A 107,626-nucleotide genomic window follows, 5' to 3' on the forward strand; every position below is an offset into this window, starting at 1 on the left:
GTGCTTTAAGATCTTTTTTCCAAGATAAAAAAGAAGAAAATATTATTTCTTTTTGTACAACACATGGTTTTGATAAGGATACAAAAATCTTAAAAAAAGAAACTATAAAATCAACTTTTACCCTTATTCAAGAAAGATATATTAAAAGTTCTATAGAAAATATTAATGATTTTATCATTCAAGAATTACCCCATGATGCTATCATACATTTTTTAGACAGTGATGATTATTTTTTAAACAATTGCATAGAACTTTGTATTAAGCCTATGTTGGAAAAGGATTTAGATATTTGTACGCATAATATTTGTAGGTATATCCAAAATGAAGGTAAAATTGTCAACAATCATTATTTTGAAATACCTAATAGTATGTGTAAAAATTACTATGATTGTGCTTTGGATGCTATTATAGATTGTAATAAATATTCTTTTGTATTTGCTTGGCAAGGAATATTTAAGGCTCGTGTTTTAAATCTTTACAAACTTCGTTTTACTCATGGTATATATAATGAAGATAATGATTTTGGTATAATACTTTTTGCTTTGGCTAAGAAAATTTTGTTTTTACATGAAGTATTGATGGTTTATAGAGTAAGAGAAGATTCTTCAAGTTCTAAAAATATAAATAATAATCATGCTTTGCCTAAGTACTTAGAAAATATACGCTATTATTTTGATAATGATGATTTATTAAAAAAATATTATCATTGTTATTGTGTGGTAAAATCAGGTGTGGTTATTAACCGGTTTTATAATGATTATTTGAAAAATAAAAAATGCCAATACGATTCTTTTTTTGTAAATTCCCTTGCTTGGCACTGTAATATATTAAAAATTGATTTAAAAAAAGATCCATTAAATATAATAAAACTAATAAAAAGCACTAGTATAAACAAAATATCTTTGTTAAAGCATTGTATTAAATATTTAATGAGACATCCTAAAAAAATTAAAAATATAAAAAATCTGTTTTATTTATAAATTTCTTCATTAAAGCTTGCAAAGCGTCTGTGGAAGAAAAAATATTCCCAAGGTCTTTTTTTGATCATTTCCTCGCAAGTTTGTGCTTGATAAAGCGTGAGTTCTTCTAAGCTTGAATTCCTTGAGTCTTTGGCTTGAAAAAATTGGATGCAAAAGGAATGTTCTTGGCTTTTATAAGCATAAACGGGTATGATTAAAGCATCGCTTTTTTGCGCTATAAAGCTTGCTCCCATTTGGTAGTTTACTTCTTTGTCGAAAAATTTTACTTTTATACTTTCATTATCTGTGCAGTCTTGATCAGTTAGCATTCCTAAAGCACGCCCTTGTTTTAAAGCTTTTAGCATTTGTTTTAAACCGCCTTTTTTATCAATGAGTTCTATGTCAAATTGGGTGCGATTTTTGCTTAAAATTTCATACATCACTTCGCTTTTTAGTTTTTTTCCTACTATAGAAATAGCTCCGTATTTGGCTGCATAGGCAAGGCTTAAAATTTCCCAGTTTCCATAATGCGCTGTGGCAAAGATAATGGGACGTTTTGTTGCTAAAGCATCTTTGAGAAAATTTTCATTGATAAAACATATTTTGCGAAGAATTTTTTCTTTTGTGGTGTTTTGGTTTTGTAAGCAATCTATGCTAAATTGAGCAAAATTCTCATAAATTTTTAAGGCAGTTTTATTGCGTTGTTTTTTAGTGTATTTTGGAAAGCAAATTTTTAAATTTACATCGATGATTTTGCGGTGTTTTTTATTAAGATAAAAGGTAATTCTTGCAGTGATTAAAGCCAAAAAATGTAAAATAAAATTAGGCATATAAACAACAAAAAAGTTTAAAATATAATAAAGACTAAGGTACAATCTATCTTTATTTTTCACTGAGTAAACCCTTAGCAAGTTTAAAAATGTCCTCTTCTTCTATAAGAGTGATGCAAAAATCGCTTTTGTCAATATGCTTAGCATCTAGGATTTTTTTACCTGCATCAATGGTTTTATTTATATTGGTTTTAAAGGCATTTCTATGGCTAGGGGTTGATCCAAAAATCGTAATGGAAGCTTTATTTAAAGCAAAAGCTAAATGTGTTGGTCCACTGTCATTTCCTATGATTAAATCCATCATTTTAGTAAAGGCTATGAGTTCTTCAAGATTGAATTTTGGGCTTATTTGTATGTTGTTTTGGCATATAGCACTAAGGCTTAAAACCTCTTTGGCAAATTCATGTTCTTTTGCATTGCCCCAAGCAAGCCAAATTTTTGCCTTTGGGAATTCATTGATTAAAAGTTTGCAGAGTATAGCAAGTTTTGTTTTGGGATAGATTTTGTTTTCTACGCTTGAACCTACGTGTATGAGTATGTTTTTTTCATTAGCATTCAGATTGAGTTTTTGGTATAAGGCTTCTTTTGTATCTTTATCTACGTTAAAAATATCTTGTTTAAAGTTTAAATCCTTAGCACTAAAGTCTGTATTAAGCATAAAAGAAGCAAGGGCTAGATATCTTACAAAAACATTTTCATTATAATCAATGCTGAGTTTTTGATTGTAAAAATTATGTGCAAAGCTTTCTTTTAAACTTGTTTTATCAAAGCCAAAATTATTTTTACTTAAAATTCTACTTACTATGGCAGATTTTATGAGTCCTTGCAGATCCATAACTGCATCATAATTATTTTTTCTAGCTTGTAAAAGAATTTGAAAGCTTTTAAACATTTTCTTTTCTTTTAAAGGCAAGGCATAGAGCTTGTCAATTAAAGGATGGTTTTTTAGTATGCCTTCGAATTTAATATCTACAAACCAATGAATCTCTATATCTTTTTTGAAATTTTTGATAAATTGTAAAACCACGGCACTTTGTATAATATCGCCAAGTGCTGATAAGCGAACGATTGCTATTTTCATTAAAACCTGTATTTTAAAATTTTTGCTATGATTTTAGCAAAATTATTTAAAAAAAGGTTAAAAAATGATAAAAAATGAAAGTTATATTTGTATTTTTGATTGTGAAAGTATACCCGATACGGATTTAATCCGCAAAACTTTAGGTTTTAATGGAGGGGATTTAGAAGTGAGTTTGCAGGCTTTGCAATGGCAAAAAGAACAAAGTGGGAGTGAGTTTTTGCCCTTGCCTTACCACAAAATCATTAGTATTTGTGCAGTTTTAAGCGATGGTTTTGGAAGATTTATTAAAGTAAATAAAATTGATGGCAATAGTGAAAAAGAAATGATTGCTAATTTTTTTAATTTTATTGAGACTTATGAGCCAAAATTAGTCAGTTTTAATGGTAAAAATTTTGATATGCCTGTGCTTGTTTTAAGGGCTTTAAAATATAATATTAAAGCTGCAGCCTATCTTGATACGCAAAGTGATAAATGGAATAATTATAAAACAAGATTTTCAGAACTTAAGCATTGTGATTTGTTTGAGTCTTTAGGAGCTAATGGTCGTGGGATGAAGCTTGATACTTTGTGTTCTATGGTGGGTTTGCCAGGAAAATATGAGGTGCAAGGCGATGCTGTCATGGAGCTTTTTTATCAAAATGAGCTTGAAAAAATTCATGAGTATTGTGAAAGCGATGTTTTAAACACCTACATGCTTTTTTTAAAATATGAGCTGATTAAAGTTAATATCAATGAAGAAGATTATAAGCGTTTTCTTGTTTGTATGTGTGATTATTTGCGTTTGAAAAAAACAGATAGGGCTTATGTAGAAATTTTTATTAAAGCTTGTGAGAATGAAATATCAAAATTATAATCTTGAGCATTTAAAAAAATATATTAAAATTTCTTTTTAGGATAAAATTTAAAAATGAAGGATTGTGGATGAAAATTCTTATTAGTGGTGGTGCGGGCTATATTGGATCTCATACTTTAAGGCAATTTTTAAAAACCAATCATGAAATTTGTGTGTTAGATAATCTTTCTAAGGGATCTAAGATTGCCATTGAAGATTTAAAAAAAATAAGGGATTTTCGATTTTTTGAGCAAGATTTGAGTGATTTTAAAGCTATAAGAACTCTTTTTGAGAAAGAAAAATTTGATACTGTAGTGCATTTTGCTGCTAGTATTGAGGTTTTTGAAAGTATGCAAAACCCTTTAAAATATTATATGAATAATACAGTAAATACCACTAATTTAATCCAAACTTGCTTGCAAACAGGTGTAAATAAATTCATATTTTCATCAACAGCAGCTACTTATGGTGAGCCACAAAGTCCAGTTGTGAGTGAAACAAGTCCTTTAATGCCTATTAATCCTTATGGGCGTAGTAAATTAATGAGTGAAGATATTTTGCGTGATGCGAGCATGGCACATCCTGAATTTAAGCATTGTATTTTAAGATATTTTAATGTTGCGGGTGCTTGTATGGATTATAAACTTGGGCAACGCTATTTAAAAGCAACTTTATTGATAAAGGTTGCAGCTGAGTGTGCTGCACAAAAACGCGATAAACTTTTTGTTTTTGGAGATGATTATGATACAAAAGATGGCACTTGTATAAGGGATTTTATCCATGTAGATGATATTTCAAGTGCGCATTTAGCAGCTTTAGAATATTTAAATCATCATCAAAGTGATGTTTTTAATGTGGGTTATGGACATGGTTTTAGCGTTAAAGAAGTGATTGAGGCGATGAAAAAAGTTAGTGGAGTGGATTTTAAAGTCGAGTTTGCCTCACGACGTGCAGGGGATCCTAGCGTACTCATTGCTGATGCAAGCAAGATTAGAAAGCTTACTTCTTGGGAGCCAAAATACGATGATTTAGAGCTTATTTGTAAATCTGCTTTTGATTGGGAAAAACAGTGTTAAAAAAGCTTTTTTTTATTTTAAGCAAGGAAGATAAAAAATTTTTATTTTTTTTGCTTGTTTTTTCAGTATTGATTTCTTTTATAGAAACTTTTGCGATTTCTTTAGTGATGCCTTTTATTGCTTTAGCAAGCGATTTTTCTTATTTTAATACAAATAAATATTTAATTTTTATCAAAAAATACCTTAATATCCCTGTTTTTGAAATTGTGGTTTATTTTGGATTAGCGCTTATAGTTTTTTATCTTTTACGATCTTTATTAAATGCATATTATTTTCATCTTTTAGCAAGGTTTTCTAAGGGGCGTTACCATGCTATTGCTTATAAGGTTTTTTCTAAATTTTTAAATATCAATTATGAAAAATTCAGCGAAAAAAATCAATCTGAAATTGTGAAGTCTATAACAGGAGAAGTATATAATTTAAGCACAATGATTGCATCTTTTTTGCTTTTAATGAGTGAAATTTTTGTGGTATTTTTACTTTATTCTTTAATGCTTTTAATCAATTATAAAATCACTTTGTTATTGAGTATTTTTATGATATTAAATGCTTTTGTTTTGGTTAAAATTTTAAGCCCTATTATTAAAAAAGCAGGTACAAAACGCGAAGAATCTATGAAAAACTTCTTTGAAATTTTAAATACTAATTTAAATAATTTTAAATTTATTAAACTTAAAACCAAAGAAGAAGGGGTTTTAAATCTTTTTAAAGCACAGAGTGAGGCTTTTTCTAAGGCAAATATTATTCATGAAAGTATAGCTGCTATTCCTAGAATTTATCTTGAAGGGATGGGTTTTTGTATACTTGTTTTTATAGTAGTTTTTTTGGTTTTGAAAAATGAGAGTGATATTTCAGGAATTTTATCCATAATTTCTATTTTTGTTTTAGCGCTTTATCGTTTAATGCCTAGTGCTAATCGTATTATTACAAGCTATCATGATTTGCTTTATTATCATTCTTCTTTGGATATTATTTATCAAAATTTAAAGCAAGAAGAAGAGAATTTAGGCCAAGAAAAGATAGATTTTAAAAAAGAATTAAAAATTTGCAATCTAAGTTTTGCTTACAAAGGGAAAAAGTATTTGTTTGAAAATCTGAATTTGCATATTAAAAAAGGTGAAAAAATCGCTTTTATAGGTGAAAGTGGCTGTGGGAAAAGTACTTTAGTAGATCTTATTATAGGACTTTTAAAACCAAAAGGGGGACAAATCATGATTGATGATAAAAAATTAAGCAAGGACAATGTTAAAAATTATCGTCAAAAAATAGGTTATATCCCGCAAAATATTTATCTTTTTAACGATACTATTGCTAAAAACATTACTTTTGGTGATGAAGTTGATGAAGAAAAACTTTATAGGGTTATTAAGCAAGCTAATTTAGAACATTTTATTAAGAATTTAGAGCAAGGTGTGCATACAAAAGTCGGTGATGGAGGGAGTAATTTAAGCGGGGGACAAAAACAACGCATCGCTATAGCAAGGGCTTTATATTTAGAGCCTGAAATTTTAGTACTTGATGAAGCTACTTCAGCACTAGATATGCAAAGTGAAGCAAAGATTATGGATGAAATATATAAGCTTTCAAAAGATAAAACCATGATAGTAATCGCACATCGTCTTTCAACCATAACACAATGTGATAAAGTTTATCGTTTAAATCAGGGTAAGCTTGAAAAGGAAAGATAATGAAAATAAGTTTTATCATAGCGACTTTAAATTCAGGTGGAGCCGAGCGTGTTTTAGTGACTTTAGCAAATGCGCTTTGTAAAGAACATCAAATTCATATTATTAAATTCCATGCGCAAGATTCTTTTTATAAGCTTGATGATAAAGTCAAGCTTACAACTTTAAAGCAATTTAGATTTGATACACTTTATCATAAAATTGTAAGCCGTTTTAAAAAAATATTTGCTTTAAGAAGGGCTTTAAAAGAGAGTAAAGCTGATGTTTTTATCTCTTTTTTAGATACTACAAATATTGCTTGCATTGTGGCAAGCTTAGGGCTTAAAACACCTATAATTATTAGCGAACATAGTAATAAAGCGTATTTAAAACCTAAAATTTGGCGTTTTTTAAGACGCATTAGCTATCCTTTTTGCGATGCTTTAAGTGTGCTTGGAAATGATGATAAAAAATATTATGAACAATTTGTTAAAAGAGTAGAGCTTTTACTTAATCCTTGTCATTTTAGCGATGAGCTTGCTTTACATTCTACTTTTACAAAAGAAAATTTAGTATTATTTATAGGACGTTTAGATCAGAATAAAAACCCTGTAATGTTTTTAAAAGCTATAGCAAAATTAGATAAAAATTTGCAAGAAAATTATCAATTTGTTATAGCAGGGGATGGATATTTAAGACAAGAGCTTGAGTATAAAGCAAAGTCTTTAGGAATAAAGGTTGAGTTTTTAGGTCATGTTGAAAATATAAGATCACTTTATGAAAGGGCAAAGGTGCTTTGTCTTTGTTCTTTTATGGAGGGTTTGCCCACAGTTTTGATAGAAAGTTTGTATTTTGAAGTTTGTAGGATTTCAAGTTCTTATTACAATGGAGCTAGGGACTTGATTGAAGATAATTATGATGGGCTTTTAGTAGCTTGTGATGATGAGCTAGCTTTGGCAAAGAAAATAGAGCAAGTTTTAAAGGATGAAAAATTCAGAAAAGAGCTTGTATTAAATGCTAAAAAACGGTGCAAAGACTTTGAAATTTCACGTATTAAAAACCAATGGCTTAAACTCATATTAGAGGTTAAAAATGCCTAAACTTTCACTCATTGTACCTACTTATAATCGTTCGGCTTTATTGAAAAAAGCACTTGAAAGTATACAAAATCAAGATTTTAAAGATTTAGAAATTATTGTTAGTGATGATAATTCTGATGATGATACTAAAAGTGTGGTAGAGGATTTGCAAAAAGATGATAAGCGTATTAAGTATTTTTTAAATCAAAATTATAAACAAGGTCCTAATGGTAATAAAAACAATGGTTTAGATAAAGCCAGAGGCGAATTTATAGCTTTTTTAGACGATGATGATGAAATTTTGCCTAATGCTTTGAGTGTTTTAATGCAAAAAGCTGCCCAAGGTTATTCTCATGTTTTTGGAAATTGTTTAATAGAAAAAGAAGGTGTTTTAAGCACTGAGTTTAGTGGGAAAGGTTTAGAAAAAGACACTAAAATTTCTAAAAAAGATTTTTTAATGCAAAAATTTAGAGGAGAATTTTTTTCTGTATTTAAGAAATCTTTGCTAGAAAATAAGCGTTTTAATGAAGAATTTTATGGAAATGAGGCTACACTTTGGGTGCATTTGTATCAAGAAAAAAGCTTTTATATCCACAAAGCCTTTAGGATTTATCGTATTTTTAGAAAAGATAGTGTGACTTTAGGATCGAGTAAAAATGCTTATAGGGTGTATTTGGGGTATTTAGAGCTTGCTAAAATTTTAGAAAATGAACTTCAAATTAGCAAGGATAAAGATTATAAAAAAGTTTGTGCAAGCCATTATAAAATGGCGGCTTATTATGCTAAGCTTGCTAAAAATTACAAAGCGCTTTATTTGTGTTTGTTTAAAAGCTTGAGTATGAAGATAAATACTCCTGCTTTAATATTACTCATTTTAAGTATAATTCCAAGTAGGTGGATTGAAAAATTATCAAAAATTCGGGTGGCTTTATGCAAAAATTAGCAATTTTTATTTATTCTTTAGGAAGTGGTGGTGCTGAAAGGGTTGTAGCGACTTTATTGCCTATTTTGAGTTTGAAATTTGAAGTGCATTTAATCTTAATGAATGATAAAATTTCTTATGAAATCCCTGAGTGTAAAATTCATTTTTTAGAACATTCAAGAACAAATGAAAATTCTATTTTAAAATTTTTAAAACTACCTCTTTTGGCCTTAAAATATAAAAAACTTTGTCAAGAAATTCATGTTAATACGGAATTTGTTTTTTTAAATCGACCCAATTATATAGCTTTACTAGCAAGAATTTTTGGAAATAAAACCCGCCTTGTGATCAATGAGTGCACTACCCCAAGTGTGATGTATGCTAAAAATAATTTTAATGCTTTAGCAAATAAATTTTTAATTTCTTTGCTTTATCCTAAAGCAGATCTGATTTTACCTAATTCTAAAGGCAATTTAGAAGACTTGGTTCAAAATTTCAACATAGCTTCTCAAAAATGTGAAATTTTATATAATGCCATTGATTTTAAAAACATAGAGCAAAAATGCCTTGAAGAGCTTGCTTTAAAAGATAAATTTATTTTAAGTGTGGGCAGGCTTGATAAGGGTAAAAATCATGCTTTATTAATCCGTGCTTATGCTAGATTAAAAACTGATTTAAAGCTTGTGATTTTAGGAGAAGGGGAATTAAAAGATGAGCTTTTGGGTTTGATTGAAGATTTGAATTTAAAAAATAAGGTTTTGCTTTTAGGTTTTGATAACAACCCTTATAAATACATGGCCAAATGTGAATTTTTTGCTTTTGCTTCTGTATTTGAGGGTTTTTCTAATGTTTTGATTGAAAGTCTTGCTTGTGGATGTGCTGTGGTTTGTACTGATCATAAAAGTGGTGCAAGAGAGCTTTTTGGTGATGATGAATTTGGTCTTTTAGTTGAGGTAAATAATGAAAATTCTATGTTTAATGGTTTGAAAACCATGCTTGAAGATGAGAAATTAAGAAAAGCTTATAAAAATAAAGCTAAAAGTAGGGCTGTGGCTTTTGATAAGGTAAAAATCGCACGTGATGTTTTAAAATATTTACTAGGATAAAATATGTTAAGGAAGGAATATTTAAAAAACCCCTATGTAGTTTTAAGCATAATGCTTGTATTAGCTTATGTTTTTAGTGTACTTTGTAGGTTTTATTGGGTTTGGTGGGCAAGTGAGTTTAATGAGTATTTTTTCAATAATCAACTAATGATAGTTTCTAATGACGGATATGCTTTTGCTGAGGGTGCAAGAGATATGATAGCAGGTTTTCATCAGGCTAATGATTTAAGTTATTATGGATCTTCTTTATCTACACTTACTTATTGGTTTTATAAAATCATGCCTTTTTCTTTTGAAAGTATTATTTTATATATGAGTACTTTTTTATCTTCTTTGGTGGTTATTCCTATTATTTTAATAGCTAATGAGTATAAACGTCCTTTAATGGGTTTTATAGCTGCTCTTTTAGCAAGCATAGCAAACAGTTATTATAATCGTACTATGAGTGGTTATTATGATACAGATATGCTTGTGATTGTTTTGCCTATGTGTATTTTATTTTTTATGATAAGGATGATTTTAAAGAAAGATTTTTTTTCTTTAATTAGTCTGCCTTTGTTTGTAGGGATTTATCTTTGGTGGTATCCTTCAAGTTATACTTTAAATGTTGCATTAATCGGTCTTTTTTTTATTTATACTCTTGTTTTTCATAGAAGTGAAAAGATTTTTTATTTAGCAGTGATTTTATGTTCTTTGACGCTTTCAAATATAGCATGGTTTTATGAAAGTGCTATTATAGTAATACTTTTTGCCTTGTTTGCTTTAGAGCAAAAACGTTTAACCTTTTTAACTATAGGAATTTTAGGATTTTTAACCTTAATATTTTTGATTATAAGTGGAGGTATAGATCCTATACTTTATCAGCTTAAATTTTATATTTTTAGAAGCGATGAGAGTGTGAGTTTGACTCAAGGATTTATGTATTTTAATGTCAATCAAACTATACAAGAAGTTGAAAATGTAGATTTAAGTGAATTTATGAGAAGGATTAGTGGGAGTGAGATTGTCTTTTTAGCTTCTTTTATTGCTTTTATTACTTTTATGAGAAAGCATAAAAGTATAATGATAGCTTTGCCTATGCTTGCACTTGGTTTTTTAGCTTTAAAAGGGGGGCTTAGATTTACAATATATGCTGTACCTATAATGGCTTTAGGATTTGGTTTTTTATTAAGTGAAATAAGGGTAATGATATTAAAAAAATATAGTCATTTCATCTCAAATCTTTGTATTGTTTTTATAAGTATTTTGGCTTTAACTCCTGCATTGTTTCATATTTATAATTATAAAGCACCGACTGTTTTTTCTCAAAAAGAAGTTTCTTTATTAAACCAATTAAAAAGTATAGCTAAAGGCGAGGATTATGTGGTAACTTGGTGGGATTATGGTTATCCTGTGCGTTATTATAGTGATGTTAAAACCTTAGTGGATGGAGGAAAGCATTTAGGAAAGGATAATTTTTTCCCTTCTTTTGCTTTAAGCAAAAATGAACAGGCTGCGGCTAATATGGCAAGACTTAGTGTAGAATATACAGAAAAAAGTTTTTATGCTTTGCATAAGGATGTTTTAAAAACAGATATTTTACAAGCTATGATGAAAGATTATAATCAAAGCAATGTGGATTTGTTTTTAGCTTCTTTATCTAAAGCTGATTTTAAGATCGACATCCCAAAGACGCGCGATATTTATTTTTATATGCCTGCTAGAATGTCTTTGATTTTTTCTACGGTGGCAAGTTTTTCTTTTATCAATTTAAACACAGGGATTTTAGACAAGCCATTTACTTTTAGTACAGCTTATACTACAGATATCAAAAATGGCGAGATTTATCTTAGTAATGGGGTGATTTTAAGTGATGATTTTAGAAGTTTTAGAGTAAATGATAATGTGATTTCAGTTAATAGTATTGTAGAGGTTAATTCTATCAAACAAGGAGAATATAAAATCACTCCTATTGATGATAAGGCACAATTTTATATTTTTTATCTTAAAGATAGCCCTATTGATTATGTGCAATTTATTTTAATGGATAAGACTATGTTTAATAGTGCTTATGTGCAGATGTTTTTTTTGGGAAATTATGATAAAAATTTGTTTGATTTAATCATTGATTCTAGAGATGCTAAGGTTTTTAAACTTAAAATTTAAAAGGTAAAAATGAAAATAGGTTTTTTATCCCATGCAGGATCAAGTATTTATCACTTTAGGATGCCTATTATTAAGGCTTTAAAGGCTAGGGGAGATGAAGTTTTTATTATAGTACCACAAGATCAATACACTCAAAAACTTCAAGAATTAGATTGTAATTTGATTGTTTATGAACTTCATAGGTCAAGTTTAAATCCTTTTGTGATTTTTAAAAATTTTTTCCACCTTGCAAAAATTTTGAAAAAATTAAATTTAGATCTTATTCAAAGTGCTGCACACAAAAGCAATACTTTTGGAATTTTTGCAGCAACTTGGGCTAAGATTCCTTATCGTTTTGCTCTTATAGAGGGCTTGGGATCTTTTTATATAGAACAAGGTTTAAAAGCTAATTTAGTGCGTTTTATGATCAATACTCTTTATAAAATCAGTTTTAAACTAGTTTATAAATTTATTTTTGTTAATGAAAGCAATGCGCAATTTATGCGAAATTTGGGACTTAAAGAGGATAAAATTTGCATTATAAAATCAGTTGGAGTTAATTTAACAAAATTCTTTCCTATCCATATGGATTTAGAAAAAAAAGAGCTTTTTTGGAAGCGATTTAATATAGATAAAAAGCCTATTGTATTAATGATTGCTAGAGCTTTGTGGCATAAAGGTGTGAAGGAATTTTATGAGAGTGCTAAGATTTTGCAAGCAAAAGCCAATTTTGTATTAATAGGGGGAAGGGATGAGAATCTTTCTTGTGCGAGTTTGGAATTTTTAACTTCATCTAATGTGTATTATTTAGGTGCTAAAGAAAATATAGTAGAATTTTTGCAAAATAGCGATATTTTTGTTTTACCAAGCTATAAAGAGGGTTTTCCTGTAAGTGTTTTAGAGGCAAAAGCTTGTGCAAAAGCTATTATAGTGAGTGATTGTGAGGGTTGTGTTGAGGCTATTTCTCATGCTTATGATGGGCTTTGGGCAAAGACTAAAGATACTCAAGATTTAACTGATAAAATCCTATTTTTATTAGAAGATGAAAGATTAAGATTGAATTTAGGTCAAAATGCTGCTAAAGATGCTTTAAAATATGATGAGAATCTCATTGCACAACGCTATTTAAAACTTTATGATGAAAGAGTGAAAAATGTATGAGAATGTTTTAAAAAGAATATTTGATTTTACTTTAGCTTTTTTGCTTTTAGTACTTTTTTCTCCTGTGATTTTGCTTATTGCTTTGGTTTTAAAAATAAGTCAAGGGACTGTGGTTTTTACCCAAGAACGTCCTGGATTAAATGAGAAAATTTTTAAGATTTATAAATTTAAAACTATGAGTGATGAAAAAGATGAGAAGGGAGTATTATTAAGTGATGAATTGCGTTTAAAGACTTTTGGAAAGATTCTTAGAACTTTGAGTTTGGATGAGCTTTTACAACTTTTTAATATTTTAAAAGGGGATATGAGTTTTGTAGGACCTAGGCCTCTTTTAGTAGAGTATTTAATGCTTTATGATGAAGAACAAAAACTACGCCATAAGGTACGTCCTGGTATAACAGGCTGGGCACAAATAAATGGTAGAAATGCCATTTCTTGGAGTGAAAAATTTAAATTGGACGTGTATTATATAAGGCATATTTCTTTTTATTTTGATTTAAAGATTATGTTTTTAACTGTGTTAAAGGTATTAAAACGCACTGGGGTGAGTAAAGAAGGACATGCTACAACAGAGAAATTTAATGGAAAGAACTGAAAAAATTTATATTTATGGAGCAAGCGGCCATGGGCTTGTTTGTGAAGATGTGGCTAGGAGTATGGGCTATAAAGAATGTATTTTTTTAGATGATTTTAAAGGAGTAGGCTTTGATCCTAGTTTGCCTAAGTATGATTGTTTTGTCGCTATAGGGGATAATAAAATAAGAAAAAAAATCTATGAAAAGCTTTTAAAAAATGGTTTTAAAATTGTCAATCTTATTGATAAAAGCGCTTTGGTAAGTCCTAGTGCGATTATAAAAGAGAATGCAGGGATTTTAATCATGCCTTATGCAGTAGTTAATGCTAAAGCTAAAATAGAAAAAGGCGTTATTTTAAATACTTCAAGTGTGATTGAACACGAATGTGTAGTTGGAGAATTTAGCCATGTAAGTGTAGGGGCTAAATGTGCAGGGAATGTTAAGATAGGTAAGAATTGTTTTTTAGGGATTAATTCTTGTGTTTTGCCTAATTTAACCTTGGCTGATAATAGTATTTTAGGTGGTGGGGCAACTTTAATTAGAAGTGAAAAAGAACAAGGTGTTTTTATAGGAGTTCCTGCGAAAAGAAAAAAATAAAATGCTATTTTATAAAAAGATTTTTATTTGTTTCTTTGTAAATTTTTAGGTAAAATATATAAAATTTGTTTTATGTAAAGGACAAATGATGAGATTTTTTCTTTCCTCCCCCCATATGAGCGGCAATGAATTAAAATATATAGAAGAAGTTTTTAAGAGCAATTATATAGCACCTTTGGGCGAATTTGTTGATCATTTTGAAAAAAGTATTAAAGAATACACCAAGAGTAAAAATGCTTTGGCTTTAAATTCAGCCACAGCTGCTTTGCATTTGGCTTTAAGAGTAGCAGGGGTAGGGCAAGATGATATAGTTTTGGCCTCATCTTTTACTTTTATTGCTTCAGTAGCACCTATTTATTATCTTAAAGCAAAGCCTATTTTTATTGATTGTGATGAGACTTATAATATAGATGTAGCTTTATTAAAGCTTGCTATTAATGAGTGTGAGAAAAAACCTAAGGCTTTGATTTTAACCCATCTTTATGGTAATGCAGCTAAGATGGATGAAATTATTTGTGTTTGTAAAGAAAATGGGATTGTTTTAATCGAAGATGCTGCAGAAGCTTTGGGAAGTTTTTATCATGATAAAGCTTTGGGGACTTTTGGGGAATTTGGAGTTTATTCTTTTAATGGCAATAAAATCCTTACTACTTCAGGTGGAGGTATGCTTGTAGGAAAAGATCAGGAAAAAATCGAAAAAGCAAGGTTTTATAGTACTCAAGCTAGGGAAAATTGCTTGCATTATGAGCATTTAGATTATGGTTATAATTACCGTCTTAGTAACGTCTTAGGAGCTATTGGTGTAGCACAAATGGAGGTTTTAGAACAAAGAGTGCTTCAAAAAAGAAAAATTTATGAATGGTATAAGGAATTTTTAGGCGAATATTTTAGTTTTTTAGAAGAATTAAAGGACTCAAGGAGTAATCGTTGGTTAAGCACTGCTTTGCTTGATTTTGATAAGACTCAATTGAATGCTTTTAAAAAGGATATAAAAATCACTCAAAAAAATATCAATTTACATCCTAAAATTTCAAAACTTATAAAGGATTTAAAAGATAAGCAAATTGAAACGCGTCCGCTTTGGAAGGCTATGCATACTCAAGAGGTTTTTAAAGGCCAAAAAGCTTATGTAAATGGCAATAGCGAATTGTTTTTTCAAAAAGGAATTTGTCTACCTAGTGCTACGACAATGAATAAAGATGATGTTTATGAAGTTTCAAAGCTGATTTTAAAGAGTATAAAGGCTTAATATGATTTTTCATAAGAGCAAAAGATTGGCGTTTTTTTTAATTTCAGATGTACTCTTAATCATACTTAGCATATATTTGACTTTTTCTTTAAGATTTAGTGGAGATATTCCTAGTATTTTTTATCATGGTATGGTTGCTTGTGGGATTATTCTCTTGATTTTAAAACTTGTTTTTTTATTTGTTTTTAGAATTTATAAGGTGGCTTGGAGATTTTTTTCTCTTAATGAGGCAAGAAAGATTTTTATCGCTTTAATTTTGGCAGAAATTGGTTTTTTAGTGATTTTTTATTTTTTTAGTGATTTTTTTAATCCTTTTCCGCGAAGTGTTATTGTGATAGATTTTGTGCTTTCTTATATGTTTATAGGTACTTTAAGAATTAGCAAAAGAATGCTTGTGGATTTTAAAGCTTCAAATATAAAAGAAGAAATGCCTTGTATTGTTGTAGGGGCAACCTCTAAGGCCTTGCATTTGTTAAAAGGTGCAAGAGAGGGTTCTTTAGGTCTTTTTCCTGTGGGTGTTGTAGATGCGAGAAAAGAACTTATAGGAACTTATTGTGATAAATTTGTTGTAGAAAAAAAAGAAAAAATAAAATTTTATGTTCAAAAAGGGGTTAAAACAGCTATTATTGCTTTAAAGCTTGAACAAGAAGAATTAAAAGAACTTTTCGAAGAATTGATAAATTATGGCATTTGTGATGTAAAAATTTTTTCTTTTACAAGAAATGAGGCAAGGGATATTAGCATAGAAGATTTGCTTGCTAGAAAACCTAAGGACTTAGATGATAGTGCTGTGGCTGCATTTTTAAAAGATAAAGTAGTTTTAGTTACGGGTGCTGGTGGGACTATAGGAAGTGAGCTTTGCAAGCAGTGTCTTAAATTCGGTGCAAAACATCTTATCATGCTTGATCATAGCGAGTATAATCTTTATAAGATTAATGATAATTTAAATTTATATAAAGAAAAAATCACTCCTGTTTTGCTAAGTATTTTAGATAAACAAAGTTTAGATAAAACTTTACAAAATTATAAGCCTGATTTGATTTTGCATGCTGCAGCTTATAAACATGTGCCTCTTTGTGAGCAAAACCCTCATTCAGCTATAATGAATAATATTTTAGGGACTAAGATTTTATGTGATAGTGCTAAGAAGAATAAAGTGGCTAAATTTGTAATGATAAGTACAGATAAAGCTGTGCGTCCTACAAATATCATGGGTTGTACTAAAAGGGTTTGTGAGCTTTATACTTTAAATATGAGTGATAAAAATTTTGAAGTTGCTTGTGTGCGTTTTGGAAATGTTTTAGGATCAAGTGGGAGTGTTATACCTAAATTTAAAGCACAAATTGCAAATAATGAAGCTTTGAGTTTAACACATCCTAATATAGTGCGTTATTTCATGCTTGTAGATGAAGCAGTGCAACTTGTATTGCAAGCTGGAGCTATTGCAAAAGGTGGAGAGCTTTTTGTTTTAGATATGGGCCAGCCTGTAAAAATCATGGATTTGGCAAAAAAAATGCTTTTACTTTCTAATCGTAACGATTTAGAGATTAAAATTACAGGCTTAAGAAAAGGAGAGAAGCTTTATGAAGAACTTTTGATTGATGAAAATGATGCTAAAACCCAATATGAAAGCATTTTTGTCACAAAAACTGATAAAGTCGATTTAACCTGGCTTAATGAGGAAATTGAAAATTTACAAAAGAGCGAAGATGTTTCAAATGCTTTATTAAAAATCGTTCCTGAATTTAAACACAATAAAGAAGGTGTATAAGATGTATATTAAAGACATACAAAGATTTGAAGACAATCGTTACCGTATTAGAGCTTATATGAGTTATATTTTAACAAGAAATTTACCTAATAAACTTCCAAATATCCATTTAGAGAGTGTTAAAACAGCTTTAGATAAAATCGCACATGAGGCTGAGGTTTTTGATGCTTTATATGTTTTAGATACTTCAGGCATACAAATAGAGAATATGATTTCTTTAAATAGAGCTTATGAGATAGGCAGAGGAGAAGATAGGAGCTTAAAGTCTTATTTTTATAGGGCGGTCAAATTAAGACGTTGTGTTTTAAGCGATCCTTATCCTTCTGTTTTAAATAATGAACTTTGTGTTACTGCATCAATGCCCATTTATGATGATAAAAATAATTTGCTTTTTGTCGTATGTATTGACATAAAACTTGAAGATATATTAAAAATTATCCAAGCAGGAAAATTTGAATTTATTTTTACTCAATTTAGTCGTTTTGTTTATTTTTGTTTTGCTTTGGTTTTATTTATTATTACTTGTTTTTTGTTTAAAAAAGGTTTTTTCAGTCTTTTTGATAATCAAGCTATAGGTATAGAGCATATGTTTGAAAGTACTATCGCTATAACTTTGGCTTTAGCGATTTTTGATCTAGCAAAAACTTTAATCGAACAAGAGGTTTTAGGAAGGACGAAAGAAGAAGGTGGCGGAATTCAAAAGACCATGGTAAGATTTTTAGGTTCTATTATTGTAGCTTTGGCTATTGAAGCTTTGATGCTTGTGTTTAAGCTTGCTATTGGGGATTTGTCTCAGATGATTTATGCGATTTATCTTATTAGCGGGGTGAGTTTACTTTTGTTAGGTTTTAGTGTTTATTTATTTACAATTAAATATAAAAATAATAGTATTTGAGTAAAAATTTAACTAAAAGATGATATAATTTTATTCTTGAAAATTTTTTTGGCTTGATTAATAAGACCAAAAAGGGTAAAATATAAAAGTATAAAAACTTTGAAAGGAAGAAATTGTGAAATTGTTAGTTGTTGATGACAGTTCTACTATGAGAAGGATTATTAAAAATACCCTAACAAGACTTGGACACGATGATGTTTTAGAAGCTGAGCATGGAGTTGAAGCTTGGGATTTATTAACTAAAAACGAAGATGTCAAAGTTTTAATCACAGATTGGAATATGCCAGAAATGAATGGTTTAGAGCTTGTTAAAAAAGTAAGAGCAGAAACAAAATATGAAGATATGCCTATAATTATGGTTACAACTGAAGGCGGAAAAGCTGAAGTTATCACCGCTTTAAAAGCTGGGGTGAATAATTATATTGTAAAGCCTTTTACTCCTCAAGTTTTAAAAGAAAAACTTGAAGATGTTTTAGGAACTGGCAGCGGAGAAGGTGCGGCCGAATAAGATTATTTTTGAAATTTTAAATGCAAAAAAAATATTATGAATTGTTTTTCATTGTAGAAAAGCAGTATAAAGATTTATTTCTTGAATTTATTTTTGATTTGGGCATAGAAGCTATAGAAGAGAAAGATAAGGGTGTTTATATAAGATCCCATGAGGCTTTAGATGAGATGGCTTGGGCACTTGAAACCTTTGCCCAAAAATTAGCACTTACTCTTAATTTAAATCAGAAAATTATTTCTGATTTAATCCTTACAGAAAAAGAAAATAAAGACTGGATAGAAGAATATAAAAAAGGCATAAAGCCTATTTTGATTGATAATATTTATATCCACACGACTTGGCAAAAAGAAAAAAAAGAATGCATTAATGTAAAAATCAATCCAGCTTTAGCTTTTGGTTCTGGTCATCATGAAAGCACGCATTCTTGTGTAAAATTTTTACACAAATATGCTAAAGCAAAGTCAAGAGTTTTAGATCTTGGCTGTGGTAGTGGAATTTTAGGTATAATTATGGCAAAATTTGGTTGTGAAGTCGAAATTTGCGATACTGATGAGTTAGCAATTGAGAGTTCTTTATATAATGCAAAATTAAATAATGTAAAATTTCAAAATGCTTGGTGCGGATCTGTGGATAAGGCACAAGGTTTATATGATTTAATAGTTGCAAATATTATTGCTGATGTGATTTTAATTTTAGAAAAAGATATTAAAAATCATTTAGAAGATAATGCTATACTTATTTTATCAGGAATTTTAGATAAATATAAAATGAGAATTAGAGAAAAATTTCAAGATTTAGAACTTGTTGATGAATTACAAATCAATGAGTGGTATAGTTTTGTATATAAAAATAATAAAAAGGATAAATAATGAATAATAACACCCAAAATAACAAGGGTAATCCGCAAGGTAATAATTTTTTTAATAAAAATCCTATTGTTATTTTTGCAATTTTTGCAATTGTGATGATAGTGATTTTTAAAGGATTTTTTGATGGAAATGGTTCTTTTGGTGGAGCATTAACTGGGAATGAAGTGAGTAAAAATGTTCCTTATTCTGAATTAAAAAAGCTTATTGAAAGTGGACAAATTAATCAAGTAAGCATAGGTCAAACTACGATTAAAGCAATTTCAACTTCGCATAATACTATTTATGTAGCAAAAAAGGTTAATGATCCTGAGCTTGTGACTTTATTAGACAGTAAAAATATCGGTTATGGAGCGTATTCTGAGACAAATTGGTTTACAGATATACTTTTCTCATGGGTTTTACCGGTGTTTATTTTCTTTGGTATTTGGATGTTTTTAGCAAGCCGTATGCAAAAAAATATGGGCAGTTCTATACTTGGTATAGGAAGTTCTAAAAAGTTAGTAAATTCTGAAAAACCAAAAGTCAAATTTAGCGATGTGGCTGGTGTAGAAGAAGCTAAAGAAGAAGTTAAAGAAATAGTAGATTTTTTAAGATACCCTGAAAGATACATTAAACTTGGAGCAAAAATTCCAAAAGGACTTTTGCTTGTTGGACCTCCAGGTACAGGCAAAACTTTGCTTGCTAAGGCTGTTGCTGGTGAAGCTGATGTACCCTTTTTTAGCGTTTCAGGATCTTCTTTTATCGAAATGTTTGTAGGTGTGGGTGCATCTCGTGTTAGGGATTTGTTTGAGAATGCAAAAAAAGAAGCCCCTGCCATTATTTTCATCGATGAAATTGATGCCATAGGTAAAAGTCGTGCTGCTAGTGGAATGATGGGTGGAAATGATGAGAGAGAACAGACTTTAAATCAACTTTTAGCTGAAATGGATGGCTTTGGAACTGAGAGTTCTCCTGTGATTGTTTTAGCAGCTACAAATCGTCCTGAAGTTTTAGATGCAGCTCTTTTAAGACCGGGCAGATTTGATCGTCAAGTTTTAGTAGATAAACCTGATTTTAAAGGCAGATGCGATATTTTAAAAGTGCATATGAAAGATGTTAAAATCTCACCAAAGGTGAAAGTAGAGGATATAGCGCGTTTAACTGCAGGACTTGCAGGAGCTGATCTTGCAAATATTATTAATGAAGCAGCACTTTTAGCAGGAAGAGATTCTAAAAAATATGTAGAACAAAAAGATTTAGTAGAGGCTGTAGAAAGAGCTATTGCTGGGCTTGAGAAAAAATCACGTCGTATTAATGAAAAAGAAAAGAAAATTGTTACTTATCATGAGTGTGGGCATGCTTTAATCGCTGAAACGACTAAGGGTGCTAAGCGTGTTAGCAAGGTTTCTGTTATTCCTCGTGGTCTTGCAGCATTAGGCTACACATTAAATACCCCTGAAGAAAATAAATTTTTGATGCAAAAGCATGAGCTTATTGCCGAAGTGGATGTGCTTTTAAGTGGACGTGCGGCTGAGGAGGTGTTTATAGGAGAGATTTCAACCGGTGCTAGCAATGATTTAGAAAGAGCAACAGATATCATAAAGGCTATGATTTCTATATATGGCATGAGTGAAATTGCAGGACTTATGGTGCTTGAAAAGCAAAGAAATACTTTTTTAAACGGTGGTCAAACTATAAAAGACTATTCTGAAAAAATGTCTCAATCTTTAGATGATTATGTTAAACAAACTTTAGATGAACGTTACAAGGATGTTAAAAATACCTTAAGTACTTATAAAGGTGCGATTGAAGCTATGGTAGCAGTGCTTTATGAGCAAGAAACTATTGAAGGAGCTAAGGTACGAGAGATTATTAAAGACTTTGAAACTCAAAATAATCTTCCAACACGTTTGCAGCAAATTGATGAAATTGAAGTCAAAGTAGAAGAATGAAAGAATATATTGCAAAAGATGGATATTTAAGCTTAATTCTTTTAAGTTTGCTTTTTATCCTTGTGTGGATTGTCCATTCTTTTTCAATTTTATTGTTATTATTAATTTTATTTTGCCTTTTTCTTTTTAGATCTCCTAAAAGAGATTTTGTCGCAAATGATGAAAAGGCTATTTTCTCACCTATAGATGGCAAAGTAAGTAGGATAGATAACATGCATTATAAAGATTTGGGTGAGTGTGTAGAGATTAATATCAAAAATGCTTTTTACAATGCTGGGAATTTTAATGCACCTTTTATCATGCATATTGCAGATATTCGTTTAAAGCATGGGCTTTTTTTGTGTAGTGAGTTAAAATCTGCAAGAATAATGAATGAAAGGGCTTTTATCTTAGCAAAGACTCAAAAAGATCAAACAATAGCTTTGCGTATTTATGCAGGTTCTTTTGATAGAAAATTGAAATTAGATAATATTTCATATGATTTAAAAGCAGGCGATAGAATGGGATTTTTAATTAATGGTTCTATTAGCTTGCTTTTGCCTAAAGACACTAGGATTCATGTAGGTTTAAACGATGAGATTAAAGCAGGGACATTACTAGGCTATTTTGCATAAGAGAAAATGATGAATAACAGACCTCAATTAATTTATATTTTACCCAATCTTTTCACCGCTGCTTCAGCATTTTTAGGTGTTATTTCTATTATAGCTTCTATACAGCAAAACTATTGTATGGCTTTGGTTTATATTATTTTTTCTTTAATTTGTGATGGGCTTGATGGGCGTGTAGCTAGACTGACTAATTCTACTTCTAAATTTGGTGTAGAATTTGATTCTTTAGCTGATTTAGTGGCTTTTGGGGTAGCGCCTGCAGTTCTTTTTTATATGTGTATAGGTTCAAGTTTTGGTAAATTAGGATCTTTGATTACGGCTTTTTTTGTTGTTTTTGGAGCCATTCGTTTAGCAAGATTTAATGTGACTACAGGTACTTATGAGCCTTCTGTATTTATAGGACTTCCTATACCTACAGCAGCTGTGGTAAGTGCTATATGGACTTATGCTTTTTTTAATTATGATTTTTTGAAATCTTATGGAATAGTTTTTTTGATTTTACAAGCCATTTTAGGACTTTTAATGGTGAGTAATATACGTTATCCAAGTTTTAAGAAAGTTGATTTTAACCGATCAAGCGTTTTAAAAGTTTTGATTATATTAATCATTATCTTTTCATTTTTATATCTTTATCCGCTTGAAAGTTTAGTGATTTTAGCAAGTTTATATGTGCTTTATGGTATTGTGCGTGTTTTATATACCATTATTGTTTCTAGATTAAAGGTGAAAAATTAAGAATAAAATTTCTCAAGAATCTCGCATTCTTCTTTCTTAAACCCTGCTTTCATTCTTGCTTGAATATTGATTTTTTTTCCTGCAAGGGAAAATTGTTTAAAGAGAGTGCAAAGTTGTATGAAATCGTATTTGTTTTTATTGGCAAAGTTCCACCAGATATCACCTTTTTTGACATGTTTGATTTCATCATTAAGGATGATGTTAAAATATTCTATTAAAAGGTTTTTAATAGGATGATTAGAACTTTGAAATTTTTTAACCACATAAGGATTTGCATCAAGTCCTTTTGCTTCTAAACCTCTATGAACAATACCCATTCTAAAATTTAAAGAATCTTTAGTGGCTTCTAGGGCAGCTTCTAAATTATCATGTGCTGGGAAATCGCCATATTTATAGCCTAGTTCTTCAAGTGCCAAATTTAAAAGTTTAAAATGTTTGATTTCTTCATCAGCTACTTCAAGCCAATCTTGATAAAATTGCAAGGGTAGATTTTTAAAACGATAGCTTGCATCTAAAGCTAAATTAATCGCGCTAAATTCTATATGGGCTATAGAATGTATTATTTTTGCAAGTGCATGGGTTGAATTAGCAAGTTTGGGTCTTCTTATGCGTGTAGGATGTTCTAGGGTGATGTTTTGGGCTATATTTTTTTTGAAAATGCTTATGTGATTGTGATTAAAAATCAATTTTTGACATTTAAAATCTTCATAAAAATTTTGAAAATGATGAAATTTTCTTGTTTGATTATTTTCATATAGTAAGATTTCAAGCTCGCTAAAAAATTCCTTTTGCATATAAAACTCTCTTAAAAATTGTAAAATAATAATTTAAAGTTGAATTTTAGATTATATAATATAAAAATTACTTTATATAAAGGGCTAAAGATGAAAGAATTAAGCGAAGAAGAAAAAAATGTGATTTTAAATAAAGGCACCGAAACTCCTTTTAGTGGAAAATATAATAATTTTTATGAAAAAGGCGTGTATCATTGTAAACAATGTGGAGCAAAACTTTATAAATCTGAAGATAAATTTAAATCAGGTTGTGGATGGCCTAGTTTTGATGATGAAATTCAAGGGGCGATTAAAAGAGTAGCTGATAAAGATGGTATTAGAACAGAAATTGTATGTGCAAATTGTAATGGGCATTTAGGACATGTTTTTGTAGGAGAAGGTTTTTCTGCTAAAAATACAAGACATTGTGTCAATTCTATTTCTTTGGAATTTGTAAAAAGTGAGAATTAGATTATGTTCTTAGATTCTGAGTTTCATTTAATGTTTTTTGCTGGGATTACTTTGCTTGCTGTATTAAATCCTTTTGGAAATTTAACTCAATTTTTAGCAATGAGTGATGGTTTGTCTTTAATGATTAGAAAAAAACTTTTTAGAACCATACTTTATACAGCTTTTGTGATAGTTTTGGTATTTTTGTTTTCAGGATCTTTGTTTATGAATTATATTTTTAGGGTTTCTTTAGATGATTTAAGGATTTCTGGAGGTTTAGTGCTTGTTATCATGGCTATTAAAAATTTACTTTTTTCGACGAAAATGACTGCAAGCAATTGCAATACTTGTGTTAATTTAGATGAGAAAGAACTTTTAAGACAAAGTGTAATTCCTATGGCTTTTCCTATGCTTGTAGGACCTGGAACTTTGGCTAGTGTTATAGTTATAGCAGAAGATAAGGGTATGGATATCGCATTTGGAGGTATTATGATAGCCTTTATTTTTATGTTTATTCTTTTTCACTTTGCAGCTGCAATAGAAAAAATAGTTGGAAAATTGATTTTGCATGTTTTTTCTCGTATCGCACAAGTTTTTATTGTAGCTATGGGAATTAAAATGATCATTGCAGGTTTAAAAGATATATTTCATTTATAAATCAGCTTTTAAATATAAGTACTGCAAAGATTTCATTTTGATTTAGTTTTTAAACAATTAAATTTTTAAAATTTTCAAATCCACTGTCTTTATGGCATTTTTCTTTTAAAATATTTAAAAAGTCTTTTCTAGGAATGTTTTTAGCACCCATAAATTCTAAGTGTTTATTGTAAATTTGACAATCTATTATAAAATCATAAGGTTCTAGCAATTTACAAAGCTTAATCATGGCGATTTTAGAGGTATTTTTTTTAAGACTTACCATGCTTTCACCAAAAAATACTTTGCCTAAAATCAAACCATAAATTCCTCCTATAAGTTCATCATCTTCGTAAAGTTCTAAACTATGAGCATAGCCTTGATGAAAAAGTTCATGATAAACTTCAATAAATTCTTCATCTATCCAGCTTTGAGCACGTTGATCTTTGCAAAGTTGGATTAATTGTAAAAAATTAGTATCTAAGCGTGTTTCATAAAAAGAGATAAATTTTTTTATATTTTTTTGTATGTGGATTTCATTAGGTTTTAAAATGCATCTAGGATCAGGACACCACCAAGTTACAGGTTTGCTTGTCCATGGAAACAGACCGAAAGTATAAGCTTTTAGGATAAAATCACTCTTTAAATTAGAACTTAAAAATACAGGAGAATTTTTAGGTGCATGAAGCAATTTAGAGTATAAATTCAATTCCATCTTTTCCAAGTTTTATTTTAACAATACCGCCTTTTTTTAGCTTTCCAAACAGTATTTCATCGCTTATTTTTTCACCAATTTCTTGAGCAATAATGCGTTTTAAGAGTCTGACGCCAAATTCTTTATTATAGGCTTTTTTAGCCAAATATATTTTTGCTTTTTCATCAGCAATTAAAGTGATATTTTTTAAATTTTTTGAAATTTCATTCAGTTCTTTTTCGATAATTTTTGATAGAATTTTATCATTAAGATTGTTAAAGTGTAAAATTTTATCAATTCTATTTATAAATTCAGGTGCGAAAAAGTCTTTAATGGCACGATTGCTTTTTTCGTTATTTTTGCTTAAAAATCCTAATTCATTGCTTTCTTTAAGACCTAAATTAGATGTCATTATAATGATTGAGTTTTTAAAATCTACTTTAAGGCCTGCATTATCAGTAAGTTCAGCATTGTCAAAAATCTGTAAAAAAGTATTAGTTAAATCAGGATGTGCTTTTTCTATTTCATCAAAAAGAACAAGACTGAAAGGATTTTTGCGTATAGCATTGCTTAAAAGTCCTCCATCTTCATAGCCTACATATCCAGCAGGAGAACCAATCAGTTTGCTTAAGGCGTGTTTTTCGGCATACTCACTCATGTCAAAGCGTTCTAAGCTTAAGTTTAAATAATCAGCTAAGGCTTTACAAAGTTCTGTTTTGCCTACCCCGCTAGATCCAGTAAATAAAAACACTCCTCGCGGTGTATTAGAATTCTTAAATCCTGCAAAGCTTTGTTTTAGGGTTAAAACAAGACTGTCTATAACTTCATCTTGTCCAAAAATTCTAGTTTTTAAATGTTTGCTTAAGTTTAATAAGGCTTTATTTTGATCTAATTCAAAAATTCTATGATGATGTGTCATTTTTACTAAAACATTTTCTAAATCTTTTAAGTTTGCGTTTTTTTTAGTTTTTGTTTTTAAGGCAAAAGAAGCTCCAAGTTCATCAATCAAATCTATAGCACAATCGGGTAAAAATTTATCATTAAAAAATTTTTTACCCCAAACAACAGCATATTCAAGAATTTCATCACTTAATTTAATATGATGAAAATTTTCATATTTGCTTTTTAATCCTTTAAGGATTTGTAAACTTTCTTCTTTGCTCGGTTCATCGACATTAATTTTAGCAAAACGACGGCTTAAAGGTTTATTTTTATCAAAAGTATTTTTGTATTCTATGAAGGTTGTTGCTCCTATACATTTTAAAGTCCCATTGCTTAAAGCCGGTTTTAAAAGATTAGAAAAATCAGTGTGCGATTCTCCTGTACTTCCTGCTCCAACTATAGTGTGAATTTCATCGATAAATAAAATAGCATTGGGTATGTTTTCAAGTTCATTTAAAATTTCTTTAATTCTTTTTTCAAAATCTCCACGGTATTTTGTACCTGAAAGCATGCTAGCCATATCAAGACTAAAAATTTTTGCATTTTGTAAATTTTTGGGTACTTGTTTTTTTACAATAGCAAGTGCTAGTCCTTCGACTATGGCAGTTTTTCCAACCCCTGCTTCTCCAACTAAAATAGGATTATTTTTTTTACGACGAGAAAGGATTTGCATCATTCTTTCAAGTTCGAATTTTCTTCCTATTAAAGGATCGATTTTACCATTTTGGGCTAAAAGTGTTAAATCGTTTGTATAAGCACTTAAATTTTGAATTTCTTTACTGTTTTTAAGCTCTTGAATTTTTTCCAGATTGATATTATGTTTTTTTAAAAGATAACTAGAATAAGTTCTTTGATCTTGTATTAGTTTTTCTAAAAAGTCTATGATTTTTATTTCATTATTTTTGTTTTTGCATGAAAGCAGAATTTCATCTAAAACAACAGATATTGCAGGTTCTATTTCGTGTTTGATGATTTGATTGTTTTGAGAAATGTAGTTTTTTAATTGAGTTTCTAGAAGTTCTAAATCTCCATCTGAAAATTCTTCAAAAATGTCTTTAAAATCGATACTAAGTTTTAATAAAGCAAATAAGACATGCTCACAAGTGATAAATTCATGATGATTGATTAGACTTAGATTTTTAGCATTGTCAAGGTATTTTTGTAAATTTTCTTGATATTTCATTCTTCTTCTACCTTTGTTTGTAAAGGAAAATTAGCCATTTTGGCTGTATCTATAACTTTTTTTTGTTTTGAAAGTGCTATTTCTTGAGTGTAAATGCCACAAACCCCAGAACCATTGTGGTGAATTTCTAGCATAGTTTTGCTAGCTTGTTCTAAATTTTGATGAAAAATATTCATCAAAATTTCTATAACAAAATCCATAGTGGTTATATCATCATTAAGAAGTATGACTTTATACATTTTTGGTTCTTTGAGTTTGCTTTGATCAAGAGTTTGAATTTTGGGCATTATTTTCCTTTGTAAATTTTATTTAAATCTTCTTGCATGAGTTGTGTTGGAATTTTACCAAGATAAAAATCTGTTGGTGTATAATTATTCCAATAATCACTGACTTTTTGGTATTGTCCGTTTTTTAATACAACTTTAAAAGGAAGTTGCTCCATATTTTTATAATCTATGTCTTTTAAAATTTGGGCAATAATGCGATCGTTTGATTTGGAATTACTTAAAAAATAATAAGCCCCATAATCGTTAGCGAATTTTTTAACTGTTTCATCACTGACATCTTCAAAATGGATCAATCCTATAATGATAAAGTTATTAGAATTATTTTTCCAAAGTTTGCTAAGATCTAAGGCTTCTTCTTTGCAAGGCGTGCAAAAAGTTCCAAAAAAATCAAACATCAAAACTTTATCTTCTTCTGTTTCTACTACAAAACCTTTTTCTGTTCTTATTAAGGTTTTGCTTCCTCCATTGACACTGTTTAGGACTATTTTATCACCTTTATGGTATTCTTCAAACATAAAATCATTTTGAATCTCTTCTTTAGAACAAGCATTAAGGAAAAATACCAAAGTGATTAAAAATAGATTTAATTTTTTTTTCATTATTATCCTTTATTTATAATTTTTCATTGCGGCTCTAGCTTCTAAATCGGCTTGCTTTTTCTTTAAGGTTTCGCGTTTGTCATGTAAATTTTTTCCTTTAGCTAAGGCAAGTGTGGCTTTGACTTTATTTTTTGTGTTAAAATAAAGATCTAAAGCTACAATAGTATAGCCTTCAACACTTACTTTGCCTAGTAATTTATCAATTTGTTTTTTATGCATGAGAAGTTTTCTAGGGCCTTTTTCTTCGTGCTTATAAAAAGAATGGGTTGTGTTTAGTAAAGAAATATGAGCATTAAGCAAGAAAATTTCACCTTTTATAATACGCACAAAAGAGTCTTTAAGGTTTACTCTTCCTGATCTTAAAGCTACTACTTCGCTTCCTTTTAAAACAAGTCCGGCTTCAAAACGTTCAATAATGCTATAATCAAATAAAGCTTTTTTGTTTCTTGCAATGATTTTCATGAGCAAACCTTAAAAACACTACTTCCACTCCCGCTTAAAAAAAATCCTTCTTGAAAATAAGGCTTCATTTTAGGATATAAAGTTGCACAAGGAGTAAATAAATCGTTTAATTCTTTGTTTTTAAAATTTTGCAATAGTTCTTTTGTGCTGAGTTTTTTATAAATTTCAGCTTGATTTTTGTTTTTTTCAAGATTAAATGTTTGTTTGTCAAATTCATCATATACGGCCTTGGTTTGGCAAGCTATTTGAGGAAAAATCCATTTTAAATCAGGTATATCATCTTCAAATTCACTTATAAGTTCCCCACAGCCACTCACATTAGCAGAGTCAAAGCCACTTAGAAAAAAAGCAATATCGCTTCCTAATTGCATGCTTAAGTTTATAAGTGTTTGTGTGCTTAGCTTTAAATTAAGGGTTTCATTTATAAGCTTTAAAAAGCTTGCACAATCACTGCTTCCACCACCAAGTCCAGCACATACAGGGATATTTTTAGTGAGTTTTAAGCTTTTTGTGCTAAATAATTCTTTTAATTCTTTATGATGCGTTTTGCAAAGCAACAAATAGGCTTTTTCAAGGATATTGTTTTGGCATTGAAAATCACTAATAATTTCAAATCCTTGTTTGGAATGGGGCTGCTTATCTACAAGTTCAAGTTCATCAAAAAGATCTTTTAAGAGTATGAAACGTGATTGTAAAAGGTGGTATTTCCTTAAATCCCATCCGGTAAGTTTTAAAAAAATATTTGCCTTAGCGTAAGCTTTCATTTGATGAGTTTTTTGCTTAGATCGTCTAATTTTACGTCATTTTGGATTACAGAATGTAAATTCCCATCTTTTACTTGTTGTATTAGTTCTTTTCTCACTATCATAAGCGATTTAGGTGCTTCTATGCCTATTTTAGCATAACCTTTTCCTGTTTGAACCAATTTTATTTCTATGTCTTGACCAATAATTATACTTTCGTTTTCTTTTCTTGATAATATTAACATTTTTCAACCTTATTTAGAAGATATTTTACTGTATTTTCTTTAATATTAATTATACTAAAGTATTTTTTTGTTTCAATATAATAACTTCCTTCATCACAATATGTTAAATCTTCAAGAGATAAAAGAAGACCATTTTGGAGTTTGTTTGGATTTTTAATAAAATTAGGCTTTAAATCAAGATATTTTAAGATATCTAAGCTTTCTTCATTATTATAAACAAATTCTCCTTCTTTAACGCGTTCTAAAGAGCTTAAGCTTGCATAAATACCTAATTTTCTAGCAAAAAGCTCGCAATAAGATCGTATATAAGATCCTTCACTAACACTTATTTGTATATTTAAAAAAGGATGATTATAGCTTAAAATTTTGCAATTAAAAATTTCCATTTCAGAAGGTTTTAAATTTACTTCTAAACCTCTTCTGGCCAATTCATAAGCACGAATTCCATTAACTTTTTTAGCACTAAATGTAGGTGGAGTATAAGAGATTTTTCCTTGCATTTTTTTTATGGTTTGTTCTAAAATTGTGAGTTTAAATGCTTTTAAAGTTTTGATTTCTTGTATGTTTTGATCATCAAGGCTTAAAGAATGCATTCCAAGCCACAATGTGGCTTTATAGGTTTTTGGGGTTTTTTTTAAGAAGCGAAAAAGTTTTGTATATTGTCCAAATGCAACGATTAAAACTCCTTTGGCAAAAGGATCTAATGTACCAGAATAGCCTGCTTTTTTATTTTTGTATTTTTTCTTGAGTTGATGTAAAAAAGCATTAGAACTTAAACCTCTAGGTTTAAAGGCTGCAAAGATTTTATTCATATTATTTTTTCTACAAAACTTGCCATAATAGTACGCATTATACCGCCAAAATTGATGGTGAGTTTTTCTTCTTTAGTATTTTTATTTACTTCAACAACCCTGCCAATGCCAAAAATTTTATGTTTGATGAGATCACCTTTGCTAAAACCGTTTGTATTGTGAGGTTTTGTTTTTTTATTGCTAAGTTCGCTTTCTTCTAAAAAACGACTAGGGCTTATATTTGCCCTTAAACCGTTATGAAAACGAGAGTGAGCCACACTAATACTAAGGGATTTTTTAGCGCGTGTAAATGCAACATAAGCAAGACGGCGTTCTTCTTCAAGATTTGTTTCGTGGTTTAAAGGAAAAAAACCTTCATCAAAGCCTATAATAAAAACATGATCAAATTCTAAACCTTTGCTAGCATGGATACTCATAAGGCAAATGCATTCTTCATCTAAGCCATCTTGATCGCTGAGTAAAGAAATTTCGCTTAATAAATCTTCTAATGTAGAATCAGGGTTTTCTTTGAGTTTGTCTTTTAAATTTGCATAGAATTCATCAAGATTGCGAACTCTTTCTTCACCTTCATCTTGTTTTGAAAAATAATCTTTGATTTTAAAGAGTTTTTCTATATTATCAAGCACTTCTTTTAAATTATCATAGCTTTTTAAAGTATGGATATTTTGTATGAAAGCATTTGCTTCACTTTGAGCTTTTTTATTTGCTAAAATTCCTATACCACCATTGCTTTCACACAGTGCATCAAAGAGTGAAATTTGATATTTTTGTGCGTATTGTTCTAATTTTTTTAAAGCTTGGGTGCCTATAGATCTTTTAGGACGATTGATAATTCTTTTAAAAGATAAATCATCATGAGGATTTAAAATGAGTCTAAGGTATGAAATGAGATCTTTTATTTCTAATCTTTCATAAAAGCGCATGCCACTAAGCAATTTATAAGAAATTTTCTCTTTCATGAGTGCTTCTTCTATGGCTCTTGATAATGCATTGACGCGAAATAAAATAGCAATTTCTTTGGCTTCAACTCCACAATCTAATAATTTTTTTATTTTTTGTGCGATACGCAAGCTTTCATCTTTTTCGCTTTCATTATTGAAAATTACTATACTTTCTCCTGGATCTTTGGTGCAAATTAGGGTTTTTCCAAGGCGTTGTTTATTATATGCTATGAGGTTATTGGCTGCTTTTAAGATCGTGCCTACAGAGCGGTAATTGTGTTGAAGTTTTATAAGCTTGACATTTTTAAATTCATTTTTAAAATTTAAAATATTTTCGATTTTTGCCCCACGCCAACTATAAATGCTTTGATCATCATCTCCTACAACGGTAATGTTTTCATGTGCATAACATAGATTTTTTAGGATTTTATATTGCAAGGTATTAGTGTCTTGATACTCATCAACGGTGATGTAATTATAAAGCAAGCTTTGTTCTTTGGCGAAATTTTTATCAGCTTCTAAAATAATATTGCTTAATAATAAAAGATCATCAAAATCTACAAAATTTTGTTTTAATAAATATTCTTCATAAGCACGATAGTAAGTAGCAAATTTATACATATTTTGGTACTTTTCATTATTATGATCTTTTAATGAGTCTAAATCTTTAAAGATGTCTTGAGATCTTTTACTTTCGTTTTTAAAATAAGATATGTATTTGATGATGTCATAAACGTTATCTTTGGTTTTATCAAGAATTAAATCTTTAATGATTTTTTTCGTATCATCTGTATCGATCACAACAAAGTTATTTTTGCGTTGTAATCTTTCAAAATGAAGTTTTAAGAATAAAAGTCCAAATTTATGAAAAGTACAAAGTAGAGGGTTTTCATTGCCTCGTAAAAAACTCAGTGCTTTATGACGCATGATGCTTGCGGCTTTATTGGTAAAAGTAAGGGTGAGAGTATGATGAGATGGGATGCCTACTTCACCGACTAAATAAGCAAGACGAGTGGTGATGGTTTTAGTTTTTCCACTACCTGCGCCTGCTAAGATAAGCATAGCTCCATCAATATGGCTTGCAGCTTCTTTTTGATTTTCGTTTAAACCTTCAAATAGAGTCATTTTTTAAAGATATCTTGATTTTTTGGATTGTTTAAAAATATATTTTTTGATTTTTGAGAGTTATGGTTTTCTTTGGGTTTATATAGACTAAAATTGACAAATAAAACACTATTTTGTACTTGAATTTGTGTAATAGATCTTAAATCAACTTTAACAAAACTATCAAAATCATCATTGCCAAAGCCAGCATGAAATTGAATGTAATCTTTTGTCAATTGGATGGATTTAAAAGTATATCCTCCAAGAGCAAAAAGAGCATAGGGATTTTGTCTTAGATCTAATTCTGAGGGAAGTTCAGGATTAAAATCTATAAATTTTGTGTTTGCAACTATGGAAAATTCTATATTTTTTTGTGTTAAAATTGTAATTATCTCATAGCAATGTTTTTGCATACTGTTGATAAAAGTTTCATCTTCTAATATCTTTTTTAGCATATTTTTAACTCCATAAATTCATCAACAAGTTTTTGAATTTCTTTTATGCCTATTTCCCAAAAATTTTCATCTTCTATATCAAAACCAAACATTTGCACAAGTTCTTTAGGGCTGATGCTGCCACCTAAAGAAAGCATTTTGATATAAAGTTCTTTGAAATTTTCGCATTTTCCACTTTTATAAAGCCCATAAAGAGCTAAAACTAAAAGTTGTGCATAAGCATAAGCATAACAATAAAAAGGAGAGTGGATAAAATGAGGGATATAACTCCACCAAAAAGCATAATTTTTTGTAAGTTTTATACTGTCTTGAAACATTTTTTGAGATTCTTCCATCCAGATTTTGTTTAATTCTTCAGTGCTAAGTTCATTTTCTTGAGCGTGTAAGCGTCTTTCAAAGCAGGTAAAATTGATTTGTCTATAAAAGGTTGCAAAAATATCTTCAATTTTATTTGCATATAATGCTAAGAGTTCTTCTTTTTTGAGTTTGTCTTTAATAAAATCAAAAATCAGCATTTCAGCAAAAACAGAAGCTGTTTCTGCTGTAGTTAAAGGTGTGTTTTGATTTAAATAGCTTACATTATAAGAAAGTTGCTGATGGATGGTATGTCCTAATTCATGCGCGAGTGTGAAAAGATCGCGTCTTTTGTTGGTATAATTTAGCAAAACAAAAGGGTGGGCATCTGGGGTAGCAGAGTGAGAAAAGGCACCGCCTTGTTTGTTTTCTTGTGGATATACATCAATCCAGCCTTTATCAAAAGCATTCTTAGCTATGTCATAAAATTGAGGAGAAAATGCTTTAAAAGCCTTTAAAACTATATCTTTACTTGTTTGAAAGTCAAAATTCGGTTCTTTTCCAATGGGTGCATACCTATCGTAATCTTTTAACTCATCATAACCTAGAATTTGTTTTTTTCTTTTATAAAATTTTGATACCAAATCAAAATGTTTTTGTGCGCTAAGTATTAAAGAATCTACGCTTTTTTGCGAAATTTGATTGCTAATATGTCTTGAAATTTCAGCATTTTCATATCCTCTTAATAAACCTATATTTTTTCTTTCGGTTTTAATCATATTAATGATAAAGCTTAACAATTTGATATTTTTTTGCAAAACTTTGGTGAATTTTTTAGCAGCTTTTTTACGTACTGATCTGTCTTGATCATACATTTTGCTTAAAATTTCTTCTTCGCTAAGCTTTTTACCTTCAAAAGGAATTTTTAAAGCACTCATAATTTCATCAAAAAGTCTACTAAAAGCTTGTGCACCAGTGTTTGAAAGATAAAGCATGATACGTTCTTCATTTTTACTAAGATTATAGCGTTTATTTTCAATTAAATTAGAAAGATAAAAACTATAATTTTTGCAAAAATTTAAAAATTCTTGACTTTTTTGAGGGTCTAATTCGCAAAATTCAAGTTCAAAGAAAAGTAGATTTTCTTCTATTTTTTTGCATTCTTCTTCATATTTGGCATAAAAAGATCCATCTTGAGTGTTTTTTGCAAAAAGCAAATAAGCATAAGTTATGATTTTTCCAAGAGCTTGATTTAAATTTTCATAATTTATTAAAGCTTGCGAAAAATCTTTAGCATTTAAAGTATGAAGTTTGTTTTCGTATTTTTTTTTGAAATTTAAACTAGCTTGGATTTGATTTTGAGTAAAATTTTGTAATTCTTCTTTATTTTTAAATAAGGCACTTAAATCCCATTCTAACATATTTTATCCTTTATTTTCTAGTATAAGTTTTTTAAGAACAGCCATTCTAATGGCAATTCCGTTTTTAACTTGTTTTAAAACCAAAGTTCTTTCATCTTTCATGATCTCATCACTTATGTCTATATTACGGTTGACAGGGCCAGGGTGTAATAAGATAAGCTTTTTATTTTCAATAAGATTTTTTTGAATGCAAAAATCATTAGCATAATCTTGAAGTGAAGCATAAACGGTTTTATTATGTCTTTCAGTCTGTGTTCTAAGACTCATTATTATATCTGAATTTTCTATGATATTTTTATTAAATTGATAAAATTTTTTAAGAGAAGTATGAGGCATGAAATGTGGCGGTGCAACTAAGACAATATCAAGATTAAATCTTGTTAAAAGTTCTATATTAGATGCAGCAACGCGTGAATTTTTAATGTCTCCTACTATACAAATTTTTTTACCTTCAACCTTGCCATTAAAATGGTTATAAATAGTAAATAAATCCAATAAAGCCTGAGTAGGGTGAGAGTGCTTTCCATCTCCTGCATTTATAATAGGACAATGCGTGTGTTTTGCAAGTATTAAAGGAACGCCTGAATGCGCATGTCTTATAATAATAGCATTAGGACTCATGGCATCTAAATTAGCAACTGTATCATATAAGGTTTCACCTTTGCTTGAACTTGATCTTGAAACATCAAGCCTTAAGACTCTAGCACCTAGTCTTCTTGTAGCACTTTCAAATGAGGAAAGCGTGCGTGTGGAATTTTCAAAGAAAATCGTTGTAATGCTTTTGCCTTCAAGGAAGGTTCTAGGTTTTTCATCTAAAAAATCTTTTGCTTCTTCAAAAAGCTTAATGATTTCACTTTTACTAAAGTCTTTTGTAGTGATAAAATGACGCATATTTTACCTTAATTTATTTTTAGCAAATTGCTATAAAAATGTTTTACAGAGTTATTTCAAGTACTCTTGATACTATTATTAATTATAAAACCTAAAATGGCAATGTTTTTATTGCTATATCATAATAAAAATTTCTAGCTTTGATTTTATCTAACCTAAGCTTAATTTTTGGAAATTTATAGGCTTTTTAGTATGGGCTTTGATTTGATATTTTTAGATTATAAAAATAAAGCAAAGATTAAAAATATTTTGCTTAGATGCTTGATGATAAAAAATTATTTGTTTTTACAATCTAATGTATTTTTAATTTAAAGAAATCATTAGACTTTGTTAATAATTAAGCTTGAGCAAGTTTAATTAAGTTACAATATCATTTTATTTTAAACGAAAGGACTTTTATGTATCTATTCACTTCAGAAGTCGTAAGTGCAGGTCATCCAGACAAATGCGCTGATATAATCGCTGATACAATAGTGGATATACTCTTGAAAAATGACAAAAATTCAAGAGTGGCGAGTGAGGTTTTTGTCGCAGGAAATAAGGTTGTGATAGGAGGCGAAGTTAAATCAAATCACAAGCTTAGCAAAGCTGATTACGATAATTTAGTTAAAGATGTTTTGAAAAATATCGGATATGATGGGGCAGGGCATTTTAGTAAAGAAGAATGTTTGCATCCTGATGAGGTTGATGTAATGGTGTTTTTAAATGAGCAAAGCCCAGATATCAATCAGGGTGTAGATCAAGAAGGCGGAGAAACAGGAGCAGGTGATCAAGGCATTATGTTTGGTTTTGCAAGTTGCGAAGCACAAGAGTATATGCCAGCAGCTATTAGTTATGCTAGAATGCTTTGTGATAAGGTGTATGCTTATGCAAAAGCCAATCCACATGAGCTTGGTGTAGATATTAAAACTCAAGTGACTATTGATTATGGCACGAAAGCAAATTTTGAAAATTGTAAGCCACAAAGTATTCATACCATAGTCGTTTCAGCACCTTGCGTTGCAAGTATGAAAATACAAGATTTAAGATCTTTAATAATGAAATTAATCTTAGACACTAATTTACCTCAAGGACTTTTCAATCCTGAAAAAACTAAAATTTTAATCAACCCAACAGGTAAATATGTCAATCACTCTTCCTTGCATGATAGTGGTTTAACAGGAAGAAAGCTTATAGTTGATAGTTTTGGTGGTTATTCTCCAATAGGTGGTGGTGCACAATCTAGCAAGGATTATACTAAAGTAGATAGAAGCGGACTTTACGCAGCTAGATGGCTTGCGAAAAATATAGTTGCAGCAGGGCTTGCTAAAAAATGCATAGTGCAACTTAGCTATGCTATAGGTGTTGCAAAACCAACTTCAGTTAGTGTTGATTGTATGGGGACAAATACTAGCGTTAATGATGATATTTTAAGTGAATTTGTAATGCAAAATTTTGCTTTAACACCAAATTGGATCCGAGATAAATTTCATTTAGATAAACCAAGTAAAGAAACTTTTCTTTATGCAGATGTAGCAGCACGCGGACAAGTAGGGCAAAAAGACTATCCTTGGGAGAAACTTGATGCTTTAGAACAATTTAAAACTTTGATTTAGATTGTTAAACACACAAGCTTAACATTGAGAAGCTTGTGTGTTTTTAAGATATTAAAAAGTGTTAATTTTGACTTAGAGGGATATTTAAAAATATCCCCCATAAATATAAAAGTTAGGAAGGAGGCTAAATAAATTTTTATTTAGCTTGGGGTTTAAAAACCCCTCTAAGTCAAAAAGTTTTATAATTATAAAACAAAATAACTTAAATTACTTTAAAACCACAATAATTATTATTTTTTTGTAATTTTTAAATTCAATGCTTAATTTAACAGATTTTTCCACTCTTGGATGAGTCTTTTTTTAGGTAATATTAGTGCATTTTCTTTGCCATTTGTTGCATGATAAACACTAACACCATATTTACTTGAGTAAAATTTCATCAAGAGTTGTTGGAGTTTGTACTCGCTGCTGTGATTAAACCAGGCATTATTACTTAAGGCTATGATGATTTGTGAATTTTTGTAATTTTGCTCTTTAGTAGCTTCATAACAAATAGCATTGGTGATGATTTGATTATCTAGTTTGTATTTACTTTGTATAGGTCCTTGAGAAAATTCTTGCATATTTTGTAAAAAATGTTTTTTTACAAAATCAGTAAAAAATGGGATTTTTTCACCAAAAGGGACTAAAAAATGTTTGTTTAAAATATAAACATTGCCTTTTTTGAAAATATAGGTGCTATTATAGATAAGTTCTTTTTCTATATTTAATGCTCCTGTAATAATGGTGATTTGATGAGATAGATTTTTAAGTATGAGTTTATACTTAGTGTTTTGCAAATTAAAAGCAAAAGCAGTTTCAGGCAAGATTACTAGATCTTTTTTTTCTTTTATAGCTTGAAGAATTTCTTGGATTAAAAAATCAGAACTAGGTATGAGATTTTCTTTTAAGAATTTTTTATCTTGAGAAATATTAGTATTAATGAGTTTGTAATTTAAATTAAGAGTATGTGCTGTTTTTTCATCGTATTGAAAACCAATAGAGAATAAAAGAACAATAATAGCCATTTTATAATATCTTGAAATATATCCTTCGTGAAGAAAATAAGCTATTAAAAACAAGCAAATAATACCACGATAGCTTGGATCAAAAAAACCATACACTGTAAAAATTCCCCAATTAAGCCAGTCAAAACCTAAAGGATGGATAAAACTTAAGCAAAAAATTCCACATAGCCTTAAAAAATCGAATTTTAATATATAGCATAGTCTAAAAAGTATGCCATAAACAAGTCCAACTATAATTGGAATTATAATTATGAGATAAGTTAAATCGAAGTAAATTGAAGATAAACCTAGCCACCAAAACCAAAGAATTCCTACAAAAAATCCTATCCAAAAATAATGTTTAGCATTTTGACTTTTTAAAAGTAAAACCAAGCCCCATATTGCTAAAAAAGGACTGATACTTTGAGTAAAAATATTTTCAAAAAATGATAAGTAAATAGAATTTGAAAGTAAAATTGCAATAAAAAAGACTTTTATTATTTTAAAAATGATAGAATTAGTATTTACTTTTTTTGGAATAAAGGAAAAATATGACAGAAAATTCAATTTTAACTTCATTGTTACCTCTTGTAGTGTTATTTGCGATTTTTTATTTCTTGGTTATTAGGCCTCAGCAAAAGCAAGCAAAAGCACATAAGCAGATGCTTGAGTCCTTGCAAAAAGGAGATAAAATCATCACCAATGGTGGACTCATTTGTGAAGTAATAAAACCAGAGGAAGATTTTATCAAAGTTAAGCTTAATGAAGATAATGTTACAGCAAAAATTTCACGAGATTTTATAGCAAAGAAAATTAATGCGTAATTCTAAAATCAGCTACCGTTTGATTGTTTTTATAATGGTATTTATTTTTGGAGTGGTGTTTTCTTTGCCTTCTTTTTTGCAGTCTGAACGTGGAGCTAAGATCAATTTAGGACTTGATTTGCAAGGTGGGCTTTACATGCTTTTGGGTGTGGATAATAAAGAAGCTGTGAAGTCAAAAATTAAATCGATTGCATCTTCATTAAATTATTCTTTTAATAAAGAAAATATTTTAAATGATGGCTTGAGTACTCATGATGATATTTTAGAGTTTACTTTACTAGATAATGCTGATCTTGTAAAAGTTGAAAATTTGCTTAAAGAAATCAAAGGAATTGATGTGCAAAGTGAAAATATGCATTACCGAATTTCTTTCACCCCTGAAGAAGTAAAAAGTATAGAGAATTTTGCACTTTTACAAGCAGTTGAAACTATAAGAAATCGTTTAGATCAGTTTGGCTTAGCAGAGCCAACAGTGGCTAAGCAAGGTGAAGATAAAATTTTAGTAGAGCTTGCAGGCATTAAAACTAAAGAAGAGGAATTAAGGGCTAAAGAGCGTATTACCAAAGCAGCACATTTGCAATTAATGGAAGTGGATGATTCTAAAATGAGTCAAGCTTCTACTATGAGTGATGCTGAAGCAGCAAGCTATGGTATTATTTTAGTTCCTGATTCTCGCAATCCTAATTTAAAATATCCTTTAAAAAGCGTGCCTATTCTTGATGGTTCTATGCTTACTGATGCTAGAGTAGGATTTAGCGATAAGAGTAATTATCCTGTTATTAATTTCACTTTAAATGCAGAAGGTTCTAGAAAATTTGCTGATTATACTGGAGCTAATGTAGGAAAACGTCTTGCAATTGTGCTTGATAATAAGGTATATTCTGCACCTTCTATTAACGAACGTATAGGTGGAGGAAGTGGACAAATTAGTGGGGCATTTACTCAAGAAGAAGCACATGATGTGGCAGTGGCTTTAAGAAGCGGGGCTTTACTTGCTCCTGTAAAGCTTCTTGAACAAAGAAGCATAGGACCGTCTTTGGGTGCAGATAGTATTAAAATGAGCATGATAGCTTTAATCGGTGCTTCGCTTTTTATTATTGTGTTTATGATAATGTATTATGGTATAGCCGGAATTTTTGCTAATATTGCTATGCTTGTGAATGTTTTAGTGGTTGTGGCTGTTATGGCGATGTTTGGAGCTACTTTAACTTTACCAGGAATGGCCGGTTTGGTTTTAACTGTAGGTATGGCTGTGGATGCAAATGTTATTATAAATGAACGTATTCGAGAACTTTTACGTGAAGGAATGAGTATAAGAGCTAGTATAGAACAAGGTTATAAAAATGCTATGAGTGCTATTGTAGATTCAAACATCACTTCTCTTGTAACTTCTGTGGTTCTTTATGCCTATGGAACAGGCACGGTTAAAGGTTTTGCTGTGACTTTAGGAATTGGTATTGTTGTTTCTATGATTACAGCCATTTGGGGAACCCATGGAATGTTTGATTATTTTATGACTCGTATAGAAAAAAGCAATAATACAAGATTTTGGTTTGGTTATAGGAGATAATAATGCAGTTTTTTAAAGAAAAGAAGATTTATGATTTTATGAGAATACGTTTTATTGCTATTTCTTTTTCTTTTATCTTGTTTTTTGGTTCTATTTATTTGTTTTGGGAAAGAGGATTGCAATATGGTATTGATTTTAGTGGAGGAACCTTAGTTCAATTAAAATACGAAAGCGTGGCACCTTTAGATCAAATTCGTGAAATTTTAGAAAAGCAAGGCAATTTTCAAAATTTGTCTGTAACAGAATTTGGAAGCAGTGAAGAAGTCACAATACGTTTTTTAGAAAGCAATGATAATGTAAGCAATGATATAGGTGAGTATATTGTAACCCTTTTGAAAGATACAGGAAAATTTGAAGTACGTCGTGCGGATATAGTAGGTCCAAAGGTAGGTGATGAACTTAGAAATAAAGGTCTTATGGCCATAGCTGTATCTTTAGTAGCGATTTTAATTTATATAGCTATACGTTTTGAATGGCGTTTTGCGCTTGCAGCTATTATTAGCGAAATTCATGATGTTGTGATTACTTTAGGGGCTATTTCTTTATTTAAAATTGATGTGAATTTGGATACTTTAGCAGCTGTTTTAACTGTGCTTGGGTATTCTTTAAATGATACGATTATTATTTTTGATAGGATTAGAGAAAACATTAAAACAAGCAAAAAAAATGAGCTTTCATCTATAATTAATGAAAGCGTTTCAGTGACTTTATCAAGAACGGTTTTAACTTCAGGGCTTACTTTAGTCACAGTTGTGATGCTTTATTTTTTTGGTGGAGAGATGATACAAGGTTTTTCTTTAGCTTTAATCGTAGGTATAATAATAGGCACTTTAAGTTCTATTTTTGTAGCAAGTCCGACTTTATTATGGTTTCAATTTAGTGTACTTGATTTTAGAAATAAAGAATTAGAAAAAATAAAAAGACAACAAGAAAAAGAGCGTCATCGTACTATGTATGAAAAAGGGATAATTTAAGGAGAAATTATGGCTTATAAAGCAAGTTTAATAGAGGCAAAATGGCAAAAAATTTGGGATGAAGAAGAATATTTTGAGCCAAAAGATGATTTCACCTTAGCTAAAAAATATATTTTATCGATGTTTCCTTATCCTAGCGGTCGTATCCATATGGGTCATGTAAGAAATTATACTATAGGGGATGCTTTAGCAAGATATTATCGCAAAATAGGATTTAATGTCTTACATCCTATAGGTTTTGATAGTTTTGGCATGCCTGCAGAAAATGCTGCAATCAAACATAAAATTCATCCAAAAACATGGACTTATGAAAATATAGCCTATATGAAAAAAGAACTTTTTTCTTTGGGTTTTTCTTTTTCGAAAAGAAAAATACTTGCAACTTCAGATCCTTTTTATACGAAATTTGAACAAGAATTATTCATTAAAATGTTTGAAAAAGGTTTGATTTATACTAAAGAAGCAAAGGTAAATTGGTGTGAACAAGATCAAACTGTTTTGGCTAATGAGCAAGTAGAGGATGGTAAATGTTGGCGTTGTGGTCATGAAGTGGTTCAAAAAAAGATGCCAGGATATTATGTTAAAATTACTGCTTATACTGAAGAACTTTTAAAAGATTTAGATAAGTTAAAAGATAAATGGCCTAATCAAGTTTTAACTATGCAAGAAAATTGGATAGGTAAGAGTGAGGGCTTGGAATTTTGTTTAAATTTAGATGAGGAAAGTAAGCAAAAAGCCTGTGCTGATTCTTTAGAAGTTTTTACTACTAGGGCAGATACTATTTATGGTATATCTTATATAGCTTTAGCTCCAGAGCATCCTATAATTCAAAATTTACTTATCAAAGCGTACTTAAATGAAGATGTATCGGATAGAATTAAAGCAATGCAAAATCAAAGTCCAAGAGAAAGGCAAAGCGCTTTAAAAGAAGGATATTTTTTAGGAATTTATGCCATACATCCTTTAAGCAAAGAAAAAATTCCTTTATGGGTGGCAAATTTTGTTTTGGCTGATTATGGTAGTGGTGCAGTAATGGCAGTTCCAGCTCATGATGAAAGAGATTTTGACTTTGCACAAAAATATAATTTGGCTATAAAACAAGTCATTCAAACTCAAAAACCCTTGCCTTACACTCAAAAATCAGGCAAACTTATTAATAGTGAAGAATTTAATGAACTTGATTGTAATGAAGCAAGGCTAAAGATTATTTCTAAACTAGAAGCGCAAAATATAGGAAAAAAAGTTGTAAATTTTAAGATTCGCGATTGGGGGGTTTCACGTCAAAGGTATTGGGGTGCACCTATTCCTATGGTTAAATGTCAAAATTGTGGTATAGTGCCTCAAAAATTAGAAAATCTTCCTATAGTTTTACCTCAAGATGTACAAATCACAGGAGAAGGAAATCCTCTTGATAAGCATCCTACTTGGAAAATCTGTATTTGTCCAAAATGTGGTCAACAAGCACAAAAAGAAAGCGATACTTTAGATACCTTTTTTGAAAGTTCATGGTATTTTGCACGTTTTGCAAGCGATGAAAAGACTTGGGAAGAAAAGGTTTTGGATAAAAAAAGCGTGAGTTATTGGATGAATGTGGATCAATATGTAGGGGGTATTGAACACGCGATCTTACATTTACTTTATGCGAGGTTTTTTCAAAAAGTTTTAAGAGATTTGGGATATTTAACTCAAGATGAACCCTTTAATAGGCTTTTAACCCAAGGTATGGTTTTAAAAGACGGGGCTAAAATGTCAAAATCTAAGGGTAATGTTGTAGATCCTGATGAAATTATTAAAAAATACGGTGCTGATACTGCAAGACTTTTTATACTTTTTGCCGCACCTCCAGCTAAAGAATTAGAATGGAATGATGATGCGCTTGAAGGTGCTTATAGGTTTATTGCTAAACTTTATGATAGAGCACAAAAAATAAGAAAAGATAAGCTTTTAGAATTAAAACAAGAAAATTTAAATAAAGAAGAAAAATATGCAAGATTGAAAGTTTATGAAGCTTTAAAAAAATCTTTTGAAGTTTATGAGCAAAGTTTTGCTTTTAATACTTTAATCGCAGCTTGTATGGAAGCTTTAAATGCTTTAGCAAGCTGCAATAATGAGGCTTTAGAGCAAGAAGCATTTTATATTATTTTAAATATTTTAGAGCCTATTATTCCTCATGTTTGTTTTGAGCTTAGTAAAGAGCTTTTTGATTGTAAAAATTTTGTTAAATTAAATCTTAAAGAAGAGGTTTTTATCAAGGATAACTTAAGTTTAGTTGTGAGTATTAATGGTAAAAAAAGAGCTGAATTTGAGGTTTTAAGTACAGCTAGCAAAGAAGAAATTATGATGCTTGCAAAAGAAAATGTCTCTAAATGGCTTGAAGGTAAAACTATAATTAAAGAAATTTATGTGGAAGCTAAGTTGGTTAATTTGGTGGTTAAATGAAAAAGATTTTAGTTTTTTTTATAGCTTTATTTTTAGCCGCTTGTGGCTATGTACCTACTTCAAAAATTGCCAACAATATTTTTGATGAGAAAGTTTATGTTAATGTTGAATTAAGCCAACAAGATCCAAGAAATAGTATTTTTGTGGCTGATACTTTAAAAGAAATGGTGATTGCAAAGCTAGGACGTAAACTTGCTTTAAAGCATGAGGCTGATGATGTTATTAATGTTAAGATGAATAATTTAGAATTTATTCCTTTAGCTTATGATAAAAATGGCTATGTTATTAGCTATAAGGCTAAATTGAATTTGGATTTTCATGTTGTTTTTAAAGACGGATTAAGCCAGACTTTTAGTACAAGTGGAAGCTATAATTTTGATATTTCACCTAATAGCATTATTAGTGATTCTGCACGGTATGAGGCTATTCGATCGGCTTCGGGAGAAGCATTTGATGAATTTATTTCTGTAATAGCCATTAAAGGGCAAAAGCGTCATGCTAAACACCAATGAAATAGCTAAGCAAACTTTAATTGTATTAAAAGAGAGAAAATTAAAACCTACTCCTGAAAATTATGCAGAGATTTTTGAAGAAATTTCTTTAAAACACGGTATTACAAGTTCTAATAAGATTAAACTTGATAAATATAAAGCCTTGCTTTTACCAATTTATCAAAAGCAACTAGAGTCTAAAACTATACATACTTTAGAAGAACTGCTTAGTTTTTTAATTTCTATTGTAAATAGGCAAAGTGGAAAGCAATTTAGTGAGTTTTTTGAATTTTTATCTATAGTTTTTAAAGTTTTGCAAGTTAGTAAGGATAAAAAAATAAGAGAATTAGCTAAACTCACTTCAATGAGAATTTCTAAAACTATGGATAGTGAAGGTATTTATTTGCTTTTTAAAAAGTGGAAAGAATTTGAAAAAAATTATGATCAAAAGGATTTAGAAGAGCAGCTTCATCAATATGGTATTAATAAAGATGATGATTATGATAACGCGATTAAAAAACTTTTAATAAAGCTTCAAAAGTATGATGATGAGTATTTTGTCCAATTATTGTGTTTGGGTTTAAAACCTTCTTTGGTAGAAGATGTTAAAATTCAAACTTTCATACAAACTTTAATGCGAAAGCCTTTTATTATAGAGCAAAAAGATTTTAAGAATGAGTTGATGAAATTTGTAAATCACCGTATAGTGATTGATAATATCTATGTTCAAAAAAATTTGAATTTTTTCCATGATAATTTGAAAAAAATTTATCAATCGCTTATTTTACTTGATAAATCTAACCAAGATAATATAGATTTTATAAAGACTTTAAAGCCAGATGGGAAAGGGGAGGTGAGGCTTAGTTTTGAAGATTTGAATTTGATGTTTAAGCAATTTGGAGAAAAGATCGTAATTTTAAATAAGCAAATTCAATTTACACAGAGTTTAGAAGAAAGGCAAGCTTGGAGTGTTTTTAAAGAGCTTGAAAAAATGGATGAAAATTTCAAAAAATATAAGGTTAATTATTCTTTAGCATTGTTTTGTATAACAAATTATGTTTTTATTATGGAAAAATACGGCATAGCAAGCTTAAATGAAATTTTTGTACGTTTTAGAAAAATTCTTAAAGATTCTTGCACCCAATTTGATGAACTTTGGATGATAGATGAGAAAAGTTATTTAATCATATCTCCTGGAACAAGCAAGGATGAAATAGCCCATCTTGTTAACAAAAATCTTAGTACTATAGAAAATTTTCGATTTATTTATAAACAAGATATCATAGTTCCTAAGATTGATGTGGCGTATCTTGATAAGCAAAGCATGCCCAATGTCAATATTTTAGAAGAATTAATGAAGTGTTCTAGCTAGATGAGTAATATGGAAAAAATTGAGAATTTTTTAGCTCGTAAAACTACAAATTATGAAAAAATAGATCGTTTTTTGATGTTTAGAATGTATGAAAAATATAAAAATCATTTTAAACATATCCCTATAATCCAACTCATAGGTACTAATGGCAAGGGTAGTACAGGCAGGTTTTTAACCCAGCTTTTAGAAAATTTAAACTATACAGTAGGTCATTATACTAGTCCACATATTTTTAGTTTTAATGAAAGGTTTTATCTTGAAGGTAAAATTGCAAGTGATGAACAATTACAAAAATCCCATGATAAACTTGAAGGTATTTTTCAAAAAGATTTGGAAAAATTAAGTTATTTTGAGTATGCCACCTTTTTGGCTATGTTTTTATTCCAAGATTGCGATTTTATTGTTTTAGAAGCAGGTGTAGGAGGGGAATATGATGCTACTTCTGTATTTGAAAGAAAAATGAATATTTTTACAAAAATTGGTTTAGATCATACTCAAATTTTGGGCAATTCTTTAAAATTGATTGCAAGAACTAAGCTTAAAGTCATGGCACCTTTAGCGCTTATAAGCGATGAACAAGAAAAAATTGTGTTTGACTTGGCACAAAAAATTGCTTTATTAAAAAAGGCTAATTTAGAATTATCTTCTTTAGCTTCTTATTTAACAGAAGATTTTAAGATTTATTGTATGAAATTCTCTTTGCCTTATTTTTTAAGACACAATTTAAAATTGGCTTTAAAAGCGTGTGAACTTCTAACTTCTAAAAAGCAAACTTTAAAAGCCTTTCAAAATTTACAAGCTTTAAATTTACAAGCAAGATGTGAGCAAATTGCCCAAGATGTTTTTGTCGATGTGGGGCATAATGTTATGGCTGCTCAAGCCTTGCTTGAAAGATTTAAGGGAGAAAAAGTAAATCTCATTTATAATTCTTATCTAGATAAAGATATTTTTGAAATTTTAAAAACATTAAAGCCTATTATTGATACAATACAAATTTATAAGTATAAAAGCGTAGAACGGAAATTGGCTGATGATGAAATTTATAGTGTTGCATCAAAACTAGAAATTAAATGTGAAGAATTTAAGAATTTAAAAGAAAATAAGAAAAAATTAGTTTTTGGATCTTTTATGCTGGTAGAAAATTTTTTAAAGGAGTGGAGTGGTAAAAAATAAATTCACTATTACCATTACAGATATTAACGGTTCAAAACATTTTTATTTAAATCAAATAATTAAAACAATAGTTTTTTATACTCTTGCTTTTATTATTTTATTTTTAGTTTTTAGTGGTTTTTATATCAAATATCTTGATAGTAAACTTGATGATATTAGTCAAAAACGCGAAGAGCTTTTAAAAAAAAGCAAAGAGCTAGAATTAGCTAATGCACAAATGCAAAAGAGTATAGAAGAAAAAGCACAACAATACGCTGAGCTTGAAGATAAGATAGCTTCTTTTGAAGAGGCTTTAGGTTTAGAATCAGAGAACAATCTCACAATCAGTGCAAGACTTGATAATCTTCAGCTTACTAATGAACAACAACTTGGAATTTTAGGACAAATTCCTAATGGTTGGCCTATTGAAAATAAGGGGGTTACTGGAAATTTTGGATGGCGAGAACACCCTCTTTTAAAAAGAAAAGAATTCCATCCAGGCATTGATTTAAGAGCTGAAAGCGGAACTCCTATTTATGCTCCGGCAAATGGAGTAGTAGAGTTTTCAGGCTATAGCGATAATGGTTATGGTTATAATGTTATTTTATTGCATAATTTTGGTTTTAAAACTGTATTTGCACATATGATGCGTAAAGAAGTTGTTAAAGCAGGTCAATTTGTAAGCAAAGGACAATTAATAGGATATACCGGAAATACAGGTCTTTCAACTGGACCTCATTTGCATTATGAGGTAAGATTTATTAATAAAACTTTGCAACCTTTATACTTTTTAAATTTACAAAGGAAAAATATAAATGATTTTTTTAATCAAGAAAGGAGAGTTCCATGGCAATCTTTAATAAAGGCAATATCAGCCCAGCATCCAGCTCTGGTTCAGAAACAACAGTAATTTCTGCAGGTGCTAGGATTGAAGGTAAGTTTTATTTTGCTTCTATGCTTCATGTTGATGGTGAATTAAGTGGGGTTATCCACTCTGAAAGCATAGTAGTTATTGGAAAAAATGGAAATTTAAAAGGTGAATTACAAGCAGATAAAATTGTGGTTAATGGATATTTTGAAGGACAAATTGAAGCAAATAGTTTAGAAATTTTATCAGGTGGGGTAGTTAATGGGGATATTATCATACAAAAAATTTCTATAGAAAATGGAGGTCGTTTTAATGGGACTAGTAGGATTAAAGAAGGTACCATAAAACTTATTGAAAATAATAATGAAGAATAATGCAAGCATCATTTTATGAATATTTGCAAGGATTTGAACTTTGTGAACTTTTACTTTGTAAAGACGATAAGCAGGCTGATTTGCTTGCGCAAGTTTCTCGTTTTAAGGGTATAAAAACTTTTGTTTTGCCAGATTTTAGAGCACAATTTGGCGATGATCTTAGGGTTTTTTCTAAAGAGCTTTTTGAACTTTGTAAGGTTTTAAGTGCTTATCATAAAGAAGAAGAGAAAAAAATTCTCATTTCTCCTTTAAATACGGTTTTAAAAAAACTTCCTGCAAAAAAACATTTACAAAATTATTTTATCAATAGGGATCAAAAGCTTGATTTAGAGCTTTTTAAGGATGAAATTTCAAGATTGGGTTATGAATTTGTAGATATAGTTCAAGATAAGGGTGAAATTTCTATGCGTGCTGATATTGTTGATATTTTTTGTATTAATGAAGAAAACCCTATAAGGATTTTATTTTTTGGCGATGAAATTGAAAGCATGCGGTATTTTGATTTACAAAGTCAAAAGTCCATTCCTAATGAATTAAATCATTTAGAAATTTGCCCTTTTTTGGCATATTTTGACAAAGAAAATTATGCAATTTTTAAAGAAAAATTAGAAAATTTTCAAAGCGATACTTTAATACATGATATAAATTCTTTAGGATTTTGGTGTATTGATGATTTTGTTGATTATTTAGAGCTTGATTTTTTAGCTTGTGAGAAATTTGATACTCAAGATTATGAAAGAGATATAGGTTTTATCAATGCTAAAATTTTGCCCCAAGCTAAAATTTTTAAAGAATTGCAAAGTTCTTATAATAAAGATTTTTTTGAATTTCACAAGAACAAAAAAATAACCCTTTTGGCTAAAAATGAAGCCCTTTTTAAGGCTTTGCAGCTTGATGATACTCAAAATATCCATTTTTTAAAAAGTGATTTAAGACTTAATCTTATTAGTTTTGAAGAATTGATTATTTCTTTAAATAAAAAGGAAAAGCAAAAGACAAGAAAAAAAGCTAGTTTAATTATAGATGAATTAAAAAATGGCGATTATATCGTACATGAAGACTATGGGATAGGGAAATTTTTAGGTCTTGAAATGATAATTGTAAGCGGGAGAAAAAAAGAATTTGTTGCTATAGAATATCAAAATTCTGATAAATTGCTTTTACCAGTAGAAAATTTATATTTAATTGATAAATATTTGGGTATGAGTGGAACTATTCCTAATTTGGATAAATTAGGTAAGACAAGTTTTATTAAACTTAAAGAAAAGCTTAAAACCAAACTTTTGGCCATAGCTTCGCAAATTATCATCATGGCTGCTAAGAGATCTTTAATACAGGCTAAAAAAATTGAAATCAATTTAAATGATCAAGCTAATTTTATAGCTAAAGCGGGTTTTTCTTATACTAGCGATCAAGAACAAGCCTGTAATGAAATTTTAAAAGATTTTCAAAGTGGCATGGTTATGGATAGGCTTTTAAGTGGAGATGTGGGTTTTGGAAAGACTGAAGTAGCCATGAATGCTATTTATCCTGTGGTAAAGAGTGGATTTTGTGTGTTTTTGTTCGTTCCTACGACTTTGCTTTCTCATCAGCATTTTAAAACTTTAAAAAAGCGTTTTGCACCTTTTGATATAGAGGTTTTTAAAATAGATCGTTTTACTAAGTCTGCAGAAAAAAAACAAGTTTTACAAGCTTTAAAAGAAAATCAAGCTTGTGTTATTGTTGGTACTCATGCGCTTTTAAGTATGGAGTGTGAAAATTTAGCGCTTGTTATTATTGATGAGGAACATAAATTTGGGGTTAAACAAAAGGAAAAACTTAAAGAAATAGCTCAAAATTCACATATCTTATCTATGTCAGCCACCCCAATACCAAGAAGTTTAAACCAAGCTTTAAGTTCTATAAAATCTTATAGTGTTTTACAAACTCCTCCTGAAGATAGAATGGATGTAAGAACCTTTGTACGAGAAAACGATGATGCGCTTTTAAAAGAAGCTATAGTAAGAGAATTAAGACGTAATGGGCAAATTTTTTATATCCATAATCATATTGCAAGTATACAACAATGCAAAGATCGTTTATTAGAGCTTTTTCCTAATTTGCGTATTTTAATTTTGCATTCTAAGGTGGATGCTAGGATGCAAGAAGAACAAATATTAAAATTTGAAAATAAAGAATATGATTTGCTTTTAAGTACTTCTATTGTAGAAAGTGGCATTGATTTGCCAAATGCAAATACTATTATCGTAGAAAGAAGTGATCGTTTTGGTATGGCGGATTTACATCAATTGCGTGGACGCGTGGGTAGAAGTGATAAGCAAGGATATTGTTATTTTTTAATCGAGAATAAAAATGCTATTACTAAGGATGCTTTAAAGCGTCTAGTTTCTTTAGAAAGTAATTCTTTTTTAGGCTCAGGCTCAATTCTTGCTTATCATGATCTTGAAATTCGTGGTGGTGGTAATTTATTGGGCGTAGATCAAAGTGGACATATAGAACAAATTGGCTATAGTTTATATCTTAAAATGTTAGAAGATGAGCTTAATGCTTTAAGCAAAAATGAAATCCAACAGCAAGAAAATAAGCTTGATTTAAAACTCAATGTGAATGCTTTTTTAAATAGTGATCTTATCAACGAGGAACGTTTAAGACTTGAACTTTATAGAAGATTAAGTAAATGTAAGCAACTTTATGAAGTTTATGAGATTGAAGGGGAAATAGAGGATCGTTTTGGCAAACTTGATATTTATACTAAGCAGTTTTTGTCTTTGATCGTCATTAAAATTTTAGCTTTAAATAAATTTAAAAGCATAAGTAGTTTTGGTCAAAATATACAATTGATCACTTTAAATGATGAAAAAGAGTTTATTCAAGCAAAAAGCAAAGATGATGAGGATGTTTTAGAAGCGATTTTAGTACATCTTAGAAAGGATTTTTAATCTTAAGGCTAAAATGATTTAATATAAATAATAATTTTTTGAGTTTTTAAGGAGGGTTTGAGTGAATGGAGCACAAATTTTTGCAAAACTTTTAGAATTAGATTTAAAATATGAGGAATTTGATTGGTTTGAAAATAGGGGTTTAAGTGATTTTGAACTTTTAATTTCTGTTGTTTTGACTCAAAATACAAATTGGAAAAATGTTTTAAAGGCTTTAGAGAATTTAAGGCAACAAAATATTATAAATTTAGAGCAAATGAACAATTTATCTGATTTAGAGCTTGCGGCTTTAATTAAACCCAGTGGATTTTATAATACCAAAGCAAAGCGTTTAAAAGCTTTAGTCCAAAGAATTTTAAACACTTATGATAATTTAGAAAATTTTAAAAAAAATGTAGATAGAGAATGGCTTTTAAATACTAAAGGTTTAGGTTTTGAGAGTGCAGATAGTATTTTAAATTATCTTTGTAAAAGAGAAATTTTGGTTGTAGATAGCTATAGTATGCGTTTAGCTTCGCATTTGGGCTATGAGTTTGAAAATTATGAAGATTTGAGAGAATTTTTTCAAAGCGGTATAGAAAGTAAACAGGATAAATTGTGTGAAATTTTAAAAAGAAAATATGAACTTTATGAGCTTTATCAAATTTTTCATGCTCTTATTATTACTTTTGCTAAGCAGAGTTTTAAGGGTGCTAAGTTAAATTTAGAAGCAAAGAAGTTTTTAACAAAATTAAAGGAAAATTTATGAAAGCAAAGGGAAGTGATTTAATCCCGATTCTAACTATAGCAGGAAGTGATTGTAGTGGAGGTGCGGGCATACAAGCTGATCTTAAAACTTTTAGTGCGCATAGGCTTTTTGGTATGAGTGTGATTTTAAGTGTGGTGGCTGAAAATACTGCAAGAGTGATTTCAGTGCATGAAATGCCTGTTAAAAGTGTAGATGATCAAATGCTTGCAGTTTTTGAGGATATAGTGCCAAAGGCTACTAAAATTGGCATGATAGGTTCTTGCGATTTAATCACTTGTATAGCTTATAATTTAGAAAAATTCAAGCCGCAAAATGTAGTCATTGATCCTGTAATGTTTGCTAAAAATGGTTATGCTTTAATGCCTGAAGAAAATTGTGGATTTTTTAAAAAAAACATAATAAAATTTGCTGATGTTCTTACTCCAAATATACCTGAAGCAGAGTTTTTATGCGAATTTAAAATTTCTAATGAAGAAGAAATGATAAAAGCTGCAAAGCATTTGTGCAGTCTAGGGGCAAAGGCTGTTTTGCTTAAAGGTGGGCATAGTAAAGACAATGCTAATGATGTGCTTTTTGATGGTTGTAATATTCATATACTTAAAGCTGAACGTATTAAGACAAAAAATACTCATGGAACAGGTTGTACGCTTTCTTCAGCTATTGCTAGCAATTTGGCTAAAGGCAAGGATTTGCTAAATGCAGTTAGTGAGGCTAAAAAGTATGTAAATAATGCTATTTATTATTCTTTAAATTTAGGTAAAGGTTATGGTCCTATTAATCATTTTGAGTTTGTAAATGAGAAATAAGCTTGATCTTAGCCTTTATCTTGTAGCTTCTAAAGGGCGAAAAAGTGATGCGTTTTTTTTAAACACTTTAGAAAATGCTATAAAAGGTGGGGTAAGTATAGTGCAATTGCGCGAAAAAGAATTGAGTGCAAGAAAATTTTATGAACTTGGTTTAAAAGTGCAAAAACTTTGTAAGGCTTATCAAATCCCTTTTATAATAAATGATAGGCTAGACATTGCTTTGGCTTTAGATGCTGATGGGGTTCATTTAGGACAAGAAGATTTAGAGCCGCACCTTGCAAGAAGGCTTTTGGGTGAAGAAAAAATCATAGGTTTGAGCTTGAAAAAATTAGAGCAATTAGCTTTCATACAAGGAGCAGATTATTTAGGTTGTGGAGCGATTAAAACAACGCCTACTAAGAAAAGTTCGCTTTTAAGTCTTGATACTTTAATGAAAATTAGCCAAAAAAGTCCTCTTGGTGTAGTGGCTATAGGAGGTATTAATAAAGATGTGATAAAAGAATTAAAAGGTATAAATTTAAGTGGTATTGCTGTATTTGGAGCTATTATGCATGCTAAAGATGCTTTTTTAGCTGCTAAGGAATTAAAGCGTGAAATTAATGAAAATTTATCTCTTAAATAAAACGCCTTTTGAAGGAGTGGAAAATCTTGTTTTAAATGAGCTTGTTTTTTATGATTTTAATGTAGATTTGAATGAATATGATGCTTTAATTTGTACTTCTAAAAATGCTTTAAAAGCTTTAAAAAAAGCAAATATTGCATTAAATCTTAAACTTGATTTATATACTGTAGGGCAAAGTAGTGCTGATTTTGCTAAAGATTTAGGCTTTAAAAAGATTAAATTTCCACAAAAAGCTTATGGAAAAAACCTTTTTAATGAATTTAAAGACGAACTTAAAACAAAAAAATGTTTATATTTAAGAGCCAAACATATTGTTTCTGCTTTAAATTTAGATCTTAAAAATGCAGGCATTAATCTAGATGAAAAAATTGTTTATGAAAATGTTTTTAAAAAAAGCGATAAGGTATTAAATCATCCTGCTATTTTTATTTTTACATCGCCTTTGGGCGTGGAGAATTTTCTAAAATTTTATACTTTAAGCACACAAGATAAAGCCATTGCTATAGGGCATACTACAGCACAAAGACTTTTAAAATTTAAAAATCTTTTTATATGCGAGAAGCAAAGTCTTCAAGCATGCGTTAAGCTTGCTAAAAGTTTGCTTTAGTTTTTTGTCTTCCAGAAATTTTCTTTTGCATGAAATATAATGCTTTTTGTAAGTAAAATCTCATCATTGACATTTTTATTACTATTTAAAGCAATGCTAATATGAGCTATGATAATGCCATCTTTGCTTAAATTTGCATCTTTATTAAAATGAGAAAATTTAAAATCTTCGCATTGGATGGTTGGATAGAAATATTTTATTTTAATTAAAGCTTTTGCGTAATTAAAAGTTATCTTGTCTAAGCACTTTTTGTTTTCTTGTTTAGCTTTATATAAGAAATATTTAGAAAATTCTTTAGTATTATGACTTAAAATTTGAGCTTGAAGGTAATAATAAGTATCTTGAATCATTTTAGGAGTATAATTAGATATGTTTAGGTTTAAACTCATCCACAAGCTAATAAGAAGGATTAGAAAAACAGTCCAAATTAAAATATAAGCTTTTTTCATAGCAGAAGTCTTTTTTCAAGACAATATTCTGTTTGTTCTTTAGAACAAATTTTTAATTTATTATTTTGTATTTGAAATACACTTATATTTTTTTCAAGCAGCCCTTGTTGTTTTAATTTATCATTGAATTTTGGTTTTAACTCATAGCTAAGTTCTTTGTTTGCTAAACTTATTGTGAGTTGGGCTTGCAAAGGAGTGAAAAACCCTGTGAAATTTGCTATTATGGTATTGTTTTGTAAGGATATTGTCTCTATTTGATTATTTTTTAAAGCATAAATTATGTAATCATTATCATTGTATAGATCTTTTCTGTTTTGAAATAGTGTATTAAGATCAGATTTTGGTAGGTAAAGTTTATTTTTATTTTCTAAAAGAAGTGCAGAATTGATCAAATAAAGCTTATTATCTTTAAGATTTATTAATTGATCTTTTAAAAAGCATTGGAGCGTTTGGTTTAAAAAAGTAATTTGAGTGCAATTTTGTATTAATTTTTCTATTTTAAGCAAATTAAGATGCGTTTGAGTGATAAGTTCGTGTGTTTTTAAAGCATTAAAATTCAAAAGATGAAAATTGCTTAGGGGTTTTGAGAGTAGGCTTGCTATGATTGCAAAAAGCAAAAGCGATAGAATGAATTCAAATAAGGTAAAGGCTTTACTCATTCTTTGAAGTAAACATTGTAGTTTTGATTTTGAAAGTATAGTTTTTTAAATTCAAATGCACCATCTTTGACAATTTGTTCTTGTAGGTTTATGGGCTGTAAATTTGAGCTTTGTATTAGGGTGGTTTTTAAACTTGCTTTTTCGTATAATCGATCTTGAAGTTTGTAAAGTCTTTCAATAATGTTTAAATTCTCGTGGTTTTTATAAAGATGAGTATAATATAAATAATGCCAACAAAAATTAAAGATAGGATTATCATAGCATGGATTAATTCTATAAATATAAAGGCTTTTTTCATTTAGTATTGCTAGCACTTATGGCTTCGAAAAAGCTGCCACGAATTCCTTTTTGTTCAAGCACTTTAATGCCTTTTATAGTAACGCCCCCTGGTGAACAAATGTTTTCTTTGATGATAGCAGGATGTTCTTGTTCTAATAAAGCACTTGAGCTTTTAAACAAAGATCGGGTCAGATTAAGACTAAGTTCTTTTGATAAGCCTTCACATACACCAGCATTGGCAATGCTTTCTGCCACAAGAGCTAAAAAAGCAGGAGCACAGCCGCTGATTGCCATAGCAGCACCCATTTGATCTTCATTGTCTAATTTATAAGCTGAACCAAAAGTGGTTAAAATTTTTAAGATTTCATCTTCAAAGAGGAAATTTTTGAGTATATAAGGCGTGGTAGAGGCTTGATATTTAGCTGCTGTATTAGGCATGATTCTAGCATAATTTTGAGCAGGGATAATTTGCAATTTATTAAAGTCAGTATTGGCTAAAACAGAGATTAAAATGCGTGCTTGCCCTTTTAAGAGTTTAGCAACATTTTCTAAAGCATAGGGTTTAAAAGCTAAGATAAGATCTTTATTATTTATATCAAAATCTTCATAAAGTAAGATTTTAAAACCTTCTTTAGCAAAACTTTGAAGTTTTTCTAAATTTCTTCCTACTATGCAGATTTGATAATGATTTTTTAATCCATAGGCTAAGGCTTTTGCCATAGTTCCATTTGCAAGTATATAAAGCATCATTTTTTAATATAATTTGCAATTTGCTCAGCTTGAAAAAAATCAGGATAGTTAAGAGTGTCTAAAATCACTTGTACCATAGTATTATTATCAAGATTGATAACTACAGGTGCTAAAAAATTTACAGTGGACTCTTCGATGCTTTTTGCTATTGCTACTATATTGAAAATTTTCATATTAGATTGAGGTGTTAAACAAAGTAATTCCTGATAATAAGTTGGTATATCAAATTCATAATCAGGTCTGATTAAATAAGGATTAATCAAAACAAAAGAAAAGTCTTTTCCATCAAGACTTTTAAGCCTTACAAATACTTCATCGATAGTTGAAAATTCCATATTTTTGGTCTCTTCGAAACCTAAAATAGGGCATTTAACAGCTAGAGTCATGTTTTCTCCTCTAAGTTATAATCACTAAATATTCTAGCATAAAATAAGTAATAATAGTCTTGAAATTTTAAAATTATTTAATTAAATTTATTATAATTTTAGAAGAACGTAATTATAAAATAGTTAAAATACAGATTTTTTAATAATGAAATTTTTAAGGTAAGATATGAAAAAAAGCATTTTTTTATTGGTTTTAATAGGAATTTTTTTTAATGCGTGCAGTACAAAAAATGATGAGACTTTGTATAATCTTAGTGCTACTCAATGGTATAAGCAAATCATTAAAGATTTGCACGATAGAGATTTAGAAAAGGCTGATGATCATTATAATGGTATGGCAAGTGAGCATGTTTCAGATCCTTTATTAGAAACTACTTTAATCATTCTAGCACAAGCTCATAGGGATGAAGAAGAGTATCAATTAGCGGAGTTTTATTTGGATGAGTATAATAAAAAATTTGGAAATTCGCGCAATGCTGATTATATTCGCTATCTTAAAATCAAGGCAAAATTTGATGCTTTTGCAGTGCCTAATCGCAATCAAGCTTTAATGCTTCAAAGTCAAAAAGAAATAGATAATTTTTTGCAAGATTATCCTTATACAGAATATAAACCTTTAGTTCAAACTATGTTGACTAAATTTAATTTAGCTATTTTTTATCTTGATGGTACTATACAAAATTTATATCAACGCATCAATCATTATGAAAGTGCTAAAATTTACGAACAAAGACTTCAAGAAAATGAATTTTATAAGCAAGATATTATTAAACCAGAGCTTCCTTGGTATAGAAGTATATTTGAAAAATTTTAATAAGCAAGGAATAGTAAATGCAAATTGAACAAATACAGAATTATCCGGCAAATTTACCTGTATTAGTAGAGGATGAATTATTTTTATATCCTTTTATGATAACCCCTATTTTTATCAATGATTCTTTAAATATGAAGGCATTAGAATTAGCAATTAAAAATGATAGTATGCTTTTTGTCGCACCTTCAAAACTTGAAAATGGAAGAAGTTTTGATGAAATTTATCATTGTGGAGTGGTTGGAACTATTATGAGAAAGGTTCCTTTGCCAGATGGTAGGGTGAAAATACTGTTTCAAGGTTATGCTAAAGGCAAAATTGTCCAAGCAATTTCTAATAAACCTTTAGAAGCTAAAATAGAACTTATAAAAGAAGATTTTTTAGAAGGAACTAGAAAAGAAGCCCTTCTTGAAGTCTTAAAAGAAAAGGTAAAAAGTCTAGCCAATATCAGCCATTATTTTTCTCCTGATCTTTTAAGGACTATTGAAGAAGGTTTTGATGCATCAAGAATTTGCGATTTGATTTTAAATACTATACGTATAAAAAAACAAGTTGCTTGTGAGTTTTTTGTATTAACAAATCTTGAGCAAAAATTGCTAAAACTCATAGATCTTATTGCTGAAGAAATACAAGCAAATAAAATTCAAAAAGAAATTAAAAATAAAGTCCATTCTCGTATTGATAAAGTCAATAAAGAGTATTTTTTAAAAGAGCAATTAAGACAAATTCAAAAAGAACTTGGTTCAGACAGTCAAAAAGAAGATGAGGTAAGAGAATATCAAAGGCGTTTAGAATCAAAGAAAAAATTTATGTATGAAGATGCTTATAAAGAAATCAAAAAGCAAATTGAAAAATTTGAACGCATTCATCAGGATAATTCTGAAGCTTCTATGATTCAAACTTACATAGAAACTGCACTTGATGTTCCTTTTGAAAAAATTTCTAAGAAAAAGCTTGATATAAAAGAAGTTTCTAAGCAACTTAATAATGATCATTATGCTTTAAATAAGCCTAAAGAGCGTATAGAAGAATATTTTGCTGTTAGAGAGCTTTTAGAAAAAAGAAAGATAGCAGATAAAGATGGGGTTAAAGTCATTCTTTGTCTTTATGGACCTCCGGGTGTGGGCAAAACTTCTTTGGCTAATTCTGTTGCTAAAGCATTAAAAAGAGAATTAATCCGCATTGCTTTAGGAGGTCTTGAAGATGTCAATGAGCTTCGCGGCCACCGCAGAACTTATATAGGTGCTATGCCCGGTCGTATTACTCAAGGGCTTATAGAAGCACGACAAATCAATCCTGTGATTGTTTTAGATGAGATTGATAAATTAAACCGTAGTTTTAGAGGTGATCCTAGTGCTGTGCTTTTAGAAATTTTAGATCCAGAGCAAAATTCTAAATTTAGGGATTATTATTTGAATTTTAATATTGATTTGAGTAAGGTGATTTTTATAGCAACGGCTAATGATATTAGCAATATTCCTGCACCTTTAAGAGATAGAATGGAATTTATAGAACTTAGTTCTTATACTCCTAGTGAGAAATTTCATATCATGAAAAAGTATTTAATCCCTAGCGAGCTTAAAAAACATGGTTTAAAGGCAAGTGAACTTTTTATCGATGATGAGACTATAGAACTAATTATTAGTGATTATACCCGTGAATCAGGTGTTAGAAATTTACGTCGTAAAGTAGCAGAATTATGTCGTAAGAGTGTTAAAAAATTGCTTTTAGAAAAGATGAAAAAAGTTCATATTAATGTGAAAAATTTAAATGAATTTTTAGATAAAAAAGTATTTGAGATACAAAAAAATGATGGAGAAAATCAAATAGGTCAAGTTAATGGTTTGGCTTGGACAAGTGTAGGAGGTGATGTTTTAAAGATAGAAGCTATAAAGATTAAAGGCAAGGGAGAGCTAATGCTTACAGGAAGCTTAGGCGATGTGATGAAAGAATCAGCTAGAATTGCTTTTAGTGTGATTAAAGTTTTAATCGATGAAGGGAAAATAAAAGTACCAAAAAACATGATATTAGATCCTAAAGTTCATGTTTATGATAGTTATAATCTTCATATACATGTTCCAGATGGAGCTACTCCAAAAGATGGGCCAAGTGCTGGCATTGCTATGAGTACAGTAATTGCTTCGGTTTTTAGTGCTAAAAAGGTTAGAGCTGATGTTGCAATGACAGGTGAGATAGACTTAAAAGGCAAGGTTTTGCCTATAGGAGGGCTAAAAGAGAAATTAATTGCTGCTTATAAAGCAGAGATTCAAATTGCTTTAATTCCAAAGAAAAATTATGATAGAGATTTAAAGGATATACCTGATGAAGTTAAACAAAATATGAAAATTATAGGGGTCGAGACTTTTGATGAAGTATTAAAATATGCATTAGTGCGTTAAAAATACTTTATAGATTTTCCCGCTTTTTAAAAGTTAGCGGGAATTCAAGCTTATAAACCTTCAAAAGGATTATTTACTACATTTTTCCTATCAACTATATAAGGGATCAATGCTACGTGTCTTGCACGCTTGATTGCAATTTCTACCATTTCTTGGTATTTTTTGCTTGTGCCTGTTAAACGGCGTGGCATGATTTTAAATCTTTCAGATAAAGCATGTTTTAGCATTGCTGTGTCTTTATAATCAATGAATTCAACTTTTGCTTCAGTGTATTTGCAATATTTGCGAGAGTATTTTCTTTTTTCTGCCATAGTTTATCCTTTTTAAAATGGTAAATTAGTATCATCGCTATCATAAGCGTCGATGTCGATTTCTTTTATTTTTTCTTCATACTGTGGATTTTGGTTTTTTTGTGGAGTAGGATTTGATCTTGTTTTATTAAAGTTTTGGTTTTCACTCATATAAGGATCATAGCTTTGGTTTTCATAGCTTGAATTATAATTGTTGTTTGAAAAATTACTATTATTGAAATTCCCTCCTTGAGGAGCGTTAGAATTGCCTAGCATTTCCATGTTTTCAACTTGTATGCTGTGTTTAGAACGGTTTTGTCCGTTTTGATCACTCCATTGTTCAAATCTAAGACGACCTTCTATTAAAACTTTTGACCCTTTAGTGAGGTATTGATTTGCTATTTCTGCAGTACGACCATAAAAACTTATATCAATAAAACAAGTTTCTTCTCTTTTTTCTCCATTTGTAGTAAATCTTCTTGTCACTGCTATGGCTGATGCTCCAATGGCATTACCACTTTGCGCATAACGCATTTCTATATCGCGTGTAAGATTCCCAACCAAAACGACTTTATTAAACATCTTTTTCCTTATTGATTTTCAGGGGCATCTAAAGGTTTGATTTCTTTTTTAGATTGCTTGATTCCATGGCTTAGTTTTTCCCAAGCTGCAATTTCTTTTTTATTTTCATATTTTACGATTAAAAATCTTATGATTTCTTCTGTGATTCTTAATACCCTTTCAAGCTCGGCAATGAGTTTTGTAGGAGCTTTGAAATAAATTACGAAATAAATTCCTCTTTCGTATTTTTTGATTTTATACGCTAATTTTCTAGTGCCCATGGGAACTATAGTTTCAATCTGTGCACCATTTTTGTTAAGGACTTCTTTAATGAATTCCAACTTTGCATTTACTTCTTCTTCAGTAAATGTCGGCTTTAAAATAAATAAAACTTCATAATGTTTCATTTTTTCTCCTTATGGATTAAGCCCATTTTCATGAGCAAGGATTTTGCACAATGCAAGCATAGATTATACTCAAAGTATACTTAATGTATACTTCAAAAATAGTTTTAATTTGTTTAGGCTTTTTGTTAAAAAGCATCTTTTATGCATTAATTTTAAGAAATAATGAAGCTTGGTTTATTATTTTTGATATTGTATGGAATATTTTTTAAAATTATAATTAAATATGAAGTTATTGTGAAATATTTATATAGATAGAATTTGTTTTAAATTGCATTTGATTTCTTCAAGCATGCTAAAGCGTTTTTTATACATAGATCGTTTGTTGCTAGGAATTGCTTCAAGGTTTTTTTGGGTATGTGAGAGTTTGTAATATTTTTGTTTATTTATTGTTATAAATTCGCCTCCATTTTCTAACCAAATTTTCTTGTAATTTACAAAATAACCTTTATCTTCACCTTTTTGAGAACGGATTTGATTTTTTTCATGTACTCCTAAAGTGGCATGAAGTTTTAAAATTTTACAAAGCATTTTAGCACATTCTATTAATAGGGCAATAGGACGTAAACCGTGGCACTTTTTGGTTAAGATTTTATTGCTTTTTAAAACATCAAAATCTTTATATTGATAACCTTGTATGCAAGAGAGTAAAAGATTGTTTTCTAAAGTGAAACAAAAATTACATTGTGTGATAATTTGTCCTTTATATCTTAAAGAAAAAGCCCAAAAACCTTCTTCAAAAGCATGTCTGTTGTAGCCTAAAAAAAGCTTAAAATCTTCATCAAAGGAAAAAATCAATCTATCTTCAGGTAGGAATTGAAAATGTAAAAGTCCTTGATTGACATCATGGATGAGTGTTTGAACGCGTTTTTTAGCCCCAAAGCTTTTATCACAAAATCTTCTTATTACATTATAACAAGCATAAGGTCTTGCGGTAAAAAAATCCCTTAAGTGTCGGTTGTTTTCATGATTTAGTGTTTTTTCAAGAAATTTTACCTGGGGAAAATGTAAAAATTTTCTTGCTTGAAAACGCATATAACGCCAAAAAATAATGCTTTTTTTTTCATCATGGAAATTAGGCGTGGGATAATGAAATTTTTTACTCACTTGCCACCCTTAATATATCATTATAAGTTGTAAAAAGCATTAAACTTAAAAGTATGATCAGTCCGCCATAACTTAAATATTTAAAAGCTTTTGGAGGTATTTTGCGCCTAAAAATCATTTCATAAAGATTAAACAATATATGGCCGCCATCAAGAGTAGGAATGGGCAATAGATTTAAAATGCCTAAATTTATGGAAATTAAAGCAGTGATAAATAAGAGCAAGCTAAAACTATTTTGAGCTGCTTTTGAAGTAAGATCTGTCATTGCAATAATCCCGCCTAAATTTTTTACTTCAATTTGAGCACTAAGTAGCTTTGCTATGCTTTTGAGAATAAGTGTGGAGGCTTGAATACTTTCATTTATAGCGTATTTAATGCTTTGTAAACCTTGATGTGTGATGATTAAGGTGCTTCCTTTGGGGCTTATTCCAAGTTGTGCTTTAGAAATGATTTGGCCAAAGTCATTATATCCTTGTCCTAGTTTTGGGGTGATGTTAAATTCTAAGATTTCTCCTTGTCTTTCTACTAAAATTTTTAAAGGTTTTAAGCTTAAATGTTTTGCAATTTCATCAAAGCTTTGAATTTTTGCATGATTGATTGCTAAGATTGTATCATTTATTTGCAGTCCTGCTTGATCAGCAGCAGAATTAGGCATTATGCTTCCTATTTGAGCACTTAGCTTTTGTATGCCTAGATTTGCTACAATGATATAAAGAAAAAAAGCTAAAATAAGGTTAAAAAAAGAACCTGCAAAAAGTATATAAATTTTTTTTATAGGACTTAAAATGCTGTAACTGTCTTGATCTAAATTTTTAAGATTAGGATACATATCATCTTGTCCTTTGAGTTTGACATAGCCTCCAATTGGTAGAGCACTTAAGCGGTATTTTGTGCCTTTTATTTGTTTTTGTATGAGACTTTTTCCAAATCCTATGCTAAAGACTTCTACTTTCACTCCTAAAGACCGTGCGGCTAAAAAATGGCCTAATTCATGAAAAAAGATTAAAAATGAAATGACTAAAATAGTGGCTAAAAATTCTATAGAATAAAATTGAATTCCTAAAATTAAAAGGATGATTAAAAATAATAAAGATTTCATTTTTCTCCTTTTTTTTGTGTTTTAATATAAGCGTGCACGTATTCAAATCCAGAAAATAAGGTTAAAATTAAGGCTATATAAAGCAAAATTTCGCCCCCAGGCCATTGCATGGTTAAAAATCCTATAGCCAGCATTTGAAAAGTGGTTTTGAGTTTACCAGCAAAAGAAGCACTGACATTTAAATTTTCACTTATCATTACAACGCGAAAGCCCGTGATGAAAAATTCCCTTACTAAAATAATATAAACTACCCACTCATTAGCTTTTTCTGAGAATAAAAGTCCTAAAAATGCTGCTAAGATTAGCATTTTATCTGCTAAAGGATCTAAAATTTCCCCTAATTGAGTAGTTTGTTTCCAAGTTCTTGCTATGTAGCCATCAAAAAAATCGCTTAAAGCTGCTAAAGAGAAGGTTAAAGCGGCAAAATAATGAATCCAGCTTGGATGGATATTTTCAAATTTATAAGTTAGTAAAAAAAATAATAAAGGTGCTAAAATCATTCTAAAAACCGCTAAGATATTGGGTAAATTCATATCAAGCCTTGTTAAAATAAATGTAAAATTATAGTCAAAATTGTATAAAATTTAGGCAAAAACTTAGTAAAAATCATCAAAAGATATTGATTTTTATGATCTAAATATTACTTTGTTAAAGTAATATTTAGATAAATTTTACAACTTCATCAAAAGCAAAACGCTGTTTTTGTGGAATTTGTTGATCATTGCAATAGCCTAGAGCAATAACTAAGCTTGCTATTTCTTTTTTTGTATCCAAGGAAAAATAAGAATTAAGTTTATCTTTATCAAAACCACCTATGGCACAACTTGCTATATTAAACATGTTAGCACCATAAAGTATGCTAGCAAGTGCTATGTGGGCTTGTTCTCTTGCATAGGCGATTTTTTGTTCATGATTTAAAGCTTGTAAGAAAGGCATATAAGTGTCTAGGCGTTTTTGAATTTCTGCTTCACTCATATCCCGTTTTCTTAATTTTTCTTCAAAATAATCTAAAAAATCCAGTCTTGATAGTATGATGATTAGTGCTGCACAATTTTTCACATGATCTTGCTGATTGCAAATAAGATGTAATTCTTCTTTTTTCTTTGCATCTTCAATTACTAAAAATTTCCAAGGTTCAAGTCCTAAAGAGCTAGGGCTTAATCTTGCTATTTCTAGTATAGATTTTAATTCCTCTTGTTTTAATCTTTCGTTTTTAAAATTCCTACAAGCATATCTTGTGCTAAAAATTTCAAGTTCTTTTTTCATTTTCATCCTTTATAAAATTCTACTACTTCATTAAATTTTAAGCGTTGGGTTGGGTATTTAGCTTCATGTGCTTTATATCCTAAAGACAAAATAACAGCTGTTTCATAAGGATAGCTTAATTTTAAAAATTCATCAACTTTATCTTTTTCAAAGCCACCTATCATACAAGAATCGATATTTAAGCTTATTGCAGCTAAAGACATTTGCATCATAGCAAGATAACATTGAAGTTGTGCATAATGATAAAGTTCTTTTTCACTCATAGCATTGGTTTTACGAGTGTAGATTTGTAAAGTTTTTTGGAAATTTTCTTCACTTGATCCAGTAAAACGACGTACTTGTTTTTGCACAAATTCATCATTTTTTTGCAGATCTTTTCTTGCTAAAAAAATGATATTATGGCTTGCGCTTGCTACATTTTGTTGATTATGGCATAAATGAGATAATTTAAGATTGTGTTCTTTGTGTTCTAAGACTATAAATTTCCAAGGTTCAAATCCATGAGAGCTTGGTGCTAAGACTCCACTTTCTAAAATAAAATGCAAATCTTCTTGAGTGATTTTTTTATCATTGAAAAGTTTACAAGCTCTGCGCTTTAAAATTAATTCTTTAAAATCCATAATTAAACTCCTTTATTTTGATTATATGTGATAAAACTTAAATTAAGTTATGATCAGATTTCAAAAATTTCAGGTTTTAACTTTAAAAGTAAGCAAAAAGTCGCTAAAACAACTTGTTTTTGTATGAATTTTTTATCTCCTTGTAAGCAAATATTTTCTTGGATAAATGTTCCATCTTTAAACATAGCACCTATGTAAAGGGTACTGTTTTGATCCTTTTTGTTTATAATCCCATTGATTGCGAGTGCAAAATCAGGATTAGCGGTTTTAAAAATCCCTTTTAGCATAAAATAAACACAACGTTTGCTAGCTTCTCCTTCATTTTCTAAGAAATTTTCATTAATACCTAGCCATTCATGTTTAATGCGATCACAATAGCTTATAATCGATCCTTCAAAAATTTCATCACTTTTTGAAATTTGAGTAAGAGTATTTGCACACAATCCCCCTGTGCAAGTTTCGGCAAAAGAAATTTTTATTTTTTTTTCTAAAAGCTTAGAAACGATAAAGCTTATAGGATCTTTTCCTAGAAGCATTTTTTGACCAAAAAGATTTCTTGCGCTTTTTAAAAACCCATCAAGTTTACCAAAATGGATGCAAGTAGCTTTAATTAGAACAAGATTGTCTAAAAGTTTGCTAGATTTTATATCCACTTCATAGGATTTTCCTAGGGTTTGAAGCAATAATAGGGCACTTTCATTATCCATACCAAAAATACAAAAATATGCAAAATTTAATTGTATATTTCCTAAAAGATGAGGGAGTTTTTCACTTGGGTTTGTTTTAATGACATTGATTTTAGAATTTGTAAAATTACACATAAAGCTGTCTTTGCTAAATTCTGCTTTATCAGGAACTAAAATTTCATCTTTTAAAATAAGATTATCATTGTTTAAAGTTGCTAGAATTTTAGCTATGGTTGCATAGTATAAAGGACTTGTAAAAAGAGTGATAAAATCGTATTGATTGAGGAGATTTTCAAGTAAAAAGGGCAAATCTTTATCAGTTTTGCTTTGTATGCGGATTTCATTGATTTCTTGAAATTTTTCTTCGTAGGTTCTATAAATATAATTTTTAAAATTTTCATTTATAGTAAGCTCATCTCCTATAAGATAAAGCAAATGTCTCATAAAATTTTTCCTTTTTTCTTATAATTATAGCTAAAAACAAAGTAGAAATTAAAGCTAATTTGAGTAAAATTTAAGATTATTAAAAATTTAGGTGGAAAAAATGGATTATAAAAATACTCTGCTTTTGCCTAGCACTACCTTTGCTATGCGTGCAAATTTACCTGAACTTGAACCACAAAGATTTAAAAAATGGTTTGATCAAAATTATGCTTATGAAAAAATGAAAGAAAATCGTAAAAACACTAAGAGAAATTTTACTTTACATGATGGACCTCCCTATGCTAATGGACATATCCATATAGGGCATGCTTTAAATAAAATTTTAAAAGAAACTGTTATTAAAACACATTATTTTAAAGGTGAAAATGTACGTTTTACTCCAGGGTGGGATTGTCATGGTTTACCTATAGAACAGCAAGTAGAAGTAAAACTTAGAGAAAAGAAAAAAAGTTTGAGTAAAAAAGAAATTCGTCAATTTTGCAGACAGCATGCAAACGAATTTGTACATATCCAAAAGGAAGAATTTAAAAGTTTGGGAATCATTGCAGATTGGGATAGACCCTATTTGACAATGGAATTTGAATTTGAAGCAGCTATTTATCGTACTTTGTGTGAGCTTGCTAAAAAAGGCTTACTTTGTGAGCGTTCAAAGCCTGTTTTTTGGAGTTGGGCTGCAAAATCAGCTTTAGCTGAAGCTGAGGTAGAGTATCAAGATAAAGAAGATTATTCTATTTTTGTAGCTTTTAATTTGGATGAAACAGCTTGTAAAAAACTTGGTGTTTTAAATGCAAGTGCAGTGATTTGGACAACGACTCCTTGGACTTTATTAGCCAATCAGGCTATAGCTTTAAATCCTAATGAAAATTACGTTATCACTAAAGAGGGTTTAATTTTTGCTAGTGCTTTGCTTAAAAATATGGTAGAAAAAGGACTAACAAAGGGTGAAATTCAAAAAGAATTGCCCGCTAAAGAATTTGAAAAGCTTCAAGCAATCAATCCTTTAAATTCAAGAAAGTCTATTTTAATTATGGGCGAACACGTTTTAATGGATGGAGGAAGTGGGCTTGTGCATACAGCTCCAGGACATGGTGAGGATGATTATTATGTTTGTTTAAAATACGGTATTGAAGTATTGATGCCTGTAGATGATGGGGGTTGTTATGATCAAACTTTGAAAACTAAGGGGCTTTTGCCTTCTCATTTGCTTGATGAGTTTATAGGGCTTCATATTTTTAAGGCTAATGAAAGAATTTTAGAACTTTTGGGTCCTCAGCTTTTGCATTCTTCTAAATTTATACATTCTTATCCATTTTGTTGGAGGACGCATAAACCTGTTATTTATAGAGCGACTAAACAATGGTTTATTTTAATGGATGAGCCAAAACTTCAGGGGAGGAGTTTAAGAGAATGTGCTAAAGAAGAGCTTTTAAAAACGACTTTTTATCCACAAAGTGGTGTTAAAAGAATAGGTTCTATGGTTGAAAATCGTCCTGATTGGTGTATTTCAAGACAAAGAGATTGGGGGACGCCTATAGCTTTTTTTAGAGATAAAAATACTAAAGAAGTGATTTTTGATGAGGAGCTTTTTGCTTTTGTGGCAAATATTTTTGAAAAATATGGTGCGGATGCTTGGTGGGAGTTTGAAATCAAAGATTTAATCCCTCAAAATTCAAAATATAAATGTGAAAATTTAGAAAAAGTTTATGATATTTTAGATGTTTGGTTTGATAGTGGTAGTACTTTTAATGCTGTTTTAAACAGTGGGCTTTATGATGCTGGAGATAAAAGAGCAAGCATGTATTTAGAAGGAAGCGATCAGCATCGAGGTTGGTTTCAAAGTTCTTTGCTTGTGGGAGTGGCTATTAATAAAATGGCACCTTATGAAAGCATTTTAACTCATGGTTTTACCACAGATGAAAAGGGACAGAAAATGTCAAAGTCTAAAGGCAATGTTATTGCACCTGATTATGTGGCTAAGACTTACGGGGTTGAAATTTTAAGATTGTGGATACTTTTAAGCGATTATTCAAGTGATTTAAAAATTTCTGACAATATTTTAAAGCAAGTAGGAGAACAGTACCGAAAAATAAGAAATACTATAAGATTTTTACTTGCAAATACTAATGATTTAAAAGATTTAAAAATAAAAGAATTTTCTTTTATAGATAAGTGGATTTTAACCCGTGCAACGAAAGTCTTTCAAGCAAGTAAAGAGGCGTTTTTTGCCTATGAATTTGCTAAAGGTTTTAGTTTGCTTTTGAATTTCTTAAGTGCAGATTTAAGTGGGATTTATCTTGATATTAGTAAAGACAGGCTTTATTGTGATAGTGAAAACACTCAACGCAGAAAATCAGCCCAGGTGAGTATGGCCTTAATTGCAAAAGAACTTTTAAATTTATTAGCGCCGAGTTTAAGTTATAGCGTGGATGAAGCTTTAGAACATGCTAGTGCAGTGGTTAAAGGCGAAGCAAAAGATGTTTTTGATTTGAGTTTAGAAGAAGATTTTGATTATGATTTTGGAGTAGATGATGCGTTTTTAATGAGTGCTAGAGAAAAGTTTTTTGAACAAATAGATAAGCTTAAAAAAGATAAAATCATTAAATCGACTTTAGAATTAAATTTACAAAGTACTTTGACTCAAATTCCTCATGAAGAATTAGCAGATTGGTTTATGGTGAGTCAAATCAGCAATGAAAATGAAGAAATTCTAGCTGAATTTGAAGTACAAAATGAGAAATTTAAAATCACAAAAGCCACTCTTTGTAAATGTCCAAGATGTTGGAAATTCCAAAGTAAAAATGAAAACGATCCTTGTTTAAGATGTCAAGAGGTTTTAAAGGATATGCAATGTTAGAAAATCCTATTCCTAATAGTTTTATTATTGTTACTATAGTGAGTGTTTTGGCTTTTAGCGCTTTAGCGGTATTTTTGATTAAAAAAACAAAGGAAAATAAATGATCAGTTTAAAAGAAGCTTTAAAATTATCCCAAGAAGAGCTTGAAAATTTAAAACAAGAACTCAATAAAAAAGCAAAAAAAGAAAAGAAATTAGGTGCTTATATAGAACAATTTTTAGATAAAGATTTAAGCACCTCAGGAAATGGGGTCCCTGTTGCTATAAAAGATAATATTAGTGTGAAAGGATGGGAGCTTACTAGTGCAAGCAAGATTTTGCAAAATTATATAGCCCCTTATGATGCTACAGCTATAAGTAATTTAAGATCGAATGGTTTTGCACCTTTTGGACGTTGTAATATGGATGAGTTTGCTATGGGAAATTCAACAGCAAATTCTTTTTACGGCAAAACTTTAAATCCTTTAAATCATGAACGCGTTCCTGGAGGATCAAGCGGTGGGAGTGCTGCTGCAGTGGCTTCGGGTCTGGCTTTGGCGAGTTTGGGGTCAGATACGGGTGGATCTGTACGTCAGCCAGCGGCTTTTTGTGGTTGTGTAGGGTTTAAACCAAGCTATGGAAGAATAAGTCGTTATGGTTTGGCTTCTTATTCTTCAAGTTTGGATCAAATTGGAGTTTTAGCGCAAAATGTCGAAGATGCAGCGATTTTATATGATGCTATTGCAGGTTATGATCCTATGGATAGTACAAGTATAAATCTTGATTTTATTAAAACAGCCCCTCATTTAAATGCGCATAAAAAACTAAAAATTACAGTGATTGAAAACTATGTTAATGAGGCTGATGTTGAGGTAAAAAATGCCCTTTTAAAAACCATAGCTATGCTAAAAACTCATGGGCATGAAATAATATATCAGAATTTACTTGATTTTAAATTTGATATTGCAGCATATTATATTATTGCTATGGCTGAAGCAAGTACGAATTTAAGCCGTTATGATGGGGTGCGTTATGGAAGGCGTTGTGAGAATATTCTTAATTTAAAAGATATGTATATTCGTACCCGAAGTGAGGGTTTTGGAGAAGAGGTGAAAAGAAGAATTTTGCTTGGAACCTTTGTTTTAAGTAGTGGGTATTATGATGCTTATTATATTAAGGCACAAAAAGCTAGAGCTTTTATCAAAGCAAAATATGAAGAGCTTTTAAAAGATTGTGATCTTATTTTCATGCCTGTAACTCCTACAACTGCTTTTAAATTTGATACTCAAAAAAGTCCTATGCAAGGTTATTTAGAGGATGCTTATACTATTTCTGTTAATTTAACAGGACTTGGTGCTATTAGTGTGCCTGTAGCAAAAGATAAAGATGGTCTTAATATTTCAGCCCAACTTATTTGTAAAGCATATGATGAGCAAACTTTATTAGATGGTGCTTTAAGTTTAGAGCAAATAATTAAAAATTAAGGATAAAGAATGAAAATTGTAAAACGAGCTTTAACTTTTGAAGACGTATTATTGCGTCCTGGATATTCTGAGGTTTTGCCTAAAGAAGTAAAAATCCATACTCGATTAACTAAAAATATTACTTTAAATATGCCCTTAATTTCAGCTGCAATGGATACAGTAACTGAGCATAGAACTGCTATTATGATGGCAAGACTTGGAGGTCTTGGAGTGATTCATAAAAATATGGATATTGCCTCACAAGTAAGGGAGGTAAAACGCGTTAAAAAAAGTGAAAGTGGTGTGATTATTGATCCTATTTTTATAAACCCAAAATCAAGTATAGCACAGGCTTTAGAAATCATGGCAGAATATAGAATTTCAGGAGTTCCTGTAGTGGATAAGAATAAAAAGCTTATAGGAATTCTTACTAATCGTGATTTAAGATTTGAAAATGATTATTCAATTTTAGTTGAAAATGTGATGACAAAAATGCCTTTAATCACTGCTCTTAAAGGTTGTACTTTAGATGATGCAGAGAAGATTTTTAATACAAATAAAGTAGAAAAACTTCCTATAATTGATGATCAAGGACATTTAGAAGGTCTTATTACTATAAAAGATTTAAAAAAACGCAAAGAATATCCAGATGCTAATAAAGATCGTTTTGGAAGACTTCGTGTGGGTGCGGCTATAGGGGTTGGGCAATTAGATCGTGTTGATGCTTTGGTTGAAGCGGGTGTAGATGTTATAGTGCTTGATTCAGCACATGGGCATTCTAAGGGCATTATTGATACGATAAAGGCTATTAAGGCTAAGTATAATGATTTAGAACTTATTGCGGGTAATATTGCCACAGCTACAGCTGCAAGAATGCTTTGCGAAGCAGGAGTAGATGCACTTAAAGTAGGTATTGGGCCAGGAAGTATTTGTACAACCCGTATTGTTTCAGGTGTAGGAGTTCCTCAAATTTCAGCTATTGATGAGTGTGTTCAAGAGGCAAATAAATTTGATATTCCAGTGATTGCTGATGGGGGGATTAAATATTCAGGCGATATTGCAAAGGCTTTAGCAGCGGGTGCGAGTTCTATCATGATAGGTTCTTTACTTGCAGGAACGGATGAGAGTCCAGGAGAGCTTTTTACTTATCAAGGCAGACAATACAAGGCTTATAGGGGTATGGGTTCTCTTGGAGCCATGCAAAAAGGAAGTTCAGACAGATATTTTCAACAAGGAGTGGCACAAGAGAAATTAGTCCCTGAAGGCATAGAAGGACGTGTTCCTTATGTAGGAAATATAAAAAGTGTCGTGCATCAGCTTTTAGGTGGTTTACGTTCTTCTATGGGTTATGTGGGTGCAAAGGATATTAAAGATTTTCAAGATAAGGCCGAATTTGTTGAGATTACAACTGCGGGATTAAAAGAAAGCCATGTGCATGATGTTGTTATTACACATGAGGCACCAAATTATAAGGTGAATAATCAATGAGTTTTGAAGCAAATTTAAAGCAAGCTAATGAAGCTTTAGAGAAATTAAACAATCAAGAACTCGCTTTAGATGAAAGTATAAAAATTTATAAAGAGGGTTTAAAGAGCATTAAAAAAGCAAGATTAGCGCTTGAAAAAGCAAAATTAGAAGTGGAACAAATCGATGAGTAAAATAGCAGCTTTGCAATTTCCTACTTTGGCTTTAAGTGAGTCAAGGCTTGATTATTATCTTAAGGCGTCAAAAGATAATGGGGTAAATTTAGTGGTTTTAGGAGAATATGTGATCAATAGCTTTTTTATAGAGCTTTTGCATATGCCAAAAAATATGATCAAAGAACAAAGTGAAACTAAAAAAGAAAGCTTAATAAAGTTGGCTAAAAAATACGAACTTGAAATTATTGCACCTTATGTCAGTGTAGAAGATAAAGGATACAAAAAGCTTTGTTTAAAAGTCTCATCTAATAATATTAAAACTTATGAACAACAAATTTTAATGCCTTATGATCATTGGAATGAGGAAAAATTTTTTGCTAATAAAGTCAGTAAAGATTTAAAAATTTTTACTTTTAATTATGATAAATTAAAATGCGCTTTGCTTTTTGGTTTTGAAATACATTTTGATGTTTTTTGGTATCAAATTATGTCTAAAAAAATCGATTTAGTTATAGTGCCTAGTGCTTGTACTTTTCAAAGCAAGCAAAGATGGGAAGAGCTTTTAAAAACAAGGGCTTTTTTAAACTCTACAAGTATTTTAAGGGTAAACCGCATAGGTAAGGCAAAAGAAGAATGGAATTTTTATGGTGATACTATGTTTATCAATGCTTTTGGAGAGATAGAAAGCCGATTGGGATTTGAAGAAGAAATGCTTATAATTGAACCTAAAAAAAGCGATGAAGCAAGAAAAATTTGGGCTTTTGATAAAATAGTTAAAAATTTGGAATTAAAATCATAATCTTGTTTTTAGTGTTTTTTATAAAAATTTATTTTGATTTAAAAGGCCTTATTTTATGGGGTTAATTATAAATCTTAATTCTTAGATTTATTATGTTTTTATAATCTTACAAAACAACAATGGCTTTATAATTTATTAGATTTTATTTTAATAATTTTGCTAAATAGCCTAAAGTAAAGGTGTTTTAGGAAGAATTTATATTTTTTTTTAGCAAAAAAGTGCTAGAATTTAAGCTTTAAATTATAAAGGTTTCAATGATGAAAAAGATTCATTTTATCGGTATAGGTGGCATAGGGATCTCTGCTTTGGCAAGATTTTTGAAAGAAAAAGGCTATGAAACCAGTGGAAGTGATATTAAAGAAAGTAAAATTACTAAAGAACTTGTAAAAGAAGGTATTAAGGTTAATATCCCTCATTCTCAAGAGCATGTTGTGGGTAAAGATTTGGTGATTTATTCTGCTGCTATTAAAGAAGATAATCCTGAATTTAAATATGCTAAAAAAATGGGCATTAAGTGTCTTTCACGCAAAGAGGCTTTGCCACTTATTTTAAAAGACAAAAGAGTTTTTGCAGTCGCTGGAGCACATGGTAAAAGCACGACTTCAAGTATTTTAGTATCTTTGCTTGATGATGCTTCTGTGATTATTGGTGCGATTTTAAAAGAATTAGGATCAAATATGATCTATAAAGAAAGCAAAAACCTTATTTTTGAAGCCGATGAAAGTGATAGTTCTTTTTTAAATTCCAATCCTTATTTGGCTATAGTTACCAATGCAGAAGCAGAGCATTTAGAGCATTATGATAATGAAGTTTCAAGGCTTCATAATGCTTATGAAAGTTTTTTGGATATAGCTAAAATACGTGTGATTAATGCTGAGGATGACTTTTTAAAAAACTATCAAAAAGATTCTATTAAGCTTTATCCTAGTAAAGATATTAAAAACTGTACTATGCGTATAGAGAATTTCAAACCTTTTACGAGTTTTGAATTAAAAGATTTGGGTCAATTTACAGTTTTTGGCATGGGTTATCATTTGGCTTTAGATGCTTCTTTAGCGATTTTAGCGGCTTTGAATTTTTTAGATGTAAAAACTATAAAAGCAAGACTTAAAAATTATCAAGGTATTAAAAAGCGTTTTGATATTTTGCATGCAGATGAAAATTGGGCTTTAATTGATGATTATGGTCATCATCCAACTGAAATTAAAGCCACTTTAATTGCTGCAAAAGAATATGCAAAATTGGCCGGATATAAAAAACTTACTGCCATTTTTCAACCGCACCGTTATACGCGTTTAGCGGCTAATTTAAATGAATTTGCAAAGACTTTTGAATTTGTTGATGAGCTTGTAATCTTGCCTGTTTATGCTGCTGGAGAACAAGCTATAGAGCTTGATTTAAGATCAGTTTTTCCTAAGGCCTTGTTCGTCCAAGATATTAAAAGAGAAGGTATGTTTTTGAAAGCTTTTGAAGGACAGGTTTTTAAAGAAGGTTTGATTATAGGTTTTGGTGCTGGAGATATTAGTAATAAATTAAGGCAGAAGAATGAGTAAGATTGTAATTTATGTTGTAATTTGTTTATTTTTGTTTTTATTTACTTTTGCTTTACGTGAGAAACTAGGAAAGAAAACCATGCCTTTGTTTGGTATTTTGCTGGGAACTTTTATTGTTATAGCATTTTTTTTTGAAATTAAAAATACACAAAAAAGTCATTTAAGAAGTGCTATTATTGTTGCTTTTAATCAAAATAAAAATATTTTGTGTAATGATTTAAATATTTCTAAGCTTTATTTTAATTATGAATTTGGCACAGGAAGCTTTGTTTCAAAAGACAATAATCAAAGTTTTAATTCTTTAATCATAGATATTAAAGATTGTAGGTTAAAATGAATGAATCAAAAGAAGAATTGATTTTAAAACTTGATTTAAATGATTATTTAAAAGATTTCAAAGCCTTATTTGCAAGAGAAAAAGACATATTTTTACAAGGCGATTCTAATTTGCATTTTAAACGGATTGATGAGCTTTGTAAGCTTGATTTTCCTGCTTTACCTGAGCTTAGCAATCTTGATAAAGCTTTAGTGCATTTAAGTAAGCAAGGAATTTTGCATTTAGATGAGATTTTTGAATTTGTAAAAATTTTTCGTTATTTTCAAAAGCTTAAAAAATTAAATTTAGGATCGCATTTAAATGCTTGGTTAGAAAAGATAGAATTAAGTCGCGAAATTTTAGAATTTAGTTTAAATTTCGATGAAAAAGGCGAGTTAGAAGAAAGTTTAGATCAAAGATTAATAAATCTTAATCTTGCTTTAAAAATTAAAAAAGAAAATATTTTAGGGGAGTTTAAAAAATTTTGCTTTAATAAGGCTTTAATGCCTTATCTTATAGATACACAAATTCATCTTATAAATGATGTCCAAGCCTTGCTTGTAAGGGGTGGATTTCATCATGTTATAAAGGCAAATATCGTAGGCAGAAGCCAAGGGGGTGGTTTTTATATCCTTCCTTTAAGCATTGAAAATTTACAAAATGATATAGAAAAGATTAAAAATCAAAAAGAAGAAATTTATTATGAGTATGCTAAAAATTTTTCTGCATTTTTAACAAAAAATTTATTGTTTTTGAAATTTATTAATAATGCTTTTGATCTTTTTGATCACTATAGTGCTAGGGTTTTATTGGCTAAAAAAAGAGATTTAGAATTTGTTTTGTGTGATCAAAGTAGGGATTTAGTACTTAGAGATTTTGCACATCCTGCTTTAAAGAATCCAAAAAGTGTGAGTGTGGAATTTAAAAAACAAGTTTTAATCATCACAGGTGTAAATGCTGGTGGAAAATCCATGCTTTTAAAATCCATACTAAGTGCGGCATTTTTAGCTAAGCATCTTTTACCTATGTGCATTAATGCTAATAAAAGCAAAATAGGTACTTTTAAGGAAATTCAAGCCATTATAGAAGATCCTCAAAATGTTAAAAATGATATTTCGACTTTTGCGGGTAGGATGTTACATTTTTCTAAATTTTTTTCTAAAAAAGATTTATTTTTAGGTATTGATGAAATAGAGCTTGGGACAGATTTTGAAGAGGCAGCTTGCTTATATAGTGTTTTGATCTTAAAACTTTTAGATAAAGGGCTTAAAATTGTCATTACTACCCATCATAAGCGTCTTGCTATGCTTTTAGCTAAAAATAAAGAAGTAGAATTAATCGCTGCTTTATATGATGAAGAAAATTCGCGTCCAAAATATGAGTTTTTAGAAGGTATTATAGGCAAGTCTTATGCCTTTGAAACAGCTTTGCGTTATCAAATTCCATACAATTTAGTTCAAGAGGCTAAAAAACTTTATGGCGAAGATAAGGAGAATTTAGAAGATCTTGTGGGTAAAAATATCAACCTTGAGTTAGAATTAAAAGCAAAGCTTCAAAGTGTAGAGAAAAAAGAGCAAAAAGTTGATGAGCTTTTGTTTGCTTTAAAAGAACAAAAAGAAAAAAACGAACAAGAATTTCGTATCAATTTAAGCAAATTAGAGCTTGAATTTCACAAGGCCATCCAAGAAGCTAGAAAAACCATCCAACTTATAGATACCAAAGAAAAACAAAGAAGCTTAAATAAAGCTAATGAGTTAAAACGTAGTATTGTTTTACCAAGTATGCAGCACAATGAAGAATTAAGAATAGGGGATTTTGTAAAATACGAAAAAATCAAAGGTCAAATCATAGCCATTTCAAAAAATGATGCTACGCTTGAAAGCGATGGATTAAAACTTCGAGTACCTTTAAAATTGCTTAAAAAAAGCAGTGCTGCAATCAAATTAGAATCAAAAACAAGTATTAGCATCATTAAGCCAAATAATCTTAGTGTGAGTTTAGATTTACATGGGCTTAGAAGCGATGAGGCTATTTTAAGACTTGATAAATTTTTATCAGATGCTTTAATAGCTGGCTTTGATGAGGTCTTAGTATATCATGGTATGGGTACAGGAAAGCTTGCCTTTGCTGTAAGAGAATTTTTAAAAGCACATAAAAGTGTGAAAAGCTTTGCTGATGCACCTATAAATCAAGGTGGTTTTGGTGCTAAGATAGTAAAATTATGAGTAAAACAGGCTTTGTGTGTTTATCAAGTTTATTGATAAAAAAATAAAAATATTTTTAAAAAAGATAATGATAAAAAGATATTTATTGTGATAAAATTCGTAAAAATATCATCAGTGTTGTAAAGAAATAGCACTAGATGTAAAATCAGTGGAAGATAGCAATGTTTGATTCTTTTTTAAATGGTTTGTTTTTGGGTTTTGGGGTGAGTATTCCTTTTGGTCCTGTTAATATTTTGATTTTAACTTATGCTTTAAAAGCTTTTAAAAATTCTATTGCTGTAGGTCTTGGGGCCTTTAGTATAGATATGTGTTATTTGTTTTTAGCACAATTTGGGCTTTTAAAACTCTTAGATAATGTTTTTTTCACTCGTTTTTTGGCAATTTTTGGTTTTTGTTTTTTAACTTATATGGCTTATTTGATGTTAAAAAAGAAAAATGAGACTTTAAATGTGCAAGCTAAAGAATTTCAAGAAAAGCTTTTTAAAAGCTATATTAAAGGAATTGTTTTAAACGGTTCTAATCCTTTTGTGATAGGTTTTTGGCTTAGCACTGCTAGTGTGGTTTTAAATAATGATCATGCTTATTGTATGAGCTTAGGGCTTGTTGTGGCTATTCTTTTTTGGATTAGCGTTTTAGCTTTTGTAGTGGCAAGATATAGTAGTTTTTTTAGCGTAAAGGTTATATTTATAATCAATATATTTTCAGCTATAATTATAGAATATTTTGCTTTTAGTTTATTATATAAAATTTTCATAGGATGAAAAATGAATGCAAAAGAATTTTTAATAGAACTTTTAAAATTTAAATCCATTACGCCAAATGATGATGGAGCTTTAAATTTTATAGCTATGGAGCTTAATGATTTTGAAGCTTTTTTTATAGAAGAACAAGGAATTAAAAATCTCTTACTTACTAAGAAATTTAAAGATGAGGGAGATCATTTGGCTTTTGGTGGGCATGTGGATGTAGTACCTACAGGTCAAGGATGGAAAAGTGATCCTTTTAAGCCTTTGGAAAAAGAGGGTTTTATCTATGCAAGAGGCGCACAAGATATGAAAAGTGGAGTGGCGGCCTTTGTGCATGCGGTAAAAAATGCTGATTTTAAAGGATCAAGGCTTAGTCTTATTTTAACTAGCGATGAAGAAGGGGAAGCTTTATACGGGACTAAGATTGTTTTAGAATGGATGAAAGAAAGAAATATTTTGCCCGATTATGCAGTAGTTGCAGAGCCAACTTGTGTTAGAAAAATAGGTGATAACATTAAAATAGGGCGTCGAGGATCTATTAATGGTAAGCTTTTAATACGCGGAAAACAAGGACATGCAGCTTATCCTGAAAAATGCATCAATCCTGTGCATGATTTTGCACCTGTTTTAAGGCTTTTAGCGGGCTTTGATTTAGATCCTGGTAGTACTCAATTTGATCCTTCAAAAATAGTTATAACCGATATACATGCAGGTATGCAAGTTAGCAATGTAACCCCAAATGATTTAAGTTTGATGTTTAATGTGCGTAATTCCCCTGATACGAGTTTAGAAGATGTTAAAAACTATGTGGAAAAGATTTGTTATGGACTTAGGTATGAGCTTGATTTAAGGCAATCAAGCGAGCCTTTTTTAACCTCTATAGATAATAAAATCGTGCAAAAACTTAAACAAAGCGTGGAAAAAATCACTCAAGAAATTCCTCATCTTAATACCAAAGGTGGTACTAGTGATGCAAGATATTTTGCAAAATATGGAGTAAGAGTAGTAGAATTTGGTGTTTGCAATGATACAATTCATGCTATTGATGAAAGAGTAAGTGTGCAAGAATTTGAAAAACTTTGTTTGGTTTTTAAGGATTTAGTGGAGAATTTTTAGGCAAAAGTGTGCCAATCAGTCTTATTTATAAAATCTAAAAGGCTTTAAATGATTATTAATGGAGAAAAGCTTAATTTTAAAGAGCTTAGGTTTATAGACTATATACAAGAAAAGAATTTAAAGATAGAATTTATTGCTTTGGAATTAAATGGTGAGATTGTTCCAAGGGATGAATTTGAGAATTTGGTCTTTAGAGAAGATGACAAAGCTGAAATTGTAAGCTTTGTCGGAGGTGGTTGATGACAGTAAAATTTAATGGCGAAGGAATCAATACAGACTTTAATAATACTTTAGATTTTTTTCAAAGTGTTAGTAAAAATGAAAACGATGTTTGGATAGTTAATGGTTTTGCTACGAAAGAAAAGTTAAAATTAAACGAAGGTGATGAGCTTTTTTGTATAGAAAAAAATGTAATACCACCTTATGAAGCATTAGACTCTATGATGAGGGCAAGACATACTCCAAAGCTTCATGATAAACTTAAAATTTCAAGTGTGGCAGTGTGTGGTTTGGGCGGACTTGGATCTCATATAGCTATTCATTTAGCACGTAGTGGAGTAGGGTGTTTAAAGCTTATTGATTTTGATGTGGTTGAGCCTAGTAATCTTAATCGTCAGGCCTATCGCATTAATGATTTGGGTAAATTTAAAACTGAAGCTTTAAAAGAGCAAATTAGTGAGATTAACCCTTATATCAGCGTTGAACTTTGCACTTTAAAAATCGATGAGGATAATTTAAAGTCTTTATTTAAAGGCATGGATATAGTTTGTGAGGCCTTTGATAGTGCTATGGCAAAGGCTATGATAGCACAAAATTTTCATAAATTTTATCCTCATATTACTTTAATTTGTGCTTCAGGGCTTGCAGGATATGGGGATAGTAATAGCATACAAACAAGAAAAATCGCTAAAAATTTTTATGTGTGCGGGGATTTAGTAAACAGTGCTAGGATAGGAAATGGACTTATGGCACCACGCGTAAATATTTGTGCAGGACATCAAAGCAATCTTGTTTTAGAGCTTTTAGCAAGCAAGGAGTAAGAATGGATGATAAATTAAAAATAGGCAAATACGAGTTTGATTCAAGATTTATTTTAGGTTCTGGAAAATATTCATTAGAGCTTATAAAATCAGCCATACAAGAAGCTAAAGCCCAAATTATAACCCTAGCTTTGCGTCGTGCAAATACAGGTAAGATTGCAAATATACTTGATTATATTCCTAAAAATATCACGCTTTTACCTAATACTTCAGGTGCAAGAAATGCCCATGAAGCTTTACGCATTGCAAGACTTTCAAGAGAGCTTGGCTGTGGCGATCTTATAAAAGTTGAAGTTATAAGCGATAGTAAGTATTTATTGCCTGATAATTATGAGAGTGCTAAAGCTTGCGAGCTTTTGGTAAAAGAGGGTTTTACGCCTTTAGTTTATATGCATGCTGATCTTTATGCGGCTAGATCTATGCGTGATGCAGGAGCTGGGGCTATCATGCCATTAGGAGCACCTATTGGTACTAATAAGGGTTTGTGTGCTAAGGAATTTATACAAATTTTGCTTAATGAAATTGAACTTCCTATTATTGTGGATGCAGGTATTGGAACCCCTGCACAAGCTTGTGAAGCTATGCAAATGGGAGTGAGTGCAGTGATGGTAAATACAGCCATAGCTGAGGCTAAAGATATAGCCTTAATGGCAAGGGCTTTTTCTTTAGCAGTTAAAGCCGGAAGAGAGGCTTATTTAGCCGGTTTAGCAAGTGTGAGTGAAGCTAGGGCAAGTTCTCCTTTGACGGGTTTTTTGCGAGATTGAGAGTGAAATTTATAGATTTTTGTAGCGGTATTGGCGGTGGACGACTTGACTTGGAAAAAGCAGGATTTACTTGCATAGCTTTTAGTGAGATTGACAAGGCTGCTATAAAAACTTATAAAAGATTGTTTGATACTAAAAATGAGCTTGAATTGGGTGATTTAACTCAAATTGATCCTGAAATTTTACCTGATTGTGATTTGTTAATTAGTGGTTTTCCTTGCCAAAGTTTTAGTATTGTTGGTAAAAGAGAAGGTTTGGATAATAAAGAAAAAGGACAGATTATTTTTTATTTAGCAAATATTTTAAAGATAAAGCAACCTAATTTTTTTATACTTGAAAATGTAAAAGGTTTATTAAATCATGATAAAGGACAAACATTTCAAAAAATTTTAGAACTTTTAAAATCTTTAGATTATGAAGTAAGCGTAAAGCTTTTAAATAGCCTGGATTTTTCTTTGGCTCAAAGCAGAGAAAGGGTTTATTTTGTAGGGATAAAAAAATCTTTAAATAAGATTTTTAAATTTGATTTTAAAGAGAAAAAAGCCTAATATAAAAGATTTTTTAAATTCTAACGATGAAAATATTTTAAATAAAGAGAAATATGAAACTTTTTTAAGATATTTGTAAAATAAATACAATAAAAATTGTTTTTATTTAGAAGAATTATTAAAAAATGATTTTTTGATATTAGATACTAGACAAAGTGATTTGAGATTATATAAAGATAAAATTCCAATACTTAGAAGAGATAGGCAAGGAATTTTATATGTTTATAATAAAAATCTTTATATCTTAAGCAAGATTGAAGCATTAAAACTTTAAGGTTTTGAAAAAATAAATAATTTGGAAGAAAAAATAAAAGATATAAAACAAAGCGATATACTAAGACAATGTGGCAATGCAATGAGTGTTAATGTGATAGAAAGCATTGCTAAAAGTTTAAAGGAACAAATTGATGAGTAAGATAGAGCTTGGTTCAAATACAGCTAAAAATGGTTTTAAAAATGAAAATTTGGTAGTTAATACTTTTAATAATTGGCAAAATGATAGTTTGGCACAATCTTGGCTAAAAGCTATGAATTACAATATAAAAGATATCCAAAATGTCAAAGCACAAAAGATTAAAGGGGGTTATAAAGCTGATGTTCAAGTTAAAATCAATCCTTGCGGATTGTTTACTGAAATTATTAAAAGGGATTGATTATGCAAGATTATATGCAGTATTTGCCTTTGATGCAAGAGATAAAAAGTGAAATTTTAACTAAAGTTTTAAATGAAGCTAAAGATTATAATGAGAGTGAATTTAGTGCTAAAGAGGTTAAAGAAGCTTTAAATAAAACACATATAAATATACAAGATTTAAAAGCTTTGCTTTCTAGTGCGGCTGAAGAATTTATAGAAGAATTGGCCTTTAAATCTGCTAAAATCAAGCAAAAATATTTTGGAAATTCTATTTCTCTTTTTACCCCACTTTATTTATCAAATTATTGTAATTCTAAATGTGTTTATTGTGGCTTTCAAAAGGGGAATAAAATTGCAAGAGCCAAACTTAGCGAAGCTGAAATTCATCAAGAAATGCAAGCTATTGCAAAAAGTGGTTTAGAAGAAATTTTAATGCTAACGGGTGAGGGCAGAGAGTTTGCAAGTGTAGAATACATTGCTAAAGCTTGTAAGATAGCTAGAGAGTATTTTAAGGTTGTAGGCGTTGAAATTTATCCTATGAATGAAGAAGAATATAAAATTTTGCATGAAAAGGGCTGTGATTATGTAACTGTTTTCCAAGAAACTTATAATCCTTTAAAATATTCTAAGATTCATATAGAAGGCGAAAAACGCATTTTTCCTTATCGTTTTCATGCACAAGAAAGGGCTTTAAGATCAGGTATGCGAGGAGTTGCTTTTGGAGCGCTTTTAGGGATTGATGATTTTAGAAAAGATGCTTTAGCTACTGCACTTCATGCGTATTTTTTACAGCAAGCTTATCCTCATGCTGAAATTTCTATTTCGGTGCCGCGTTTAAGACCTATTATTAATAATGCTAAAATTCATCCTAAAGATGTGAGTGAAAAACGCCTTTTACAAGTGCTTTGTGCATATAGGATTTTTTTACCTTTTGCAGGCATTACTATATCAAGCCGTGAAAGATCAGGCTTTAGAGATGAGGTTATTAAATTTGGTGCGACAAAAATGAGTGCAGGAGTGAGTGTAGGTATAGGTGAACATAAAGGCGATAAAAAAGGTGATGAACAGTTTGAAATTTCAGATAATAGAAGCGTAAAAGAGATCTTAGCCATGTTAAAAAAATCTCATTTACAAGCTGTGATGAGTGATAGCATCTATGTGGGATAAAAAAATCATTGCTATAAGTGATAGAAAATGTGTACAAAAGGATTTTTTAAAACAAATTGAAAAGCTTGCTAAAGCTAAGGTAGATGCTATAGTTTTAAGGGAGAAAGATTTGAGTGAATTAGAGTATTATGATTTAGCAAAAGAAGTTTTAAGTATTTGTTCAAAGCAAAAAGTGACTTGTTTTTTGCATTTTTTTCATAGGGCATGCTTGAAGTTAGGGCATAGATATTTTCATGCTCCGCTTCCTTTGCTAAGAAAAGAAGCTAATTTAAGTCAATATTTTCATATACTTGGCACTTCAATCCATAGTAAAGAAGAGCTTTTAGAGGCTAAAGATTATAAAATAAATTATGCTTTTGTAGGGCATATTTTTGAAAGTTCTTGTAAAAGAAATTTAGAAGCTAAAGGACTTGATTTTTTAAAATCTTTGCTTGATTTTAGTCCTTTTAGACTTTATGCTATAGGCGGAATCAATGTAACAAATATCGAAAAATTTAAATATTTAAATGTAGAGGGGGTTTGTATGCGTGAGGTTTTAATGCAAGAAAAAAATCCTAAAAAATATCTTTTAGAATGTAGAGAAAAATTACAATGAATGAAATTCTTTCTTTGCCACAAGATTTAAGGTAATTAAACGGGGTAAATTATAAAAATTTTAAGTCTTGTACTTTTGCAAAATATACGCAAACAAGTACTTCATATTCTTCTTTTGTGAATATAGAAAGCCATCTTTTAACCTTTGTGCGTAAAGGGTATAAAATTTTACATACAGCATCAAAGGATTATAAAATAGATTCTTATGAAACCTTGTTTTTAAAAGCAGGCAGCTATACTTTAAGCAATATAGGGCTTAGCAGTGGTATTTATGAGGCTTATTTATTTTTCTTTGATAAATGCATTTTTGATTGAATTGATTTATAAATATAAAGATTTTTTCAAAGTAGATACAATGAGTGCAGAAAGTGAAATCTTTTGGGTAAAAAATGATAAAATTTTACAAGGGATTTTAGAAAGTTTTTTGCCTCATTTTGAAGAAAACACTCAAATTTTAGATCCTATAGTGAGTTTGAAATTTGAAGAGATTTTTTTGCATTTGCTTTTAAGTAAAAATATTTATTTTATAAATTTTTTAGCTATGATTTTAAAGGAGTTCCGTTTAGATCTTTCACAGCTTTTTGGATATTGTGGTAGGGAATTTTTAAGTGTGAATGAAATGGCTGATTTTGCTAAACTTGATTTGGCAACTTTTTCTAAGGAATTTAAGAAATGTTTTGGGCAAAGCCCTAAAAAATGGCTTGATAAAAAAAGATTACAAAAGGCAAAGGTTTTGCTTGAATTTTCTAAAAAAAATGTCAATGAAGTAGCAAGTGAATGTGCTTTTTCTTCTGTGGCTTGGTTTATAGGGAGGTTTAAAGATCAATATGGACAAAGCCCCAAACAATACCAAAAATCAAAAAACTTATATTTTTTATCAAGAAACTAACACATTTTTTTACTTTTTATTTTTATAATTATGCATAAATTTTTATAAATAAAGGAATTATAATGAAGAAATATGTTTTGAGTTTAGCACTTGTTGGAAGCTTGCTTGGTGCTGCTGAATTAAAATATTTAGAAGTAAGTGATTTTCAAAATCCTGAAAGTATTTTTGTAGATAAAAATTCTGTTTATGTATCTAATTTGGGTGCAAAACTTGATCCTTTAGCAAAAGACAATGATGGTTTTATTTCTAAACTTGATAAAAATGCTAAAGTTGTAGAATATAAATTTCTAAGCAATCTTAATGCGCCAAAAGGAATGATGGAAATAGGCGATACTCTTTATGTGACAGATATTGATGTTGTACGTGGTTTTGATTTAAAAACTAAAAAAGAAGTTTTTAATTTGCCTGTAAGTGGTGCAGTTTTCCTAAATGATATTGAAAAATTAGATGATAATACACTTTTAGTAAGCGACACAGGTACGGGATTGATTTTAAAAGTTAATTTAAAAACAAAACAATATGAAGAGTTTTTAAAACTTGATTTAGCTCAATTTGGTGGTCCAAATGGATTGTATTTAGATAATAAAAATAAAAAACTTTTTATAGCTGGATATCATCCTGATGGTACAAGTGGCGGTGTTGTGATGAGTTATGATCTTCATACAAAACAAATTAAAGTGATTAAAAGCGATAAAGAATCTTATGATGGTATAGCTCCTTATAATAATAGCTTATTAGTAAGTTCTTGGGGTGAGAATTTCCAAGGTGTGGTTTACAAAATAGATGCGAAAAATCAAAGCACCAAACTTGATTTACCTTTTATGAAAGGTCCTGCAGATATTTTTGTAGAAGGTGATAATTTATGGATTCCTAAAATGGTAGAAGGTAAAATTCTTAAAGTAGATCTTAAAGATTAAAGGTTTTTTATATGCTTACAATTTTATTTTTGTAAGCATTTTTTGATTGCTTTAGTCAATTTGCACTAATTTTAATTAAGAGTGTAAAGCATTTTTATAGTTTTTTAGCTATTATTTGATCTTTTGTTTTTGATATGAGAAATTTATTTAGTTGTGTAATGCTACTAGATAAAATAAGCTTAACTTTTATGTGTGGATAAAGCTTGAGAATTTTTTCCTTTGGCTTAAAAAGTTAAATTATCTGAAAAAGCTTTATCCAATAAGATATCTCCTCCGTTTTTCTCTACAATGTTTTGAAGTCTTGTAGAGATATTTTCTAGATTTAATTTTAGTATCGCTTTTAAAAATTCATCAAATTGGGTGTTGTTCTGGGTGAAAATTTGACATAAGGCTTGATCTTGTAAGAATTTAGCGTTAAAGTATTGATGGTTTTTGGCTGCATAAGGATAAGGAATGAAAATAGCAGGTAAGGCATTAGCACAAAGTTCAAAAAGTGTGCTTGCACCCGATCTTGATACAGCTAAATCCGCTTCTTGCATTTTTTTTTCTAAATAAGGACTAAAATCAAAAATATCTGCCTTAATTCCTAGTTTTTCATAAGTTTTTTTGCATTTTTCTAATTCTTCTTTGCCACATTGGTGGATGATATGGATTCCTTGTTTTTGAAGTTTTGGTGCTAAATTTAAGGCTAGATTGTTGATAAATTGTGCTCCTTGTGAACCTCCTAAAAAAATGATATTTTTCAATTCTTTGCGAATTCTTGCATGGTCAAAAAATTTGTTTGCTACAGGATAAGGGGTGAATTCTTTTTCAAAAGCACTAAAAAATTTTTTAGCGAAGGGTTTTAAAAGTTTATTTAAAGATCCGCTTTTAGAATTTTGTTCGTGTATAAAAAGAGGCAGGTGTGAAAATAAGGCCGCAAAAGAAGCTGGTGCTGCACTGTAGCCACCTACACTAAAAACAGCTTTAACTTGATAGTCTTTAAAAATTTTTTTACAATCTTGAGAAAGCCTTAAGATATGAAATAAAGAATGGATTTTACCCAATTTGCTTTGGTTAACTACTCCATAAGAGCTTAGAAAAAATTTTTCTTTAAAATCACAATCATTTTCAAACCAGGCTTTATCTTGACCTTGTTGGCTTCCTATATAGATGCAATCTATGTTTTTTTTCTTAGCACTTTGTAATAAACAACGCACTATACTTAAATGTCCTCCAGTTCCTCCACCTGTTAAAACTATACTCATAATTTAACCTTTTTTGAAATCATTAATACATATCCAATTCCTATACAAATGGCCCACATAGAACTTCCCCCATAGCTTAGAAGAGGCACGGCAACTCCTTTTAATGGGGTGAGAGAAATAATACCAAAAGCATTCATGAAAAAAGAAAAAAGCAAAAGCAAAGCAATACCTGAACAAAATATAAAGTCTTGTTTTTCTTCACATCTTCCTGCAATTCTAAAAATTCTTAAAATCATCCAAAGATAGATATAGCAAATAATGCCAAGTCCTAAAAGTCCTATTTCTTCTGTTATACCAGAAAGAACAAAGTCAGTGTGTACTTCGCTTAGAAAACCTAGTTTGAAGGTTCCAAGCCCTAAGCCTTCACCAAATATTCCTCCGTGTGCTATGGCATTTAAAGAGTGTGAGATTTGGTAAGGTTCGCTATTATTACTCACTCTTAAAGCATTAGCCATCCAATCAGGAAGCATAGGTAAAAAGGCATCTTGTATATTGCCCCACCAAGATGCTATCCTTTGAATGCGCCTTTGGTTACTAAAAATTACCATAATGCCTATCATCATGATGATTAAAATTCCAAAGGCAAAAAGTCTTTTACTAGCACCTGCAAAAAAAGCTAGAGCTAAGATTAAAAAGAAAGAAATAATACTTTGACCCAAATCATTTTGAGTGATATAAATATAGCTTATAACTATAGATGCTACAATGCAATAAGGTAAAAGTATTAAAACCTCATGTTTAATTGCTTTTTTGCTATCATCTATGCGTCTTGTGTAACTCCAAGCTAAAAAATAAATCAATCCTATTTTAAAAAATTCTACAGGAGAAATAGAAATAGGACCTAAGCGTATCCAGCGCTTAGCACCCCCGCTAGCTGTTGCTAAAACAGAGGGTAAAAAAGGCAAGATAATGATAAATATAAAAGAGCTTATGAGTATTGCTAAGATGATTTTCCTAGCAAGATTTTTATGAGGATCAAGACGTGAAATAAGAAACATTATAATTATGCCACTAAGTCCAAAAAAAAGCTGTCGTATGAAAAAGTGAAATTCATTATAATCAAGAAAAAGAACAGTAAAAGCCGTAAGAGAATATGAAAATACTATGCCTATAGTGATTAAAATGCAACTTAAATAAAACAATCTTTTATCAGCAACCATTATAATTATAACTTTTCTTTAAAGAATTCAATATTTTAAAAAGTTTTATTATAACTAAAATAAATTAAATTTTTTGCTAAGTTTTTGTAAGGAAAATTTGCTAGAATTACAAAAAAAGGCAAATAAAAAGGCAAATAATGAATCAAATTCATAAAATTCTCATAGCAAATAGGGCTGAAATAGCTGTTCGTGTGATCCGTGCTTGTAGGGATTTGCATGTAAAAAGCGTTGCAGTTTTTACAGAACCTGATAGGGAGTGTTTACATGTAAAAATAGCAGATGAGGCTTACCGTATAGGGACAGATGCGATAAGGGGGTATTTGGATGTACAACGTATTGTTGAGATTGCTAAGGCTTGTGGTGCTGATGCGATCCATCCAGGTTATGGATTTTTAAGTGAAAATTATGAATTTGCCAAGGCTTGCGAAGAGGCGGGAGTGATTTTTATAGGTCCAAAATCTGAAGTGATCTATAAAATGGGAAATAAAAATATTGCACGTAAATTAATGGCTAAAAATGGCATTCCTGTTGTCCCAGGAACTGAAAAATTAAATTCTTATAGTATAGAAGAGATTAAATCTTTTGCTGAAAAAATAGGATATCCTGTGATTTTAAAGGCTTCAGGTGGTGGGGGTGGACGTGGAATTCGCGTTGTGCATAAAAAAGAAGAATTAGAAAATGCTTTGGATTCTTGCAAAAGAGAGGCTTTGACTTATTTTAATAATGATGAAGTATTTATGGAAAAATACGTGGTCAATCCTCGTCATATAGAGTTTCAAATTTTAGGCGATAATTATGGCAATATTATCCATCTTTGCGAGAGGGATTGTTCTATCCAAAGAAGGCATCAAAAAATGATTGAGATCGCTCCTTGTCCTGGGATTTCAGATAATCTTAGGAAAACTATGGGTGTTAGTGCTGTAGCCGCTGCTAAAGCTGTGGGTTATACTAATGCAGGAACTATAGAGTTTTTGCTTGATGATTATAATCATTTTTATTTTATGGAGATGAATACGAGAATTCAAGTTGAACACCCTATCACAGAAGAAATTACAGGCATTGATCTTATAGTAAGACAAATCCGTATTGCAGCTGGAGAAATTTTAGATCTAGAACAAAGTGATATTAAACCTAGAGGCTTTGCTATTGAAGCTAGAATCACAGCTGAAAATGTATGGAAAAATTTCATTCCTAGTCCAGGAAAAATAAAAGAGTATTATCCTGCATTAGGCCCTTCTGTGAGGGTTGATAGTCATATTTATAAAGATTATATTGTCCCTCCTTATTATGATTCTATGCTTGCAAAACTTATTGTTAAAGCAACGAGTTATGATTTAGCAGTAAATAAATTAGAGCGTGCTTTAAAAGAATTTGTGATTGATGATATTAGAACAACAATACCATTTTTAATTGCTATTACTAAGATGAGAGAATTTAGAAGGGGTTATTTAGATACTTCTTTTATAGAAACGCATATGCAAGAATTATTAGAAAAAACAGAAGATCATCATCAAGAAAATAAAGAAGAAGTCATAGCTGCTATTGCTGCGACACTTAAGAAAATACGAGAAAGTAGAGAATAATATATGGATTTTTTAGATAGTCTTAAAAATATTAAAAAAGAAATGCAAGTTGATACTGCGAAAAAATCAAACAAAAATGAGGCAAAGCAACATAATTTAAAAACTCAAGAAGAACCTATAGACAAACAAATGCAAGAAATTTTTCTAAAACAAGAAAAACTACAGGATGAATTTTCTGAATTTATTAAAAACGCAAATATTAAGAAAATTTAATGCTTGAAATAGGTTTTTGTACCCTAGAAGATCAATGTCCTTATTTAAAAAACAAGCGTTGCAGGATAGAGTATAAATATATACAAAATTGTTCTAAACAAATTAATAATGAGTTAATAAGACGAGGTTGGCGGCGTTTTGGAAGATATTTTTCTCGTCCTATTTGTAAGGACTGCGAAGAATGTTTGAGTTTAAGAATTTTAGCACGTGAATATGAGTTTTCAAAAAGTGAAAGAAGGGTTATTAATAAAAACTTTAATACTAAAATCATACTTAAAACACCTAGTTTGAGTAATGAGCATTTGTTTTTGTATGATAAATATCATCGTTTTATGGAAGAAAAGAAAAATTGGAAGCATTATGATTTAAATTTTAATCAATATCATAATCTTTATATTGATGGTTTTATGAATTTTGGATATGAACTTACATTTTATATAGAAGATAAGCTTGTTTGTGTTGATTTAATCGATATTTTAGAGGATGGGATTTCAAGTATTTATTGTTTTTATGATCCTGATTTTTCTTTTTTATCTTTAGGCAAGTTTTCTTTATTGAGTGAGATTAAAATAGCTAAAAAAATGAATCTTGATTATATTTATCTTGGATATTTTGTAAAAAAATGTCAATCTTTATCTTATAAAGCCGATTATACACCCAATGAAATTTTAAAGGGCACAAGTTCGCTTTTTGAAAATGAGCTTTTATGGGAGAAATAAATGCAAATCGTGCAAACTTTACAAAGCATACATGTTAATACAGATGATATTAGTGTGTTTCAGTATTTTAAAGATTTGATTGGTAAAAATTTCACAAAAGTACTAGGAAGGAAAAATAAGATTTTTTCTTTTTTTCAAGAGGATGAAATTCCACAGCGTCGTTATTTCTTAAAAGTTTTAAATCAAAAATATCGTAAAAGTACTAATGAGAATATACAGAATTTACAAGATGCTTATTTTAAAACCTTTAGATTGAATTTCAAACAAAGCAATATGCTTAAATCTATGCTTTTTATTAAGGTTGATTTTAATGCATTTGGAATTTTCATGCAATTAAGTTCTAATGAAAAGCTTTTTGTCACTTATATAAAAAATTATTTTAAAGATCATGACATAGAATATGATGAAATGACTAATGTTTTGGTTTTAGGATATAAGGATGAAAATACTTTTGAACTTTTTGAGGCTTTTGCTGATGAAAGTGAACATTTAAAATATTGTGTTAGTTTTAAAGTTGATCCTAATGCGTATAAGAAATTCCGTCAAAATATGCATAATAAAGAAAGCATGAAATGGAAATTTAATGCTTTAGCAAAACTTTTTAGTAATTATTTTAGCACTTTAGAATGTACCCCACAAAATGATCTTAGTGAAATTAGGCAAAAATATTTAATTTTGGTAAAAATTTATCATCCTGATTTTTATCAAGGCAAGAGTGAGTTAGAAAAAGCTTATGCAAGAGAACAATTTGAAAAAATACAAATTGCTTATGATAATTTAAAAGCTCTTTATAAAAATAATACTTAAAAGTCCTTAAATATAATTTTCAATTTAATTTTTCTCTTTCGTAAATTTTTCTTAACTTGCTATCAAGTTTAAAGCAAAATTCAAAAAGTGCAGGAACAACAAGCAAAGTTAATAAAGTCGAACTTATGAGTCCAAAGATAATGGCTATGGCCATAGGTGAGTTTGCTTCATAACCTGCACCTTTTGAAAAGGCAAGGGGAATCATAGCAAAAATCATTGCAAAAGTAGTCATTAATATAGCTCTTAAGCGCGATTTCCCAGCTATTAAAAGGGCTTTACTAGGATCTAAGCCTTCATGGCATTTTTTATTAGCAATGTCTACTAGTAAAATAGCATTTTTACCTACCATTCCAAAAAGTAAGATAATGGCAATTAATACAAAAAGTGAGAAATTATGTCCTGTGATAAAAAGCCCTATGCAAGTCCCACCAAAAGCCAAAGGCATGGTTATCATGATAATAAATGGTAAAATAAGGCTTTCATACAGTGCGGCTAAAACAAGATAGATAAGAATAAAGGCTAGAACAATAGCCATGATAAAGCCTTGCACAGTTTCTCCTAAAAGATTGATAAAACCTGAAAAAGCATAATTAAGATTTGTATTTTGTCCTAAAATATAGTCTTTATTTTCAAGCAAAAGCTTTTGTACTGTTCCTAAAGAGAGTTTATTAACTCCAGCTGTGATTTTAATAGATCGGTTTTTATTATAATGATTGATGTTTTTTAAGTCTTTAGTATATATGAAATCTACCACGCTTGAGAGTTCTAGATTGCTGCCTTGATTGTTTTTAATATTGATGCGTTTTAAGGCTTCTATATTTTTTTTAAATTCAGGAGCAAAACTTAAAATAAGATCATCTTTTGAATTACCTCTATCCATGCTTCCAACGCTAAGTTCTGAAAAAGAATAAGCCAAAACTTTAGCTATGTAATCAGGATTTATGTCTAAAATTTTTGCTTTTTCTTGATTAATATGCAAGGCAACTTGATCTTTTGTTGCGTTTGCATTATCGTTTATATCTACGATATGAGAATTGCTTGCTAGGATTTCTTTAGCACGGTTTGCGGCTTTTTTTAAAGTGTTTAAATCATCTCCTAAAACCAAAAATTGTACCGGATCGTCAATACCTGCACCTTCTATTTTGGGTAATTCTAAGATTTTAATTTTTAAGCTTTCATCTTGAAATTTTTGACGGTATAAGTTTACAATAGCACTTTGCCTTAGTTTTCTTTCTTCTAGTTTTTTAAGTTTAATATAAATTTTAGCCTTGGTTGCATCTTTAGCATCATCATAACCTACAAGTAAAAAGGCATATTGGACATTATCATCAAGTTGAATTTTTTCAAGTAAATGAAGACTTTTTTCTTTCATGGCTTCTATGCTTAAATCTTTTTTACTTTCTAGTAAAACTTGAATTTGGCTATCATCTTCCATAGGTAGAAAATCAAGTCCTATACGTGTGCTTAAAGCAAAAGAAATCAAGATGAAAACAAAACTAATAAAGATAAATTTGATTTTATTTTGTAAAATTTTATGCAATAAGGCTTCGTATTTTTTTTCTATATTTTGAAAAAAAGATTCTGTTTTTTTGTAAAATTGACTTTCTTTAGGATTTAAAAATCTAGCTGAAAGACTTGGTATTAAAAATACACAAACTAAAAAACTTATAATAATACCACTAGCCACACTTATACCCAAAGCATTGAAGAAAAGTCCAGGGATAGAGTCCATATAAGAAATGGGTATAAAAACGCAAAGTAAAACCATAGTGATGCTTAAAACACTAAAGCCTATTTCATTAATGCCTAAAAAAGCTGCCTCTAAAGGGGGATGAAATTTTAATTTTTTAGCAATATTTTCAATCACCACTATAGCATCATCAATAAAAATTCCTATACTTAAAGTAAGGGCAATAAAGCTTAAACGATTTAAATCATAGCCTAAAAGATCAATAACAAAAAAGGTTGAAATGATGGAAGTAGGTATAGCTACACAAGCAATAAGAGTCGCGCTAAAATTTCTTAAAAACAAAAATACTATTATAAGAGTAAGAAAAACTCCTAAAATCATATCAAAAATTACTTGAGTAAGATGCTTGTGGATATTTAAACTTTTATCATAAAGTATATCAATGCTAATATCATTAGAAATTTGTTTTTCTAAAGTAGGCAAAGCTTTTTTAACGTTTTTTATCATTTCAAGGGTGTTATAGTCTGTGACTTTGCCTAATTCTAAAAGCACTCCTTCTTTACCATTATAAATAGCACTTTGTTTTTCATCCTCATAAAGATTTGAAATTTCAGCCACATCGCTTAAAAACACTCCAGGTTTGATACGAAGATTTGTAAGTTCTTTTAAATTTGTAGCTTCAAAATAACCTTTGATGATGTAATTATTGTGTTTGTTATTAAGCTCTCCTAAGGCTTGTTTGAAATTTTGACTTTGGATGATATTAGCAAGTTCAAAGGCATTAAGATTATATTTTTTTAATTCATTGGGTTTTAATTCTATGCGGATTTGAGGTTTTAAAAAGCCTTTGGCTTCGATTTTTCCTACCCCATCTATTCTTTGTAAAAAAGGTTTGATTGTATCATTGATTTGATGCATAAGTTTTAATTTATCTTTAGAATATAAAAAAAGTGAAATAGCACTCCCTGAGTCTGAACTGATTTTTTCAATTTGTGCTTTGCTAGCTAAGTTTAGCGTGCCTATTTTATCACGCACGTCATTAGCGGCTACTTCAAGATCTTTGCCAAGTTTAAATTCTACAACGCTTACACTAAAATTATCATATGAGGTTGAAGTGATGGTTTTTACTCCATCAATTTGACTTAAAGCATTTTCTATTTCTTTAGTGATTTTAGATTCTATGAAATTAAGATCGCCTTTGCTTTGGCTTGTAATTTTTATAAGAGGGATGGATACATTAGGGAATAAATTCACACTCATGTTAAAAGCTGAAATCAATCCAAAAATCATTAATGCTAGAAAAAACATAAGCGTAGTAATGGGTCTATTTATAGCTAATTTAAACATGGTTTAGTCTTTAGTAATAATTCTACCTTCGCCAAAAAGTCCAGGTGTTAAATTTTGAGCTTCAACTTCAGCATAAATTTTTCTTGTTTTTATTTCTATGCTAGGATAAATAAGAGTGATTTTACCTTTGTATTCGCTTTGATTTTGATCAATTTTATAAAAGAACTCATCACCTATTTTGACCTTGTCTTTATATTTTTCATCAAAGCTTAAGACAAGTTTGTTTTGCGGGTAAGAAAAAATTTCTATTAAGACTTGATTTACCCCGCTAACTCCTTCGCCTTTTTGTACAAATTTGTTCGCAACAATAGCATTATAAGGGGCACGAAGTTCTTTTTTTCTTAAGATATTTTGATAATAAATTATATTGATTTTTGCTTGAGACAGCTTTAAATTAGCAGCGTTAAATTCGGCTTTCATATCTTCATAGCTTTGCTTGTCGATTACATTTTTAACAGCTTGTATTTTTTGCATTTTGCTTTTGGTATTTTCATATTTGATAAGGGCGAGTTTATAGGAATTTTGTGCGTTTTCAAGGGCAATTTTTTCGCTTTCTTGATTAAGAGTGAGTAAAAGTTCTCCTTTTTGCACTTTTTGTCCTATTGTGACAAGGATTTGATCGACTAATCCTATGCTTTCAAGGCTTAATTTGCTTTGTTTTAAAGCTTCTACATTAAAGCTTGCATAAATTTCTTCACCAAAAGAAAGATTAAAAGCGAGTAATAAAAATAAAATTTTTTTCATTCTTTAACCTTTAAACTAAGATCTATGCCTAAATTAAAATAATAATTTGCTTTTGTAATCTCTAACTCATTTTTAGCTAATTCTAAATCACTTTGTGCTTTAAATTGAAGTTCTAAGGCTTGTAGGTATTCTATATAAGAAACAAGGCCAGCTTGGTATTTTTTATTTATACTTGTAAAGGATGATTTAGCAGCATTTAAGCTTAATTCTAAGGCATAAATTTGTTCTTTTAAGACCTTTAAACTTTTATCCAAAAACATTAATTCTTCTTCATTTTTTCTTTGATTAAGTCTTGCATTAGCGTTAGCTATTTGTACATTTAAACGTTCTTTTTCAACTTCTTTAGCTCTTGCATTAAAATCAAAGATTTTCCATTCTATAGCTATGATAAATTGATTGCCTTGAGAGTATTTTTCTAAAAATTGATCGGCTAAATTTGCATAAGGGGCAGGGATTTTTGGATTATAATTATTTTTATAAAAACCAAAATTGTCTTGGATGTATAATTTTGGAAAATATTGTGCTTTAGCTAAATTCACATTTTCTTTAGCTAAATTTATTTGTTCTTTTGCCATTAATACTTCATAATTTTGACTTGTTTGTTGATAGGGATTTTCTAAAAAGGCTTGCCCTTTTGGGGTGAAATTGGTATTGCTTAAAATTTTAATTTCTTTTTGTATTTTAGTAAGTTGTAATTGGGCTTGACTTAATTCTAGTAAACTTAAATGGTATTTAGCTTCAATGCTTTGAAGTTCGTCTTTACTGCTAAGTCCTGCATCATAAAATTTTTGCAATCTTTCAAAAGTGGATTGGAGTAATTTGACTTTTTGTTCATTTAAGAGTAGAATTTTTTCAAGGCTTAAGGTATTAAAATACAGCGTAGCTGCATTTAAAGCTAGGTAATTTTTACTTTGTTCTTTGTTTAAAAGACTTAATTTTTCTTTGCTTTCTAGAATTCTTAAATTAGCCTCTCTTGCTCCCCCATCAAAAAGTAAAAGTTTAAGAGAAACATTAGCAAATAAGCTTTCTTGTGGATCAGTGATAAAACGGTCTTTGTTATTTGCTATATAAGCTGAATTTAGACTAAGGCTTGGCAAATAGTTTCTAAGAGTTTGGCTTTTTGTTAAATTGGCTTGTTGATTTTGTATTTGTTTAATAAGATATTGTTCATTGTTTTGGCTTAATACTATAAATTCTCTTAAATTAGAAGCAGACACTAGCAAAGGTAGAAAAGCTAAAGCCATAGCTTTTGGGATAAAAATTAAATATTTTTCAAACATAAGGTATTTTATTATGCTTTATATAAATTTCAATTGAAGTTTTTTGTATAAAATAGAATTTAATTTGTTTTAAACATAAATTTTGTTAAAATTCCAAACTTTTAAAAATTTATTTAGGATGATATTTTGTCAATTAAAAATATTAGAAATTTTTCTATTATAGCACATATAGATCATGGTAAATCTACTCTTGCGGATAGGATTATAAGCGAATGTGGGGCTATTAGCCAAAGACAAATGAGTTCGCAAGTTATGGATACTATGGATATAGAAAAAGAACGCGGTATTACTATAAAAGCACAATCGGTGCGTTTAAACTATAAATTAAATAATGAAAATTTTATTTTAAATCTTATTGATACTCCAGGTCATGTTGATTTTTCTTATGAGGTGAGCCGTTCTTTGGCTAGTTGTGAAGGGGCTTTGCTTGTAGTTGATGCTAGTCAAGGAGTTGAGGCACAAACCATAGCTAATGTTTATATCGCACTTGAAAATAATCTTGAAATCATTCCTGTAATTAACAAAATCGATTTGCCTAATGCAGATGTTGAAAAAGTTAAGCACGAAATTGAGCATATTATAGGTATAGATTGTAAAGAGAGTATTTGTGTGAGTGCTAAAACAGGTGCAGGGATTAAAGAACTTTTAGAGGCTATTATCACTAAAATTCCTGCACCTAAAAGTGATGATGATGCTCCAACTAAGGCTTTAATTTATGATTCTTGGTTTGATAATTATTTAGGGGCTTTGGCTTTGGTGAGAATTTATGAAGGTAAAATTGCTAAAAATGATGAAGTTTTGGTAATGAGTACAGATAAAAAACACATAGTTCAAGATCTTTTTTATCCTCATCCTTTAAGTCCTGTTAAAACTCAATGTTTAAAATCTGGCGAAGTGGGCGTTGTAGTTTTAGGGCTTAAAACTGTAGGCGATGTGCAAGTAGGGGATACCATTACTTTAGTTAAAAATAAAGCCAAAATTCCTATAGAAGGCTTTGAAAAGGCTAAAGCTTTTGTATTTGCAGGACTTTATCCTATAGAAACGGATAAATTTGAAGATTTAAGAGATGCTTTGGATAAATTAAAATTAAATGATAGTTCTATTACCTATGAGCCTGAAACTTCTTTGGCTTTGGGCTTTGGTTTTAGAGTAGGATTTTTAGGGCTTTTGCATATGGAAGTGATTAAAGAAAGGCTTGAAAGAGAATTTAATCTTGATCTTATTGCTACTGCACCTACAGTAACTTATGAAATCCATCAAACAGATGGACAAATCATTAAAATTCAAAATCCTAGCGAGCTTCCCCCTGTTAATAAAATAGCTTATATTAAAGAACCTTACGTTAAATCCACTATTATAACGCCTAGCGAATTTTTAGGGAATTTGATTTCTCTTTTAAACCGTAAAAGAGGAGTACAAGTAAAAATGGATTATATTACACCTGAGCGTGTTTTATTAGAATATGATGTGCCTTTAAATGAGATAGTAATGGATTTTTATGATAAATTAAAATCTTTAACAAAAGGCTATGCAAGTTTTGATTATGAGGCTATTGATTTACGCGTGGGAGATTTGGTTAAGCTTGATATTAAAGTAGCGGGTGAAAATGTCGATGCTTTAAGTATTATCGTGTCAAATGAAAAAGCTCAAAGCAAGGGAAGAGAATTAGTAAGTGCTATGAAAGAAATTGTACCCAGACAGCTTTTTGAAGTGGCTATTCAAGCAAGCATAGGTAATAAAATCATTGCAAGAGAAACAGTTAAATCTGTAGGCAAAAATGTAACTGCAAAATGCTATGGTGGCGATATTACTAGAAAAAGAAAGCTTTTAGAAAAGCAAAAAGAAGGTAAGAAAAGAATGAAAGCTATAGGTAAGGTTAATTTACCTCAAGAAGCCTTTTTAAGTGTACTGAAGATAGATTAAATAATATCATTTTAAATAGGGCTTGAAATTTGCTTGTATTTTCAATACAATTTGAAAAAATTTTTAAATAATTTTTTTGGAGGAGGAATGATGTTTAAAAAATTTTTGATTTTTGTAGTGCCAATTTTCTTTTTAAATGCTTGTGCAAGCAAGCAAAATGTTTTTACACAAGTTGATCAGCTTTCTCAAAAAACCCAGTGTGTTTCTTGTGAGAGTTCTGATGGTTTTGAAGCTAAAATTAAAGGTCTTTTGTATGTTAGTGATGTTGGGATTAAATGTTGTGCTAATAAACGCACTTTAGATACGGGAGTGGCTTTAAAAAAAGTTTATTTACACCGTTTTTATGATTTAAAAGAAAATCAAAAAGTTTTTAATGCAAAAAGGAAAAATTTATTAGTTGATCTTAATTTTAATGCTGTATTTTATGTTTATTTAAAACAAGAGCTTCAAGCTAGAGGTATAATAGTACTTGATAATAATGAAGCCAATTCTCCTTATGTAAGTAAAATTGATTTAGAATTTATATCTTATAGTGCAAGTCAAGATAGTATAGGATTGCACTCAAAGCTTGTGGGAGTTTTAAGAGTAAATGATATTAATAAAAATAAAAAATTTACTATCCGCACTAAACAAGATGTGCAAGGTTTTGATAATATAAAAGAGATAACTTTTTATACCCATTTGCTAATAAAACAAATGGCAAATAAGGCCGCAAGCCTCATTTGTGAACTTTGAGATGTTTAAATTGTAGAGCTTTTGCTCTGCTTAGTTTTTGCGATTTATGTGAATTAGAACTTGGAGAGTTTTCTTTAAGTACAAGAAAACTAGAGGGCGATTTTAAGGTTTATTCTTTTTATAAATACCATGAAATACAGTATTTACTTCGTTCTAAGCATCATTTTTATGGTTATTTTGTTTATAATATACTTGCAAAGCTGAGTTTTGCAAAATTCCAAGAATTTTTTAATCCTCAAATAAAAATTAATGCCATAGCCTTAGATGATAAGGTTGAAAATAGGCTTTATTCTCATTCAGCAATTTTAGCCAAACATCTTAAACCAAAAATATATAAAACCTTTATTTAACGTTTTAAAAGCATAAAATAATGTTAAATATGCGGGTAAAAGTTTGGTATTTCGTCAAAAAAATAAAAGAAATTATAAACTTTTAAAAACCCTTCATCATCCTGTGATTTTAGTAGATGATATTGTTACTACAGGTTCTAGTATTTTGCAAGCAAAAGAAATTTTAGAACAAAATAAAATTCGCGTACTTTTTGCTCTTGTTTTAGCTGATGCAAAAGTTTAATGTGTTATAATTAGAAATTCGAACTGATAGAAGGATTTTTATGGAGAATATTTTTAGCGAAGATTCTGATATTGAACTTATAGATATAGAAAATTCTATAAAAAGTAGTTATTTAGATTATTCTATGAGTGTTATTATAGGTCGTGCTTTGCCTGATGCAAGAGATGGTTTAAAACCTGTTCATAGAAGAATTTTATATGCAATGCAAAATGATGAAGCAAAAAGCAGAACAGATTTTGTTAAATCTGCACGTATAGTCGGTGCTGTTATAGGTCGCTATCATCCGCATGGAGATACAGCAGTTTATGATGCTTTAGTAAGAATGGCGCAGGATTTTTCTATGAGATATCCAAGTATAACAGGACAAGGCAATTTTGGATCTATAGATGGCGATAGTGCTGCAGCTATGCGTTATACTGAAGCTAAAATGAGTAAACTCTCTCATGAGCTTTTAAAAGATATAGATAAAGATACGGTTGATTTTGTTCCTAATTATGACGGTTCAGAAAGCGAACCTGATGTTTTGCCTTCTAGAATTCCTAATTTATTGCTTAATGGATCAAGTGGTATAGCTGTTGGTATGGCTACAAATATTCCACCTCATAGTTTAAATGAATTAGTAGACGCACTTTTATATCTGCTTGATAATAAAGAGGCGACTTTAGAAGAAATGATGCGCTTTATTAAAGGGCCTGATTTTCCTACAGGTGGAATTATCTATGGTAAAAAAGGCATTATAGAAGCTTATCGCACAGGGCGTGGTCGTGTTAAAGTGCGTGCAAAAACCCATATTGAAAAAAAGACAAATAAAGATGTCATAGTCATTGATGAACTTCCTTATCAAACTAACAAAGCAAGACTTATAGAACAGATTGCAGAGCTTGTAAAAGAAAAGCAAATTGAAGGAATTTCAGAAGTAAGAGATGAGAGTAATAAAGAAGGCATCCGTGTTGTTATAGAACTAAAGCGTGAGGCTATGAGTGAGATTGTATTAAACAATTTATTCAAATCTACCACTATGGAAAGCACTTTTGGTGTGATTATGCTTGCTATTCATAATAAAGAACCTAAGATTTTTTCTTTATTAGAGCTTTTAAATCTTTTTTTAAGCCATAGAAAAACTGTAATTATTAGAAGAACCATTTTTGAACTTCAAAAAGCAAGAGCAAGAGCACATATTTTAGAAGGACTTAAAATTGCCCTTGATCATATAGATGAAGTGATTGCTATCATTAAAAAGAGTTTAGATAATAACACCGCGCGTGATGCTTTAGTGGCAAAGTTTGGTTTAAGTGAGCTTCAGGCTAATGCGATTTTAGATATGAAACTAGGCCGTTTAACAGGACTTGAAAGAGAAAAGATTGAAAATGAACTTGCACAATTGTTAAAAGAAATTGCAAGACTTGAAGAAATTTTAAAAAGTGAACAATTGCTTGAAGATTTAATTCGCGATGAGCTAAAAGAAATAAGATCTAAATTTGATGTACCTAGAATCACTCAAATAGAAGATGATTATGATGATATAGACATTGAAGACTTAATTCCTAATGAAAATATGGTTGTAACCATCACCCATAGGGGTTATATTAAACGTGTGCCTAGTAAGCAGTATGAAAAACAAAAACGTGGTGGCAAAGGAAAATTAGCCGTTACAACCTATGATGATGATTTTATAGAGAGTTTTTTTACAGCAAATACGCATGATACTTTAATGTTTGTTACTGATCGTGGGCAGCTTTATTGGCTAAAGGTTTATAAAATCCCTGAAGGTTCAAGGACAGCTAAAGGAAAGGCTGTTGTAAATCTTATTAATTTGCAAGCAGAAGAAAAGATTATGGCTATTATTCCTACAACAGATTTTGATAAGAATAAATCTTTATGCTTCTTTACTAAAAATGGTATAGTAAAACGTACAAATTTAAGTGAGTATCAAAATATCAGAAGTGTAGGAGTTAAGGCTATAAATCTTGATGAAAATGATGAGTTAGTAACAGCTATCATCGTTCAAAAAGATGAAGATGAATTTTTTGTGAAAAATGATGATGAAAACTCACAAAACCAAGAGCCTGATTTGCTAGATGAGGATGCTTTAGAGAGTGATGAAAGTGTGAGCGTAAAAGGTAAAATGCTTTTTGCAGTTACTAAAAAAGGCATGTGCATTAAATTCCCTCTTATGAAAGTACGCCAGATTGGTCGTGTGAGTCGTGGGGTGACAGCTATTAAATTTAAAGAGAAAAATGACGAATTAGTAGGTGCTGTTGTTATAGAAAATGATGATCAAGAAATTTTAAGCATTAGTGCAAAAGGCATAGGAAAACGCACAAATGCAGGTGAGTATAGATTGCAAAGTCGCGGCGGTAAAGGCGTCATTTGTATGAAACTTACAGAAAAAACTAAAGATCTTATTAGTGTGGTTATAGTTGATGAAAGTATGGATTTAATGGCACTTACAAGTTCAGGTAAAATGATACGCGTAGATATGCAAAGCATTAGAAAAGCAGGGCGTAATACTAGTGGTGTTATAGTAGTAAATGTCGAAAATGATGAAGTTGTTAGCATTGCTAAATGTCCTAAAGAAGAAAATGATGATTTAGAGGATGAAAATTTGGGATTGAATTTAGAATGATTTAGAATTGGAACACTTATTGCTTTTATAAGTTTCAATTACAATATTTTGAAGGTGTAAAAATGAAAAAAATTTATTTTATCTTAGCAATAGCAGGAATTTTCTCTGGTTGTGTACCAAGTGCTAATAGCGTGAGTAAAAATGCAAGCACAAATAGTGCAAATTCATCCCAAGATATTATTGTACAAAAAGTTGATAAAGACGATGTGCGTAGTATCATCAAAGAAGAAAAAATGTTGTCTCCTGATTTTAATGAAGGTGAAATCAGCTTTACAGCAGTTGGAGAGGGGATCGCTCCTTTAAATACTATTTCTAGTGCACAAGCACTTGCATTGGCTAAAAGAGCAGCTATTGCTGATGCTTATAGACAATTAGCAAGTAAGCTTTATGGTGTAAAAATTAATGGTAAAGATACTGTAAAAGATGCAATGCTTAGAAGTTCAACTATTACTGCACAGGTAAATGGCTTGATAAAAAATGCAAGCATTATTGATGAAAATTTTAATCAAGGTCTTTACAGAATCAACTTAGAACTTAAAATTGATGCAGACAAGTGGAAAGAATTGTTTGCTTATTAATTTTTCTTGGTTTTAAACTGTTTGCCCAAGATGAATTTATTTTTTGGGCAGAACTTTCAAGTAAAAATTTCATACTTTTTCATCAAAATTATAATCTATCCTTAGCAATGACAAAAAGTGAAGATGCCTATACACAGTGGGCTTGTGAGCTTTCTTATAATGATAAGGATTTAAAAACTTTACCTCGTACTTCTTTAGGGATGATTGATGATGCTATGCCAAAGATGACAAAATGGGAATTTTTAAATTCACATAAAAATGAATTGAGTGATTGTTTTATAGGATCTAAGATTAGTGTTAAAGACATGGTTAATACAGATTTATTGCAAGCTCAAAGTCAAACTTATATTAAAATTTTGCCTTTAAGATTTATAGTTGAATTTGGTGAAAATAGTGCAATAATTTATTATCTTAAACAAAAGTAAATTCAAAATTAAGCCCTAATTGGATATTATAAATGAAAATTTTTGAAAGGACTTAATATGAATTTGGTCATAGTAGAAGATGATATTAATATGCGTAAATCTTTAGAACTTGCTTTAGCAGAATATGAAGAATTTAATATTAAGTCTTATAAGTCCGCTACTGAAGCTTTAAAAAAATTAAACGATGATACTGATTTAATTATTACAGATATTAATATGCCAGGCATTGATGGGATAGAATTTATTAAAGCTTGTAAAAATAAATATGATTTTATTATCATGACAGGAAATGCTACTTTAAATCGTGCTATTGAAGCGATTCGTTTAGGAGTGAAAGATTTTTTAACCAAACCTTTTGACATTGATACTTTAGTTGAGACTATTAAACGGGCTAAAATCATACAGGAAAAAACAGCTAGTAAAAAGAATGCAAAAAAGGAAAAAGAAGAAAATAAGGATTTTTTTTCAAGTTCTCCTAAGTTGGAAAAAATCCTTGATTTAAGTCAAAAGGTTGCTAAAACGGATGCTTCTGTAATGTTGTTTGGAGAAAGTGGCGTAGGAAAAGAAGTTTTTTCGCGTTATATCCATGCACACTCTAAGCGTGCTAATAAGCCTTTTGTGGCTATTAATATGGCAGCTATTCCAGCGAATTTGATAGAAAGCGAACTTTTTGGTTTTGAAAAAGGTGCTTTTACAGATGCTAATACTACTAAAATAGGGCTTTTTGAAATGGCACATGAGGGAACTTTATTTTTAGATGAAATTGGTGAGATGCCTTATGAGATTCAAGCAAAACTTTTAAGAGCCTTGCAAGAAAAAGAAATTACAAGACTTGGAAGCACTAAGAGTATTAAAATAGATGTTAGAATTATAAGTGCTACAAATGCAAATTTGGATGAAAAGATAAAAAAGGGTGAATTCCGTTCGGATTTATATTATCGCTTAAATACTATTCCTATTAATATCCCACCTTTAAGAGAGCGTAAAGAAGAGATTTTAGGTATAGCCCAAAAGGTTTTAGAAGATACTTGCAAAGAATATGATTTTGAAGAAAAACGATTGAGTCAAAAAGCTAAAAATGCTTTGCTTGAATATGATTTTCCAGGCAATATTAGAGAGTTAATTTCTGTGGTGCAGAGAGCTTGCATTTTAAGTCAAAGCAATGAAATTTCAAGTGAAGATTTGTTTTTAGAGGCTAGAAGTGCAAAAAAAGATGTGAAAAATTTAGAAAAAGAATTAATTTGTGAGGTATTATTAAGTGTAAATCATGATAAAAATGAAGCTTCAAAAATCTTAGGCATGGATATAAAGATTTTAAATGAAAAAATTAAAAAATATCAAATAAAGGAATAAAAAATGCCAAAAAAACAAAAAATAGCGATTGTAGGTGCTACGGGTGCTGTTGGTGAAGAAATTTTAAATGTTTTAGATGAGTTAGATTTTCCTGTAGAAAGCATTTTGCCTTTAGCAAGTGCGAAAAGTGCAGGAAGTGAAGTAGAATTTAAAGGAAAGTTTTATAAGGTAAAAGAGCTTACAGATACGGTATTTAAGGAAAATTGTGTTGATATTGCTTTTTTTAGTGCGGGTGGAAGTGTGAGCGAAAAATACGCTAAATTCGCTGTGCAAGCAGGAGCACTTGTGATTGATAATACGAGTCATTTTAGAATGCAAGAAGATGTTCCTTTAGTGGTTCCTGAATGTAATAGTGAAGATATTAAAAAATGGAAAAAAACAGGCATTGTAGCAAATCCAAATTGTTCTACTATACAAATGGTGCAGGTTTTAAAGCCTTTAGATGAGGCTTTTGATTTAAAGCGCGTTGATGTGAGTACTTATCAAGCAGCAAGTGGTGCAGGAAAAGAAGGTATGCAAGAATTAGTTCAAGCTATGCAAAGCTTTTTTGCTTTTAAACTTGATGAGTTTGAAGCTGAAGTTTTTCCTTATACTTTAGCGCTTAATCTTATTCCACAAATTGATGTTTTTATGGATAATGATTATACTAAAGAAGAACTTAAGATGATCAATGAAACCCAAAAAATTTTACATAAAAATTTAGAGATTTCAGCAACTTGTGTTAGGGTGCCTGTTTTAAGAAGTCATAGCGAAGCTATAACTATGCATTTTAAAAAAGAAATAGATCCTAAGAAAGCGCGTGAAATTTTAAAAAAAGCACCGAGTATTGTAGTTGTAGATGATACTAAAAATAAAAAATATCCTATGCCTTTAATGGCAAGTGATACAAATGAAACTTATGTAGGAAGAATTCGTGCTGATATGTATGATAAAACTATACTTCATCTTTGGTGTGTGGCTGATCAAATCCGCGTAGGCGCTGCTACTAATGCTGTGCGAATCGCCCAAAAATGGCTGCAATTAGAATACAAATAAGGAAAAAAAATGCTAGAAAAATTATTTGAAGCTTTGCTTGTTAGAAGTCGTATTGTTACTATTTTACCCGTAATTTTTGGACTCATTGGGGCTTTTGTCTTGTTTTTTATCGCAAGTTATGATGTTTTAAAGGTTATATTTTATACTTTTAATTATTTTTTTAATATAGCTTCGGGTGTTGATTTGCATGAAGATGTGGTGGCTTTGATTATAGGAGCTGTAGATCTTTATTTAATGGCTTTAGTTTTATTTATCTTTTCTTTTGGAGTTTATGAACTTTTTATTAGCGAGATAGAAGAATTTAAACAAACTAAACAAAGCAAGGTTTTAGAAGTGCATAGCCTAGATCAATTAAAAGATAAACTTGCAAAGGTGATTATTATGGTTTTAGTGGTGAATTTTTTTCAAAGAGTATTGCAGATGAAATTTTCTACTCCTGTGGATATGGCTTTTCTTGCTGGTTCTATTTTAGCACTTTGTGTTGGGCTTTATTTTTTGCATAAAGGTGCTCATTAGTAAGGATCATCTTTTTTTGATATAATTTTTTGTGTTTCTTTAAAAAAGAAATAAAAAGTTGTTTTAAATAAGTGTCTTAAAGCATCTTGTTTTTACTACTTCTTTATTAGAATTTTTGTTCTTTGATGGTGTAAAAATCATAACAAAAACGCAAAAATATCAAATAAAATATAAATATAATAAAAGGTAAATTTATGATCATACGTTGCTTGTTTGTCAGCTCGGTTTTGATAGTCACGCTTTTTGGTATTAATTTAAAGTCATTATTTACTTATACTTTTGATGTTAATAAAAAATATGACATGGAAAAAGCAAAGACTATATATTTTAAAAATAAGTGCCACACTTGTCATGGTGATAATGCACAAAAAAGCGTTATAGGATCTAGAATTTTAAAAGATATGTCTGCTCAAGATCTTAAAGCTGCATTGATAGGTTATACTCTTGATAGTAGTGCTTCTGCAACAGCTTCTCAAATGGCTTTTTATGCTAGGAATTTAACTCATGATGATATGGATAATATTATTGCTTATATCAAGGGTGGGAATTTTGCACTTGATTTGCAAGTACAAGAACTTCTTGAAGAAGAACCTAAGCAAAAGACAAAACATAATACATTTTTAAAATAAATTGTGAAAATCTATAATTAAAGGAATATTAATGAAAAAATTTACTTTAGCTTTAAGTCTTTTAACTTTAGCAAATTCTTTGTTTGCTAAAGATATTAATATAGGGGTTGTTTTACCTTTAACTGGATCTGTGGCAGCTTATGGGCAGGATGTTTTTTATGGAATTGATTTAGCCAATAAATTAAATCCAAAACTTTCAAATGGAGATACCATTAAGCTTGTCACAATAGATACAAAAGGAGATAAATTAGAAACTTCTAATGGAGTTAATCGTTTAATATCTACAGATAAAGTTTTAGGAATTATAGGTGAGGCAACTACTCCTAATACTATCCAAGCTATTTCTATAGCAGAAGAGAAAAAAATTCCTTTAATTGCACCGGTGGCTTCAGGAGATAAGCTTTTGGATAAAAAAGAGTATGCAAGTAGGGTTTGCTTTAAAGACAGTTTCCAAGGGGATAAATTTGCTGCTTATATTGCTAAAGATTTGGCCTTAAAAAATGCTGTTATTATCATGGATCAGAGTAATGTTTATTCTTTGGGTTTAGCAAGGGCTTTTGAGAATTCTTTTGAGCTTAATGGCGGGAAAATTATAAAAAAACTTGTTATTAATTCAGGAGATAAAGATTTTAAAGCTATAGTTTCTCAGCTTAAGAGTTTAAGCCCTGATTTTGTTTATATGCCTATTTATCATCCTGAAGCGGCTTTGATTGCAAGACAAGCAAGACAGGTTGGTTTTGATAAGCTTTTAACAGCTGGGGATGGGGTAAATAATCAAACTTTTATTGAGCTTGGTGGTAATGCTGTTAATGGTGTGATTTTCACAGACAGTTTTGATTATAATAATCCTAGCACCAAATTAAGCAAAGATTTCATTGCAGCTTATGAAAAAGTCAAATCAACAAAAGAACTTCCAGCATTTTCAGCTATGGGTGCAGATGCTTATTTTGTAATGTTAAATGCTATGAATGCTTGTATTGATAATCTTACAAGTAAATGCGTAAATGAAAAAATTCATCAAACCAAAAATTTTGAAGGGGTTTCAGGTATTATTAGCATTGATCAAAGTGGCAATGCTATCCGTTCTGTTGTGATTAAAGAAATTAAAAATCAAAA

105 protein-coding genes and 3 pseudogenes are annotated in these 107,626 nt (G+C 29.9%); 73 read left to right on the forward strand and 35 right to left on the reverse strand.

Annotation, left to right across the window (positions count from 1 at the left end):
• The coding region (locus tag GRQ01_RS03725; RefSeq protein WP_193699217.1) for a hypothetical protein at nt 1–980 on the forward strand (980 nt) is incomplete at its 5' end.
• Here GRQ01_RS03725 and GRQ01_RS03730 read toward each other — a convergent pair.
• Together GRQ01_RS03730 and waaC are read right to left on the reverse strand one after the other, a co-directional pair.
• Entirely contained in the window at nt 971–1,852 is an 882-nt protein-coding gene (locus tag GRQ01_RS03730) for a lipid A biosynthesis lauroyl acyltransferase (protein WP_203121181.1), read from the reverse strand. The genes GRQ01_RS03725 and GRQ01_RS03730 overlap by 10 nt on opposite strands.
• Complete coding sequence (waaC, locus tag GRQ01_RS03735; protein ID WP_158334499.1) at nt 1,842–2,870, reverse strand: lipopolysaccharide heptosyltransferase I; 1,029 nt, start codon at nt 2,868–2,870, stop codon at nt 1,842–1,844. The genes GRQ01_RS03730 and waaC overlap by 11 nt, the downstream gene beginning before the upstream one ends.
• Before the next feature lie 64 nt (nt 2,871–2,934).
• Between waaC and GRQ01_RS03740 the strand changes: the two genes are divergently transcribed.
• The 18 genes from GRQ01_RS03740 to pssA all read left to right on the forward strand — a co-directional run bounded on the left by GRQ01_RS03740 (nt 2,935) and on the right by pssA (nt 22,575).
• Nucleotides 2,935–3,723 carry a 3'-5' exonuclease gene (locus GRQ01_RS03740; RefSeq protein WP_158334500.1) on the forward strand — a complete coding sequence of 263 codons (789 nt, stop codon included), beginning with the start codon at nt 2,935–2,937 and terminating at the stop codon, nt 3,721–3,723.
• 68 nt (nt 3,724–3,791) lie between these two features.
• Nucleotides 3,792–4,778 carry a UDP-glucose 4-epimerase GalE gene (gene galE / locus GRQ01_RS03745; RefSeq protein ID WP_158334501.1) on the forward strand — a complete coding sequence of 329 codons (987 nt, stop codon included), beginning with the start codon at nt 3,792–3,794 and terminating at the stop codon, nt 4,776–4,778.
• On the forward strand, nt 4,772–6,466 hold the full coding sequence (gene pglK, locus GRQ01_RS03750; RefSeq protein WP_203121183.1) for a BC-type lipopolysaccharide transporter PglK: 1,695 nt from the start codon (nt 4,772–4,774) through the stop codon (nt 6,464–6,466). The genes galE and pglK overlap by 7 nt, the downstream gene beginning before the upstream one ends.
• Nucleotides 6,463–7,542, forward strand: coding sequence for a GalNAc-alpha-(1->4)-GalNAc-alpha-(1->3)-diNAcBac-PP-undecaprenol alpha-1,4-N-acetyl-D-galactosaminyltransferase (pglH, locus tag GRQ01_RS03755; RefSeq protein ID WP_203121198.1), 1,080 nt, complete (start codon nt 6,463–6,465; stop codon nt 7,540–7,542). Before pglK ends, pglH begins: the two co-directional genes overlap by 4 nt.
• Nucleotides 7,535–8,464, forward strand: coding sequence for a GalNAc(5)-diNAcBac-PP-undecaprenol beta-1,3-glucosyltransferase (gene pglI, locus GRQ01_RS03760; RefSeq protein ID WP_158334504.1), 930 nt, complete (start codon nt 7,535–7,537; stop codon nt 8,462–8,464). Before pglH ends, pglI begins: the two co-directional genes overlap by 8 nt.
• Nucleotides 8,452–9,549, forward strand: a complete 1,098-nt coding sequence (gene pglJ / locus GRQ01_RS03765; RefSeq protein ID WP_158334505.1) for an N-acetylgalactosamine-N,N'-diacetylbacillosaminyl-diphospho-undecaprenol 4-alpha-N-acetylgalactosaminyltransferase — start codon at nt 8,452–8,454, stop codon at nt 9,547–9,549. The genes pglI and pglJ overlap by 13 nt, the downstream gene beginning before the upstream one ends.
• Nucleotides 9,550–9,552: 3 nt before the next feature.
• On the forward strand, nt 9,553–11,694 hold the full coding sequence (locus tag GRQ01_RS03770) for an STT3 domain-containing protein (protein WP_158334506.1): 2,142 nt from the start codon (nt 9,553–9,555) through the stop codon (nt 11,692–11,694).
• 9 nt (nt 11,695–11,703) lie between these two features.
• The gene (locus GRQ01_RS03775; RefSeq protein WP_158334507.1) at nt 11,704–12,834 is read left to right on the forward strand and encodes a glycosyltransferase family 4 protein; all 1,131 of its coding nucleotides are present in this window, start codon (nt 11,704–11,706) and stop codon (nt 12,832–12,834) included.
• Nucleotides 12,827–13,429, forward strand: a complete 603-nt coding sequence (gene pglC, locus GRQ01_RS03780; protein WP_158334508.1) for an undecaprenyl phosphate N,N'-diacetylbacillosamine 1-phosphate transferase — start codon at nt 12,827–12,829, stop codon at nt 13,427–13,429. Before GRQ01_RS03775 ends, pglC begins: the two co-directional genes overlap by 8 nt.
• Complete coding sequence (gene pglD / locus GRQ01_RS03785; protein WP_158334591.1) at nt 13,416–14,006, forward strand: UDP-N-acetylbacillosamine N-acetyltransferase; 591 nt, start codon at nt 13,416–13,418, stop codon at nt 14,004–14,006. Before pglC ends, pglD begins: the two co-directional genes overlap by 14 nt.
• A gap of 88 nt (nt 14,007–14,094) precedes the next feature.
• Nucleotides 14,095–15,255: a UDP-N-acetylbacillosamine transaminase gene (gene pglE / locus GRQ01_RS03790; RefSeq protein WP_158334509.1), complete on the forward strand. Its 1,161-nt coding sequence runs from the start codon at nt 14,095–14,097 to the stop codon at nt 15,253–15,255.
• A gap of 1 nt (nt 15,256) precedes the next feature.
• Entirely contained in the window at nt 15,257–17,026 is a 1,770-nt protein-coding gene (pglF, locus tag GRQ01_RS03795; RefSeq protein ID WP_158334510.1) for a UDP-N-acetylglucosamine 4,6-dehydratase (configuration-retaining), read from the forward strand.
• Nucleotide 17,027: 1 nt separating this feature from the next.
• Nucleotides 17,028–17,921 carry a PDC sensor domain-containing protein gene (locus GRQ01_RS03800; RefSeq protein WP_158334511.1) on the forward strand — a complete coding sequence of 298 codons (894 nt, stop codon included), beginning with the start codon at nt 17,028–17,030 and terminating at the stop codon, nt 17,919–17,921.
• Between the two features lie 115 nt (nt 17,922–18,036).
• The gene (locus GRQ01_RS03805) at nt 18,037–18,429 is read left to right on the forward strand and encodes a chemotaxis response regulator CheY (protein ID WP_203121185.1); all 393 of its coding nucleotides are present in this window, start codon (nt 18,037–18,039) and stop codon (nt 18,427–18,429) included.
• 20 nt (nt 18,430–18,449) lie between these two features.
• Complete coding sequence (locus tag GRQ01_RS03810; protein ID WP_158334512.1) at nt 18,450–19,298, forward strand: 50S ribosomal protein L11 methyltransferase; 849 nt, start codon at nt 18,450–18,452, stop codon at nt 19,296–19,298.
• The gene (gene ftsH / locus GRQ01_RS03815) at nt 19,298–21,229 is read left to right on the forward strand and encodes an ATP-dependent zinc metalloprotease FtsH (RefSeq protein ID WP_158334513.1); all 1,932 of its coding nucleotides are present in this window, start codon (nt 19,298–19,300) and stop codon (nt 21,227–21,229) included. Before GRQ01_RS03810 ends, ftsH begins: the two co-directional genes overlap by 1 nt.
• Complete coding sequence (locus GRQ01_RS03820; RefSeq protein WP_158334514.1) at nt 21,226–21,843, forward strand: phosphatidylserine decarboxylase; 618 nt, start codon at nt 21,226–21,228, stop codon at nt 21,841–21,843. The genes ftsH and GRQ01_RS03820 overlap by 4 nt, the downstream gene beginning before the upstream one ends.
• A gap of 9 nt (nt 21,844–21,852) precedes the next feature.
• Entirely contained in the window at nt 21,853–22,575 is a 723-nt protein-coding gene (gene pssA / locus GRQ01_RS03825; RefSeq protein ID WP_158334515.1) for a CDP-diacylglycerol--serine O-phosphatidyltransferase, read from the forward strand.
• Here the strand turns inward: pssA and GRQ01_RS03830 are convergent.
• Nucleotides 22,572–23,369: a ferritin-like domain-containing protein gene (locus tag GRQ01_RS03830; protein WP_158334516.1), complete on the reverse strand. Its 798-nt coding sequence runs from the start codon at nt 23,367–23,369 to the stop codon at nt 22,572–22,574. The two genes, pssA and GRQ01_RS03830, sit on opposite strands and share 4 nt — an antisense overlap.
• A 90-nt stretch (nt 23,370–23,459) precedes the next feature.
• On the opposite strand from GRQ01_RS03830, the gene GRQ01_RS03835 reads away from it, so the two are divergent.
• Together GRQ01_RS03835 and GRQ01_RS03840 are read left to right on the forward strand one after the other, a co-directional pair.
• On the forward strand, nt 23,460–23,819 hold the full coding sequence (locus tag GRQ01_RS03835) for a methionine-R-sulfoxide reductase (RefSeq protein ID WP_158334517.1): 360 nt from the start codon (nt 23,460–23,462) through the stop codon (nt 23,817–23,819).
• Nucleotides 23,820–23,822: 3 nt separating this feature from the next.
• On the forward strand, nt 23,823–24,455 hold the full coding sequence (locus GRQ01_RS03840; RefSeq protein ID WP_158334518.1) for a MarC family protein: 633 nt from the start codon (nt 23,823–23,825) through the stop codon (nt 24,453–24,455).
• Nucleotides 24,456–24,504: 49 nt separating this feature from the next.
• Here the strand turns inward: GRQ01_RS03840 and aat are convergent, their stop codons facing one another.
• Genes aat through GRQ01_RS03900 form a run of 12 tightly spaced genes read right to left on the reverse strand, consistent with a single transcriptional unit; the run spans nt 24,505 to nt 35,507 of the window.
• Nucleotides 24,505–25,149, reverse strand: coding sequence for a leucyl/phenylalanyl-tRNA--protein transferase (gene aat, locus GRQ01_RS03845; RefSeq protein ID WP_158334519.1), 645 nt, complete (start codon nt 25,147–25,149; stop codon nt 24,505–24,507).
• Nucleotides 25,127–27,253 carry an AAA family ATPase gene (locus tag GRQ01_RS03850; protein ID WP_158334520.1) on the reverse strand — a complete coding sequence of 709 codons (2,127 nt, stop codon included), beginning with the start codon at nt 27,251–27,253 and terminating at the stop codon, nt 25,127–25,129. Before GRQ01_RS03850 ends, aat begins: the two co-directional genes overlap by 23 nt.
• Nucleotides 27,250–27,540, reverse strand: a complete 291-nt coding sequence (locus tag GRQ01_RS03855; RefSeq protein ID WP_158334521.1) for an ATP-dependent Clp protease adaptor ClpS — start codon at nt 27,538–27,540, stop codon at nt 27,250–27,252. The genes GRQ01_RS03850 and GRQ01_RS03855 overlap by 4 nt, the downstream gene beginning before the upstream one ends.
• Nucleotides 27,540–28,139 (reverse strand): thioredoxin domain-containing protein, encoded by a 600-nt coding sequence (locus GRQ01_RS03860; protein WP_158334522.1) that lies wholly within the window; start codon nt 28,137–28,139, stop codon nt 27,540–27,542. Before GRQ01_RS03860 ends, GRQ01_RS03855 begins: the two co-directional genes overlap by 1 nt.
• 9 nt (nt 28,140–28,148) lie before the next feature.
• Nucleotides 28,149–28,601, reverse strand: coding sequence for an SsrA-binding protein SmpB (gene smpB, locus GRQ01_RS03865; RefSeq protein WP_158334523.1), 453 nt, complete (start codon nt 28,599–28,601; stop codon nt 28,149–28,151).
• Entirely contained in the window at nt 28,598–29,365 is a 768-nt protein-coding gene (locus GRQ01_RS03870; protein ID WP_158334524.1) for a 4-(cytidine 5'-diphospho)-2-C-methyl-D-erythritol kinase, read from the reverse strand. The genes smpB and GRQ01_RS03870 overlap by 4 nt, the downstream gene beginning before the upstream one ends.
• Nucleotides 29,362–29,589 carry a carbon storage regulator gene (locus tag GRQ01_RS03875; protein WP_158334525.1) on the reverse strand — a complete coding sequence of 76 codons (228 nt, stop codon included), beginning with the start codon at nt 29,587–29,589 and terminating at the stop codon, nt 29,362–29,364. The genes GRQ01_RS03870 and GRQ01_RS03875 overlap by 4 nt, the downstream gene beginning before the upstream one ends.
• Complete coding sequence (gene truB, locus GRQ01_RS03880; protein WP_158334526.1) at nt 29,583–30,401, reverse strand: tRNA pseudouridine(55) synthase TruB; 819 nt, start codon at nt 30,399–30,401, stop codon at nt 29,583–29,585. The genes GRQ01_RS03875 and truB overlap by 7 nt, the downstream gene beginning before the upstream one ends.
• Nucleotides 30,398–32,467, reverse strand: coding sequence for an ATP-dependent helicase (locus GRQ01_RS03885; protein ID WP_158334527.1), 2,070 nt, complete (start codon nt 32,465–32,467; stop codon nt 30,398–30,400). The genes truB and GRQ01_RS03885 overlap by 4 nt, the downstream gene beginning before the upstream one ends.
• Nucleotides 32,464–32,901, reverse strand: coding sequence for a hypothetical protein (locus GRQ01_RS03890; protein WP_158334528.1), 438 nt, complete (start codon nt 32,899–32,901; stop codon nt 32,464–32,466). Before GRQ01_RS03890 ends, GRQ01_RS03885 begins: the two co-directional genes overlap by 4 nt.
• Complete coding sequence (locus GRQ01_RS03895; RefSeq protein ID WP_158334529.1) at nt 32,895–34,616, reverse strand: M3 family oligoendopeptidase; 1,722 nt, start codon at nt 34,614–34,616, stop codon at nt 32,895–32,897. Before GRQ01_RS03895 ends, GRQ01_RS03890 begins: the two co-directional genes overlap by 7 nt.
• Before the next feature lie 3 nt (nt 34,617–34,619).
• Nucleotides 34,620–35,507, reverse strand: a complete 888-nt coding sequence (locus tag GRQ01_RS03900) for an aspartate carbamoyltransferase catalytic subunit (protein ID WP_158334530.1) — start codon at nt 35,505–35,507, stop codon at nt 34,620–34,622.
• Between the two features lie 398 nt (nt 35,508–35,905).
• On the opposite strand from GRQ01_RS03900, the gene metK reads away from it, so the two are divergent.
• Nucleotides 35,906–37,102 (forward strand): methionine adenosyltransferase, encoded by a 1,197-nt coding sequence (gene metK / locus GRQ01_RS03905; RefSeq protein WP_158334531.1) that lies wholly within the window; start codon nt 35,906–35,908, stop codon nt 37,100–37,102.
• A gap of 260 nt (nt 37,103–37,362) precedes the next feature.
• Here the strand turns inward: metK and GRQ01_RS03910 are convergent, their stop codons facing one another.
• A complete protein-coding gene (locus GRQ01_RS03910; protein ID WP_158334532.1) occupies nt 37,363–38,667 on the reverse strand; it encodes an apolipoprotein N-acyltransferase in 1,305 nt (434 codons plus the stop codon).
• Here GRQ01_RS03910 and yajC point away from each other — a divergent pair.
• The 14 genes from yajC (at nt 38,640) to GRQ01_RS03980 (ending at nt 53,874) form a co-directional block, all read left to right on the forward strand.
• Complete coding sequence (gene yajC, locus GRQ01_RS03915) at nt 38,640–38,912, forward strand: preprotein translocase subunit YajC (RefSeq protein WP_158334533.1); 273 nt, start codon at nt 38,640–38,642, stop codon at nt 38,910–38,912. The two genes, GRQ01_RS03910 and yajC, sit on opposite strands and share 28 nt — an antisense overlap.
• Nucleotides 38,905–40,482: a protein translocase subunit SecD gene (gene secD, locus GRQ01_RS03920; RefSeq protein ID WP_158334534.1), complete on the forward strand. Its 1,578-nt coding sequence runs from the start codon at nt 38,905–38,907 to the stop codon at nt 40,480–40,482. The genes yajC and secD overlap by 8 nt, the downstream gene beginning before the upstream one ends.
• A 2-nt stretch (nt 40,483–40,484) precedes the next feature.
• A complete protein-coding gene (gene secF, locus GRQ01_RS03925; protein WP_158334535.1) occupies nt 40,485–41,456 on the forward strand; it encodes a protein translocase subunit SecF in 972 nt (323 codons plus the stop codon).
• Between the two features lie 9 nt (nt 41,457–41,465).
• On the forward strand, nt 41,466–43,895 hold the full coding sequence (gene leuS, locus GRQ01_RS03930) for a leucine--tRNA ligase (protein WP_158334536.1): 2,430 nt from the start codon (nt 41,466–41,468) through the stop codon (nt 43,893–43,895).
• Nucleotides 43,892–44,407 (forward strand): LPS assembly lipoprotein LptE, encoded by a 516-nt coding sequence (gene lptE / locus GRQ01_RS03935; protein ID WP_158334537.1) that lies wholly within the window; start codon nt 43,892–43,894, stop codon nt 44,405–44,407. The genes leuS and lptE overlap by 4 nt, the downstream gene beginning before the upstream one ends.
• On the forward strand, nt 44,391–45,758 hold the full coding sequence (locus GRQ01_RS03940) for a hypothetical protein (RefSeq protein ID WP_158334538.1): 1,368 nt from the start codon (nt 44,391–44,393) through the stop codon (nt 45,756–45,758). The genes lptE and GRQ01_RS03940 overlap by 17 nt, the downstream gene beginning before the upstream one ends.
• Nucleotides 45,759–46,931 (forward strand): folylpolyglutamate synthase/dihydrofolate synthase family protein, encoded by a 1,173-nt coding sequence (locus GRQ01_RS03945; RefSeq protein ID WP_158334539.1) that lies wholly within the window; start codon nt 45,759–45,761, stop codon nt 46,929–46,931.
• Nucleotides 46,918–47,820: a peptidoglycan metallopeptidase Pgp4 gene (pgp4, locus tag GRQ01_RS03950; RefSeq protein ID WP_203121187.1), complete on the forward strand. Its 903-nt coding sequence runs from the start codon at nt 46,918–46,920 to the stop codon at nt 47,818–47,820. Before GRQ01_RS03945 ends, pgp4 begins: the two co-directional genes overlap by 14 nt.
• Nucleotides 47,757–48,152: a bactofilin family protein gene (locus GRQ01_RS03955; protein WP_158334540.1), complete on the forward strand. Its 396-nt coding sequence runs from the start codon at nt 47,757–47,759 to the stop codon at nt 48,150–48,152. Before pgp4 ends, GRQ01_RS03955 begins: the two co-directional genes overlap by 64 nt.
• Nucleotides 48,152–51,091 (forward strand): transcription-repair coupling factor, encoded by a 2,940-nt coding sequence (gene mfd, locus GRQ01_RS03960; protein WP_158334541.1) that lies wholly within the window; start codon nt 48,152–48,154, stop codon nt 51,089–51,091. Before GRQ01_RS03955 ends, mfd begins: the two co-directional genes overlap by 1 nt.
• Before the next feature lie 61 nt (nt 51,092–51,152).
• Nucleotides 51,153–51,839, forward strand: coding sequence for a 3-methyladenine DNA glycosylase (locus tag GRQ01_RS03965; RefSeq protein WP_203121189.1), 687 nt, complete (start codon nt 51,153–51,155; stop codon nt 51,837–51,839).
• Nucleotides 51,836–52,645 (forward strand): bifunctional hydroxymethylpyrimidine kinase/phosphomethylpyrimidine kinase, encoded by an 810-nt coding sequence (thiD, locus tag GRQ01_RS03970; RefSeq protein WP_158334542.1) that lies wholly within the window; start codon nt 51,836–51,838, stop codon nt 52,643–52,645. Before GRQ01_RS03965 ends, thiD begins: the two co-directional genes overlap by 4 nt.
• A complete protein-coding gene (gene thiE, locus GRQ01_RS03975; RefSeq protein ID WP_158334543.1) occupies nt 52,635–53,267 on the forward strand; it encodes a thiamine phosphate synthase in 633 nt (210 codons plus the stop codon). Before thiD ends, thiE begins: the two co-directional genes overlap by 11 nt.
• Nucleotides 53,245–53,874, forward strand: coding sequence for a uroporphyrinogen-III synthase (locus tag GRQ01_RS03980; RefSeq protein ID WP_158334594.1), 630 nt, complete (start codon nt 53,245–53,247; stop codon nt 53,872–53,874). Before thiE ends, GRQ01_RS03980 begins: the two co-directional genes overlap by 23 nt.
• Here the strand turns inward: GRQ01_RS03980 and GRQ01_RS03985 are convergent.
• From GRQ01_RS03985 to fliW, 5 genes are read right to left on the reverse strand one after another with little or no spacing between them, the layout of a single operon-like run.
• Nucleotides 53,871–54,323 (reverse strand): hypothetical protein, encoded by a 453-nt coding sequence (locus GRQ01_RS03985; RefSeq protein ID WP_158334544.1) that lies wholly within the window; start codon nt 54,321–54,323, stop codon nt 53,871–53,873. The genes GRQ01_RS03980 and GRQ01_RS03985 overlap by 4 nt on opposite strands.
• Nucleotides 54,320–54,982, reverse strand: coding sequence for a hypothetical protein (locus GRQ01_RS03990; RefSeq protein WP_158334545.1), 663 nt, complete (start codon nt 54,980–54,982; stop codon nt 54,320–54,322). The genes GRQ01_RS03985 and GRQ01_RS03990 overlap by 4 nt, the downstream gene beginning before the upstream one ends.
• Nucleotides 54,979–55,296, reverse strand: coding sequence for a hypothetical protein (locus GRQ01_RS03995; RefSeq protein ID WP_193699218.1), 318 nt, complete (start codon nt 55,294–55,296; stop codon nt 54,979–54,981). The genes GRQ01_RS03990 and GRQ01_RS03995 overlap by 4 nt, the downstream gene beginning before the upstream one ends.
• Nucleotides 55,277–56,008: a pyrroline-5-carboxylate reductase gene (locus GRQ01_RS04000; RefSeq protein ID WP_158334595.1), complete on the reverse strand. Its 732-nt coding sequence runs from the start codon at nt 56,006–56,008 to the stop codon at nt 55,277–55,279. The genes GRQ01_RS03995 and GRQ01_RS04000 overlap by 20 nt, the downstream gene beginning before the upstream one ends.
• Nucleotides 56,008–56,397: a flagellar assembly protein FliW gene (fliW, locus tag GRQ01_RS04005; RefSeq protein WP_158334546.1), complete on the reverse strand. Its 390-nt coding sequence runs from the start codon at nt 56,395–56,397 to the stop codon at nt 56,008–56,010. The genes GRQ01_RS04000 and fliW overlap by 1 nt, the downstream gene beginning before the upstream one ends.
• Nucleotides 56,398–56,563: 166 nt before the next feature.
• Here fliW and bamD point away from each other — a divergent pair, with 166 nt between their 5' ends.
• Together bamD and lon are read left to right on the forward strand one after the other, a co-directional pair.
• The gene (gene bamD / locus GRQ01_RS04010; protein ID WP_158334547.1) at nt 56,564–57,211 is read left to right on the forward strand and encodes an outer membrane protein assembly factor BamD; all 648 of its coding nucleotides are present in this window, start codon (nt 56,564–56,566) and stop codon (nt 57,209–57,211) included.
• Nucleotides 57,212–57,228: 17 nt separating this feature from the next.
• Nucleotides 57,229–59,607: an endopeptidase La gene (lon, locus tag GRQ01_RS04015; RefSeq protein ID WP_158334548.1), complete on the forward strand. Its 2,379-nt coding sequence runs from the start codon at nt 57,229–57,231 to the stop codon at nt 59,605–59,607.
• Nucleotides 59,608–59,657: 50 nt separating this feature from the next.
• On the opposite strand, the gene rpsR is transcribed toward lon, so the two are convergent.
• The 9 genes from rpsR to GRQ01_RS04060 all read right to left on the reverse strand — a co-directional run bounded on the left by rpsR (nt 59,658) and on the right by GRQ01_RS04060 (nt 66,084).
• A complete protein-coding gene (gene rpsR, locus GRQ01_RS04020) occupies nt 59,658–59,918 on the reverse strand; it encodes a 30S ribosomal protein S18 (RefSeq protein ID WP_158334549.1) in 261 nt (86 codons plus the stop codon).
• Nucleotides 59,919–59,930: 12 nt separating this feature from the next.
• On the reverse strand, nt 59,931–60,479 hold the full coding sequence (locus tag GRQ01_RS04025; protein ID WP_158334550.1) for a single-stranded DNA-binding protein: 549 nt from the start codon (nt 60,477–60,479) through the stop codon (nt 59,931–59,933).
• 8 nt (nt 60,480–60,487) lie between these two features.
• A complete protein-coding gene (gene rpsF / locus GRQ01_RS04030; RefSeq protein ID WP_158334551.1) occupies nt 60,488–60,865 on the reverse strand; it encodes a 30S ribosomal protein S6 in 378 nt (125 codons plus the stop codon).
• A 243-nt stretch (nt 60,866–61,108) separates the two neighbouring features.
• Nucleotides 61,109–61,969, reverse strand: a complete 861-nt coding sequence (locus tag GRQ01_RS04035) for a VirK family antimicrobial peptide resistance protein (RefSeq protein ID WP_203121192.1) — start codon at nt 61,967–61,969, stop codon at nt 61,109–61,111.
• On the reverse strand, nt 61,962–63,068 hold the full coding sequence (rseP, locus tag GRQ01_RS04040; RefSeq protein ID WP_158334552.1) for an RIP metalloprotease RseP: 1,107 nt from the start codon (nt 63,066–63,068) through the stop codon (nt 61,962–61,964). The genes GRQ01_RS04035 and rseP overlap by 8 nt, the downstream gene beginning before the upstream one ends.
• Nucleotides 63,065–63,601: a CDP-diacylglycerol--glycerol-3-phosphate 3-phosphatidyltransferase gene (pgsA, locus tag GRQ01_RS04045; protein ID WP_158334553.1), complete on the reverse strand. Its 537-nt coding sequence runs from the start codon at nt 63,599–63,601 to the stop codon at nt 63,065–63,067. Before pgsA ends, rseP begins: the two co-directional genes overlap by 4 nt.
• Nucleotides 63,602–63,728: 127 nt before the next feature.
• Nucleotides 63,729–64,334: an NAD(P)H-dependent oxidoreductase gene (locus tag GRQ01_RS04050; protein ID WP_158334554.1), complete on the reverse strand. Its 606-nt coding sequence runs from the start codon at nt 64,332–64,334 to the stop codon at nt 63,729–63,731.
• 2 nt (nt 64,335–64,336) lie between these two features.
• Nucleotides 64,337–64,954, reverse strand: coding sequence for an NAD(P)H-dependent oxidoreductase (locus GRQ01_RS04055; RefSeq protein WP_158334555.1), 618 nt, complete (start codon nt 64,952–64,954; stop codon nt 64,337–64,339).
• 53 nt (nt 64,955–65,007) lie between these two features.
• Nucleotides 65,008–66,084, reverse strand: coding sequence for a CinA family protein (locus GRQ01_RS04060; protein WP_158334556.1), 1,077 nt, complete (start codon nt 66,082–66,084; stop codon nt 65,008–65,010).
• Nucleotides 66,085–66,184: 100 nt separating this feature from the next.
• On the opposite strand from GRQ01_RS04060, the gene ileS reads away from it, so the two are divergent.
• The 20 genes and pseudogenes from ileS (at nt 66,185) to GRQ01_RS04160 (ending at nt 85,327) form a co-directional block, all read left to right on the forward strand.
• Entirely contained in the window at nt 66,185–68,938 is a 2,754-nt protein-coding gene (gene ileS / locus GRQ01_RS04065) for an isoleucine--tRNA ligase (protein WP_158334557.1), read from the forward strand.
• Nucleotides 68,932–69,042 carry a hypothetical protein gene (locus GRQ01_RS04070; protein WP_158334558.1) on the forward strand — a complete coding sequence of 37 codons (111 nt, stop codon included), beginning with the start codon at nt 68,932–68,934 and terminating at the stop codon, nt 69,040–69,042. The genes ileS and GRQ01_RS04070 overlap by 7 nt, the downstream gene beginning before the upstream one ends.
• Entirely contained in the window at nt 69,039–70,400 is a 1,362-nt protein-coding gene (gene gatA, locus GRQ01_RS04075) for an Asp-tRNA(Asn)/Glu-tRNA(Gln) amidotransferase subunit GatA (protein ID WP_158334559.1), read from the forward strand. Before GRQ01_RS04070 ends, gatA begins: the two co-directional genes overlap by 4 nt.
• A gap of 9 nt (nt 70,401–70,409) precedes the next feature.
• On the forward strand, nt 70,410–71,867 hold the full coding sequence (gene guaB / locus GRQ01_RS04080) for an IMP dehydrogenase (protein ID WP_158334560.1): 1,458 nt from the start codon (nt 70,410–70,412) through the stop codon (nt 71,865–71,867).
• Nucleotides 71,864–72,037: an exodeoxyribonuclease VII small subunit gene (xseB, locus tag GRQ01_RS04085; RefSeq protein ID WP_158334561.1), complete on the forward strand. Its 174-nt coding sequence runs from the start codon at nt 71,864–71,866 to the stop codon at nt 72,035–72,037. The genes guaB and xseB overlap by 4 nt, the downstream gene beginning before the upstream one ends.
• The gene (locus GRQ01_RS04090) at nt 72,030–72,818 is read left to right on the forward strand and encodes a carbon-nitrogen hydrolase family protein (RefSeq protein WP_158334562.1); all 789 of its coding nucleotides are present in this window, start codon (nt 72,030–72,032) and stop codon (nt 72,816–72,818) included. Before xseB ends, GRQ01_RS04090 begins: the two co-directional genes overlap by 8 nt.
• Before the next feature lie 254 nt (nt 72,819–73,072).
• Nucleotides 73,073–74,371, forward strand: coding sequence for a UDP-N-acetylmuramate--L-alanine ligase (murC, locus tag GRQ01_RS04095; RefSeq protein WP_158334563.1), 1,299 nt, complete (start codon nt 73,073–73,075; stop codon nt 74,369–74,371).
• Nucleotides 74,364–74,708: a hypothetical protein gene (locus tag GRQ01_RS04100; protein ID WP_158334564.1), complete on the forward strand. Its 345-nt coding sequence runs from the start codon at nt 74,364–74,366 to the stop codon at nt 74,706–74,708. Before murC ends, GRQ01_RS04100 begins: the two co-directional genes overlap by 8 nt.
• Nucleotides 74,705–76,912, forward strand: coding sequence for an endonuclease MutS2 (locus tag GRQ01_RS04105; RefSeq protein WP_158334565.1), 2,208 nt, complete (start codon nt 74,705–74,707; stop codon nt 76,910–76,912). The genes GRQ01_RS04100 and GRQ01_RS04105 overlap by 4 nt, the downstream gene beginning before the upstream one ends.
• Nucleotides 76,913–77,073: 161 nt before the next feature.
• Nucleotides 77,074–77,673: a LysE family transporter gene (locus GRQ01_RS04110; protein WP_158334566.1), complete on the forward strand. Its 600-nt coding sequence runs from the start codon at nt 77,074–77,076 to the stop codon at nt 77,671–77,673.
• Between the two features lie 3 nt (nt 77,674–77,676).
• Complete coding sequence (gene dapE / locus GRQ01_RS04115; protein WP_158334567.1) at nt 77,677–78,774, forward strand: succinyl-diaminopimelate desuccinylase; 1,098 nt, start codon at nt 77,677–77,679, stop codon at nt 78,772–78,774.
• Nucleotides 78,775–78,822: 48 nt separating this feature from the next.
• On the forward strand, nt 78,823–79,014 hold the full coding sequence (gene thiS / locus GRQ01_RS04120) for a sulfur carrier protein ThiS (protein ID WP_158334568.1): 192 nt from the start codon (nt 78,823–78,825) through the stop codon (nt 79,012–79,014).
• Nucleotides 79,011–79,814: a thiamine biosynthesis protein ThiF gene (gene thiF / locus GRQ01_RS04125; protein WP_158334569.1), complete on the forward strand. Its 804-nt coding sequence runs from the start codon at nt 79,011–79,013 to the stop codon at nt 79,812–79,814. Before thiS ends, thiF begins: the two co-directional genes overlap by 4 nt.
• Before the next feature lie 2 nt (nt 79,815–79,816).
• Complete coding sequence (locus tag GRQ01_RS04130; protein ID WP_158334570.1) at nt 79,817–80,578, forward strand: thiazole synthase; 762 nt, start codon at nt 79,817–79,819, stop codon at nt 80,576–80,578.
• 2 nt (nt 80,579–80,580) lie between these two features.
• Nucleotides 80,581–81,541: pseudogene (dcm, locus tag GRQ01_RS07800) on the forward strand (DNA (cytosine-5-)-methyltransferase).
• The gene (locus GRQ01_RS04140; protein WP_227656235.1) at nt 81,534–81,779 is read left to right on the forward strand and encodes a PDDEXK family nuclease; all 246 of its coding nucleotides are present in this window, start codon (nt 81,534–81,536) and stop codon (nt 81,777–81,779) included. The pseudogene dcm and the gene GRQ01_RS04140 overlap by 8 nt, the downstream one beginning before the upstream one ends.
• A gap of 2 nt (nt 81,780–81,781) precedes the next feature.
• Nucleotides 81,782–82,927, forward strand: a complete 1,146-nt coding sequence (gene thiH / locus GRQ01_RS04145) for a 2-iminoacetate synthase ThiH (RefSeq protein WP_158334571.1) — start codon at nt 81,782–81,784, stop codon at nt 82,925–82,927.
• Complete coding sequence (locus GRQ01_RS04150) at nt 82,917–83,522, forward strand: thiamine phosphate synthase (RefSeq protein WP_158334597.1); 606 nt, start codon at nt 82,917–82,919, stop codon at nt 83,520–83,522. Before thiH ends, GRQ01_RS04150 begins: the two co-directional genes overlap by 11 nt.
• Nucleotides 83,519–84,410: pseudogene (locus tag GRQ01_RS04155) on the forward strand (helix-turn-helix domain-containing protein). The gene GRQ01_RS04150 and the pseudogene GRQ01_RS04155 overlap by 4 nt, the downstream one beginning before the upstream one ends.
• A 62-nt stretch (nt 84,411–84,472) precedes the next feature.
• Nucleotides 84,473–85,327 (forward strand): NHL repeat-containing protein, encoded by an 855-nt coding sequence (locus GRQ01_RS04160; protein ID WP_158334572.1) that lies wholly within the window; start codon nt 84,473–84,475, stop codon nt 85,325–85,327.
• Between the two features lie 224 nt (nt 85,328–85,551).
• Here GRQ01_RS04160 and murG read toward each other — a convergent pair whose 3' ends face one another.
• Both murG and ftsW read right to left on the reverse strand, forming a co-directional pair.
• On the reverse strand, nt 85,552–86,574 hold the full coding sequence (gene murG, locus GRQ01_RS04165) for an undecaprenyldiphospho-muramoylpentapeptide beta-N-acetylglucosaminyltransferase (RefSeq protein WP_158334573.1): 1,023 nt from the start codon (nt 86,572–86,574) through the stop codon (nt 85,552–85,554).
• Nucleotides 86,571–87,734 carry a putative lipid II flippase FtsW gene (ftsW, locus tag GRQ01_RS04170; protein WP_158334574.1) on the reverse strand — a complete coding sequence of 388 codons (1,164 nt, stop codon included), beginning with the start codon at nt 87,732–87,734 and terminating at the stop codon, nt 86,571–86,573. The genes murG and ftsW overlap by 4 nt, the downstream gene beginning before the upstream one ends.
• A gap of 137 nt (nt 87,735–87,871) precedes the next feature.
• On the opposite strand from ftsW, the gene GRQ01_RS04175 reads away from it, so the two are divergent.
• The 4 genes from GRQ01_RS04175 to GRQ01_RS04190 are packed head-to-tail and all read left to right on the forward strand — an operon-like array spanning nt 87,872 to nt 91,056.
• The gene (locus tag GRQ01_RS04175) at nt 87,872–89,317 is read left to right on the forward strand and encodes an acetyl-CoA carboxylase subunit A (protein ID WP_158334575.1); all 1,446 of its coding nucleotides are present in this window, start codon (nt 87,872–87,874) and stop codon (nt 89,315–89,317) included.
• A gap of 3 nt (nt 89,318–89,320) precedes the next feature.
• A complete protein-coding gene (locus GRQ01_RS04180; RefSeq protein ID WP_158334576.1) occupies nt 89,321–89,530 on the forward strand; it encodes a hypothetical protein in 210 nt (69 codons plus the stop codon).
• Nucleotides 89,530–90,249 carry an arginyltransferase gene (locus tag GRQ01_RS04185; protein WP_158334577.1) on the forward strand — a complete coding sequence of 240 codons (720 nt, stop codon included), beginning with the start codon at nt 89,530–89,532 and terminating at the stop codon, nt 90,247–90,249. Before GRQ01_RS04180 ends, GRQ01_RS04185 begins: the two co-directional genes overlap by 1 nt.
• A complete protein-coding gene (locus GRQ01_RS04190) occupies nt 90,250–91,056 on the forward strand; it encodes an adenylosuccinate lyase (protein ID WP_158334578.1) in 807 nt (268 codons plus the stop codon).
• 19 nt (nt 91,057–91,075) lie between these two features.
• On the opposite strand, the gene GRQ01_RS04195 is transcribed toward GRQ01_RS04190, so the two are convergent.
• The 3 genes from GRQ01_RS04195 to GRQ01_RS04205 are packed head-to-tail and all read right to left on the reverse strand — an operon-like array spanning nt 91,076 to nt 96,117.
• Nucleotides 91,076–94,093, reverse strand: coding sequence for an efflux RND transporter permease subunit (locus tag GRQ01_RS04195; RefSeq protein ID WP_158334579.1), 3,018 nt, complete (start codon nt 94,091–94,093; stop codon nt 91,076–91,078).
• 3 nt (nt 94,094–94,096) lie between these two features.
• Complete coding sequence (locus tag GRQ01_RS04200; protein ID WP_158334580.1) at nt 94,097–94,837, reverse strand: efflux RND transporter periplasmic adaptor subunit; 741 nt, start codon at nt 94,835–94,837, stop codon at nt 94,097–94,099.
• On the reverse strand, nt 94,834–96,117 hold the full coding sequence (locus tag GRQ01_RS04205) for a TolC family protein (protein WP_158334581.1): 1,284 nt from the start codon (nt 96,115–96,117) through the stop codon (nt 94,834–94,836). Before GRQ01_RS04205 ends, GRQ01_RS04200 begins: the two co-directional genes overlap by 4 nt.
• Before the next feature lie 126 nt (nt 96,118–96,243).
• On the opposite strand from GRQ01_RS04205, the gene lepA reads away from it, so the two are divergent.
• The 11 genes and pseudogenes from lepA to GRQ01_RS04260 form a co-directional block, all read left to right on the forward strand.
• Nucleotides 96,244–98,040, forward strand: a complete 1,797-nt coding sequence (lepA, locus tag GRQ01_RS04210) for a translation elongation factor 4 (RefSeq protein WP_158334582.1) — start codon at nt 96,244–96,246, stop codon at nt 98,038–98,040.
• A 90-nt stretch (nt 98,041–98,130) separates the two neighbouring features.
• Nucleotides 98,131–98,775, forward strand: a complete 645-nt coding sequence (gene mapA, locus GRQ01_RS04215; RefSeq protein WP_158334583.1) for an outer membrane lipoprotein MapA — start codon at nt 98,131–98,133, stop codon at nt 98,773–98,775.
• Nucleotides 98,772–99,348: pseudogene (locus tag GRQ01_RS04220) on the forward strand (ComF family protein). Before mapA ends, GRQ01_RS04220 begins: the two are co-directional and overlap by 4 nt.
• 40 nt (nt 99,349–99,388) lie before the next feature.
• The gene (gyrA, locus tag GRQ01_RS04225; RefSeq protein ID WP_158334584.1) at nt 99,389–101,974 is read left to right on the forward strand and encodes a DNA gyrase subunit A; all 2,586 of its coding nucleotides are present in this window, start codon (nt 99,389–99,391) and stop codon (nt 101,972–101,974) included.
• Nucleotides 101,975–102,036: 62 nt separating this feature from the next.
• Nucleotides 102,037–102,552, forward strand: a complete 516-nt coding sequence (gene flgP / locus GRQ01_RS04230; protein WP_158334585.1) for a flagellar assembly lipoprotein FlgP — start codon at nt 102,037–102,039, stop codon at nt 102,550–102,552.
• A complete protein-coding gene (flgQ, locus tag GRQ01_RS04235) occupies nt 102,528–102,977 on the forward strand; it encodes a flagellar assembly protein FlgQ (RefSeq protein WP_203121195.1) in 450 nt (149 codons plus the stop codon). The genes flgP and flgQ overlap by 25 nt, the downstream gene beginning before the upstream one ends.
• Before the next feature lie 57 nt (nt 102,978–103,034).
• Nucleotides 103,035–104,330 (forward strand): sigma-54-dependent transcriptional regulator, encoded by a 1,296-nt coding sequence (locus GRQ01_RS04240; RefSeq protein ID WP_158334586.1) that lies wholly within the window; start codon nt 103,035–103,037, stop codon nt 104,328–104,330.
• Between the two features lie 3 nt (nt 104,331–104,333).
• Nucleotides 104,334–105,365, forward strand: a complete 1,032-nt coding sequence (locus tag GRQ01_RS04245) for an aspartate-semialdehyde dehydrogenase (protein ID WP_158334587.1) — start codon at nt 104,334–104,336, stop codon at nt 105,363–105,365.
• 9 nt (nt 105,366–105,374) lie between these two features.
• The gene (locus tag GRQ01_RS04250) at nt 105,375–105,881 is read left to right on the forward strand and encodes a YqhA family protein (RefSeq protein WP_158334588.1); all 507 of its coding nucleotides are present in this window, start codon (nt 105,375–105,377) and stop codon (nt 105,879–105,881) included.
• A gap of 194 nt (nt 105,882–106,075) precedes the next feature.
• On the forward strand, nt 106,076–106,510 hold the full coding sequence (locus GRQ01_RS04255; protein ID WP_158334589.1) for a c-type cytochrome: 435 nt from the start codon (nt 106,076–106,078) through the stop codon (nt 106,508–106,510).
• Nucleotides 106,511–106,541: 31 nt separating this feature from the next.
• Nucleotides 106,542–107,626, forward strand: a 1,085-nt coding sequence (locus GRQ01_RS04260) for an ABC transporter substrate-binding protein (RefSeq protein ID WP_158334590.1), incomplete at its 3' end; no start/stop codon positions are given.

This window comes from Campylobacter bilis, assembly GCF_016806695.1.
Classification (GTDB): Bacteria; Campylobacterota; Campylobacteria; order Campylobacterales; family Campylobacteraceae; genus Campylobacter_D; species Campylobacter_D bilis.

Coding starts and splice junctions, on each gene's coding strand:
- metK (WP_158334531.1), top strand. CDS start 35,906: ATGTATCTATTCACTTCAGAAGTCGTAAGTGCAGGTCATCCAGACAAA.
- guaB (WP_158334560.1), top strand. CDS start 70,410: ATGAAAATTGTAAAACGAGCTTTAACTTTTGAAGACGTATTATTGCGT.
- GRQ01_RS03910 (WP_158334532.1), bottom strand. CDS start 38,667: ATGAAGTTAAAATTGAATTTTCTGTCATATTTTTCCTTTATTCCAAAA.
- thiE (WP_158334543.1), top strand. CDS start 52,635: ATGAGAAATAAGCTTGATCTTAGCCTTTATCTTGTAGCTTCTAAAGGG.
- GRQ01_RS04200 (WP_158334580.1), bottom strand. CDS start 94,837: ATGAAAAAAATTTTATTTTTATTACTCGCTTTTAATCTTTCTTTTGGT.
- thiS (WP_158334568.1), top strand. CDS start 78,823: ATGATTATTAATGGAGAAAAGCTTAATTTTAAAGAGCTTAGGTTTATA.
- secF (WP_158334535.1), top strand. CDS start 40,485: ATGCAGTTTTTTAAAGAAAAGAAGATTTATGATTTTATGAGAATACGT.
- GRQ01_RS04055 (WP_158334555.1), bottom strand. CDS start 64,954: ATGGATTTTAAAGAATTAATTTTAAAGCGCAGAGCTTGTAAACTTTTC.
- rseP (WP_158334552.1), bottom strand. CDS start 63,068: ATGAAATCTTTATTATTTTTAATCATCCTTTTAATTTTAGGAATTCAA.
- GRQ01_RS03775 (WP_158334507.1), top strand. CDS start 11,704: ATGAAAATAGGTTTTTTATCCCATGCAGGATCAAGTATTTATCACTTT.
- GRQ01_RS03820 (WP_158334514.1), top strand. CDS start 21,226: ATGAAAGAATATATTGCAAAAGATGGATATTTAAGCTTAATTCTTTTA.
- murC (WP_158334563.1), top strand. CDS start 73,073: ATGATGAAAAAGATTCATTTTATCGGTATAGGTGGCATAGGGATCTCT.
- gatA (WP_158334559.1), top strand. CDS start 69,039: ATGATCAGTTTAAAAGAAGCTTTAAAATTATCCCAAGAAGAGCTTGAA.
- pgsA (WP_158334553.1), bottom strand. CDS start 63,601: ATGAATTTACCCAATATCTTAGCGGTTTTTAGAATGATTTTAGCACCT.
- GRQ01_RS03945 (WP_158334539.1), top strand. CDS start 45,759: ATGAGTAATATGGAAAAAATTGAGAATTTTTTAGCTCGTAAAACTACA.
- truB (WP_158334526.1), bottom strand. CDS start 30,401: ATGAATAAAATCTTTGCAGCCTTTAAACCTAGAGGTTTAAGTTCTAAT.
- pssA (WP_158334515.1), top strand. CDS start 21,853: ATGAATAACAGACCTCAATTAATTTATATTTTACCCAATCTTTTCACC.
- GRQ01_RS03800 (WP_158334511.1), top strand. CDS start 17,028: ATGTATATTAAAGACATACAAAGATTTGAAGACAATCGTTACCGTATT.
- GRQ01_RS04130 (WP_158334570.1), top strand. CDS start 79,817: ATGGATGATAAATTAAAAATAGGCAAATACGAGTTTGATTCAAGATTT.
- GRQ01_RS03830 (WP_158334516.1), bottom strand. CDS start 23,369: ATGCAAAAGGAATTTTTTAGCGAGCTTGAAATCTTACTATATGAAAAT.
- GRQ01_RS03835 (WP_158334517.1), top strand. CDS start 23,460: ATGAAAGAATTAAGCGAAGAAGAAAAAAATGTGATTTTAAATAAAGGC.
- pglI (WP_158334504.1), top strand. CDS start 7,535: ATGCCTAAACTTTCACTCATTGTACCTACTTATAATCGTTCGGCTTTA.
- GRQ01_RS04245 (WP_158334587.1), top strand. CDS start 104,334: ATGCCAAAAAAACAAAAAATAGCGATTGTAGGTGCTACGGGTGCTGTT.
- aat (WP_158334519.1), bottom strand. CDS start 25,149: ATGGAATTGAATTTATACTCTAAATTGCTTCATGCACCTAAAAATTCT.
- GRQ01_RS04090 (WP_158334562.1), top strand. CDS start 72,030: ATGAGTAAAATAGCAGCTTTGCAATTTCCTACTTTGGCTTTAAGTGAG.
- dapE (WP_158334567.1), top strand. CDS start 77,677: ATGAATGCAAAAGAATTTTTAATAGAACTTTTAAAATTTAAATCCATT.
- GRQ01_RS03900 (WP_158334530.1), bottom strand. CDS start 35,507: ATGCGTCATTTTATCACTACAAAAGACTTTAGTAAAAGTGAAATCATT.
- GRQ01_RS04105 (WP_158334565.1), top strand. CDS start 74,705: ATGAATGAATCAAAAGAAGAATTGATTTTAAAACTTGATTTAAATGAT.
- GRQ01_RS04000 (WP_158334595.1), bottom strand. CDS start 56,008: ATGCTTTATATACTTGCAAATGGAACTATGGCAAAAGCCTTAGCCTAT.
- pglF (WP_158334510.1), top strand. CDS start 15,257: ATGATTTTTCATAAGAGCAAAAGATTGGCGTTTTTTTTAATTTCAGAT.
- GRQ01_RS03850 (WP_158334520.1), bottom strand. CDS start 27,253: ATGAAATATCAAGAAAATTTACAAAAATACCTTGACAATGCTAAAAAT.
- GRQ01_RS03870 (WP_158334524.1), bottom strand. CDS start 29,365: ATGAAAGCTTACGCTAAGGCAAATATTTTTTTAAAACTTACCGGATGG.
- GRQ01_RS04195 (WP_158334579.1), bottom strand. CDS start 94,093: ATGTTTAAATTAGCTATAAATAGACCCATTACTACGCTTATGTTTTTT.
- thiH (WP_158334571.1), top strand. CDS start 81,782: ATGCAAGATTATATGCAGTATTTGCCTTTGATGCAAGAGATAAAAAGT.
- secD (WP_158334534.1), top strand. CDS start 38,905: ATGCGTAATTCTAAAATCAGCTACCGTTTGATTGTTTTTATAATGGTA.
- GRQ01_RS03990 (WP_158334545.1), bottom strand. CDS start 54,982: ATGAGTAAAGCCTTTACCTTATTTGAATTCATTCTATCGCTTTTGCTT.
- rpsF (WP_158334551.1), bottom strand. CDS start 60,865: ATGAAACATTATGAAGTTTTATTTATTTTAAAGCCGACATTTACTGAA.
- pglJ (WP_158334505.1), top strand. CDS start 8,452: ATGCAAAAATTAGCAATTTTTATTTATTCTTTAGGAAGTGGTGGTGCT.
- yajC (WP_158334533.1), top strand. CDS start 38,640: ATGACAGAAAATTCAATTTTAACTTCATTGTTACCTCTTGTAGTGTTA.
- GRQ01_RS03860 (WP_158334522.1), bottom strand. CDS start 28,139: ATGAAAAAAAAATTAAATCTATTTTTAATCACTTTGGTATTTTTCCTT.
- GRQ01_RS03855 (WP_158334521.1), bottom strand. CDS start 27,540: ATGCCCAAAATTCAAACTCTTGATCAAAGCAAACTCAAAGAACCAAAA.
- thiD (WP_158334542.1), top strand. CDS start 51,836: ATGAAAGCAAAGGGAAGTGATTTAATCCCGATTCTAACTATAGCAGGA.
- GRQ01_RS03955 (WP_158334540.1), top strand. CDS start 47,757: ATGGCAATCTTTAATAAAGGCAATATCAGCCCAGCATCCAGCTCTGGT.
- mapA (WP_158334583.1), top strand. CDS start 98,131: ATGTTTAAAAAATTTTTGATTTTTGTAGTGCCAATTTTCTTTTTAAAT.
- galE (WP_158334501.1), top strand. CDS start 3,792: ATGAAAATTCTTATTAGTGGTGGTGCGGGCTATATTGGATCTCATACT.
- GRQ01_RS04250 (WP_158334588.1), top strand. CDS start 105,375: ATGCTAGAAAAATTATTTGAAGCTTTGCTTGTTAGAAGTCGTATTGTT.
- GRQ01_RS04070 (WP_158334558.1), top strand. CDS start 68,932: ATGTTAGAAAATCCTATTCCTAATAGTTTTATTATTGTTACTATAGTG.
- GRQ01_RS03940 (WP_158334538.1), top strand. CDS start 44,391: ATGCTAAACACCAATGAAATAGCTAAGCAAACTTTAATTGTATTAAAA.
- mfd (WP_158334541.1), top strand. CDS start 48,152: ATGCAAGCATCATTTTATGAATATTTGCAAGGATTTGAACTTTGTGAA.
- GRQ01_RS04190 (WP_158334578.1), top strand. CDS start 90,250: ATGCAAATCGTGCAAACTTTACAAAGCATACATGTTAATACAGATGAT.
- ileS (WP_158334557.1), top strand. CDS start 66,185: ATGGATTATAAAAATACTCTGCTTTTGCCTAGCACTACCTTTGCTATG.
- pglC (WP_158334508.1), top strand. CDS start 12,827: ATGTATGAGAATGTTTTAAAAAGAATATTTGATTTTACTTTAGCTTTT.
- GRQ01_RS04060 (WP_158334556.1), bottom strand. CDS start 66,084: ATGAGACATTTGCTTTATCTTATAGGAGATGAGCTTACTATAAATGAA.
- GRQ01_RS04240 (WP_158334586.1), top strand. CDS start 103,035: ATGAATTTGGTCATAGTAGAAGATGATATTAATATGCGTAAATCTTTA.
- GRQ01_RS04150 (WP_158334597.1), top strand. CDS start 82,917: ATGTGGGATAAAAAAATCATTGCTATAAGTGATAGAAAATGTGTACAA.
- GRQ01_RS04050 (WP_158334554.1), bottom strand. CDS start 64,334: ATGAAAAAAGAACTTGAAATTTTTAGCACAAGATATGCTTGTAGGAAT.
- GRQ01_RS03890 (WP_158334528.1), bottom strand. CDS start 32,901: ATGCTAAAAAAGATATTAGAAGATGAAACTTTTATCAACAGTATGCAA.
- lon (WP_158334548.1), top strand. CDS start 57,229: ATGCAAATTGAACAAATACAGAATTATCCGGCAAATTTACCTGTATTA.
- GRQ01_RS03885 (WP_158334527.1), bottom strand. CDS start 32,467: ATGACTCTATTTGAAGGTTTAAACGAAAATCAAAAAGAAGCTGCAAGC.
- GRQ01_RS03810 (WP_158334512.1), top strand. CDS start 18,450: ATGCAAAAAAAATATTATGAATTGTTTTTCATTGTAGAAAAGCAGTAT.
- GRQ01_RS03875 (WP_158334525.1), bottom strand. CDS start 29,589: ATGTTAATATTATCAAGAAAAGAAAACGAAAGTATAATTATTGGTCAA.
- GRQ01_RS03770 (WP_158334506.1), top strand. CDS start 9,553: ATGTTAAGGAAGGAATATTTAAAAAACCCCTATGTAGTTTTAAGCATA.
- lptE (WP_158334537.1), top strand. CDS start 43,892: ATGAAAAAGATTTTAGTTTTTTTTATAGCTTTATTTTTAGCCGCTTGT.
- GRQ01_RS03985 (WP_158334544.1), bottom strand. CDS start 54,323: ATGAAAAAAGCTTATATTTTAATTTGGACTGTTTTTCTAATCCTTCTT.
- GRQ01_RS03980 (WP_158334594.1), top strand. CDS start 53,245: ATGAAAATTTATCTCTTAAATAAAACGCCTTTTGAAGGAGTGGAAAAT.
- GRQ01_RS04255 (WP_158334589.1), top strand. CDS start 106,076: ATGATCATACGTTGCTTGTTTGTCAGCTCGGTTTTGATAGTCACGCTT.
- ftsW (WP_158334574.1), bottom strand. CDS start 87,734: ATGGTTGCTGATAAAAGATTGTTTTATTTAAGTTGCATTTTAATCACT.
- rpsR (WP_158334549.1), bottom strand. CDS start 59,918: ATGGCAGAAAAAAGAAAATACTCTCGCAAATATTGCAAATACACTGAA.
- GRQ01_RS04185 (WP_158334577.1), top strand. CDS start 89,530: ATGCTTGAAATAGGTTTTTGTACCCTAGAAGATCAATGTCCTTATTTA.
- GRQ01_RS04205 (WP_158334581.1), bottom strand. CDS start 96,117: ATGTTTGAAAAATATTTAATTTTTATCCCAAAAGCTATGGCTTTAGCT.
- gyrA (WP_158334584.1), top strand. CDS start 99,389: ATGGAGAATATTTTTAGCGAAGATTCTGATATTGAACTTATAGATATA.
- GRQ01_RS04160 (WP_158334572.1), top strand. CDS start 84,473: ATGAAGAAATATGTTTTGAGTTTAGCACTTGTTGGAAGCTTGCTTGGT.
- GRQ01_RS03840 (WP_158334518.1), top strand. CDS start 23,823: ATGTTCTTAGATTCTGAGTTTCATTTAATGTTTTTTGCTGGGATTACT.
- GRQ01_RS03895 (WP_158334529.1), bottom strand. CDS start 34,616: ATGTTAGAATGGGATTTAAGTGCCTTATTTAAAAATAAAGAAGAATTA.
- GRQ01_RS04100 (WP_158334564.1), top strand. CDS start 74,364: ATGAGTAAGATTGTAATTTATGTTGTAATTTGTTTATTTTTGTTTTTA.
- flgP (WP_158334585.1), top strand. CDS start 102,037: ATGAAAAAAATTTATTTTATCTTAGCAATAGCAGGAATTTTCTCTGGT.
- GRQ01_RS04180 (WP_158334576.1), top strand. CDS start 89,321: ATGGATTTTTTAGATAGTCTTAAAAATATTAAAAAAGAAATGCAAGTT.
- murG (WP_158334573.1), bottom strand. CDS start 86,574: ATGAGTATAGTTTTAACAGGTGGAGGAACTGGAGGACATTTAAGTATA.
- fliW (WP_158334546.1), bottom strand. CDS start 56,397: ATGACTCTAGCTGTTAAATGCCCTATTTTAGGTTTCGAAGAGACCAAA.
- GRQ01_RS04025 (WP_158334550.1), bottom strand. CDS start 60,479: ATGTTTAATAAAGTCGTTTTGGTTGGGAATCTTACACGCGATATAGAA.
- leuS (WP_158334536.1), top strand. CDS start 41,466: ATGGCTTATAAAGCAAGTTTAATAGAGGCAAAATGGCAAAAAATTTGG.
- xseB (WP_158334561.1), top strand. CDS start 71,864: ATGAGTTTTGAAGCAAATTTAAAGCAAGCTAATGAAGCTTTAGAGAAA.
- GRQ01_RS04175 (WP_158334575.1), top strand. CDS start 87,872: ATGAATCAAATTCATAAAATTCTCATAGCAAATAGGGCTGAAATAGCT.
- pglD (WP_158334591.1), top strand. CDS start 13,416: ATGGAAAGAACTGAAAAAATTTATATTTATGGAGCAAGCGGCCATGGG.
- GRQ01_RS04140 (WP_227656235.1), top strand. CDS start 81,534: ATGAGTAAGATAGAGCTTGGTTCAAATACAGCTAAAAATGGTTTTAAA.
- smpB (WP_158334523.1), bottom strand. CDS start 28,601: ATGAAAATCATTGCAAGAAACAAAAAAGCTTTATTTGATTATAGCATT.
- GRQ01_RS04110 (WP_158334566.1), top strand. CDS start 77,074: ATGTTTGATTCTTTTTTAAATGGTTTGTTTTTGGGTTTTGGGGTGAGT.
- ftsH (WP_158334513.1), top strand. CDS start 19,298: ATGAATAATAACACCCAAAATAACAAGGGTAATCCGCAAGGTAATAAT.
- pglE (WP_158334509.1), top strand. CDS start 14,095: ATGAGATTTTTTCTTTCCTCCCCCCATATGAGCGGCAATGAATTAAAA.
- GRQ01_RS03740 (WP_158334500.1), top strand. CDS start 2,935: ATGATAAAAAATGAAAGTTATATTTGTATTTTTGATTGTGAAAGTATA.
- bamD (WP_158334547.1), top strand. CDS start 56,564: ATGAAAAAAAGCATTTTTTTATTGGTTTTAATAGGAATTTTTTTTAAT.
- waaC (WP_158334499.1), bottom strand. CDS start 2,870: ATGAAAATAGCAATCGTTCGCTTATCAGCACTTGGCGATATTATACAA.